The organism is Pseudomonas sp. H1_D05 (assembly GCF_054682705.1).
This window is the reverse complement of sequence record NZ_CP162825.1, coordinates 898,140-1,011,670: the sequence shown is the minus strand read 5'-3', so window position 1 is coordinate 1,011,670 and position 113,531 is coordinate 898,140. Positions and strand designations below refer to the sequence as shown.

Below are 113,531 nucleotides of genomic sequence, written 5' to 3'. Positions count from 1 at the left end.
TGGGCCGTTGATGGAAGCCGGGTTCCTCGCCAACCAGAATAAACCAACGTTCGCCAGCCATGACCGCTACGGTCATCGCATCGATCTGGTGGAATTTCATCCGGCCTATCACGAACTGATGGGGACGGCGATCGAGCATGGCCTGACGTCGCTGCCATGGACCCATCCACAGGACGGCGCGCATGTCGCGCGCGCCTCGATGACCTATCTGCACAGCCAGGCAGAAGCCGGCAGCGGTTGCCCGTTGACCATGACCTTCGCCAGTGTGCCGGCCCTGCGTTTGCAGGCGAACATCGCCGAGCAATGGCTACCGAAAGTCCTCGCCACCGAATACGACCCGCGCAACGTCGGCATGGCGCACAAGGCCGGCGTGACCATCGGCATGGCCATGACCGAGAAACAGGGCGGCACCGACGTGCGCGCCAATACCACCAAGGCTTACCCGGTCGGCGCCAGTGGCCCGGGTCAGGCCTATGAACTGGTCGGGCACAAGTGGTTCTGCTCGGCGCCGATGTGCGATGCCTTCCTCACGCTGGCGCAGACCGACAAGGGTTTGAGCTGCTTCCTGTTGCCGCGTCATCGCCCGGACGACACGCGCAATCAGTTCTACATCCAGCGCCTGAAAAACAAACTCGGCAACCAGTCCAACGCCTCCAGCGAAGTGGAGTTCCGTGGCGCGCTGGCGTGGATGGTCGGTGAGGAAGGGCGCGGCGTGCCGACTATTATCGAGATGGTCGCCATGACTCGGTTCGATTGCATGGTCGGTTCCAGCGCTTTGATGCGCCAGGCGCTGACCCAGGCCAGCCATCACTGCGCGCACCGCAAGGTCGGCGGCAAGCTGCTCAGCGAACAGCCGTTGATGCAAAACGTCCTGGCTGATCTGGCCCTGGAAAGCGAAGCCGCGCTGGCCCTGAGTTTGCGCATGGGCAAGGCGCTGGATCATCTGGATGATCGCCACGAAGCGCAATTCGCGCGGCTGGTGACGGCGGTGGGCAAGTATTGGATCTGCAAGCGTGCACCGGGGATGATCAACGAAGCGGCCGAGTGCATGGGCGGCGCCGGGTATGTCGAGGACAGTATCCTGCCGCGTCTGTACCGTGAGGCACCGGTGAACTCGACGTGGGAAGGCTCGGGGAATGTGCAATGCCTCGACGTGCTGCGCGCGTTGTCGAAAGAGCCGGGGGTGCTGGATGTGTTGTTCAGCGAACTCGGTGACGGGCATGGCGAGAAGCGTCTGGCGGCGCATATTCAGCAGTTGCAGGCGCAGTTCAAAGACACCAGTGATATTCAGTATCGCGCGCGGCAACTGACCGAAGACATCGCGCTCGGTTTACAGGCCAAGCTTCTGTTGGAGGCCGGAAATTCAACGGTCAGCGATGCCTTCATCGCCAGCCGCCTGAGCGGTGGCGGCCGGGTTTACGGTGCATTACCTCGCGGACTGGACGTCGAAGCCATCGTCGCCCGCTCAACCCCACAAGGTTTCTGAGCTCAATTTCCCAAGCGGCACAAAACCCTGTGGGAGCGAGCTTGCTCGCGAAAGCGGTACATCAGTCGACAGCTATGTTGAATGACAATCCGTATTCGCGAGCAAGCTCGCTCCCACGGGATCTCCCTAGATGGGAAGATTTGGGTACACCCACAACGCCACTGTTCCCGTGACGCCACGATGCAGGCAAGATGAAGCTCTGCAAGTCAGAACACAGGAAGCTGATCGTGACCGAAGCGTTTATTGTCGTTCAAACCGCCGAACAAGCCGTGGACCGTCTGGCCGAGCTGCATGAGCGGGCCACCACTGCGCTGAACTCGGCGCTCAAGCGTTACCTCAAGGATCGCGTCGAACCCGACGCTGCGCAGCGTGCTCTGTTTCGTTATCCCGAACTGCGTCTGACCTATCACTGCCAGGGCGAAGTGCCGCAGACCACCCGCGCTTATGCCAAGGTGCAACTGCCGGGCACCTACAGCGTCACCGTCACCCACCCGGCGGCGTTCCGCAAATACCTGCTCGAACAGTTGGTGCCGTTGATGCACGACTTCACCGTGACCGTGGAAGTCGGCGTCAGCCAGCAAAACATTCCGTATCCGTACGTGGTCGAGCAGGGCGATGAACTCGCCGGTTCCGGCGTCACTGCTGCCGTGCTGGCGCGGGTGTTCCCGAGTACCGACCTGTCCGCCGCCACCGATGGCATCGCCGACGGTCTCTACGACTGGGAAAACACCGATCCGCTGCCGCTGGCCTTGTTTGACGCCGCGCGCGTGGATTTCTCCCTGCGCCGTCTGGTGCACTACACCGGCAGCGATTGGCGCCATGTGCAGCCGTGGATTCTGCTGACCAACTATCACCGCTATGTCGACCAGTTCATCGTCCATGGTCTGGAACAGTTGCGCCGCGACCCGCGTTTCGTGCGCATGGTTTTGCCGGGCAACGTGATCATCGAGAAGGGCATGGATCACGGCGAAGCATCGGCGATTGCGGCCGGTGTGGTCTGGCACCGATACCAGATGCCGGCCTATCACCTGATTGCCAGCGATGGCCACGGCGTGACGCTGGTCAACATCGGTGTCGGCCCGTCCAACGCCAAGAACATCACCGACCACTTGGCGGTGCTGCGTCCGCATTGCTGGCTGATGATCGGCCACTGCGGCGGTCTGCGTCAGTCGCAAACCATCGGCGACTACGTGCTGGCCCACGCTTACATGCGTCGCGACGGCATTCTCGACCGTGTGGTGCCGCCGAACATCCCGATCCCGGCCCTGGCCGAAGTGCAAATGGCCCTGCAGCAAGCAGCGGCCAACGTCACCGGCGAGAAGGGCGATGACCTGAAGAAACGCCTGCGCACCGGCACCGTGCTGACCTACGACGACCGTAACTGGGAATTGCGTTGGGCTCAGGAACGACCGTTGATCAACCTGTCCCGCGCCGTGGCCGTGGACATGGAAAGCGGCACGATTGCAGCGCAGGGTTATCGCCTGCGGGTCCCATACGGCACGTTGCTTTGTGTTTCGGACAAGCCGCTGCACAGTGAAATCAAACTGCCGGGTTCGGCCAACGCCTTCTATGAACGCGCGGTCAGCCAGCACTTGAAGATCGGCATTGAAGCGGTGGACCTGCTGCGCACTGAACTCAACTCGCTGCACTCGCGCAAATTGCGCAGCTTCGACGAGCCGCCGTTCCGTTAACGGTTAGTCGTGGTCATTTGGCGGTCGGGGCACTAGCATTGTCAGCCCTGATCGCTAAATGTTTGCTCTCCCTATGTCTCGTCCCCCGCGTCCACCTTCCCGCCGCCCCGGCGTGAAGCCTCAGTCGTCTTCGCCGCGCCGTGTTGCCAAGGCACCGCCGGCCGAGCCGAAACTGATCCTGTTCAACAAACCGTTCGATGTGCTGACGCAATTCAGCGACGGTGAAGGGCGGGCGACGCTCAAGGATTTCATCGATGTGCCCGGCATTTATCCGGCCGGACGCCTGGATCGCGACAGCGAAGGATTGTTGCTGCTGACCAACGACGGGCAGTTGCAGGCGCGTATCGCCGATCCGAAACACAAACTGGCGAAGACCTATTGGGTGCAGGTCGAAGGTGTGCCGACGGCTGAGCAATTGCAGCGCTTGCGCGATGGCGTTGAACTGAATGACGGCATGACCTTGCCCGCCGAAGCGCGGCAACTGGATGAGCCTGAATTGTGGCCGCGCAATCCGCCGGTGCGTTTTCGCGCCACCATACCGACGTCATGGCTGGAACTGGTGATTCGCGAAGGGCGCAACCGTCAGGTACGGCGCATGACGGCGGCGGTAGGCCTGCCGACATTGCGGTTGGTGCGGGTGAAGATTGGTGACTGGACGATCGACGGACTCGATCAGGGCCAGTGGAAGGAAGTGCCGGCGCGCTTATAAAGCGCCGGACTCGATCAGGCCGATCACCACACTCTTGATGATGAACGCGGCCACGCCCAGGCCCAGTACGAAGAACAGAATGAACGAGCCAAAGCGCCCGGCTTTGGACTTCTTCGCCAGATCCCAGACGATGAAACCCATGAAAATGATCAGGATGCTGACCAGACCGGTCATCATCCACTCTTCGAATACTGCTGGATCCATTGGGGTTCTCCGGCATGGGCGCGGCTAAAAGGGCGCGGCGAGTATACGCCAAGGTGTGCGGGGTGGCATTGATCTGGGTCTGATCCGAAGCCTTTGCCCTCACCCTAACCCTCTCCCAGAGGGAGAGGGGACTGACCGGGGATGCTCGCAAAATACGCCGACCTGAACGTTCTGTTGTGAATCCATAATCGACTCAATTTTTCAGGTCGATGTATGACAGCAGACACCTCGGTCGGCTCCCTCTCCTGGGGGAGAGGGCTGGGCGGGCGGCGTTCCGATGAGGGGGCCTTTGATCAGTTGCGCAGGTGGGTCAGCGGCAGTTCCGTGCTGTTCAAAACCTGATTCAGCACAAAACTCGAGCGCACACTGGTCACGCCTTCAATCCGGGTCAGGTGTCCCAGCAATAGCTTCTGATAGTGATCCATATCCGGCACCACCACCTTCAACTGATAGTCAGCATCCACCCCCGTCACCAGGCTGCATTCCAGCACCTGCGGCAACGTACGGATCGCCGCTTCGAAATTCTCGAAACGCTCCGGCGTGTGCCGGTCCATGCCGATCAGCACATACGCCGTCAGGCTCAGCCCGAGCATCTTGCGATCGAGCAATGCGACCTGGCGTGAGATGTAGCCGTCGTCTTCCAGTTGCTTGACCCGGCGCGAGCAAGGGGAGGGCGACAGACCGATGCGCTCGGCCAGCTCCTGGTTGGAGATGCGGGCGTCGCGCTGCAATTCCGCCAAAATACTCAGGTCGTAACGGTCGAGTTTGCTCATCAATCTGTCCTTGGTTGTAACTATTGCGGCAGATTATCTATCCAGGGTTAAAAATTGCGCAAGTGGTGTTTATTTCAGCAATCTTCGCAATCCTCTGTCGCCGTCTCAGGCCTATTCTTATCACCAGAATCACTGCTCGGTAACACAGTCCACAGCGGCCCGCCCTATCAGGCCCGCCGCGGCCGCCACCCCCACCGGGGTTGTGCCGGCCCCCGAGCTGCACACTGTCCAGAAGACGGCGTGAGGTGAGCCGACGTCAAAAGCGTCGAGCCAGGACGAAGTTCTCTAAAGGGAGGCCGACGGGTCTCCCTTTTTTCTTGCCTGCGATTTCATGCCGGACGCTCAATAAATAAGTTGCGTGACTGATAACCTGTTGCAGAACCCGGTGTGTGTATTCCCGGTCTTAGTGACAAGTCCTCTTACATTTGCAGGCCCCGCAGTGAGAAAAAGCATGAATTCGCGCATCTGGCGTCTGGCCGGTGTTGGTTTGCTGTGTGTGAGTGTCAGTGCGCAAGCGCTTGCCGATGAACCGCAGAATCGCGGGCCGGAGGGCGGTGGCCATGGCCAGGACCATCAGGGCAATAATCAGGGCCATGGCGGCAACAATCAGCCGCGTCCGCAGAATAATCAGCCACAGCAGAATCAGCCGCGCCCGCAGAACAACGAGATCATTCGTGGCGACAACAGTCGCCAGTTCGAGCACAACGGCCAGCAGCACAACAACAATGGCCAGTGGCAAAACCACGACCAGAACCGTCCGGCGTATAACCCCAACCCGGTGCGCCAGCCGCCACCACCGCCACAACTGCCGGCCAATAGCCTGCCGATCCAGCCACGGCCCGACACCGTGCGCCAGAGCCAGGAACCGCGTCAGGGTTACTACCGCGACGAGCGCCCGCAAAACGGTTATCACAATCAGCAATGGCAGACCGGTAACCGGCCCAATGACAATCGCTGGCCGGGCCGTCCGGATGGTCATGGCAATGGCTGGGGGGCTGGTCCGCAATATCGACCGGGGCATGTGATCGACCGTTTCCCGGATCGTGACTACCGCGTGCCGTATCGCGGTCAGGATTACTTCTACTCCGCAGGCTACTGGTATCGCCCGCAAGGCCCGCGCTACATCGTCGTGCAGCCGCCACGCGGGATTCGCATTCAGTATTTGCCCGATTACGCCCGTGAAGTGTGGATCGGCGGTTCGCTATTGTTCCTCGCCGCCGGTGCCTACTACGCGTATCAGGAGGCGACCCAGGATTATGTAGTCGTCGAGCCGCCGGTTCAGCCGCAACCGCAGCCGCAATCCCAAGGCTATGACGTCGAAGCCTATCCGGCCAACGGCCAGTCGCCGGAGCAGGTGCAGCAGGATGGATACCAGTGCTATCAGTACGCCGTGCAGCAAAGCGGTTTCGACCCGCGCACCGCGACGTATCAACCGGCACCCGAAGTGGTGCAGGCCTACCGCCAGGCTCAAGGGAATTGCCTGAGCAGTCGCGGTTATCAGGTCAGTTACTGAAGCCGGGTTTGCGCCCGTTCTGACTTGACCACTTCCTGCGGGTCGGCGTGCACCAGCACTTCGGCTCGCGGGTAGGCCTTGTGAATGGCATCGGCGGCTTGGTCGCTGATGCCGTGTGCCACTGACAAGGTCAATTCCCCCGGCAATTCCAGGTGCAACTGCACGAACCAGTGGTTGCCGGAGATCCGCGTGCGCAAGTCATGCGCGCCCAACACCCCCGGCACGCTGCAGGCCAGTTCGAGCATGTGCTGACTGACGTCGGTTGGCAGTTCTTCATCCATTAGCACCGAAAAACTTTCCCGGGCGATCTGGATCGCACTCCACAGGATATAGGCGGCAATGCCGAGGCCGAACCAGGCATCCAGTTGATGCCAGCCGAACCCGGCCAACACCAGCGCCACCAGAATACTGCCGTTGAGTAACAGGTCGGATCGGTAATGCAGTGAGTCGGCACGCACGGCGTTGGAACCGGTCTGCTTGATCACTCGATGCTGCAGCACCAGCAAGGCCACCGTCAGCAGCAATGAGAAAATGATCACGCCAATGCTGATCCACGGTGCGCCGAGCGGTTCCGGATGCTGGATGCGTTCATAGGCTTGAAACGCGATCAATACCGCGCTGCCGCCAATGAACAGCGCCTGCGCCATCCCTGCCAGCGACTCCGCCTTGCCGTGACCATAACGATGATCGTCATCGGCCGGGCGCAGCGCGTAATGCACGGCCAGCAGATTGAGCAGCGAAGCGATGCCATCCAGCGCCGAGTCGGTAAGGCCGGCGAGCATGCTCACCGAGCCGCTGAGCCACCAGGCGATGGCTTTGGCGATGATCAGCGTGCACGCCACCGCTACCGAGGCGCGGGTCGCCAGCCTGAGCAGGCGGGCGTGTTCGGGGCTGGATGTCATTGAACGTCCTTTTTAAGCGGCGGGTTGCAGGCCGAACATCGCCAGTTGTTGAGTGCTGCCCTTGTGTTGAATCAGGCGCGGATCATCCAGTGGGAAATCTCGGCCCAACTCGCTTTCGAGAATAGCCTGCAACTTGTGATTATCGACCTGACCGTCCGGGCCGATGGCTTGCTTGAGTTTGGCCGGGTCGATCTGTGCAGTGTGGCCCGGTTCGAAATAGATCGCACCGGTGGCGAAGTCGACGGCAAACGCGATCAGGCCGGGGATGATGTAGAACAGCAGGCCCACGGCGTCGAGCACGGCAATCGCCGGGTCGATCTTGCCGTCGATCTGCCCGCGCCGGTCCGGGTAGAAAATCGAACCGCACGCGGTGATTTGCGTGAGCAGGGTGGCGACCAGTACACCGCCGATCAGGCGAAAAGGTAAGCGCATGGGAAAATCTCCTGATTCATCTAAGAACGAAGCGTAGTCGTGTGAAGTTAAGACCCTGACGAACGCCTAGCAGTTCGCCGTTATACTCGGGCCTGGCAGGGCATGCCCACAGTAAATTGCGGCCTCGTCTCACCCCTACCGAAATACGTTGAGGATTGAAGTTGTTTTCTCCAGATCGACACCGCGTGAAGGCTAATGAATCCTATCGGGGTTCGGCCCTACGGGCTAAAGCTGTGAGCGCGCCGTGCTGCGTTGCGGGACTTGGCAAGGAAACGACCCTTACCTGCGTCCCGCGCCTTGCCTGGCACGCTCACAACTTTAACGCGACTCGCAATTTACTGTGGGCACGCCCTGGGGAGCCAGCATGATTTCTTTGCCAATCGATGATGTTTTACCCGCCCTGCGTGAAGCCCTTGCGACACGCCACGAAGCCGTGCTCGAAGCACCGCCGGGCGCCGGTAAAACCACCCGCGTGCCTTTGGCCTTGCTCAATGAAGCGTGGCTGGCCGGGCAGACCATTCTGATGCTTGAACCGCGCCGTCTCGCCGCGCGTGCAGCAGCGGAGCGTTTGGCCAGCGAGTTGGGCGAGAAGGTCGGGGAAACCGTCGGTTATCGCATTCGTCTCGATAGCAAGGTCGGCCCCAATACGCGTATCGAAGTGGTCACCGAAGGCATTCTCACCCGCCGTTTGCAGGATGATCCGGCGCTGGAAGGCGTGGGCCTGCTGATCTTCGACGAATTTCACGAACGCAGCCTCGACGCCGATCTGGCGCTGGCCTTAAGTCTGAACGGTCGCGAGCTGTTCCGGGCTGAACAGCCGCTGAAGATTTTGCTGATGTCGGCCACGCTGGAAGGCGAGCGTCTGGCCGGGTTGCTGGATGACGCGCCGATCCTGCGCAGCGAAGGCCGCATGTACCCGGTGACGATGCGCTGGGGCCGGCCGTATCAGCCCGGCGAGTACATCGATCAGCGCGTTACGCAAACCGTGCTCGAAGCGCTGCACGACGAAACCGGCAGCCTGTTGGTGTTCCTGCCGGGGCAGGCGGAAATCCGTCGCGTCCATCAACAACTGGCCGACGCCATCGGTGAGCGCAGCGATGTTTTGCTGTGCCCATTGCACGGCGAACTGGACCTCAACGCCCAGCGTGCCGCCATCGACCCGGCGCCGACCGGCCAGCGCAAAGTGGTGCTGGCGACCAATATTGCCGAGACCAGTTTGACCATCAACGGCGTGCGCGTAGTCATTGATGCCGGGCTGGCGCGGGTGCCGCGTTTCGATCCCGGCAGCGGTATGACGCGCCTGGATACTCAGCGGATTTCCAAGGCCAGTGCTACGCAGCGCGCCGGCCGGGCGGGGCGATTGGAGCCGGGCGTTTGCTATCGCTTGTGGTCTCAGGATCAGCACGAACAACTGGCCGCGTATGGCAGTGCGGAAATTCTTTCGGCGGATCTCGCCAGCCTGGCGCTGCAATTGGGGCGCTGGGGTGTCACGCCGGGTGAACTGGTCTGGCTGGATGTTCCGCCAGCGGCGGCTTATGCACAGGCGCAGGATTTGCTGCAACGGCTCGGTGCGCTGGAAGGGGAAACGCTGACCACTCACGGTCGGGCCATGGCTGAGTTGCCGGCGCATCCGCGCATCGGGCATTTGCTCCTGCGCGGTCAGGCGCTGGGGCTGGCGAACATGGCCTGCGATGTCGCCGCGCTGCTGGGCGAGCGCGATATCTTGCGCGGTGCCGGGGCGGATTTGCACAGTCGATTGGTCCTGCTATCCGGCGAAGAACGCGCTGCTCGCGGTGCGCAGGGTGGTGTGCAGCGCGCCCGGCAACTGGCGCGGCAATATCGCGGTTATCTGCGCGGCAAGGCGAGCGAGCCGGTCAGCGATCCCGATCATCCGCGCTGGCTCGGCGCCTTGCTGGCGCTGGCCTACCCGGACCGCGTCGCGCAACAGCGGCGTGCCGGTGGCGCCGAATATCGTCTGGCCAACGGTCGCGCGGCGCTGTTCGCCGAAGCCGACAGCCTGATGAAAGAGCCGTGGATCGTCATCGCCGATCTCGGCAGCCGTCAGGGCCAGCGCGAAGAACGCATTTATCTGGCGGCGGATTTCGATCCGGCGCTGTTCGATTCGGTGCTCGCCGAACAGGTGCGCAACGTTGATCAACTCGACTGGGACGAGCGCGAAGGTGTGCTGCGCGCCGAGCGCCAGCGCAAGGTCGGCGAGCTGATTCTCAGCCGTGAGCCGTTGACCGGTCTCGATGAAAATGCACGCAGTCAGGCGCTGGTCAATCTGGTGCGGCGCAAGGGTCTGGAGCTGTTGCCGTGGACGCCGGAATTGCGTCAGTGGCAGGCGCGGGTGGCGTTGTTGCGGCAGTTGGAATTGAACCATCAGGACGACAGTCAGTGGCCGGATGTCAGCGATGCGACATTACTGAACACCCTCGAAGACTGGCTGATGCCGTATCTGGGCAAGGTCTCGCGGCTCAGTCATTTTGCCAACCTCGACCTGTCGAGCATTGTGCGCAATCTGCTGCCATGGCCGCTGCCGCAAAAGCTCGATGAGCTGGCGCCACATCATCTGAGCGTGCCGTCGGGGTCGTCGATTCGTCTGGACTACAGCGAGTTTCCACCGATTCTCGCGGTGCGTTTGCAGGAGTTGTTCGGGCTCGCCGATACCCCGCGCATTGCCGGCGGGCGGCAGGTGGTCAAGTTGCATCTGTTGTCGCCAGCAAGGCGACCGGTGCAGGTGACGCAGGATCTGGCCAACTTCTGGCGCAGCACCTATGCCGAGGTGAAAAAGGATTTGAAGGGTCGCTATCCGAAGCATTATTGGCCGGATGATCCGCTGGTGGCCGAGGCGACTGCACGGGCCAAACCGCGCGGCACCTGAAGAGTAAAAAATCGCAGCCTGCGCAGCTCCCACAGGGTTTCGTGGTGGGGCTGCCTGCGATGTCATTTCATGAACGCGAAAAGACCGTTTTGACCCACCCCTGCAAGGTGTACTTCTGGTAGATGTGCTCAGGCACATCGACATACGGATCAGTAATGAACCGTTCCGGAATCACCGGGTTGGCCTCATCGATCACCAGAATGTTCGCTGGGTTGTAAAAGTCATAGTCGACCACGCTCTTGTTGGTGGTGATGACTTTTTTCCGTGAGGCCATGGCTTCGAAGAACCGGAAACTCAATCCCGCCTGACCGGGCTTGGCAATGTCGAGAATGATCCGTGAGCGCTTGACCAGCTCCCCTACCGACTCCAGCGACATTCTTTGCTCGAAAAAGGTGATGCCCGGATGCGCGCCCTGAACCGGCTTGGACTGAACCAGAAACTTGTAATCGGTCAGCCCGAGGCGATCGAATTCCTCGGCCAGACCGGCAAGTGCCGGCACCCGATCCTTGCCCGCCATCACCACAAACGCCGAGTACTCACCGGGCTCACCGTCCGCGATGTAGTCGTCGTAAATGAAGTTGTAGAGTTTTTTCAGCCCGTAGCTTTCGGCATTTTCCGGGTCGAAGGAAAACACCTCGTCATAACCGGTAAGGGCTTCGCGAGTCATCGGCCAACGACTGAAGCTGTCGTAGAGGTAGGCGATCTTGTGGTCGGAGACCTTGAGTCCGGCGGCCAACTGGTTTGCATCGATCTGGGCCGGGTTGATGATGAGTGCCACATCGAAACGTCCATGCGCAGCGATGGCTTTGTTGAACAGGCGTATCTGCGCCCAGCGTCTCAGTGGGCGGCGCAGGATTTTCGGCGCTTGATCAAAGCTGTTCTGCATCGATGACGTATCGATGAAACACACGTCGTTGTCGATCATCAGATAGTCCGCCAGTTTGCGCGCGTAACCACCAATGTCCTTGCACACCAATAAGATTTTCATGGGATTCCATATCGTCAATTCGGGCGACGGGGCGATGATCCTCGGCCCAGCCTATGGCGCCGCCGGCAGCAGGAAGCGCGCAATCACCGGCAGGTGATCGGAGATGCGCAACGTGTCGTCCTGGCGCACCCTTGCTTCGACCCGCTTGATCTTCGGGCTGTAAAACAGGTAGTCGACCGTGCGATCCGGGCCATTCAGGCCGGGGTCGTTGGGGTAGTGGGTCAGCCAGTGCGCACGGTCGATGCCGCTGGCTTCGTTGTTGGTCGGGATCATCGGGTACTTGTCCCACAGCAGATGCAGTTCGCTGTCGGCGGAGTAGGGCGTGCGCTGTTCGGCAGGCAGGCGGCGGTACTGGCCGAGCGGCAACAGATTGAAATCGCCGCCGATCAGCCACGGCAGGCCTTGGCTCTCATACTTGTCGAGCACTTTGGCTACGGCGGTCAATTGTGCCAGCGCGGTGTCACCCGGTTGGCTGGAGCGTTCAAGGTGGGTGTTGAATACGGTCAGTTGCCCGCCGTCACTCAGGGGCAGTTTGGTCGCGAGCAGGGCGTCTTTCGGCTGGAACTGGCGGTTGATGAAGTTGGCGGCAGCGACCGGCAATTGCAGGCGTTCTGCGTGTTCGATGCGGTAGCGACTCAGGGTCGCCAGTTGCCGGCCGACGCTGCCGTAAATGTGCGGGTCGGGGACGAATTCGGCCTTCCAGTCGAACGCACTGGCGCTGCACGGATACAGATCGGCGACCCGTTCCTGCAACAGTTTGAGCTGATCCTGATAATCACTGGCCTTGGCGCCGTCATCGAGCTCCTGCAACAGCACCAGATCGGGCTGCTCGTCGCGGATCACTCGCGCCACTTCGTCGAGGCTGAAGGCCATGTCTTCCAGCGTCGGCGCTTCATCATCGCCCTGAGCCAGATCATTCCAGAACACGTAGCGTTTGCCGGCCAGGTATTGCACGTTCCAGGTCATGACTTTCAGCGCCTGCCCGGGCACCAGCGTCGGCGTTGTGGCGGTGCAACTGACCGGCAAGGTTTCGCGGGCGTCGGGGCGCCAGGTCAGGCTGAACAGCAGCCCGCCGATCAGGATGATGGCGAGCACGACAAGCAACAGGGTGTAGCGCAGTAGACGGGTCATGGCTCGGCTTATAGCGTTACAGAAAGTGGCCCCGAGCATACCTGACGGTCGTCTCGAAGCCCAAGCGCAGTGCGCTCAGATGGCTCTGTCGCGTTTGTCAGGCAATTCGCTGATCAGCATGAACAGGCGAAACAGCACCACGCTGGTGAACAGTTGCAGGAAGCTGTGAGCGCTGTCGATCAGAATGGCGATCACAGGATTCTGCGGCTCGGGGTACACCGCCAGTGTCGCGCCTTTGAGCAACCACAGCGGCGTCATCACGCAGAGAATGCACAGCAGGATCCGCCAGAAATGCCCACGGGTCAGGCGCAGGCTTTCCTTCATCGCCTGCAAAGGCCCCATACCACGCAGTACCAGCAGGTATTCGCCGAACGCGAGCATCACCATCAGCATCAGGCCCGGCAGGAAATACAGCGACAGGCCCAGCAGAATCAGCAAGGTATTGAGCGCCGTGAGCAACGCGAAGCGCGGCCAAAGGGTGGCGGCCATCGCCAGCAGATCGCGGTTGCGCGGCGCCTCGCCACGGCTGCGCGCATCGAGAAAGAGGATCAGTGCGGCGGTGTACAGCGGATACACCAACAGACCGACGACGATGCTGATCGCCGAGATGTTATCCGGCCCGCTGGCGTGATCGACCACTTGTTGCAGGAATGCTTCGAAAATCACCAGCGGCAGGCACAACCGCACGATGCTGCCCAAATGGCGTTTGAAAAAATACAGAGAGTCGCGCAGCACTTCGAGGGCATTCATCAGTCGGTATCGCAGGTCGAAAACAGTGGCTCACTTTAACCGATGATGGCTGGCGCGACACAAACGTAAACATTCGGTAAAGGTCATTGAAACGTTTTGTCACCGTCTCCATTACAGGAGAGCACCTCGGCCAACGTGGACGAGGGCAATGTTATCCCCGGCAATCTACGAGGTCGCCATGAACAGCGAAGAGCAAACCCTGATCGATGGACTGTTTTCCCGGCTGCAACAGGCCGAAACGGAGGCAGCCCCGCGCGACGCCCAGGCCGAGGCGCGGATCAAGGAACACCTGACCCGCCAGCCGGCGGCAGGTTATTTCATGACCCAGGCGATTCTGGTGCAAGAGGCAGCGCTCAAGAGCCTTGACGAGCAGAACAAGCAACTGACCCGGCAAGTCCAGCAGTTGCAGGCCGAGTTGCAAGCGGCCAAGGCGCAGAGTGCCGCACCGGCGCCGAGCGGCGGCGGTGGTTTCCTGTCGAGCATTTTTGGTGGCAGCCCGCGTCCGGCGCCGACCCAGAGCGCCCCAGCCTCGACTGGCGGCTGGCGCGAACCGGCAGCGCAACAGAATTACGCGGCCCCCGCGCCACAACAGAACTTCGGCGCAGCGCCGCCTAACTATGCGCAGCAAGCCGCTCCGGCGGCCGGCAGCAGCTTCCTCGGCGGTGCCTTGAAAACCGCCGCCGGTGTGGCCGGTGGCGTGATGCTGGCGCAGGGCATCAGCAGCCTGTTCCATCACAACCAGCAGCCGGAAGAAATCGTTGAAGTGATCAAGGAAGAGCCGGCGCAGGTCGCCGACCAGAGCAACAACGGTTGGGGCGATGACCCGCGTGTGGCCGATAACGGCTTCTCTGGCAATGACCAGGGCGGCTTCACCGACACCGACTACGGCAACGACAACTCATCGTTCTTCGATGACGACGATTCCTTCGTCTGATTCACCATTCGTCCGGAGCCCCTGAGGGCTCCGGGCCGATTATTCGCGGAACCCTCCTGATGGCTGGCATACTGAGCGCCTTTTTCGGGCCTGGCGCCTGATCCCGCTTCGTGCGCTTGCGCGCCCACAGGAACTCCGGTGAAAAAAATCGCAGTGTTCGCCGACGTGCAGAACCTCTACTACACCGTGCGTCAGGCTTATGGTTGTCACTTCAACTACGCCGCATTGTGGGCCGACATCAGCAAGGACGGGCAGATCGTCGAGGCCTACGCCTACGCGATCGACCGTGGCGACAGCAAACAGCAACAGTTCCAGCAGATCCTGCGCAACCTCGGTTTCACGGTGAAACTCAAGCCCTACATCCAGCGCAGCGACGGCTCGGCCAAGGGCGACTGGGACGTGGGCATCACCCTCGACATCATGGACGCCGCCGACCACGTCGACGAAATCGTCCTGGCTTCCGGTGACGGCGATTTCGACATGCTGCTCGAACGCATCATCAACAAGCACGGCGTGCAAGCGGTCGCCTATGGCGTGCCCGGCCTGACCGCCAACTCGCTGATCCGCGCCGCCAGCCGTTATGTGCCGATCGAAGGCGCACTGTTGTTGAAGAATTGAGCTGTTACTGAAGAATTGATTTGTACGGAGTTGAACCCGGTTTGGAACGCATTGCAGTCATCGACTTTGAAACCACTGGCCTGTCGCCGAACAGCAACTGCCGCGCCACGGAAATCGCTGTGGTCATGCTGGAAAACGGCCGCATCGTCGAGCGTTACCAGAGCCTGATGAACGCCGGCGTGCGAGTCCCCGCGTTCATCGAACAACTGACTGGCATCAGCAACGCCATGTTGCGCACCGCGCCCTCGGCCGAGCAGGTGATGAACGAGGTCAATGAGTTTGTCGGTTGCACGCCGCTGGTCGCGCACAACGCCTCGTTCGACCAGAAGTTCTGGGACTTTGAACTGGGGCGGATCAAGCGCACGCGGTTGCAGAACTTTGCCTGCTCGCTGCTGCTGGCACGGCGGCTGATGCCGGCCGCGCCTAATCATAAGTTGGGTACGCTGACCACGTTTGCGCGCCTGCCGCACACGGGGCAGGCTCACCGGGCCATGGCCGATGCCGAGATGGCGGCCAATCTGATGGCGCATCTGGCGGATGAGTTACGGCACAAGCACGGCGTCAGTGAGTTATCGCACGACCTGCTGTGCAAACTGCAAAAAGTCCCGGCCGCGAAAGTCAGCGAACACCTGCAGCGCTACCGCTGATCCCAAGCCCAACACAGAACCCCTGTAGGAGTGAGCTTGCTCGCGAATGCGGTGTGTCATTCAACTTCAAAGTGACTGATCTACCGCTTTCGCGAGCAGGCTCGCTCCCACAGGGGGCATCATCGTCCTCAGGATTTGCCGTTGCTTTCGATATGGCCGAGTGGCACGCGTTTTTCGATCGCACTCGACAACACAATCGACGTCTAGGAATTGCCGAAGGCTGCGATCTTTTCGCGTCAGGCCAGACTGGCGAATTGTTGACTATCAACCTTGTCCACCGGCATAAATCCGGTTGTTTTCTTGAAATTCATCGTGTGTACAAAGTTCTTCATCGAATCGGATGGATCGATGCTTTGCATGTTGAGTTTGAATAGCGTCTCGCGTGCAAGCGCGACGCTGAGGATCGGCTGATCTTCGAGATGGCCGGTTGCGGAGTTGAGAAGAGAGTCAACCGCCGTAACAATGACGAGTCGTTCGGGAAGAATACTCAGCAGTTCCTGGCCTACGCGCAAAACACAGCTGGATACGTAGTCCTGTAACAGCTCATTGAATTTGCTGATCGGCATTTTTTTAACTGACAGTTTTCCACTCTGTAGTAGTGACTTGATTTCTTGAGGGATCACTTTGATGCCGTGTACCGAGAGCGTGCATTCGAGAATGCCAGTTTCGGCAACCGAGAAATTAATTGACGTGCCCAAGTGCGAAATATCCGTGAACGGATCCACTCGCAGGACTGCATCAATTTTCGATTGGGCATTACCAGCGAGTATTCCCAACGCAAGCTCGTGATCTACTTTCCAATCCTGATACTGCGCTTCCCACTCGCTTAATTCTTGAGCTAACTGCTGCGTATCTTTGGCAACCGCTGCTTGAATGGCTAATTCAATTTTTTTGCGTTGCCTGGCCTCAAGTTTCAAGGTGCGCGCAAAGAAACCAGGCTTGTAACTGGATTGTTTTGCCCTTGCCTGGTTTTCATGGGTATTGAGCGCTTCGGGTTTGATCGGTGGCAGTTGATTTGCGAACTCACTCCAGTCGATTATCTCGCCACAATCTTTATGCACGGAAAGCAACAAATCTATGTGGTTTTCATAGACCTCAACTTCGTACGCTGCCTGCTCAAGAGCCTCCATTTTTGCGAATTCTTTCTGACGTACCTGCAATTCGCGGTGGCGCCGCTTCGAGTTGCGCTCAGCTCTCCTGGCTGACGCCTGCATCGAGCGTAGGGTTCCCTTCCAAGTCATTTCTGAGTTCCTCTCATTTGTAACGGGGCTTTATTTTTTTAGAAGGCCGGTTCGCGGCATAGTCAGGACATTAGCTGCTGCGTTGGGTGGCGTCCATCGACCAAAAGTCTCGTGTAATCGGGTTGTTTAGTTACGTGTATGGGTTGGCGAAGCATCCTACTGAAGTTTAGGGGGAATCCGTCTTGAACTCAGATAACCCCGCCGATAACCTCTGTGTGTCGCTGCAAATTCAGCGATCGGGACTGCAAGCCCGCCGATAGTTTGTTAGGAGACCACTGGCAAACCTATAATCGCGTCGCTTCAATTAGCGACTATCGATTTATGGTAGCTGTGTGCGGGAGACCTTCGGGTCTGCCGAGGTCTCCTACTCGGTCTTGCAGACCCGCGCACAGCTGCCACCCATCATCTGCAAGTGATGCGGGCAGCTCCGATATTCTAAGGAGATTTGTCATGGTCAAGGTTGTCCCCACGCACTCAGAAAATTTCGGTTCAGCAATCCCACATGAGCCGCTCATACAACCCCAATTGTTCATCCGTCATCACATTCAACTGAGGGCTACTCTGCAACATGCGGAGGCTTGGTTCTGTGCCCGAGACATCGGTCGTCTCATGGGGCTGGAAATCAATGCGCGGCAAGTGCTCAAGCTGGATGAGGATCAGCGGCGGATGATGCATCTGTCAGGTAATGATGGCGCTCAAGAGTTTTTAATGCTGAGCGAGTCAGGGGTTTACGCAATGCTGGTGTATCACTATTCCCCAGAGAACCGTCATCTGCGTCGTTGGCTGACTCACGAGATTGTGCCAATGCTTCGTCAGAACTCGAAGTCAGTTCCAGACCCGCATTTGCGCTTGATCATGTGTGCCGGGGAAACGTTGAGACTTCTGCATTGGCGTAATGAGCCATGGATACGCATGCGAGACATGCCGTACATGTTGACTCAGGAAGGTGCCAGCTACAGATGAAGGCCGCTAGTTGTTTCAGGATGGAAAGTTGATTTTTGATCGAGTGAATGAGCTATGAACCTGCTCGCGATGACGGTGTGTCAGCCAAAATTTGTATCGACTGATACACCGCTTTCGCGAGCAAGCTCGCTCCCACAGGGGGCATCATCGTCCTCAGGATTTGCCGTTGCTTTCGATCTGGCCTAACGGCACGCGTTTTTCGATCGCGCTCGACAACACAATCGAGGTCTTGCTGAAGCCAAACTTCGCCACCCGATTGATCAACGCCTCCAGCTCCGTCATCGACCCCACCGCGGCCTTCATCATCACGCACGGATCGCCCGTGACTCGGAAGCACTCGGTCAACTGTGGGATTTTCACCAGTTCGTCGTAGACCTTCTGGCTGCCGTTCTGGTGCAGGCGCAATTCGATCATGCACTGGATTGGCAGACCGATTTTCGACAGATCGATTTTCGCCTCATATCCCGTAATTACCCCGGACGCTTCAAGCTTGGCCACGCGCTCGGCGACGGCGGGGGCGGAGAGGTTCACCTTGCGCGCCAGATCGGCGTAGGACGCACGGCCGTTTTCCAGCAGGGCGCTGAGCAGCATGCGGTCGTATTTGTCCAAGGCCGGACTCCTGAAAATGCCAGACTTTCGAAATCCCGGTTTATTCCGATGATCTCCGTTCTTTCAAAAGTGTACCGGCGCTATAAACAGGTTTTGTAACTTATTTTTGCTCGTCAGCCTTTCTAGAATAATCCATCCCCGGACTCAGACTTTCGAGCTGCCCATGCCTGCCTTGCGCCGTTTTTCCTTGCCGCTGATCGCCGCGTTTTTCGCGTTGTATGTGATTTGGGGATCGACCTATCTGGTGATCCGAATTGGCGTCGAATACTGGCCGCCGCTGATGCTCGGCGGGGTGCGCTTCGTGATCGCCGGCAGCCTGATGTACGCCTTCCTGCGCTGGCGCGGGGCACCGGCGCCGACCTGGGCGCAGTGGAAGGCGGCGGGGATCATCGGCATTTTACTGCTCAGTTTCGGTAACGGCGCGGTGAGTGTGGCCGAGCACACCGGTGTGGCTTCGGGTGTGGCGGCGTTGGCGGTGGCGACGGTACCGCTGTTTACTTTGCTGTGTGGCTATTTCTGGGGCGCGCGCAATACCCGGCTCGAGTGGGCCGGGGTGGCGTTGGGGATTGTTGGTATTGCCATGCTCAACATGGGCTCCAACCTGCAATCGAGTCCGCTGGGCGCAGCATTGCTGATTTTCGCGGCGGCAACCTGGGCGTTCGGTTCGGTGTGGAGCAGACATTTGCCGTTGCCACAGGGCGCGATGGCCAGCGCGGTGGAAATGCTGGTTGGCGGTGTGGTGCTGCTGATTGGCAGCGCTGCCAGTGGTGAACACTTGCAAGCTGTCCCGCCGATTGAGGGCTGGCTGGCGCTGGCGTACCTGATCTTCTTTGGATCGATCATCGCCTTCAACTCTTATATGTATTTGCTCAAGCACGTGCGTCCAGCGGCGGCGACCAGTTATGCCTACGTCAACCCGGCGGTCGCGGTGTTGCTGGGGATTGTGTTTGTCGGCGAGACCATCGGCATCGAAGAAGCGCTGGCGATGCTGGTGATCATCAGCGCGGTGGTGTTGATCGGACTGCCGCAGTGGCGCCGTCCGGCACAGCCGCCAGTCGTGGCGCCGACAGCCGTTCCCACAGAAACGCGTACGAATTAGGGTAAACTGCGCGGCATTGCATGCCTGCGTTATTTTTTCCTACGGTACTCCCATGACTTTCGCCTCCCTTGGCCTGATCGAACCCTTGCTGCGCTCCCTCGAGACGCTCGGCTACCAGACCCCGACGCCGGTTCAGGCGCAAGCCATTCCGGCCGTGCTGGCCGGTCGTGACTTGATGGCAGCCGCTCAGACCGGCACTGGCAAAACCGCCGGTTTCGCCTTGCCACTGCTGCAGTTGCTGGCCATGGAAGGGCCGAAAGTCGCTGCCAACTCGGCGCGTGCACTGATTCTGGTGCCGACCCGTGAGCTGGCCGAGCAGGTGCATGAGTCTGTGCGTCAGTACGCCGAAAACCTGCCGCTGCGTACCTATGCGGTTTACGGCGGCGTCAGCATCAATCCGCAGATGATGAAGCTGCGCGGCGGCGTCGATGTGCTGGTCGCCACGCCCGGTCGCCTGATCGACCTGTTCCGCCAGAACGCGCTGAAACTCGATCAGTTGCAGACTCTGGTGCTGGATGAAGCCGATCGTATGCTCGACCTGGGCTTCTCCGAAGAACTGGCGAACATTTACCGCATGCTGCCGAAAAAGCGCCAGACCCTGTTGTTTTCCGCAACCTTCTCCGATGACATCCGCCTGCTCGCCGGGCAGATGCTCAACGATCCGCTGACCGTCGAAGTCAGCCCGCGCAACGTCGCGGCCAATACGGTCAAGCAGTGGATCGTCACGGTGGACAAGAAGCGCAAGGCCGAACTGTTCGTGCACCTGATGCGCAAGAACAAGTGGAAGCAGGTGCTGGTGTTCGCCAAGACCCGTAATGGTGTCGATGCGCTGGTGGAAAAACTTCAGGGCCTGGGCGTGAATGCCGACGGTATCCATGGTGATAAACCTCAGGCCACCCGTCAGCGGGCGCTGGATCGTTTCAAGCTCAGTGAAGTGCAGATTCTGGTGGCAACTGACGTGGCTGCCCGTGGTCTGGATATCGAAGATCTGCCGCTGGTGATCAACTTCGATCTGCCGATCGTGGCTGAAGACTACATTCACCGTATCGGCCGCACGGGTCGTGCTGGCGCGACGGGCGAGGCGATCTCGCTGGTGTGCGCGGACGAAGTGAACATGTTGTCGGCGATTGAAATGCTGACGCGCCAGACCTTGAAACGTCAGAACGAGCCGGATTTCGAACCGGAGCACCGCGTGCCGGACACCGATGCCAGCGGTCAGGTGATCAAGAAGCCGAAGAAACCGAAGAAACCTAAAGCTTCGGGTGGTGGCGGCAAACGCAATCTGGGCAAGTGGGTCGACAGCGGCGAGACGCAGGCGCCGGAGCCTTCGGTCAAGCCTGTGCGTAAAGTGCCGGTGTTCAATACCGGGCCGCGTAAGCGTAAGCCTTAAAGTCAAAAGCCCCTCACCCTAACCCTCTCCCAGGGGGAGAGGGGACTGATTGGGGGATATTCGGGAATTACGCCGACCTGATCCGACTGTTGTGAATCTACAATCGACAGAGTTTCGCCAGACACTTCGGTTGGCTGGCCGAATCCATAATCGACTCGGTGTTTCAGGTCGATGTTGGACGCCAGACACCTCGGTCGGCTCCCTCTCCCTCTGGGAGAGGGCTGGGGTGAGGGTTTAGCTTTTCAGCCACTGCACAATTCCCAACCCGGCCGCCCGGCCACTGGCAAAACACCCGGTCAGCAAATACCCGCCCGTTGGCGCTTCCCAATCAAGCATCTCCCCCGCGCAGAACACTCCCGGCAACACCTTGAGCATCAAGCGCTCATCCATCGCCTCGAACGTCACGCCCCCGGCACTGCTGATCGCCTCGTCCAATGGCCGCGTTCTGACCAGAGTCAGCGGCAACGCCTTGATCGCCCGCGCCAACAGCGCCGGATCAGCAAACGTCGCCGCATCAGTCAACTCGCGCAACAACGCCGCTTTCACCCCATCAATCCCGACCTGACTGTGCAGATGCTTGGCCATCGACCGCGAACCGCGTGGTTTGCTCAACGCCGCCTGCAATTTATCCACAGGCCGGCCGGGCAACAGATCAATGTGAACAACCGCGGCGCCATATTGGTTGATCGCCTCACGAATCGGCGCCGACAGCGCATAAATCAGACTGCCTTCAATGCCGGTCGCGGTGATCACGCATTCGCCCAAGCGCGGAATATCGTCATTCAAACCGATGGCGATATTTTTCAGCGGTGCGCCGGCGAATTTGCTGACCATCAATTCGCTCCAGGCCTGCACCTCGAAGCCGCAATTACTTGGCTGTAATGGCGCCAGTCCTACACCGCGTTGCTCCAGCGGCAGCATCCACGCACCGTCGGAACCGAGGCGCGACCAACTGCCGCCGCCAAGGGCGAGCAGGGTGGCATCGGGTTTTACGGTTATTTCACCTTCCGGGCTGTCGATGCGCAGCGCGCCGTGTTCATCCCAGCCGAGCCAGCGGTGGCGGGTGTGGATAACTATGCCGCTGTCACGCAGGCGCTTGAGCCAGGCGCGCAGTAGCGGGGCCGCTTTCATATCAGTGGGGAACACCCGGCCGGAGCTGCCGACAAAGGTTTCGATGCCCAGGTCGTGAATCCATTTACACAACGCATCGGCGTCGAAGCCGCGTAACAACGGAGCGATTTGCGGGGCGCGCTCGGCGTAGCGTGAAAGGAACGCCGGGTAGGCTTCGGAGTGGGTGATGTTCATGCCGCCGACGCCAGCGAGCAGGAACTTGCGGCCCACCGAGGGCATGCCGTCGTAGAGATCGACGCGGATTCCGGCCTGGCTCAGCACTTCGGCGGCCATCAGGCCGGCGGGGCCACCGCCAATGATGGCGACGTGAGCGGGGGAGGAGGCGGAGTTCTGGGTCATGGTGAGCGCTGCGGTATGGCGGGATAAGGCGCGCATTCTAACAGTCGAGATCTTTTGTAGGAGTGAGCCTGCTCGCGATAGCGGTGTATCAGCCAAGTTAATGTTGAAGGTGCTGACGCTATCGCGAGCAGGCTCACTCCTACAAGGGATTCGGATTGGCTTGAAATGTTGGTTGAAAAATGATCAGTGCGCTGCAGGCCATAACCGGTATGGCCTGCAGTCCCTTTCACTCAGGTTATCCATAGGCCGTTCCACAGCGATTGTGGGTAACGCAGCACAACTCAATGACAACCGTGTGACTGCCAGACCCGTTGGGCGCTGTGATGGAGGATGCCGTGGCGGCGTGCGAGGGCGTGGCGATCCTTGCTGTAACCGCCGCCAATCACGCCCATCACCGGAATGTCGCGGCCCAGGCAATGGCGCATCACGCTTTCATCGCGGGCGGCGACGCCTTCGTCAGTCAGTTGCAGATAACCGAGGGCGTCGTCTTTGTGTACATCAACGCCGGCGTCGTACAGCACCAGGTCCGGTTGATACAGCGGCAACAAGTAATTGAGTGTGTCGTCGACCACTTTCAAATAGTCAGCGTCGCCCATGCCTTTGGGCAGCGGAATGTCCCAGTCACTTTCGGCTTTGCGTGCAGGAAAATTCTTCTCGCAGTGCAGGGAAACAGTAATCGCCTCCGGCGTGTCATGCAGAATTCGCGCGGTGCCGTCACCCTGATGCACATCGCAATCGAAGATCAGCACGCGATTCACCCGGCCGCTTTGCAGCAGGTAATGGCTGATGATCGCCAGGTCATTGAAAATGCAGAACCCCGCCGGGTAGTCGTAATGCGCATGGTGAGTGCCGCCGGCCAAGTGACAGGCCAGCCCATGCTCCAAGGCTTTCTCCGCGGCCAGAATCGAACCGCCGACCGCCCGTACCGTGCGCCGTGCCAAGGCTTCGTTCCACGGTAGACCCAGACGCCGTTGGTCTTCGCGGGACAACTCGCCGCTCATATAGCGTTCGATATACGCACGGTCATGGGCGAGGGCGAGGATGTCGTTGGGGCAGATATCCGGGCGCAGCAGATCAGCGTCGCGGGTCAAACCGCTGTCGACCAGGTGATCGCGCAGCAGACGAAACTTGTCCATCGGGAAGCGGTGATCCGCCGGAAACTCGGGGCTGTAGTCTTCGTGGTAGATCAGCGGCAGTGGCATGGCGGTTTCATGTAGGAACGTAGGAAAGAGTGAAGGATCCTACCAGCGATGTAGACTTGCGGCATGGAAACGGAGGGGCATGATGGAGCCGATACTGGAACTTGAAAGCGCGCGCTTGCTGATGCGTCAGTGGCAGGACGAGGATTTGCCGGCATTTGCCGCGATGTGCGCCGATCCTCAAGTGATGCGCTACTTCCCGACACCATTGAGCCGCCTGGAAAGTGCGTCGATGATCGGCCGCGTGCGCGGGCATTTTGCCGAACACGGTTTTGGCCTGTGGGCGCTGGAGCGCAAGGACAGTGGCGAATTCATTGGTTTCACCGGGCTCGGCGTGGTTGGTTTCGATGCACCGTTCACCCCGGCAGTGGAAATCGGCTGGCGCCTGGCCAAGGAACATTGGGGCCTGGGTTACGCCAGCGAAGCAGCGTGGACCGCTCTGCGTTGCGGCTTTGATCGGTTGGCATTGAAGGAAATCGTTTCCTTCACCGCGCAATCCAATTTGCCCTCAGAGAAAGTCATGCAGGCGATCGGCATGCATCACGCCCCGGAAGATGATTTTGATCACCCCAAGCTTGCGGTCGATCATCCGCTGAGACGGCATCTGCTGTACCGCATTACTCGGGAACAATGGCTGCAAACCTTGCATGGATAAGCCGACACGGACGTTTACAATGGCCGCCATATCATTGGCCCGCGCCAGAATCTGAATCGGCCGCCGCAGCCAAGACTGCGCGGCATAGTGCTTTGTGTGAGGAGAGTCTGAATGAGCCAAGTGTTGGAAGATCTGGTCGACTTGCTGACCCTGGAACCGATCGAAGAAAACCTGTTCCGTGGCCGTAGCCAGGATCTGGGTTTCCGTCAGTTGTTCGGTGGTCAGGTGCTCGGTCAGTCGCTGTCGGCGGCCAGTCAGACCGTTGAAGAAGCGCGACATGTGCACTCGATGCACGGCTATTTCCTGCGTCCGGGCGATGCCAAGTTGCCAGTGGTCTACTCGGTTGATCGCGTGCGCGATGGCGGCAGTTTCAGCACTCGTCGCGTCACGGCAATCCAGAAGGGCCATCCGATTTTCACCTGCAGCGCTTCGTTTCAATACGACGAGGCAGGCTTCGAACATCAGAGCCAGATGCCGGTGGTGGTCGGCCCGGAAAATCTGCCGTCGGAGCTGGAATTGACCCAGCAACGCGCGCACCTGATTCCGGAACACATGCGTGAAAAACTGCTGTGCCCGAAACCGATCGAAGTGCGCCCGGTCACCGAAAAGGACCCGTACAACCCGCAGCCGGCCGATCCGGTCAAATATGTGTGGTTCCGTGCCGACGGCGCATTGGCCGACATCCCGGCACTGCACAAATACTTGTTGGCGTACGCCTCGGACTTCGGCCTGCTGACCACCTCAATGCTGCCCCACGGCAAATCGGTCTGGCAGAAAGACATGCAGGTCGCCAGCCTTGATCACGCGCTGTGGTTCCACAACGATCTGCGCGCCGATGACTGGTTGCTCTACGCGATGGACAGTCCGTGGGCCGGCAATTCCCGTGGATTCTCCCGTGGCAGCGTGTACAACCGCGCCGGGCAACTGGTCGCTTCGGTGACGCAGGAAGGCCTGATCCGCCATCGCAAGGACTGGGCATGAGTCTGAAAGAGGTCAAGCACTGGGTGTTCGATATGGACGGCACGTTGACCGTCGCCGTGCATGATTTTGCGGCGATTCGCGTGGCGCTGGCGATTCCGCCGGAGGACGACATCCTCACTCATCTCGCGGCATTGCCGGCGGATGAAGCGGCGGCGAAACACGCCTGGCTGCTGGAACACGAAAGGGATCTGGCGCTGGGTTCGACCCCGGCCACCGGCGCGGTGGAGCTGGTGCGTGATCTGCACGCACGCGGTTATCGCCTCGGCATCCTCACCCGCAACGCGCGGGAACTGGCGCATGTGACGCTGCAAGCGATTGGCCTCGCCGACTGTTTTGCGGTGGACGATGTGCTGGGCCGCGACGAAGCGCCGCCGAAGCCGCATCCGGGTGGCTTGCTGAAACTGGCAGACGCCTGGGACGTGCCGGCCAGCGCGATGGTCATGGTCGGTGATTACCGCTTTGATCTGGATTGCGGACGAGCGGCGGGGGCGCGGACGGTGTTGGTGAATTTGCCGGAAAACCCTTGGCCGGAGTTGACCGATTGGCATGCGAAGGATTGTGTCGAGTTGCGGCGGATGCTTCTGGCCTGAAATCTTTGCTGCCTGAGCTGGCCTCTTCGCGAGCAAGCTCGCTCCCACAAGGAAATGTATTCCAAATGTGGGAGCGAGCTTGCTCGCGAAGAGGGCATAAAATCCGCCAAACAGTTTACTGATCGAACAACGCCTTCTGCCCCTCCGGCGAGGTCAGCATCCCATCGCCGTTATGCCCGACCCCGGGCACTTCAACCAATCGTTGATTCACCCCTTCCGGATGCCGCCGCAGCAAATAGCCGAAGTACAACTTCCCACGCTCCAGGCGATACGCACCTTGCGCCTCGGCTTCACAGCGTTTGTCCAACGCTGGATGCTTGGGATCGACGTCCTGCTGTCCAAGCAGATAAATCACCTCGCGTTTGATGTAACTGCTCTCAAGCTGCAACGGCGTTTGCCCACCGGCGTACACCGGCATGTCTGACAGACCGTACTTCCAGCGATCGAAACCCGCGCATTTGGCGTGATCGAACGCTACCGGCCGTTGTTCATTGAAGTAGGCATAAGATGACGGGTTGGCCACCACGTAGCGCAAGCGAATGCCGTTGGCCTTCAACGCAGGCTGATCCTTGGCCAGCAGGGCATAGCGCTGCACCACCTGGCCACCGCCGGAATGACCGAAGATCACGATCTGCTTCACGTCGGGAAACTGTTTGCGGTCGCTGATCCGTCCAACGATCTCATCGAGCGCGGCATAGGAACTCAACGGATTCGGCCCTGTGGATAAGCTGCCGCCCATCCAGTCGTTGCCTTGCCAGCGCAGCAACGTGGCGGGGAGCGAGTACAGCGCGACATCGCTTTCATTGAGGAACTGCGGCGCGATTACCAGCGTGTGGGCACTTTGTCCCGCCAGCTCGGCGGCGCTCTCCGCGCTTTTGCGATAGGTTTCCGAGTTGCGCAACCGGCCATGAATGACGATCAGCACCCGTTCGATCTTCTCCGGCGCAGGACCAATGCCGACCGCCATTTCCCCGGCCTTGAGTTGCAAACGACCGGGGCTGATCGCATCGACACCGGCGGCTTGCGCAGTGCTGCCAACGATCAGTAACGCCAAAAGCCATTTATGCATTTACAGGTTTTTCGCCGCGAAGGTGTCGCACTGGCCGACCTGGCCCTGCGCGAATCCGGTTTTGAACCAGCGCACCCTTTGCGCCGACGTACCGTGGGTAAACGAGTCCGGCACCACACGGCCCTGACCCTGTTGTTGCAGGCGATCATCACCGATGGCGTTGGCCGCATTCAAGGCCTCTTCGATATCGCCCGGTTCCAGCCAGTTCAAACGCTTCTGCGCACTGTAGGCCCAGACACCGGCGAGGCAGTCGGCCTGCAATTCCTGACGCACCAGCAAACCGCCGTCGCCTTCCATCTGCCGACCTTGCTGGCGAGCTGTCTGAATTTTCGCCGAGACGCCGAGAAGCGTCTGCACATGGTGTCCGACTTCATGCGCGATCACGTAGGCCTGGGCGAAGTCGCCGGCAGCCTTGAAGCGTTGCGACATTTCCTGGAAGAACGCCATGTCCAGGTAGACCTTCTGGTCCGCCGGGCAATAGAACGGGCCAGTGGCCGAGGTCGCCAGACCGCAGGCGGAATTGACCCGATTGCTGAACAGCACCAAGGTCGGGTCCTTATATTGGCGCCCGGCCTGTTGGAAAATCGCGCCCCAGGTGTCTTCGGTGTCACCAAGGATCGAGCGGACGAATTCGGCCTGTTCATCATTGGCCGGCGGTGCCTGGCGGGTTTGCGAAGTAGGTGCAGATTGTTGTGTGGATTGCCCGGCGAGCTGGCCGAGGATCTGCATTGGGTCCTGCCCGGTGATCCAGCCAATGCCGACGATCAGCAGAATCGCCCCCAGGCTCAGGCCTTTGCCGCCACCGAAGCGCATGCCGCCACCGCCGGCATCATCACCACGGGCATCGACGACGTTGTCACTGCGTCGGCCTTTTTTCCATAGCATGTGGGAATCCTCTGTGTGTATCGGGTGGTGATGAGTGTTGCTGTTGTGTGAGTGTGGCGCCAGTCCGGTCGTCCGTCTATTGGCCACACGCAAACAGGCCCGGCCTCGTGCTGACGAGGTCGGGCCTGTTATTGACGGTCTGGCGCGCGGCAAATTCAATCCCGCGCAGGATTTCTATCGCTGGATTATCAATCAGCGATCAAAGGCATCCCACTCCGGGGCGAAATCCGGGCTGACCTGACGTTGGTTTTTCGGCAGTGCTGCAATCAATGCGCGGTCTTCATCATCCAGTTCAACTTTCAGCGATGCGAGGTTGGCCAGTTGATTGGCCCGGCTGCTGGCCTTGGGAATCGCCGCGACGTTGGGCTGATCCAGCAGCCATTTCAGTGCGACCTGAGTCGGCAGCACGCCGTGCTTTTCGGCGATCTGTTGAATCTGCGGGATGTCTGAGACCTTGTTGCGCGCCAGCGGGGTGTAGGCCGTTAGTGCCATGTCGTGTTGACGGGCGTAGTCGAGCAGGGCGTTTTGGCCGAGCAGGACGTGGTATTCGACCTGAATCGCTGACAGAGCAATCCCATAGTCTTCGACGACTTTGCGCAGCAATGGCAGCGGAAAATTCGCCACGCCGATGTTGCGTGCCAGCCCCTGTTTTTTGAACGAAGCCAATGTCTCGAGGGTGCGTGGCAGGTCCCAGTCGGTGCTCGGCCAGTGGATCATGAACAAGTCGACGTAGTCGCTGCGCAACGCGGTAAGGCTGCGGTCCATGGAATGACGCATCGCGTCGGGTTGCAGCTGATCCCACCAGACTTTGGTGGTGACGTGAATTTGCTCGCGCGGTGTCGGGGTATTCGCCAGTGCTTGTCCGACGGCTTCCTCGTTGTTGTAGGCCGCCGCTGTGTCGATGTGTCGATATCCCAATTCCAGCGCTTGCTCCACGGCGCGAGTGCATTCGTCGCCGAGCATCGGCCAGGTGCCGAGGCCGAGTTTCGGCATGTTCAAACCTTGGGCATTAACGATGTGCTGCATGGTCGATCTCCTGTTCGAAAGCAGTCATGCCGGCGATATGCCGGGCGGCGATGTAACCGAAAGTCAGCGCCGGGCCGATGTTGATACCGCCCGCCGGGTAGTGGCCGCCCATGATGCTGGCCATGTCGCCACCGGCTGCGTAGAGGCCGGCGATGGGCTGTTCGTGGGCATCCAGTACTTGCGCGTGCGGGTTGACCTTGAGCTCGGCGAAGGTGCCGAAGCAGCCCGGCTGGACTTTCACGGCGTAGAACGGGCCAGTGTCTATTGGGGCAACGCAGGGGTTGGGAAGGTTCGCCGGATCACCCTGTTTGCGGTTGTAGGGTGTTGCTCCGCGACCGAACAACGGGTCTTCGCCGTGACGGGCATGGCGGTTGTAATCGTCGACGGTGTGGCGCAATCCGCTCGGATCGATGCCGCAGGCGCGGGCCAATTCTTCAATACTGTTGCCGCTTTTCAGATAGCCGCTGCGGATAAAATCTGACACTGGCAGCGGAAATGGCCGCGATATGCCCAGTCCATAACGCCGTTGAAAGGCGCGCGTGCAGATCAGCCATGAGGCGACTTCTTCACCTTCCGGCGCAGCAGCGACCATGGCGCTGACGTAGTCGTAATAACCGTTGGCTTCGTTGACGAACCGTTGGCCGTTACTCAGTACACCGATGACTCCGGGTTTTCCGCGCTCAATGATGTGTGGGAAATGGCCGATGCTGCCGTCGGAATGTGGCACTTGCGACACCGGCGCCCACGCCACGGGCGAAGCCACATCGGCATTGACCCGCGCGCCGACGCTTTCGCCCAGGCGCAAACCATCGCCGTCGACGGCCAGCGGCGGCAGCGCCCAATGCTCGTGACCGGTCGGCGTGCGCGGGAACAGGGCTTTGCGCCGCTCGATGTCATTGGCAAAACCACCGGCGGCGAGCACTACGGCTTTGCGTGCATGAATGCGGATCGGGCCTTTGTCTGTGTTGACCACAGCGCCCGAGACGCGAGCGCCTTCACGCAGCAACGCTGTCACGGGTGCCGATTCCCAGAGCAACACGCCGATGTCTTCGGCGGATTTTGCCAATCGTGCAATCAACGCCACGCCATTGACCAATTGCATGGCCCGGCCATGGATCGCGAGATCTAGCAAATGTCGGGTAAAGCGCCGGGTGACATGCCATGCGGCTTTCAGTGAACGGGTCAGATTGAGGAACGCCGACAGATCGGCGCCGGCCATGATCGGCATGCCCATGAAGGACGTTTCGCGCATCGTTGTACGAAGGCGCTTGAGCAAGCGTCCGACCTTGCGTCCATCATAAGGCGCGGCGATGACCGAGCGGCCACCAGTGCCAGCGCCCGGCGTGTCGCCATGAATGTCGGCAATGGCATTGCCATCGGCAAATTGCAGCACAGTGTGTTGCTCGAAAAAAGCGACCATGCGCGGTCCCGCTTCAAGGAAAGCGTCGATCATCGCCGGGTCGAAGTGCTCGCCCAGTTCATGGCGCAAATAGGTGCGCGGTTGTTCGATGTCTTCGATGATCCCGGCCCGACGCGCTAGTGGATTGCACGGCACCCACGCCCAGCCACCGGACCAGGCAGTGGCGCCACCGAAAACCGGATCTTTCTCGACAACGATGACTTTCAAACCATGCCACGCGGCAGTCACGGCGGCCGATAAACCGGCGGCACCGGAACCGACGACCAATACGTCGCAGTCGATATCAGGGTGTTCGGCAGACATCAAACAACGCTCCGGCAGTAAGTTTTTTTGGAATTTGATTCCAGAAAATAACCAGTGTCGCGACGACTCTACAAGCCTTGAGCCTATAAAATGGGCGGTTATCGAACAGCCGGTTCCAGATTTCGCTTTGCCGCCAATGTCTTCTAGAATCGGCAAAATTTCTTTGGACGTCTCCATGGCCGGCAGTCAAATCGAACGGGTTTTCAGCGTGCTGGAAAGCCTCACCAGTGATCCACGCGGGCTGCCGATGCAGACGCTCGCCGAGCAGCTGGATATCCCCAAGAGTGCAACACACCGCTTGCTCGCCGAGCTGATTCGGTTGGGCTACGTACGGCAGAATGCGGAAACGTTGCGCTATCACTTGTCGACCAAACTGGTCGCTATGGGCTTTCAATACCTGTCGAGCTGCGGTGCCGATATCGTCCAGCCGGTACTCGACCGACTGGCGCAGGAAACCGGCGAACTGGTGCGTCTGGGCGTGATCGATGGCGAGCGCCAGACCTGGATCGCCAAGGCACAAGGCGCGCGCACCGGTCTGCGTTACGACCCGGACATGGGCCGCGACGCGCCGCTGTTCTACACCGCGTCGGGGCATGCGTGGCTGGCGTGCATGAGCGACGCCGAGGCGTTGTCACTGGTCGAGCGGCAGGCGGCGGAGGTGCCGGTGGGGATCGGGCCGAATGCGCCGCGTTCAAATATCGAGTTGCTGGAACGGCTGCGTCTGGCTCGTGAGCAGGGTTATGCCTGTGTCGAAGAAAGTTCGGCAGTGGGGACTTCAGCGATTGCGGCGGTGGTGAGGCATCCAACGGATGGTCGGGTGATTGGTGTACTGAGTATTGCCGGTCCCAGTGCGCGGATGCCGGGGGCGCGGTTGCATGAGCTGGCACCGCTGTTGCTGACCTTTACCGAAGAATTATCAGCAGCAAGCCTGGCCTCAGAACTGTTTATCTAATCCGAGTTCACACAGACCCCCTGTAGGAGTGAGCCTGCTCGCGATAGCGGTATGTCAGCCAACGTTAACGGCGACTGACACTCCGCTATCGCGAGCAGGCTCACTCCTACAGGGGATTTTTGTTGTTCACGAAGTTGTGCGGTGTTCGCACGGTTTTAGGATGGATGGGTGTTTGATTCTGGAACTGGGTTCTAAATTGTTGCTGGAGTGATATTCCAACAACAATCACAAAAGGACCGTACCTTGAATTCGCCCCTTCGAATCGCCCTGATCGGCGCCGGCAACATGGGCCAGCAACATTATCGGCATCTGCAAACCCTCAACGAAGCAACGCTGTGCGCGGTGGCGGATCCCGGGTCGCAAGCAGCAGGGCTTGCGGCGGAATGGGGTGTAAGGCATTTCGCTGATCATCGTCAGATGCTGGAGCAAATCCGGCCAGACGCGGTGATCGTCGCCAATCCGAATAATCAACACGTCAGCACGGCGCTCGATTGTCTGGCGGCGGGTGTGCCGGTGCTTCTGGAGAAGCCGGTCGGCGTGCACCTGGATGAAGTGCGCGAACTGGTTGCGGCGATCAAAAGCAGCGGCGTGCCGGTGCTGGTCGGCCATCATCGGCGCCACAATCCGCTGATCGTTCGCGCTCATGAGCTGGTGCAGAGCGGGGCGCTTGGACGGCTGATCACGGTGACTGCACTGTTCCAGTTGCGCAAACCGGACAGTTATTTCGAGATCCCGTGGCGCCGTGAACCGGGCGCCGGGATGTTGCTGACCAACCTGATTCACGACCTCGATCTATTACGGCATCTGTGCGGTGAAGTACGCTCGGTGCAAGCGATCACCGACAACGCCGTGCGCGGTTTCGCCAACGAAGACAGTGCGGCGGTGTTGCTGCGATTCGAAGGCGGCACACTGGGCACATTGAGCGGTTCCGACGCGGTCGCCGCGCCGTGGAGTTGGGAGCTGGATTCCGGCGAGAACCCGGTGTATCCACGTCATGCGGATCAGCCGTGCTATCTGCTGGCCGGAACCGCAGGAGCGTTGAGCATTCCGCAGCTCAAGCGTTGGCACTATGCCGCTGAGCAGTTCGACGCCGGTTGGCATGAGCCCTTGTTGATGGTCGAAGAATCCTACGGCGGTGACGACGCTTTACGCTTGCAGTTACTGCATTTCGTACGCGTGGCGCGGCGTGAAGTCGAGCCGCTGGTGAGTGCGGCCGACGCTGCGCGCACTTTGGCGCTGATCGAAGCGATCCGCGAGGCCGCCGCCACCGGCCGTGCCTGCACCCCTGCACTGATTGAGGCTTGAACATGAGCGAACGAATCCTGTCTCTGGCCAGCCTCACTGTGCTGGAGTTGTCGCCACCGCAAATGGTCGAAGTGGCGGCACGTGCTGGTTACAGCCATGTCGGCCTGCGCCTGGAACCGGCGACGCCCGAGGAGCATCATTTCCCTTTGGTCGCCGATGCTGAATTGCGCCGTCAGACTTTGCAGCGGCTGCGCGACACCGGCATCCGCGTGCTCGACGTGGAAATCCTGCGTCTGAAGCCGCAAACCGACGTCGCCGATTTCGAGAAACTTCTTACGGTCGGTGCGGAATTTGGCGCTACCGAATTGCTGGTCGCCGGTAACGATCCTGACGAACAGCGGCTCACCGATAACTTTGCGGCGCTTTGCGATCTGGCCGCGCCTTACGGGCTGCACCCGCATCTGGAGTTCATGCCTTGGACTGATGCGCGCAACCTCGAACAAGCGCTGCGAATGGTCGAAAACGCTGATCGGGAAAACGCTGCGGTGCTGGTCGATGCGTTCCACTTTGATCGTTCGGCGTCACGCTTGGAGGATCTGGCTGGAGTGCCAGTGTCGCGTCTGCGTTATGCGCAATTATGTGATGTAGCGGGGCCGAGGCCGTCAGACATGGCCGAGATCTTGCGTCAGGCGCGCAACGAGCGGCGGTTTCCCGGCGAGGGTGATTGTGATCTGCTCGGGTTGCTGCGAGCGCTGCCGACTAATATTCCACTGAGTCTGGAAATTCCCACGGTAAAACTGCTGGAGCAGGGCGTGAGCGGATTGGAGCGAGCGCAGATGGCGATCGACAGGACGCGGGAATTGTTGGCGCGACTGTGAGTCTTTTTTGTGGCGAGGGAGCTTGCTCCCAGTGGACTGCGTAGCCGTCCCGAATCGGTAACCGCTGCGCGATCTCCTTCGCCACCGTATTGTTGTTCAAACAGAGATAACCAATGACTGTCAGCACCCCGCTCTCCGGTGTCAACCAACCCTTCAAGGGGATCTTGCTGATTGTCGTGGCAACCTTCCTGTTCTCCAGTCACGACGCATTGTCGAAATACCTGTCCGGTTTTTATCCAATCGTGATGGTGGTCTGGGCGCGCTATCTGGTGCACACACTGCTGATGGCGGGGATTTTTCTGCCGCAATCCGGGTTGCGTGTGCTGCGCACCAAGAAGCCGCTATGGCAATTGGTTCGGGCACTGTGCCTGCTCGGCACCAGCCTGTTCTTCACCACCGCGTTGTTGTACATCCCGTTGGCGGAAGCCACGGCGGTCAACTTTCTTGCGCCAGTGTTGGTGACCGCATTGTCGGTGCCGCTGCTCAAGGAGCGAGTGACCCGAGGTCAATGGATCGCGGTGATCTGCGGCTTTATCGGCGTGCTGATCATCGTCCATCCCGGCGGTGAGTTGTTCACTCCGGCGGTGTTGCTGCCGTTCTGCTCGGCGCTGTTTTTCTGCTTTTATCAACTGCTGACCCGCAAGCTCGCCGAGGTGGACAGCCCGACCACCAGCAACTTTTTCGCCGGGTTATGCAACACGCTGGTGATGAGTGCACTGGTGCCGTTCTTCTGGCAGGTGCCGACGTTGACCCATGCCGGGTTGATGCTGGCGCTGGGCAGTTGCGGGATGACCGCGCATTTGTTTCTGACCCAGGCGTTCCGCCATGCCGCTCCGGCACTGCTGGCGCCGTTCGGTTATTGCCAGATTGTGTTTGCCGGGTTGTTGGGCTGGCTGCTGTTCAATCACACGCCGAGTCTGCTGACGATCATTGGTATCGCGGTGATCTGTTGCAGCGGACTGGCGGCAGCGTGGCAGCAGAGCCGCCGTTGAGCTGACAACACAAGAAACTGTGGGAGCGAGCTTGCTCGCGAAAGCGGTATGTCAGTCACATTTGTTTCGACTGTCAGTCCGCATTCGCGAGCAAGCTCGCTCCCACAAGGGGCCAATCAAGTGGTCAGGTTATTCGGTGACGGTAGGAATCTTGCGCGGTGCCATGAAATACATCCACGTCAGCGCAATGAAGTACATCGCCGGAATCAGGGTGAACAACACGGTGTAGTTGTTGTTGGTGACGGTGAGGATGTGGCCGACGATCTGGGTCATGAACATCCCGCCGATCGCTGCGCACATGCCGCCGAAACCGAACACGGTGCTCATCATGTGCTTGGGCGTGTAGTCCATCACCAGGCTCCAGATGTTTGCTGTCCACGCCTGGTGTGCGCCGATGGCCAGGGAAATCGCTGCCACTGCCACCCACAGGTTGGCTGAGCCGGCGGCCATGATCACGCCGATGATGCAGCAAGCAAACAGGAACATCGACAGCAGCCGCGCCTTGATCGAGTTCATCCCGCGACCGATCAGGAACGAAGACAGAATGCCGCCACCGACGCTGCCGAAGTCAGCCGTGACGTAAATGATGATCAGCGGAATACCCATTTGGGTGACGTTGATGCCCAGGTTGTATTGCTGATTGAGGAACGGCGGCAGCCAGTACAGGTAGAACCAGAACACCGGCGCGGTCAGCGAGTAGGCGAGGGCGAAGGCCCAGGTGCCGCGCATCCGCAAGATTTTCGAGAACGGCACGCGGGCCTGTTCCGGTTCGACTTCTTGCTGGATGTAGTCCAGTTCGGACTGCTTAACGCTAGGATGATCTTCCGGGTTGAAGTACTTCAAGCCCCAGAACAGCAACCAGATCCCGCCCAGTGCCGACATGCACAGGAATGCCGCTTGCCAGCCCCAGACGTGCAGCACCAGTGGCAGCAGCATCGGCGTGAACATCGCACCGACGTTGGTGCCGGCGTTGAAGATGCCGGTGGCAACCGCACGTTCGCCGGCCGGAAACCACAGGCGTGTGGTTTTCACGCAGGCCGGGTAGTTCGCCGCTTCAGTCAGGCCGAGGATAAACCGGCAGACCATGAAACCAACGGCTGACGTTGCCAGACCGTGGGCACCGGTGGCCAGACTCCAGAGCAGCACGGCGCAGAAGAACACGCGCTTGACGCCGACCCGGTCGATCAAGCGACCTTGCAGGACGAAACCGATCGCGTAGCCGACCTGAAACCAGAAGTTGATGTTGGCGTAATCCATCGCCGTCCAGCTCATTTCCTTGGCGAGGATGGGCTGCATGACGCCGAGGGCGGCGCGGTCGATGTAGTTCAGGGTAGTGGCGAAAAACACCAGCGCCAGCATGCCCCAACGGGTCTTGCCGACAGCCATGGCGCCGCGGATCTTGTCGCCGATGCCACCCGTGGCAGTGCTCATGGCCGGAGCCATGCGGGAAGTCTGTGAAGGAATCATGTGTTCCACCCGTTTTTGGATTTGTTATTTGGTGTGCTTGTTACTTGCACGCTGCGACCGGTGGTTCAGATCCGGACTCAATGTGCAGTCGATGTTGGGCAGTGGACGAAAAATCGTCAATTCGCCAAACCGCCATTGTGTTCGATAATCGCACGCAAAACTAACCGGGTAGTACACTTTAAATTGCTGCCACGATCGATGCAGCCAATAATTTCCCCCACTATAAAAATCATCCTGTGTAGGAGCTGCCGAAGGCTGCGATCTTTTGATTTTGCTTTTCAGCAATAAAGATCAAACGATTGCCGGCTTTGGCGGCTCCTACAGTAAAGATAAAGCGGCGCAGTCCGGGAGTTGAAGCATGCAGCGTTCCATTGCCACCGTTTCCTTGAGCGGCACCCTGCCGGAAAAACTCGAAGCCATCGCCGCCGCCGGGTTCGACGGGGTGGAGATTTTCGAAAACGACCTCCTGTACTACGACGGCAGCCCGCGGGAAATTAAACAGATGTGCGCCGATCTCGGCATCGCCATCACTCTGTTTCAACCGTTCCGCGATTTCGAAGGCTGCCGCCGTGATCGCCTCGCGCGCAACCTTGAGCGCGCCGAACGCAAGTTCGACCTGATGCAGGAACTGGGCACCGACCTGGTGCTGGTCTGCAGTAACGCCTCGGCCGACAGCGTCGGTGATCAACAAATTCTCGTCGATGACCTGCGCCTGCTGGCCGAGCATGCCGGTGCGCGCGGCTTGCGCATTGGTTACGAAGCGCTGGCGTGGGGCCGTCACGTGAATACTTATCAACAGGTCTGGGACATCGTGCGTCAGGCCGATCACCCGAGCCTCGGTGTGTTGCTCGACAGCTTTCATACGTTGTCGCTGAAGGGCGATCCGCGCGCCATCGCCGACATTCCTGGCGACAAAATCTTCTTTGTGCAAATGGCCGACGCGCCGATTCTGCAGATGGACGTGCTGGAGTGGAGCCGGCATTTCCGTTGCTTCCCGGGACAGGGCGAATTCGATCTGCCGGGCTTCCTCGCGCCGATCATCCAGAGCGGTTACACCGGGCCACTGTCGCTGGAAATCTTTAATGACGGCTTCCGCGCCGCGCCACCACGGGCCAATGCCGCCGACGGTTTACGTTCACTGCTGTATCTGGAAGAGAAAACCCGTCAGCGTCTTGAGCAGGAAGCGACACCTGTCGCCAATCGCGAAATCCTTTTCGAAACACCGAAGGCCAGCGAGTACAACGGCATCGAGTTTCTCGAGTTTGCCGTCGATGAAAGCCTCGGCGCCAAACTGTCGAACTGGCTGGAACGCTTGGGGTTCGTCAAGGCTGGGCAGCATCGTTCCAAGAGCGTGAGTCTGTTACGTCAGGGTGACATCAACCTGATCCTCAACTCCGAGCCTTATTCCTTTGCGCACAGCTTCTTCGAGGCTCACGGCCCGTCGCTGTGTGCCACGGCTGTGCGGGTCAAGGACAGCGCCAGTGCCTTGGCCCGTGCTGTCGCCTATAAAGGTCAGCCCTATCGTGGACTGGTCGGCCCCAACGAACTGGAACTGGCGGCGGTGCGCGCGCCGGACGGCAGCCTGATTTATCTGGTGGATGAACAGGCCGACGTCTACGGCACCGATTTCAACCTGCTGGCAGACGCGCCGGCCCGTGGCGGTCTCAAGCGTATCGATCATATGGCCATGGCGTTGCCGGCCGACAGCCTCGACAGTTGGGTGCTGTTCTACAAGAGCCTGCTGGATTTCGAAGCGGACGATGAAGTGGTGCTGCCTGATCCGTATGGTCTGGTGAAGAGCCGCGCCTTGCGTAGCCGCGACAGTTCGATCCGCTTGCCGCTGAACATCTCCGAGAACCGCAACACCGCCATCTCCCACGCGCTGTCGAGTTATCGCGGCTCCGGGGTGCACCACATCGCCTTCGATTGTGACGACATCTTCGCCGAAGTCAGTCGCGCCAAAGAAGCCGGCGTGCCGCTACTGGATATTCCGCTCAACTATTACGACGACCTTGCCGCGCGCTTCGATTTTGACGACGAGTTTCTCAGTGAACTGGCGTATTACAACGTTCTGTACGACCGTGATGCCCAGGGCGGTGAGCTGTTCCACGTCTACACCGAACCGTTTGAAGGGCGTTTCTTCTTCGAGATCATCCAGCGCAAGAATGGCTATGCCGGGTATGGCGCGGCGAACGTCGCGGTGCGCCTGGCGGCGATGGCCAAATCTCGCAGTGGTGCCGTGCGCCAGGCGAAGTTGTAGGAAATTCGTAAACGCGGGATTAAACACGGGCCGCGCGGCTTCCTTCACTGTGCTGCGCAGCCCATAATCGCCGCCTGTGCAGTGATGGCCGTGAGCCCGCAATGACGATGAATACAGAACTTTCCGCAGCTTCTGAAGTTTCCACTGTAGAGCCGCGCAAGAGTCGCAAGAACAACCCGGAAAAGACCCGCGAGAACATCTTGCAGGAGGCGATCGTCGAGTTCGTCCAGCAAGGCTTGTCTGGGGCTCGCGTCGATGCGATCGCCGAGCGAATCCACACCTCCAAACGCATGATCTATTACTACTTCGGCAGTAAGGAGCAGTTGTACGTCGAGGTGCTGGAAAAGCTTTACGGTGACATCCGCAGCACCGAAAACCGTCTGCACCTGGCCGAGCTGGCGCCGGTAGAGGCGATTCGGCGTCTGGTGGAATTTACCTTCGATCACCACGACCGCAATGTCGATTTCGTGCGCATCGTCAGCATCGAAAACATCCACAACGCCGAATACGTGAAGCGTTCCGACGCGATCAAAGCGATGAACAACACCATCCTCGATTCACTCGGTGAGATACTGCGTCGTGGTGCTGCTGAAGGTGTTTTCCGTGCGGGGCTGGATGCGCTGGATGTGCATTTGCTGATCAGCTCGTTCTGCTTCTATCGTGTGTCGAACCGGCACACATTTGGCGAGATCTTTCAGATCGATCTGCCGGATGAAAGCATCAAACAGCGGCATCGCGAGATGATTTGCGAATCGGTGCTGCGCTACCTGCAGGCCTGACACATTCCCCCTGTGGGAGCGAGCCTGCTCGCGCAAGCGGTGTGTCAGTCAATAGATGTATTGGCTGGCCGTAAGCCTTCGCGAGCAGGGGGAAAGAACTCAGCCATTCATGCTTTGAAAATGCGCGAGCATCCGCTGCGCGTCCGGCACCACGTCACTGAACAATTCAAACGCTTTCACTGCCTGAAACACCGCCATGTTGCCGCCGTCCAGCGTCCGGCAACCCAGCGCGCGGGCGTTGCGCAGCAGTTCGGTTTCCAGCGGGAAATACACAATCTCCGCCACCCACAATTCCTTGCGCAGCAGTTCGACCGGCACCGGCATGCCCGGCAGTTTGGCCATGCCCATTGGCGTGGTATTCACCAGCCCGTCGGCCTGATTCAGCGTACTCGGTAGATCTTGCCCGGCCACGGCGCGACCCGAGCCGAAATGCTGATTGAGATTGTTCGCCAGACTCTCAGCGCGTTCACGATCGACATCGAAAATAGTCAGTTGCTGTACGCCTTCGCTCAACAATGCGTGGGCCACTGCTGCGCCTGCGCCACCGGCGCCCATCTGGACTACGCGCTTGCGGGCAGCGTCCTTCAGCCCCCGGCGAAAACCCTCGGCGAATCCAAGGCAGTCAGTGTTGTGGCCGACACGTTTACCGTCCTTCAACACCACGGTGTTCACCGCGCCAATACCTTTGGCTTCCGGCGACAACTCATCAAGCAGCGGAATGATTGCCTGCTTGCACGGGAAGGTGATGTTCAGCCCGGTGTAGTTCATCCGCTCGGCCGCCAGCAGCAGGTCGGGCAGGGCGGTGCTGTCCATTTTCAGTTGATCGAGATCGATCAGTCGGTACAGATAACGCAGGCCTTGGGCATCACCTTCGTGCTCATGCAGCGCCGGCGTGCGCGAGGCCTGAATGCCGGCGCCGATCAACCCGGCGAGTATTACGTTAGAGCGAGACATGCGCATTACCCCTTCAGCCGCTGACTGAAATGTTCCAGCGCCAGGCGATAGCCATGACTGCCAAACCCGGCCATTACCGCCGTGGCAATCGCCGAGACAAACGAGTGATGACGAAACGGCTCGCGGGCGTGGACGTTGGACAGGTGTACCTCAATCACCGGCAATTCACTGGCCACCAGTGCGTCGCGAATCGCCACCGAAGTATGCGTCCACGCGGCCGGATTGATCACGATCCCGGCGCAACGGCCGCGGGCAGCGTGAATCCAGTCGAGCAGTTCGCCTTCGTGATTGGTCTGACGAAACTCTACGGCCAGGCCGAATTCTTCGCCTGCGCGACCGCACAACGCCGAGATGTCCGCCAGGGTTTCGTGACCGTAAGTCGCCGGCTCGCGGGTGCCGAGCAGGTTCAGGTTCGGGCCGTTGAGCACCAGAACGATAGGGGGCATGAGGGGTAACTCCACTTATTGTTTTTGGCTTTGGCCGAGGATTTCAGCCTGTGGAGATAAAATGTACTAGATGGTTACCATGGTCAATTGAACAAAAATGGAGGTGGCGTTTTATGTTCGGTGATCGCACAGAAGCAATATTGATCGAGATATGACGACAGCTTTGCTTACGTTTTTCACTGGAGATTGCCCGGCTCATGACCTGTTGCGACGCTAGCCTGAAAAGCGGTGAAACGTCATGTGCCGATCACCAGTCGTCGGATTTGAAAGGAATCTTGAATCCTGAAACTTATTAACCTAACGGATGGGTTAGCATGAAGGTGTGCAGCTACAAAGGATTGTCGATTGTCATCATGTTGCGAGATGAGCATTGCCCCCCGCACGTTCACGTGAATTCAGGTAGCTGGAGCGCCCGATTACAGTTCAGTTTCTGGCACAACGATATTGAGCTTTGGGATGTCATGCCGCTTTCTCGTCGACCACCGTTAACCGTGCTGGATGGCTTGTGTCGATCTCTTGAGCAGCCTGCTCATCTGCGACGAGCACGCGGGATCTGGTGGTCAAGATTGCAAACTGTCTGTCTCGACAATCAATTGTGGGACAGCCATTCAAACGAAGTGCTGGGGATGAAACTCGTCACTGACAAGACATACAGAGTGGGATCGGCGCGTTATCTGCCAGAAGAGGGCAAAACTCTTCTGACATTGATAGGCGCATTGGAAGGAGTGGAAATCGATTTATGAAAGTCATCAAGGCTAAGCCATCCACACATCGTCCCCTGACGGAGGAGATGATCGACGCCGCCATCCTGCAAGGGGAGGCACGCCGAGCGAGTAGCTTGCAGGCTGTCTCCGTAACCTTTGAAGAATCATCTCTGGTCATCCGTTTTGAGGATGGCAGTGGTGTGTTGCTTCCGGTGAACCAGTATCCAGAGTTTGACGGGTTTGATGCAGGCGATTACGAGGGGCTGACAGTCGGCTTCGCAGGCACTGCGCTGTGCCATGAGGGCAAAGACCTTGACGTTTCCATTGCCGGGCTGATTTCAGCGAGCCCGTCACTCATGAGGATGGCCGCGTCGGTGGTTGCTTCACGTAACGGTCGTCAAAGCAGTGCTGCGAAGTCCGAAGCTGCTCGGGCGAATGGCAAAAAGGGCGGGCGTCCGCGTAAGGTCGATCCCGCTTAGTGAGCGCCCACAAAAAAGCCGTCAATCACGACGGCTTTTTCGTATCTGCTGTCCCGTAATCAACGCCGGGTCAGCAACACACCCGATTCCATATGATGCGTCCACGGGAACTGGTCGAACAACGCACACTGCGTAATGCGGTGGGTGTCGTGCAACTGGGCAATGTTCGCCGCCAGGGTTTCCGGGTTGCAGGAGATGTACAGGATGTTATCGAAACGTCGGGTCAGCTCGCAGGTGTCCGGATCCATGCCGGCGCGCGGCGGGTCGACAAAGACGCTGCCGAACTCGTAGCTCTTCAGGTCGATGCCTTGCAGGCGACGGAACGGGCGCACGTCGTTGAGCGCTTCGGTCAGTTCTTCGGCGGACAAACGCACCAGGGTGACGTTATCCACAGCGTTTTCGCTGAGGTTACTCAGTGCAGCGTTGACCGAGGTTTTGCTGATTTCGGTAGCCAGCACTTTGCGCACGCGAGTCGCGAGCGGCAGGGTGAAGTTGCCGTTACCGCAATACAGCTCCAGCAAGTCGTCAGTGCGGTCACCGAGTGCTTCGTACGCCCAGTTGAGCATCTTCTGGTTCACCGTGCCGTTCGGCTGGGTGAATGCGCCTTCCGGTTGGCGATAGCTGAAGGTGCGACCGCCGACTTCGAGTTTTTCGACCACGTAATCGAGGCCAAGTACTTCGCGTTTGCCCTTCGAGCGTCCAATGATGCTCACACCGAGATCCGCCGACAACCTGGTTGCTGCCGCGTGCCAGTGTTCGTCCAGCGGGCGGTGATAGCACAGGGTGATCATCGCATCGCCGGCCAGCGTGGTCAGGAACTCCACCTGAAACAGCTTGTGGCTCAGCGCCGAACTGGCTTGCCACGCCGCTTTCAATTGCGGCATCAACTGGTTGATGCGCAGGCTGGCAATCGGGAACGCTTCGATGAGGATCGGCGTGCGTTTGTCGTCCTGAGAAAACATCGCGTAATGCCGCTCGCCACCTTCGCGCCATAGGCGGAATTCGGCGCGCAGACGGAAGTTCTGCAGCGGCGAGTCGAACACGGTCGGCTCGGGGGCATCGAACGGCGCCAGCAGATCACGCAAACGCGTGACCTTGGCTTCAAGTTGCTCGGCGTAAGCCTGGGAATCGAATGTCATGCGTTGAACCAACCCAACTTGATCACAAACAGAATCGACAGAATCACCAGCGCCGGGTTCAGCTCACGAGCGCGGCCGGACAGCAACTTGATCACGGTCCAGGCGATGAAACCGAACGCGATGCCGTTGGCGATCGAATAAGTGAACGGCATGGCTAGCGCGGTCACCACGACCGGCGCGGCGACGGTGATGTCGTCCCAGTCTATTTCCGCCAGGCCGGAAGTCATCAACACGGCGACGAACAGCAGTGCCGGCGCGGTGGCGAACGCCGGAACGCTGGCCGCCAGTGGCGAGAAGAACAGTGCCAGCAGGAACAGAATCGCCACGACGATGGCCGTCAGACCGGTACGCCCGCCCGCACTCACGCCAGCCGCGGATTCGATGTAGCTGGTGGTGGTCGACGTGCCGAGCAACGAACCGGCCATGGCCGCGGTGCTGTCGGCGATCAGGGCGCGACCCATTTTCGGCATGTGGCCGTCTTTGCCCATCAGACCGGCGCGCTTGGCGACGCCGATCAGGGTGCCGGAGTTGTCGAACAGATCAACGAACAGGAACGCGAAGATCACGCTGACCAGACCGATGTCCAGCGCACCTTTGATGTCCAGTTGCATGAAGGTCGGCGCCAGCGAAGGTGGCATCGAGGTCACGCCGTTGAACGGGGTGACGCCCATGGCGATGGAAATGATGGTCACTGCCAGAATGCCGATCAGTACTGCACCGCGCACTTTCAATGCTTCGAGGGCGACGATCAGGGCGAAACCGAGGGTGGCGAGAATCGGTGCAGGTTGTTTCAGGTCACCAAGGCCGACCATGGTCGCCGGGTTGCTGACGACGATACCTGCGTTGTGCAGGGCGATCAGTGCCAGGAACAGGCCGATACCGGCAGCAATCGCCGAGCGCAGCGGCAGCGGGATGCTGTTGATGATCCATTCACGGATGCGGAAGATCGACAGCAGGAAGAAGCACACCGCCGAGATGAACACCGCGCCCAGCGCCACTTGCCAGGTGTGGCCCATGTGCAGGACAACGGTGTAGGTGAAGAAGGCGTTCAGACCCATGCCCGGCGCAAGGGCGATCGGGTAGTTGGCGATCAGGCCCATGATCGTCGAACCGATCGCGGCGGCCAGACAGGTAGCGACGAACACTGCGCCCTTGTCCATGCCGGTCTCACCGAGAATGCTCGGGTTGACGAACAGAATGTAGGCCATGGCCAAGAAAGTCGTGATGCCCGCCAGAATCTCGGTGCGCACGTTGGTGTTGTGTGCCTTGAGTTGAAACAGCCTTTCCAGCATGTCTGCTCCCCGTGGCGCGCGTGGCGCCGTGAATGTATCGACCTCAACAGCAAAGCACAGACCATCGCAAGCGCCTGGAAAATTGTGGTGGGCCGGAAAAAGCCGCGCATCATACCAGCAGCGTGAGGAATATGGCGGTTGTTGGTGTCGATCGTCGGCGAAGTTTTGCCTAGAAGCCAACTGCGCCATACTGCGCGCTGATTTTTTCGGGACGGGAAGCGCATGAGCAGGTGCTGGATAAAGGTTTTGGGTTTGATTGCCGCACTGATGGCCGTGGGTCCGATAGTGCTGGCGGCCTCGGCGGAGCCGTTGACCCAAGTGAAAGTGATCAAGGTGCAATCGCCGGCCTGTGGCCTGGAGGACATTGCCGATGGCCAGACGCAGACCCAATGCAATCATAGTGGGCCGAGCATCAAGGTCTATGTACTGGAAGTCGGATACGGCCAGAGCCAGCCGCATGCGACCCTGGATGGTTTCGAGGTGAACGGCACCCGAGCGCCGGTCTGTGCCTTTGAAAACGGCAACCTGACCGAGTGCACTCCCGGCAACAAAACCGTCGGTTCTCTTTATACCTTCGATCTGGCGGGCAAGCAGGAAGGCACCTTCACCTTCAGCAACACCTCGATCAACGCGCCACGCAATACGATGTCGACCCAGCTTTACATCAAGTAACGGCTGTCTGCGAACAGGGCCGGACAAATCTGTCTACGCTTGGAAGATCACCCAGCGGATAACGCCCATGACCTTTAGAGCCCTGATTACCCTCGCCGAGGGCATCGATGATCTGCAAAGCGTGACCCTGATCGACGTGCTGCGCAGGGCCGGCATCGAGGTGGTGGCCGCCAGTATTGAAGGGCGACGCATGCTCACCTGCGCCCGTGGCACACGCCTGACCGCCGATGGCATGCTGGTCGACGTGCTGGCGCAAACCTTCGACCTGATCGTACTGCCCGGCGGCGCCGTCGGTTCGCAACACCTGGCTGCGCATCAACCGCTGCAACAACTGGTCAAGGATCAGGCCAGTGCCGGCCGCCTGTTCGCCGCCATCGCCGAATCCCCGGCCATCGCCCTGCAATCCTTCGGCGTGCTGCGCCAGCGGCGCATGACCTGTTTGCCCAGCGCCAGCCATCAACTCTCGGGCTGTACGTTTGTTGATCAACCGGTGGTGGTCGACGGCAACTGCGTCACCGCACAAGGCTCAGGCGCTGCGCTGGAGTTTGCCTTGACGCTGGTCGAGCAACTCGGCGGCAAGGCCTTGCGGGCGAAAGTGGCGGGGGAGTTGTAGTGGCTGGAGGTGTCAGGCGTGGACAGCGATCAGTTCGATAACCGGTTGCTCCCGATGCTCCGCTTGCCACAGATCGTAGTCGGTTTGTACGCCTAGCCACACACGCGCCTTGCCAATGCCAGCACGCTCAAGACGCACAGCCAGATCCGGGCTGATTGGCGCATGTCCGTGTAGTACACGGGAAAGATGTGGGCGCGCGAAGCCCAAGTGTCGGGCCAATTCGGTCACGCTGATGCCAAGCTCGGGCAAAACATCCATCAGCAGTGTTTCGCCGGGGTGTGGCGGGTTGTGCATGGGCATGAGCCTGCCTCCTGTCAGTGAAGGATTTGATCATGGGCTGGAGTGTAAGGCGATACATTACACTCGGTGCGGTAACTATGTACCGCACCTTTTCAGTTATTTTGTGTTTTGGAGGTTGTCAGACCTTCACCTCTTCCACCGGCAAATGCATCCGATCCCGGTTAGCCAGCGTCGGAAACAACTTGATCCACGTCCCGGTCACCACCAGCGTGCCGATCCCGCCCATGACCACCGCTGGGACAGTACCAAACCAGTGAGCGGTGACACCGGACTCGAATTCGCCCAACTGATTGGAAGCACCGATGAACAACCCGTTCACCGCGCTGACCCGGCCGCGCATTTCGTCCGGGGTTTCCAGTTGTACGAAGGAGGCGCGGATGACCATGCTGATCATGTCCGCTGCGCCGAGCACCACCAGCACCGCCAGCGAGAACCAGAAAGAGGTCGACAGGCCGAAGGCGATGGTGGCAACGCCGAATACCCCGACCGCGGTGAACATCACTCGGCCAACGTTGCGTTCTACGGCAAATCGGGCGAGGAACAGCGACATCCCCAGTGCGCCGACCGCCGGTGCCGAACGTAGCAGGCCGAGGCCCCATGGCCCGGTCAGCAGGATGTCCTTGGCGAATACCGGCAGCAACGCCGTGGCGCCGCCGAGGAGTACCGCAAACAAATCCAGCGAAATAGCACCGAGAATGTCCGGGCGGCTGCGAATGAAGCGAATCCCGGCCAATAACGAATCCAGCGTGGCTTTGCCTTTGTTCAATGGCGTTTGCCGCGCGGGCAGGTTGAGCATCAAGGTGCAGGCAATGACATACAGCAACACGGTCGGGCCATACACCCAGACGCTGCCGAACGCGTAGAGCAAGCCGCCCAGCGCCGGGGCGACGATGGTTGCCGACTGTTGCGCCGATTGTGCCGCTGCTACCGCCCGTGGGAACAGTGCGCTGGGCACAATACTCGGCAGCAGTGCCTGGGTGGTCGGCATCTCGAACGAACGCGCCGCGCCGAGCAGGAAGGCGAGGATGAAGATCATCTCGCGGGTGACGTGATCGGTGGCGCTGCCGATGGCCAGCGCCAGGGCGATCAATGCCTGCAACGACTGACAGATCGCCGCGACTTTGCGCCGGTCGTAACGATCAGCGACATGCCCGGTGTGCAGCATGAACAGCACACGCGGGGCGAATTCGACGAGCCCGACCAGACCCAGATCGAGGACGTTGCCGGTCAATTGGTAGAGGTTCCAGCCAATTGCCACAGTGAGCATCTGAAAGCCGCTGGCGGTGAAGATCCGCGCGAACCAGAAAGCGAGAAACGGACGATGGTGACGTAACAGCAGGGGCTCTTGGCTGGGCATCTGAAGGCAGGTCTGGCTCGAGGGGAACCGCGAGGTTATCACCAGTCTGTAACAGGAAGTTGCTATGACAAAAAATTTAGTTAGCCAGACATCGATTTCCTCCAGCTCGCCGCAAGAAATCCATTGCAGAGCATTGCCGCGCCGATGAGGCAACTTGTCACGCGGCAAACGACCACGCAGTTGTTCGTCGGAAATGGGACTACTCTTTCAACGTTGCTTGATCCAGATCAAGACCCTCCCGGGCCATGCTCTGGTGGCCCGTTGGCCAGACTCCCTGCGTTGCGATGGTTGTTAAAAAAGAACGAATCAGAATTCGCCGCACTCCATATCCGTGGGGGCAGTAGGCGCAGGGGCCACAAGCCCCGAAGCCGGTATTACCTGACAGAGGAAGACTTATGTTCGGTTTAGAGGCACTCGATCTCGCCCGAATTCAGTTCGCGTTCACCATTTCGTTCCACATCCTGTTCCCGGCCATCACCATCGGCCTGGCGAGTTACCTCGCGGTGCTCGAAGGCTTGTGGCTGAAAACCCATAACGACACCTACCGTGACCTTTACCATTTCTGGTCGAAGATCTTTGCCGTCAACTTCGGCATGGGCGTGGTCTCGGGGCTCGTCATGGCCTACCAGTTCGGCACCAACTGGAGCCGCTTCTCGGACTTCGCCGGTGCCGTCACCGGGCCGTTGCTGACCTATGAAGTGCTCACGGCATTCTTCCTTGAGGCCGGTTTCCTCGGGGTGATGCTGTTTGGCTGGAATAAGGTCGGACGTGGGCTGCACTTCTTTTCCACCGTCATGGTGGCCATCGGCACGCTGATTTCGACGTTCTGGATTCTCGCGTCCAATAGCTGGATGCAGACTCCGCAGGGCTTCGAGATCGTCAACGGTCAGGTAATCCCCACCGACTGGCTGGCAATCATTTTCAACCCTTCGTTCCCTTATCGTCTGATGCACATGGCAACGGCTGCGTTTGTCGCCACGGCGTTCTTCGTCGGCTCTTCGGCGGCCTGGCACTTGCTGCGCGGCAAGGACAATCCGGCGATCCGCACGATGCTGTCGATGGCGATGTGGATGGCGCTGATCGTCGCGCCGATCCAGGCCATCATCGGCGACTTCCATGGCCTGAATACGCTCGAGCATCAGCCGGCGAAAATCGCCGCGATCGAAGGTCACTGGGAAAACAAAGGCGACGAAGCGACGCCGCTGATCCTGTTCGGCTGGCCGGACATGAAAGAAGAGAAAACCAAATTCGCCGTGGAGATCCCGTACCTCGGCAGTCTGATCCTCACTCACTCGCTGGACAAACAGGTCCCGGCGCTCAAGGAATTCCCGCCGGAAGACCGGCCGAATTCGACCATCGTGTTCTGGTCGTTCCGGATCATGGTCGGCCTCGGTTTCCTGATGATCTTCACCGGTCTGTGGAGCCTGTGGCTGCGTAAGCGCGACACGCTCTACACCTCACGGCCGTTCCTCTATCTGGCCTTGTGGATGGGGCCTTCCGGCCTGATCGCGATTCTCGCTGGCTGGTTCACCACCGAGATCGGCCGTCAGCCGTGGGTGGTCTACGGGCTGATGCGCACGGCGGATGCGTCTTCAAACCACAGCTTCATGCAGATGAGCATCACCCTGATCATGTTTGTGGTGGTGTATTTCGCCCTGTTCGGTGCAGGTCTCGGTTACATGATGCGCCTGGTGCGCAAAGGGCCGAAGATCAGCGAAGGCGCCGAGACGCCGGACGGTGGTCCGGGCAAGCAGCGTACGCCGGCGCGTCCGTTGTCCGCCGCCGACGATTCGGCCGATGCCGATCACGACACCCCCAGCCTGACCAAGGAGATTTGAGCCATGGGTATTGATCTTCCGCTGATCTGGGCCGTGATCATCATCTTCGGCATCATGATGTACGTGGTCATGGACGGCTTCGATCTGGGCATCGGGATTCTCTTCCCGTTCATCCCGGGCAAAGTCGACCGTGACGTAATGATGAATACGGTCGCGCCGGTCTGGGACGGCAACGAAACCTGGCTGGTACTGGGCGGCGCGGCGTTGTTCGGCGCCTTCCCGCTGGCTTATTCGGTGGTGTTGTCGGCGCTGTACTTGCCGCTGATCTTCATGCTGATCGGATTGATCTTCCGCGGCGTGGCGTTCGAGTTCCGCTTCAAGGCCAAGGACGACAAGCGCCACTTGTGGGACAAAGCCTTTATCGGCGGCTCGGTGGCGGCGACGTTCTTCCAGGGCGTGGCGCTGGGCGCGTTCATCGACGGCTTGCCGGTGGTCAATCGGCAGTTCGCCGGCGGCTCACTGGATTGGCTGACACCGTTCACCCTGTTCTGCGGCGCCGCACTCGTGGTGGCGTATGCCTTGCTCGGCTGCACCTGGCTGATCATGAAAACCGAAGGCAAGTTGCAAGAGCAAATGCACAATCTGGCGCGGCCACTGGCATTCGTGCTGTTGGCGGTGATCGGTGTCGTCAGCCTGTGGACACCGCTGGCACACCCGGAAATCGCTTCGCGCTGGTTCAGCATGCCGAACCTGTTCTGGTTCATGCCGGTGCCGATTCTGGTGTTGGTGACAATGTACGGCCTGATCCGCGCTGTGGCGCGCAATGCCAACTACATGCCGTTCCTGCTGACCCTGGTGCTGATCTTCCTCGGCTACAGCGGTCTGGGCATCAGCCTGTGGCCGAATATCGTGCCGCCGTCGATCTCGATCTGGGACGCCGCCGCACCGCCGCAAAGTCAGGGCTTCATGCTGGTGGGTACGCTGTTCATCATTCCGTTCATCCTGGGTTACACCTTCTGGAGCTACTACGTGTTCCGCGGCAAGGTCACCCATGAGGACGGTTATCACTAAGCGAAACCCTTTGGCAGCGAGCTTGCTCGCGATGGCGTCGGCAACGGCGCCATCGATCTTACTGAGGATCGAAACAATGACCGGCAAACATTCCCTGCACGACATTGAAGAAGCCGAAAAAAAACCGCTGTGGCAGCGGCTCGGCTGGTTGGCCTTGATCTGGGTCGGTAGCGTCGGTGCGCTGTTTATCGCTGCCAGCCTGATGCGCCTGTTCATGAATGCGGCAGGCCTGACCACACACTGAATCATCCCGTCCCGGCGCCTTCGGGTACGGTTTTGCAACCCTCCTCACGGAGGGTTTTTTTTGCCTTGAGGTTTACTTGCGCGCTTTGATAATGACGAACTTTGGCGTGGCCGCCACTTGCTCGACGCCGCGGAACAGCCGCGCCAGTTTGCTGTGGTAACCCAGATGACGGTTGCCGACGATGTACAGCGCGCCACCCACTACCAGCGCTTCGCGCGCCTGCTGGAACATGCGCCAGGCGAGGAAATCGCCCACCACCTGCTGCTGATGAAACGGCGGATTGCACAGCACCACGTCCAGCGACTGCGCTTCCTGTCCGGCCAGACCGTCGCCGGCCCGCACGATCACTTCGCGATCGCCCAGTGCTGCGCGCCAGTTTTCGCCAGCCGATTGCACCGCCATGTACGACTCGTCAACCAGCGTGTAGTGCGCATCAGGGTTCTGCAGAGCACTCGCGATTGCCAGTACACCGTTGCCACAGCCCAGATCGGCGACTCGGGCGCTCCCCAGATTTTTCGGCAGATGCGGCAGGAAGGCTCGCGTGCCGATATCCAGGCCTTCGCGACAGAACACGTTGGCGTGGTTGAGCAACTCGATCGGTGGCTCGTCGAGGCGATAGCGTGACGGGTAGGGCGAGACGGCCGGGGCTTTTGCTTCAGGCGTGGCGATCAACAAGCGAGCCTTTTTCACCGCCAGCGAGGCTTGCACCGGACCAATATAGCGTTCAAGCAGATCACCGGCGGCGCGTGGCAGGTGTTTGACCATGGCCGCTGCGACGACTTCAGCGCCGGGCGCGAGTTGCCCCTGTAAACGGATCAGTTGTTCTTCCAGCAGTGCAAGGGTTTTCGGCACGCGGATCAGCACCCGATCAAACGGTCCGACCAATGGCTCGCTGGCGGGGATCCCGCGAACAGCGTCGAATGCCTGACCATTGCGCAGCAGGTTTTTTTCCAACCCCTGGAAACCGAGGAATGAGTCACCGCTGCTACTGACCCTGACCTTGCTTGACAAACTGGCAGCCAAGGCACCGAAGCTGTCGTTGAGCACCAATACGTGCGTGTCCGCCGCCGGTTGCTGCGCCGCCAGATGGTTGAGCAGGTATTCGTCAGCGGCATCGAAGGCTTGCAGCGGTTCGTTCTGCTGTTCGGGCTGGCGGATCAGGTCGAGTTGGGCAAAGGGCGTATCAAGCAAAGGCATGGGGCGGGAACTCAGGGTAATCAACGGGGTGTTCCACAGCCCTGACATTGTGCTGCGGCACCGACCGAGTGTACTGCAACGCCGAACGTTCACGTCATCACTCAGGAGGGTCGCGAATGGTACGTTTTTTTCTTGGTTATTACCTGCACGTTTTATAGGGGACGCAAGACTGCTTGATTAGATGATGCCGGCTCTGGCGGCCGCGATGACAGCGGAAATCTTGTTGCAGACGTTGAGTTTCTCGATGACGTTCTGCACGTGGTAGTTCACGGTGCGTTCGCTCAGGCTGAGGATTTTCGAAATCTCATAAGCGGTCTTGCCGCCGGCTGACAATTGCAGAACCTCCAGTTCGCGGGGCGACAGGTGCGGTTGGCGGGGCTTGAGAGATTGGGGCGGCAGCGTCCTGGCGAACAGTTCACTCAGGTGACTGGTGGCGTAGAACATATAACCAAAATGTTCATACAACTCCAGAGGACTGATGGGGCAATGCTTGCGCGCCAGGCTGATAATGCTGCACAAACCGCTTTGTTCATGGTGGAACGACTGTGACCAGCCATATTGCAGTCCATATTGCTGCAAACCCTGCCAAAGCTGAGGCTTTTCTGCGAATACCGATTCGCTCCAGACGATGGGCATCATTGAGTGATTGCAGTGTGCTATCAGTGGGTCGATTTTACTGTAATGTTTCTGATCATATTGTGCGTTCCATTCTTTGGGGTAGTTGTTGATTTGCAAGGGATCAAGACGTAGTTCCCGATTGGGTGAAGTAACCGAAATGGCACAAAAATTAAAGCCCAGGTTTTCGGCGAATCTCAACAGAATCGTATAAGCAGCGTCTATATCCCTGGCGAAAGTCAGTTGCTTTAACTGCGACTCCTTCCACGTTTCCATTACAGAATCTCCATTGGTATTGCGGGGGGGCGCAAAATGGATCCAAAAGATCCGGCACGCAACAGAGTGTAGGACGTTTCATACAAGGGGCATTAAATTTTTTCGATATTGATGGTGAGAATGTTTTTATAAAAGGTTCTTAGCGAATGACGGCGTTTAGTATTCAGGTCGTCATCCTAACTTTCAGTTTTACATTTAAGGTTTCTTGATGAATTGAGTTGCTATTCATGTAGGTGAATAGCTGAATGCCATTACTCATCGTCGGTGTTTAAGGCGACCAATATGCGCGACACTGGCAGCAATCGTTCAATGGAGTGCCTCATGACCGCCAGTGCCGAGAAATACACCACGCAGACATTGCTTGATGTTCAACCCTTGACCCCAAGCCTGTTTACCTTGCGTACCAGTCGGGATGCAGGGTTCCGTTTCCGCGCCGGGCAGTTTGCCAGGCTCGGTGTGGCCAAAGCCGATGGCAGCATTGTGTGGCGTGCCTATTCGATGGTGTCGTCGCCTTTTGACGAGTTTCTCGAGTTCTTTTCCATTGTCGTGCCGGGCGGGGAGTTCACCAGTGAGCTGAGTCGGCTGCAGGTCGGCGACACCTTGCTGGTGGATCGCCAGGCTTTCGGCTACCTGACGCTGGACCGTTTCGTCGACGGTCGCGATCTGTGGCTGTTATCCACAGGCACCGGGGTAGCGCCGTTTCTGTCGATTTTGCAGGACTTCGAAGTCTGGGAAAAATTCGAGCGAATCATTCTGGTGTACAGCGTGCGCGAGGCGCGGGAGTTGGCCTATCAGGCGTTGATTGCCGGACTCACGCAGCGTGAATACCTTAGCGAACATGCGCACAAGTTGCAGTTCATCACGACGGTGACGCGTGAAGCGCATCCTGACGCATTGCACGGGCGCATCACTACCCTGATTGAAAATGGTGAACTGGAGCGCGCCGCGGGTGTGGAGCTGTCGATGGAGCATTCGCGCGTCATGCTGTGCGGCAATCCACAGATGATCGATGACACCCGCGCGCTGCTGAAAAAACGCCACATGAGCCTCAGCCTGACCCGCCGGCCCGGTCAGGTGGCTGTGGAAAATTACTGGTAAACAAACGGCGCCTCGAAGGCGCCGTTGTTTCTATCGTGCACAGCATTCAGGGCCGGGTGTTCTGGGCCTTGAGCAAGTCGCGGATCTCGCCCAGCAACTCTTCTTCCTTGGTCGGAACCGGTGGCAGGGTAGGGGCCACGGCTTCTTCGCGTTTGAGGCGGTTGATCGCTTTGACACCCATGAAAATGGCGAACGCGACGATCACGAAGTCCAGAATGGTCTGCAGGAATTTGCCGTAGGCCATTACCACTGCAGGCGCATTGCCCTCGGCGGCCTTGAGCGTGACGGCCAGATCACTGAAGTCCACCCCACCGATCAACAGGCCGATTGGCGGCATGATGACGTCACCGACAAATGACGAAACAATCTTGCCGAAGGCAGCACCGATGATGATACCAACGGCCATGTCGACCACATTGCCTTTGACCGCGAAGGCCTTGAACTCGCTAAGCACGCCCATAGTTATTTCCTTGTTACAGATGAGTTTGGTGTACGCAGTGTAAATCAGCAAAACGCGTCCTGCGCGAAACACCTTCTTACAATGCCCGTTTTTATCGACACATCAATTGGCGATTAGTTTGCAAAGTGCCATCAATCGCGCGCGAAATATACTGTAACTCGCTGATCGGAAAGCCAATTTTCTCAATCATGGTGTTACGTTCTTTCTATTTATGTTTAACGCCGCAGGCCTCTAGCCTTGGGTTGGCGCATCTGGATGCGCCCCAAAACAACCAGAGGATCCTGATATGAATTCCGCACTTGGACTGGGGGCTTTTCCCCGTCGCCGCACCCTCGGTGTACTCACCGCCAGCCTGTTGACCTTTTCGGTTAACGCCGCGCCCCTGACCCGCGATAACGGTGCCGCCGTCGGCGACAATCAGAACTCGCAGACCGCCGGTGCCAGCGGCCCGGTGCTGCTGCAGGATGTGCAGTTGATTCAGAAGCTGCAGCGCTTCGATCGCGAGCGCATTCCCGAGCGCGTGGTTCACGCCCGAGGCACTGGCGCCCATGGCACGTTCACGGTCACCAACGATCTCAGCGACCTGAGCAAGGCCAAAGTGTTTGCTGCTGGCCAGAGCACACCGGTGTTCGTACGCTTCTCTGCGGTGGTGCACGGTAATCACTCGCCGGAAACCCTGCGTGATCCACGAGGTTTCGCCACCAAGTTCTACACGGCCGACGGCAACTGGGACCTGGTCGGCAACAATTTCCCGACCTTTTTCATCCGTGACGCGATCAAGTTTCCGGACATGGTGCATGCCTTCAAACCGGACCCTCGGACTAACCTAGATGACGATTCTCGCCGATTCGACTTCTTCTCCCATGTACCGGAAGCCACCCGTACCCTGACCGAGTTGTATTCGAACTCGGGAACGCCGGCCAGTTATCGAGAAATGGACGGTAATGGTGTTCATGCTTACAAGTTGATTAACGCCAAGGGTGAAGTCCACTACGTCAAGTTTCACTGGAAGAGCTTGCAGGGACTTAATAACCTCACGCCAAAACAAGTCGCGAACGTCCAGGGTCAAGACTACAGTCATATGACCAATGACCTGGTGAGCAACATTAATAAAGGTAACTTCCCGAAATGGGACTTGTACATTCAAGTGCTGAAACCACAAGATTTGTCCAAGTTTGAATTTGATCCATTAGACGCTACCAAGATCTGGCCAGGTATTCCTGAGCGAAAAGTTGGACAAATGGTGTTGAACCGTAATCCGGCGAATGTCTTCCAGGAAACCGAACAAGTGGCCATGGCGCCAGCCAATGTAGTTCCAGGTATCGAACCTTCCGAAGACCGTTTGTTACAAGGTCGAGTGTTCTCCTATGCCGATACGCAAATGTATCGCGTGGGTGCCAATGCCCTGCAATTGCCGATCAATGCGCCGAAAGTTGCCGTGAACAATGGCAATCAGGATGGCGCAATGAACTTCGGTGCCAGCAACAGCGGTGTGAACTACCAGCCAAGCCGACTGCAACCCCGTGACGAGACGCCAAGCGCGCGTTACAGCCAATCGGCGCTATCGGGCAGCACCCAGCAGGCGAAAATCCAGCGTGAGCAGAACTTCAAGCAGGCCGGCGATCTGTATCGCTCGTTCAGCAAGCAAGAACGCCGGGACTTGATCGACAGCTTCGGCGGCTCGCTGGCAACCACCGATGACGAGAGCAAGCACATCATCCTGTCCTTCCTTTATAAGGCCGATCCGGAATATGGCACTGGCGTCACTGAAGTGGCCAAAGGCGACCTGAGCCGGGTCAAGGCGCTGGCAGCGAAACTGGTCGACTGATACCGATGCAGCGCACGCGGGGCCTGAGTCAGGCCCCGTTCCGTTAAAGGAGAATGCTGATGCGAAGCTGTCTTTTACTCTTGGCCGGTTGCCTGTCGTTCGCGGCATGGGCGGCACCGGTCGAGCAGAGTCCCGAGGCAATCCAGGCGCAACTGCGCGACTATTACTTCGATGCGGCCCGACGCGGTGATGTGCCGATGCTCGACACGTTCATCGAGTCCGGGTATTCCCTCGACACCCGCGACAGCAAGGGTTACACCGCGCTGATTCTGGCGGCCTATCACGGTCAGGCTCCGGCCGTGGAGCGCTTACTTGCAGCCGGTGCCGATGCCTGTGCCCAGGATCAACGTGGCAACACCGCGCTGATGGGGGCGATTTTCAAAGGTGAAGTACAGATCGCCCGACGCTTGATGGCCACCGATTGCAGCCCCGATCAGCGCAATGGCGCCGGGCAGACGGCAGCCATGTACGCCGGATTGTTCAAGCGTCTGGAATTGCTCGATGCGCTGAAGGCCAAGGGCGCGGACCTGAATGCCGAAGATCCGTTGGGTAATAGCGCCGCGCGTCTGGCCAGTGGCGAAATCCGTAGTGCGGCGCCGCGCTGATCGGCGGTACGTGCGTTATCATCGCGGTTTTTGTCGGGGGTTCTGATGGCCAAGGCCAAGCGCATGTACGGTTGCACCGAGTGCGGCGCAACCTTTCCCAAGTGGGCGGGCCAGTGCGGCGAGTGCGGCGCCTGGAACACCCTGACCGAGACCATGATCGAAAGCGGCGGCGCCACGGCACCGACCGGCCGCACCGGCTGGGCCGGGCAGCAGGCGCAGATCAAGACCCTGGCCGAAGTCAGCATCGAAGAAATTCCGCGCTTTTCCACAGCGTCGGGTGAGCTGGACCGGGTCCTCGGTGGCGGTCTGGTCGACGGCTCTGTGGTGCTGATCGGCGGTGATCCGGGTATCGGCAAATCGACCATTCTGTTGCAGACCTTGTGCAACCTGGCCAAAAGCATGCCGGCTCTCTACGTCACCGGCGAAGAATCCCAACAGCAAGTGGCCATGCGTGCCCGGCGCCTCGGCTTACCGCAGGATCAACTGCGGGTAATGACCGAAACCTGCATCGAAACCATCATCGCCACCGCCCGTCAGGAAAAGCCCAAGGTGATGGTGATCGACTCGATCCAGACGATCTTCACCGAACAGCTGCAATCGGCCCCCGGCGGTGTTTCCCAGGTACGTGAGAGCGCGGCGCTGCTGGTGCGTTATGCAAAACAGAGCGGCACGGCGATTTTTCTCGTCGGCCACGTGACCAAGGAGGGCGCGCTGGCCGGTCCTCGCGTCTTGGAGCACATGGTAGACACTGTGCTGTATTTCGAAGGCGAGTCCGATGGGCGTTTGCGTTTGCTGCGTGCGGTGAAAAACCGTTTCGGTGCGGTCAACGAACTCGGTGTGTTCGGCATGACCGACAAGGGGTTGAAAGAAGTCTCCAACCCTTCGGCGATTTTTCTCACTCGTGCGCAGGAAGAAGTCCCCGGCAGCGTGGTCATGGCCACGTGGGAAGGCACGCGGCCGATGCTGGTGGAAGTGCAGGCGCTGGTTGATGACAGCCATCTGGCCAATCCGCGTCGGGTGACGCTGGGGCTGGATCAAAACCGTTTGGCGATGTTGCTCGCAGTTTTGCATCGCCATGGCGGCATTCCGACCCATGATCAGGACGTGTTCCTTAACGTGGTCGGTGGGGTAAAGGTGTTGGAGACAGCATCGGATCTGGCGTTGATGGCGGCGGTCATGTCGAGCTTGCGCAACCGGCCGTTGCCGCATGATCTGCTGGTGTTCGGTGAGGTCGGGTTGTCGGGTGAAGTGCGCCCGGTGCCGAGTGGGCAGGAGCGTCTGAAGGAGGCGGCCAAGCATGGCTTCAAGCGGGCGATCGTGCCGAAGGGCAATGCGCCGAAGGAATCGCCTCCGGGTTTGCAGATCATCGCCGTGACCCGCCTCGAACAGGCCCTCGACGCATTGTTTGAGTGAACTCCGAACCTGTGGGAGCGAGCCTGCTCGCGAAGGGGTCGTGTCAGTCGGCAGCATTGCTCAATGACACACCGTCTTCGCGAGCACGCTCGCTCCCACAGGGGATTTGCAGTGATGGCTAGATTTCGATCAAGGCACCCAGTTCGCGTTCCAGCTCCTGCGGGTCACCCAGGTTGAACTCAATCAAGCGCCGCAGGCGTTCGATGGACTCCAGGCTGATGTGCTTGCAGACGAAGCCGAGCTGGCCATGGTCGTCGTGGGTCAGTTGCACCTCCATCTTGATGCCGACCTCATCGTTGAGATGAATATCGACCAGAAAATGCCGCTCCCGATCACCTAGCCACGGCTCGGGTTTATCGATCAACAGACCCTTGAGCGACAGATCAATCAGTTTGACCGGCCAGATGTACTCGCCCTGACTCAATTCAGTCTTGGCATCGAACGCGATACGTTTGAAGCGGCGACGCTCAGCTGGGTGCTCGCTCATGGCGCAATCCTCATGAAGGTTCGCTGACTATAGACCGCGAATGCGGGCGCCAGCCAATCGCTAAAGCGTCTAGACCAACGTCGGGGTATGGCCTTTGGCGCCGTAAGCGCTAAACTCGGGGTGGCTGTCTTTCTTGTCCACCCTGGCTGGAATAATAAAATGAAAAATAATAATAGCCTGCTACGCCACTTACCCTGGCTAGTGCTGGCAATCGTAGGAGCGTGCGCCCTTGGCGTAGTGGCATTGCGCCGCGGCGAGGCAATCAACGCCTTGTGGATCGTGGTCGCCGCTGTGGCCATTTATCTGGTTGCGTACCGTTACTACAGTCTGTTCATCGCCAACAATGTGATGCAACTGGACCCGCGTCGGGCAACCCCCGCCGTGCTCAACAACGACGGTCTGGACTATGTGCCGACCAACAAACACATTCTTTTCGGTCACCACTTCGCCGCGATCGCGGGCGCCGGACCTTTGGTCGGCCCGGTGCTGGCCGCGCAGATGGGCTACTTGCCCGGCACGCTCTGGCTGATTGCCGGCGTGGTGCTGGCGGGCGCGGTGCAGGACTTCATGGTGTTGTTCATGTCGACCCGGCGCAACGGCCGTTCCCTGGGCGACATGGTGCGTGAAGAAATGGGCCGCGTGCCCGGCACCATCGCCCTGTTCGGCTGCTTCCTGATCATGATCATCATCCTCGCGGTGCTGGCGCTGATCGTGGTTAAAGCGTTGGCCGAGAGCCCGTGGGGCATCTTCACCGTAATGGCGACCATTCCGATCGCGATGTTCATGGGCATTTACATGCGCTACATCCGCCCGGGCCGCATCGGCGAAATCTCCGTGGTCGGCGTGTTGCTGCTGCTCGGGTCGATCTGGCTCGGTGGTCAGATCGCCGCTGATCCGGTGTGGGCCAAGGCCTTCACCTTCACCGGCGTGCAGATTACCTGGATGCTGGTCGGTTACGGTTTCGTCGCTGCATCGCTGCCGGTTTGGCTGATTCTGGCACCGCGCGACTATCTGTCGACGTTCCTGAAAATCGGCACCATCGTCGCTCTGGCGATCGGTATTCTGATCACCATGCCCGAGCTGAAAATGCCGGCGCTGACCCAGTTCGTCGACGGCACTGGCCCGGTGTGGAAGGGCGGTCTGTTCCCGTTCCTGTTCATCACCATCGCCTGCGGCGCGGTATCCGGTTTCCACGCACTGATCTCTTCGGGCACCACGCCGAAGCTGCTGGATAACGAAACCAACGCTCGCTACATCGGCTACGGCGGCATGTTGATGGAATCGTTCGTGGCGATCATGGCCATGGTTGCCGCGTCGGTGATCGAGCCTGGCGTGTACTTCGCCATGAACAGCCCGGCTGCTGTGGTCGGCAGTGATGTCGCATCGGTTGCGCAAGTGGTTTCCAGCTGGGGCTTCGCGATCACGCCGGAAGCGCTGCAAGCCGTGGCGCATGACATTGGTGAAACCACCATTCTGGCCCGTGCCGGCGGTGCGCCGACCCTGGCGGTCGGTATCGCGCAGATCCTGCACAGTGTCCTGCCGGGTGAAAACACCATGGCGTTCTGGTACCACTTCGCGATTCTGTTCGAAGCGCTGTTCATCCTGACGGCTGTGGACGCCGGCACCCGTGCCGGGCGTTTCATGCTGCAGGATCTGCTCGGTTCTTTCGTGCCGGCGCTGAGACGCACCGAGTCGTGGACTGCCAACCTGATCGCCACCGCCGGTTGTGTGGCGATGTGGGGCTGGTTGCTGTACCAAGGCGTGATCGATCCGTTGGGCGGCATCAATACCTTGTGGCCATTGTTCGGTATCTCCAACCAGATGCTGGCCGGTATCGCGCTGATGCTCGGCACCGTGGTGCTGATCAAGATGAAGCGTCAGCGCTACATCTGGGTCACCCTGCTGCCAGCCACCTGGCTGTTGATCTGCACCACGACCGCTGGCTTCATCAAACTGTTCGATGCCAACCCGGCGATCGGTTTCCTGTCGCTGGCCAAGAAATACAGCGATGCGCTGGCCAATGGTCAGGTGCTGGCACCGGCAAAAAGCGTCGAGCAGATGCAGCACGTGATCTTCAACGCTTATACCAACGCAACGCTTACCGCGCTGTTCCTGTTCGTGGTCTTCAGCATCCTGTTCTATGCGCTGAAGGTCGGCATCGCCGCCTGGGGCAAGAAAGAGCGTACGGATAAAGAATCGCCATTCCAGGCCCTGCCGGATGCGTAACCAGAGGATTGCACCATGTTCAATGACCTGAGTCGCCTCGGTAAATACCTCGGTCAGGCCGCGCGTCTGATGGTCGGCATGCCCGACTACGACACCTACGTCGAGCATATGCAAACCAAGCACCCGGACAAACCGGTGATGAGCTACGAGATGTTCTTTCGCGAACGTCAGGAGGCGCGTTACGGTGGCAAGGGTGGGCCGAAGTGCTGTTGAGCTGACAGCGCAAGGTTGAGGTAATCCCTGTGGGAGCGAGCCTGCTCGCGAATACGGAATGTCAGTTGATGAATAATTTGACTGGCACACCGCTTTCGCGAGCAAGCTCGCTCCCACATTTGTTTTTGTGTTGTTCATTCATTTGAAGGAGATCGAGTTTTGTCCTCTCCCATCCCGGTCACGGTACTCAGCGGTTTCCTCGGCGCCGGTAAGACCACCTTGCTGCGCCATATCCTCAAAGCCGAGCACGGCCTGAAAATCGCCGTGATCGAAAACGAATTCAGCGACGCTGGCATCGACACTCAGTTGCTCGGTGATGAGCCGGTGCAAGTCATGACCCTGGCCAACGGCTGCGTGTGCTGCACCATTCACACAGACCTGACCAAAGCGCTGTACCTGCTGCTTGAACGGCTGGACAGCGGTGAGATCGCGTTCGATCGTCTGGTCATCGAGTGCACCGGCCTGGCCGATCCGGCACCCGTGGCGCAGACCTTTTTCATCGATGAGGAATTGCGCGAGCGCTACCTGCTCGACGGCATCATCACCCTGGTCGATGCCGCCCACGCCGACGTACACCTGACCCAGACCATCGCCCAGGCGCAGATCGGTTTTGCCGACCGCTTGTTGGTGAGCAAGACCGATCTGGTCGACGAAGCCACGTTCAACGCGCTGAGCGAACGGCTGACACGGATCAACCGCCGGGCGCCGATTCGTGTAGTCGAGCACGGCACCATTGATCTGGCAGAACTTCTTGATGTGCGCGGCTTCAACCTCAACGCCGATCTCGGCGGCGGATTGAGCCTGCGTCCGGTGAGCAAGGCGCCGTCAATTGATCGTATTTCGAGTCTGGTATTGCGCACCGATCAGCCGCTGGATATCGATCAGCTCAGCGAGTTCATGAATGAATTGCTCGAAGAGCACGGTAAGCAATTGTTGCGTTACAAAGGTGTGCTGAACATCGCGGGTGAGGATCGGCGCCTGGTGTTTCAGGGGGTGTTGAAGCTTTATGGTTTTGACTGGGATACCGAATGGGCCGAGGGTGAGGCGCGGGAAAGTGTGATTGTGTTTATTGCCGATGATTTGCCGGAAGAGAAGATTCGGGCGGGGTTTGCCAGAGTGGCTTCTGCCTGATGGGCTTTCGGTGCCCGTAATGACGCCATCGCGAGCAGGCTCACTCCTACAGGGGAACGCATTTCAAATGTAGGAGTGAGCCTGCTCGCGATAGCTATCTAACCGACAGCACAATGCTCAAGGTCTGAACCGAGCAGTGTCTGTTCAAGAAGATTCAAATGCCGATTCATCAGCATCCCGGCCTTGGAAGCATCGCCTCGCTCTACTGCTTCCACCAACGCCAAATGCTCCTTCCAAGCGCAACAGCTATGCGTCTGGCCCTCACTTCGCGCAATCGCCAGTGACGTCAGCGGCACCAGACTGCCAAGAAAATGCGCCAGTGGTGCATTCCCCGCCATTTGTGCTAATTGCAGATGAAACTCCCCGGACAAGCGAATCGCCGCACCCCGCCGATCCTGCTCGACCGCTTGACGTTCGCGCTCGATCAGCGTGCGAAGGTGCTTCAAATCGTCTGCCTGCGGACGCTGACAGGCCAGACGCACCAGCGTGCTCTCGGTCAGCCGCCGCGCATGCAGGGCCTGCCGCGTTTGTTCCCGATCAGGTGCCGCCACCCGCGGCCGGTGATTGGCGCGCAAGACAATGACGTGCTCATGGGACAGTTGGGTCAGCACCCGGCGCACGTCGGCGCGACTGGCGCCGAACATCTCTTTCAAACTGTCCTCGGTAAAACGGCTGGCCGAATCGATGCGCTGTTCCAGAATCGCATCGAACAGCCGCGGATACAGATCCTCCACCGATGCGCGCAGGCGGGAGAAGGGCAGGGGGGCAGCAGTCGATCGGGTTGGCGACGGTGAGGCGAAACTGTTCATGACCGGTCTCCCATTGGATCAGCGACTCAAGTTGTCTTCCGGAATATTCAGCTCAATGCCCATGCGCTGCCCTTCGCGCAAAATGTGCCGACGCATTTCGGCGCTGGCCTGGGCGCTGTTCTTGCTGCGGATCGCGCGGACCACCGCTTCGTTTTCTTCCAGGCGCTCGGCCAGATGCTCCGGCGAATTGCGCAGCACCTCGGCGCTCTGCTTGAGGGCGTTGCTGGTTTGCTGCACCACACTCTGGAAGATCGGATTCGAGGTCAGGGTGAACAGCTCTTCGTGGAAGGCGATGTAGGCGCTGACCCCGGCCTCACTGTCGCCGGCTTCGAGGGCTTCGCGCATGTCCATCAGGGTCAGGCGCAACTGGCCGACTTCCTTGCTGCTGATCGATTGTGCGACCAGACCGACAATGAACGGCTCAAGGGTGTAGCGCAGTTGCAGCACGTCTTCGAGGCTGGCGCCGGCGACTGCACTGTCATGGCTTTGGCTGTCGCTGAGTTGCGCGTCGAGTACGACTACGCCTTTGCCTGGCATCGAGCGTACGAGGCCAAGGGTTTCCAGAACGATCACCGCTTCGCGCAGGCTCGGGCGGCTGATGCCCAGTTGTTCGGCCAGTTCGCGCTGACCCGGCAGCATGTCGCCGGAGCGCCACTGGCCGCTGGCCAATGCGGCGCGGAGTTTTTCTACGACTGAGTTGACGACGGTTGATGTGGTAATCACTTGTCTTGCTCCATGTGCCTGCGAGGGCCGCCGCAAATTCGATCAAAAAATCGCCGCTTGCGGCAGCCCCGCAGGGTTGAAATCAGAACTCCTGCTGGTGCGCCGGAGTTGCTGCTTTACGCGGCTGAAAGGTGTAGCCCTGCTGACCGCTCAGTACTTTGTTGGCTCGCTGTACATCAATGTCTTTTTCCCAACGGGCGATCGCCACCGTGGCGACGCAGTTGCCGATGAGATTGGTGAGTGCCCGGCCGATGCCCATGAACCAGTCCACGGCCAGCACCAACACCAGGCCGACCACCGGAATAGCCGGGATCGCGGTCAGCGTCGCTGCGAGAATCACCAGTGCCGAACCGGGAATCCCGTGGGCTCCTTTCGAGGTGATCAGCGACACCAGCAGAATCGTCAGCAAGTCAGTCATCGCCAATGGTGTGCCGGTGGCGTTGGCAATGAATACGATGGCCAAAGTCAGGTAGATCGAGAAACCGTCGAGGTTGAACGAGTAGCCGGTCGGAATCACCAGACCCACGGTCGAGCTGCCAATGCCGAGGTGTTCGAGTTTGCGCATGATCTGTGGCAGCACGGCGTCGGACGATGCCGTGCCCATGACGATCAGCAGTTCTTCACGCAGATACTTCAACAGCGGCCACATGCGCAGGCCGGAAGCACGCATCACCAGACCGAGAATCACGCTGACGAATGCGATGCAGGTCAGGTAGAACAAGCCGACCAGACTGCCCAGGTGCTGCAGCGAATCGAGGCCGTATTTGCTGGTGGTGAAGGCTATGGCGCCGAACACGCCGATCGGTGCCAGACGCACGATCATGCCCATGATCCGGAAGATCACATGGCTCAGTTCGTTGATCAGTCGGGAGATCCCGGAGGCCGCTTCACCGACCAGATTCAACGCGCTGCCGAACAGCACCGAAAACAGCAGAACTTGCAGGATGTTGTTGTCGGCGAAGGCGCCGATCACCGAGGTTGGGATCAGGTCCATCAGGAACTGCGTGGTGGTGTGCATGTGCTGGCCGCGTTCGGCGATATCGCCCATATCGGCGGCGGACAATTGCTCGAGATGGATATTCGCGCCGCTGCCGATGCCGGTGCTGAAGGCGAAGACCAGGCCGATCACCAGCGCGATGGTGGTCAGGACTTCGAAGTAGATCACCGATTTGAGGCCGATGCGCCCGACCTTCTTCAGATCGCCGGCACCGCTGATGCCGCTGACCACCACGCAGAACACGATGAGGCCGATGAGCATCTTGATCAGTTTGATGAAACCGTCGCCGAGCGGTTTGAGCTGGGCCGAGTATTCAGGAAGGGTCAGCCCGCAGACGATGCCGAGCATCAGTCCGAGAACCACTTGGAGGAAGATTGAACGCGAGCACCATCTGAGCATGGGAGGAATCCTGGTCGGTGTCCTGGCTGCCGTGCGCTTGAACGCATCAGATTCAGGACTTAATTATTGTGGTCTTACCGGTATGTCCAGTGCAGGTGCAGTCTACGCTCGGTTTTTTCGCGATGACAAGTGAAAATATCAAAATTGGCATGGCCGGTCTGACCAGTGGCCATATCCGCGTAGGAGATGCCGAAGGCTGCGATCTTCTGATCTTGTTTTTAAGATCCAGATCAAAGGATCGCAGCCTTCGGCAGCTCCTACACGGGAAATCAGGGACGAAAAAAAACCGGCCAATCACTTGGCCGGTTTTTCATGCTGCGGGTTTAACGTCGCAATTAAGCGCCGTATACCGGCAGTTTCTTGCAGATGGCTTTGACTTTCTCACGAACGGCGTCGATCACCGCTTCGTTGTTCAGGTCAGCCAGGATGTCGCAGATCCAGCCAGCCAGCTCTTTGCACTCGGCTTGCTTAAAGCCGCGAGTGGTCACAGCCGGAGTACCGAAGCGCAGGCCGGACGTGACGAACGGCGAGCGTGGATCGTTTGGCACGGAGTTCTTGTTCACGGTGATGAACGCTTTGCCCAGCGCGGCGTCGGCGTCTTTACCGGAGATGTCCTGCTTGATCAGCGACAGCAGGAACAGGTGGTTCTTGGTACCGCCCGACACTACGTCGAAACCGCGCTCGATGAACACTTCGGCCATGGCCTGGGCGTTCAGCACCACTTGTTCCTGGTAGGCCTTGAACTCAGGCTGCAGCGCTTCCTTGAAGCAGATCGCTTTAGCGGCGATCACGTGCTCCAGCGGGCCACCCTGGGCGCCCGGGAATACCGCGGAGTTCAGCTTCTTCTCGATCTCGGCGTTGGCGCGAGCCAGGATCAGGCCACCACGTGGACCGCGCAGGGTCTTGTGCGTGGTGGTGGTCACGACGTCAGCGAAAGGCACCGGGTTCGGGTAAACGCCAGCGGCAACCAGACCGGCTACGTGAGCCATGTCGACGAACAGATAAGCACCGACTTTGTCGGCGATGGCGCGGAAGCGTGGGAAGTCGAGAATCTGCGAGTAGGCAGAGAAACCGGCCACGATCATTTTCGGCTTGTGTTCAACCGCCAGACGCTCGACTTCGTCGTAGTCGATCAGGCCGTTGGCGTCGATGCCGTACTGTACGGCGTTGTACAGCTTGCCGGAGGAGGAAACGCTGGCGCCGTGGGTCAGGTGACCACCGTGGGCCAGGCTCATGCCCAGAATGGTGTCGCCACCTTGCAGCAGGGCCAGGTAAACAGCGGCGTTGGCTTGCGAACCGGCGTGCGGCTGAACGTTGGCGTAATCGGCGCCGAACAGTTCCTTGGCGCGGTCGATGGCCAGTTGCTCAACAACGTCAACGTACTCGCAACCACCGTAGTAACGCTTGCCTGGGTAGCCTTCAGCGTACTTGTTGGTCAGGACCGAGCCTTGAGCTTCCATCACCGCTGGGCTGGTGTAGTTTTCCGAAGCGATCAGCTCAATGTGTTCTTCCTGGCGCTGAGCTTCTTGCTCCATGGCGGCAAAAAGGTCGGCGTCGTACTTGGCAATAGTCAAATCACGGCTGAACATGGCGGTCCTCAAGGATCGGGGGCAGAAAAGGGGGGCATTCTAACCCAATGGGTTTTGGATGGCATATGAAACGACATCATGTCGCAGACAAGTGGCGTTCATGACAGATGTGCGGTGCTTTTGAAGGCCTCTTCGCGAGCAGGCTCGCTCCCACAGTAACCGGGGTGCTCTTGCGATTTCCTGACCGACATCAATCCCTTGTGGGAGCGAGCCTGCTCGCGAATGCCGCGCCGCAGGACTTCAGTCGAACATGAACAGTGCATCATTACTGAACTGCGCCTCAAACCGCCCCGCCGGCATCGGCCGCCCGAACAGATACCCCTGAACCTCATCGCAACCATGCTCACGCAAGAAGTCCAGCTGTTCATGGGTTTCCACGCCCTCGGCGATCACCGCCAGATTCAGGCTATGCGCCATGGCGATGATCGCCCGGGCGATCTGCGCGTCCTGCTCACCGGACGGCAAACCATCGACAAAGGTGCGGTCAATCTTCAACACGTCGATCGGGAATTGTTTTAGGTAGTTCAGCGATGAGTAACCGGTGCCGAAGTCGTCGACCGCAATGCTCAGGCCAAGGTTTTTCAGCCCGGCGAGAATCTGCATCGCTTCGCTGACTTCGCGCATCAGGATACTTTCGGTCAGCTCCAGCTCCAGACACGCCGGTGGCAGGCCGGTTTCACGCAGGATTGTGGCGATCCGCGTGCCGAGTTGGCCATCGGAAAATTGCCGCGCCGAGATGTTCACCGACACCTTCGGCACACGCACACGATTCTGGTGCCAGGTCTTCAGCTGACGGCACGCCTCGCTGATCACCCAGTCGCCGACGTCCACCACCAGACCCAGCTCTTCCAGCACCGGAATGAAATCCCCCGGCGGCACCAGGCCACGGCGCGGATGGCGCCAGCGCAACAGCGCTTCGGCGCCGGTCAGGCGTTTGCCGTCACCGCTGAATTGCGGTTGGTAATACAGGACGAATTCGTTCTGTTCCAAGGCGTGGCGCAAATCGCTTTCCAGTTCCAGACGCTCCAGCGCACTGGCGTTCATGTCGGCCTGATAGAACTGGAAGTTGTTCTTGCCGCGCTCCTTGGCGTGGTACATCGCGGTGTCGGCGTTCTTCATCAACTGGCTGAGTTCGTTGCCGTCCTGTGGACTCAGGGCGATGCCGATACTGGCGGTGACGAAGAACTCGCGGCCTTCGAGCACGAATGGCCGCACCAGGCTGCCGAGGATCTGCTCGGCCACATGAATCGCCCGGTTCAGCGCCAGTTCGCGGCTGGAGCGATGTTGCAGCAGCAGTGTGAATTCGTCGCCGCCCATGCGCGCCACGGTGTCGTCATCGTCGACGCAGGCCAACAGGCGCGTGGCCATGTCTTTCAACATGCGGTCGCCAGCGGCGTGACCGAGGGAGTCGTTGATCGGTTTGAAGCGGTCGAGGTCGAGGAACATCAGCACCACCCACGATTTCTGCCGCTCGGCCGATTGCAGCGCGGTGTGCAGACGATCCTGGAACAGCGTGCGGTTCGGCAAGTGGGTCAGGGCGTCGTAGTAGGCGAGGCGGTGAATCCGCTGCTCGCTGGCCTTGCGTTCGCTGATATCGCTGAAGAAGCACACGTAACTGGCCAGATCGCCTTCGTCGTCGAGCACCGCGGTGATGCCGACCCACGCCGGGTAATGCTCGCCGTTACGGCGCTTGAGCCAGACTTCGCCTTCCCAGGTGCTGTGCTGATGCAATTGTTTGAGCACGTAGCGCAGGTGCGCGTCCTGTTGCTCATCAACGGTGAGCATGTTCGGCAATTGGTCGAGCACTTCGCTCACGGCGTAACCGCTGACGCGACTAAAGGCTTCGTTGGCTTGCACGATGTAACCGGCCGGGTCGGTGATCAGGATCGCCGAGGTCGAGTGTTCGAAAACCGTGGCGGCCATGCGCAGGTCTTTCTCGGCGCGGCGCTGCTGGCTGATGTCGCGACCGACACCGAGTACGCCTTCGAACGCGCCATGTTCATCCCACACCAGCACCAGACGCAGCTCGATCGGGATCTTGCGGCCATCGGCGCGCAGGCAGTCGAACAGGAACAATTGCGTCTGTACCTGATTGCGCAACACCGCCAGTTGCTCGGGTTTGTCCAGCGCCTTGCTGACGCGATCCATCAGCGTGTAGATGCCGCTCAGTTGTTGCGGGTTGGCGATAGTCGATTGCCAGCCGTTCTGGAAAATCCACTCCGCGTCATAACCCAGCACGGCCTGCACCGACGGGCTGACGTAGTTCAGCGAGAGCTTACTGTCGGTGGAGAAAATCACGTCGCTGATGCTTTCGGCGAGCATGCGGTAGCGCTGCTCGCTGTCGCGCAGGGATTCGCTGGCTTCGATCTGTTCGGTGATGTCCTTGGCCACGCCGATGATCCGCGTGACCTGATCGTGTTTGTCCCGTGCCAGTGCCTGTTCGCGAATATCGAAACGCCGCCATTTGCCGTCGCGATGGCGGAAACGCAACTGGCACTGGAGCAACTGACTGTAACCGGCGTGGCGCTGCATCTGCCGCGAGCGATGGTAGTAGTCGGCATCTTCCGGGTGCAGGAGGATTTCCCAGAAATACTCACCCATCTGGTGCAGTTCGGTGCGGTTGTAGCCGAGGGTCTGACCGAGGTGGTGGTTGCTGAAAATCATCCGCTGGCTGATCACGTCCTGCACATACAGATGATCCGGCACGGTGCGCACCACGTCTGACCAGAAGCCTTCACGTTCGAGCAGCGACAGTTCGATCAGCTTGCGGCTGGTGATGTCGTTGATGCTGAGGATCACCGCTTTGTAGTCGTGCTGCTCGGTCGGCAGACGCAACACCATCCACAGGTGCTGGTCGCGGCCGTTGATGTCCGGCAGTTTGATTTCCAGTTCCAGCTGCTTTTGTTGCTGCAACACAGCGTCGAGCACTTGATTGCCGATGGCGCACTGGCGGTGCGGATGGCCGTCGATCAACAGCTGCCAGGCGTGCTCGCAGGAGTTGACGTTAAGCAGTTGCAGCGCGACCTGGTTGACCTCGGTGACGCGCAGTTCCTGCAACAGTTGCTGGCGCTGCGCCGGTTGGTCGAGCCAGGCCTTGAGCTGGTCGCTGGTCTGGATCTGCGCCTTGTCGAAGACCTGCTTCAGACCGGACAGGTCCAGCACACAGAGGGCCACGCCAGTGCCTTCGAAGATGTCCTGATAACGCCGGCGACCCTCATGCAACTGGCGCTGGCGCCGGCGCATGTTGAGCAGGGCAATCACCGGCAACATCGAGAACGCCAGGCCCAGCAGGCATTTGCCGATGAACGCCGGCAGCAGTTCTTCGAGCACACGCTGGCGGTCAAACAGACCACGCAACTGCCAGTCGCTGCTGCTCAGCGGCACGGTCAACACCGTGTTGGCCATGTCGTCCGGACTCAAGACGCCAGCCTTGGCCGAGGGCTGCGCTTCGTCACGGCTGATGATCTGATGATTGAGGCGGTTTTCCACCAGCCACAACGGGCGGATGCCGGTTTCGCCCTGTTTGGTCAGCGAGTCGAAGAACGTCGGAGTCAGGCGCAATGCCCAATAACCGCGCGTGCTGCCGCTGGCCTGATGCAATAACAGATGCACCACAGAACCGTCGTCGGCGTTGCTGAAGTAATGCGCCTGTGCACGGCTGCGGCGTACCAGTTCGGTGAGGTAGCTGGCGTCGTGGCTGTTGTCGTCACTGTCGCTGATGATTTTGCCGGAAGGGGTGAGCAGGGCCAGGCTGCGCAGGTCAGGCAAGGATTGCTGGAGCTTGCGCAATAGCACCTGCTGTTCGTCGGCTGATTGCGGTTGTTCGACGATCGGTAGCAGATTGAGGGCGATTTGCGCGTTCAGCGCCATGTTCAGGCTGACCTGCGCGGCGAGGTCGGCGGTGTAATCGATGGTGTACTGACGCTGGTTTTTCTGGGTTTCGCGCAGTTGATCGAGCAGTTGCCAGAACAGCAACGCCAGCAATAAAAGCACGAGCGTCGCCAGCGCACCCTTTAATGTACCGCGCAGGGACGAGCCGGGCGCCGGTGGGGTGCTGCTCACAGAAGCTGGCGGAGTGACATTGGACAAGCTGTGATCCTGCGATTTGGCTGGACTGGCGCGACGTGCACTATAAGCCGGACGCCCAAAGGGCGGCTAGCATGCCTTGAGTCGTGGCGAAGTGCCAGCCCCGCGCGGCTGGACTGCCACCGGTCATTAAGGTAGCTTTGCCGGTTACGCGGGAGCGTTCCAGCTCCTAGACTCAGACTTTTTCAGCGCGCACGCATTGATAACCATCAAGTGAACGACGCGCATGGTCTGGCCGGGCTTCGCCTGCGCTGCAATCATTCATCTGTCACTGACCCAAGGTTCTCCATGGCTCAATACGTCTTCACCATGCATCGGCTGGGCAAAGTTGTTCCGCCGAAGCGGGAAATTCTCAAAAACATTTCGCTGTCGTTCTTCCCCGGCGCCAAGATCGGTGTACTCGGCCTCAACGGTTCGGGTAAGTCCACGCTGCTGAAAATCATGGCTGGCGTCGACACCGAGTTCGAGGGCGAAGCCCGTCCGATGCCGGACCTGAACATCGGTTATCTGCCGCAAGAGCCACAACTTGATCCGACCAAGACCGTGCGTGAAGTGGTCGAGGAAGCGGTCAGCGTGATCAAGGATGCGCAAGCGCGTCTGGACGAGGTCTACGCCGCTTACGCCGATCCGGATGCCGACTTCGACAAGCTGGCCGCCGAGCAAGCCAAACTCGAAGCGATCCTGCAGGCCAGCGATGGTCACAACCTTGAGCGTCAACTGGAAGTCGCCGCCGATGCGCTGCGTCTGCCGGCCTGGGACGCCAAAGTAGAACACCTGTCCGGTGGTGAAAAACGCCGTGTGGCCCTGTGCCGTCTGCTGCTGTCCGCGCCGGACATGCTGCTGCTCGACGAACCGACCAACCACTTGGACGCCGACTCGGTGGCGTGGCTGGAGCACTTCCTCCACGACTTCCCGGGCACTGTGGTAGCGATCACGCACGACCGTTACTTCCTCGATAACGTCGCTGGCTGGATTCTCGAACTCGACCGCGGCGCGGGCATTCCATACGAAGGCAACTACTCCGGTTGGCTTGAAGCCAAGTCCGATCGTCTGGCCGCTGAATCCAAGCAGCAGTCGGCGCACGAAAAAGCCATGAAAGAAGAACTGGAGTGGGTGCGCAAAGGCGCGAAAGCCCGCCAGTCGAAATCCAAGGCGCGTCTGCAACGCTTCGAAGAAATGCAATCGCAGGAATTCCAGAAACGCAGCGAAACCAACGAGATCTACATCCCGGCCGGTCCGCGCCTGGGCGACAAGGTCATCGAATTCAAGAACGTCACCAAGGGCTACGGCGATCGCGTGCTGATCGACAACCTGTCGTTCTCGATGCCGAAAGGCGCCATTGTCGGCGTGATCGGCGGTAACGGTGCCGGTAAGTCGACCCTGTTCCGCATGCTGATGGGCAAGGAACAACCGGATTCGGGCAGCATCGAAGTCGGTGAAACCGTGCAACTGGCCTGCGTTGACCAGAGCCGTGATGACCTGGATGGCAGCAAGACTGTATTCCAGCAAATCTCCGACGGTTCCGACCAGATCCGCATCGGCAACTACGAGATCCCGTCGCGTACCTACGTCGGTCGTTTCAACTTCAAGGGCGGCGATCAGCAGAAGTTCGTCAAGGATCTGTCCGGTGGTGAGCGCGGTCGTCTGCACCTGGCGCTGACTCTGAAGGAGGGCGGCAACGTCCTGCTGCTCGACGAACCGTCCAACGACCTCGACGTGGAAACCCTGCGTTCCCTGGAAGAAGCCCTGCTGGACTTCCCGGGCGCTGCCATTGTGATCTCTCACGATCGGTGGTTCCTGGACCGTGTGGCGACGCACATCCTGGCGTACGAAGATGACTCGCAAGCGGTGTTCTTCGAAGGCAACTACACCGAGTACGAAGCGGATCGTAAAAAGCGTCTCGGCGAAGCGGCTGCTCAGCCACACCGGGTACGTCACAAGAAACTGGCCTGATATCGGGTTGGTTGCATGAAAAAACGGAGCCTTCGGGCTCCGTTTTTTTTTGTGTTTTTCAGGTTTAACCGAGTCGAACCCTTCGCGAGCAAGCTCGCTCCCACAGGGGAACGCATTTCAAATGTGGGAGCGAGCTTGCTCGCGAAGGGGCTGTAACTGTTGGTGCATGACGTGAATCTAATCTCACCATTAGAGTGCAAAGCAGGTCCAAAAACCGGCCTGATTTATATCCTGTGCACCATTTAATTTCATAACTGCGACATTTTGCTCTGTTCCTGTGCGCAATTCGTTTGTTACAGTCCGGCCCAATCTCCTCCAACGACAATAAATTTGCCGAGACTTTTCCCATGATCGAATCCGTCGAATCCTTCCTCGCTCGCCTGAAAAAACGCGATCCGGATCAACCCGAATTCCACCAGGCCGTCGAAGAAGTCCTGCGCAGTTTGTGGCCGTTTCTCGAAGCCAATCCGCATTACCTGAGCTCGGGGATTCTGGAGCGCATTTGCGAGCCGGAGCGCGCGGTGATGTTTCGCGTGTCGTGGGTCGACGATCAGGGCAAGGTCCAGGTCAATCGCGGGTTCCGCATCCAGATGAACAGCGCCATCGGCCCGTACAAGGGTGGCCTGCGTTTCCATCCGTCGGTGAACATGGGCGTGCTGAAATTCCTCGCCTTCGAACAGACCTTCAAAAACTCCCTGACCTCGCTGCCAATGGGCGGCGGCAAGGGCGGCTCCGACTTCGATCCGAAGGGCAAGAGCGACGCTGAAGTCATGCGTTTCTGCCAGGCGTTCATGAGCGAGTTGTACCGCCACATCGGCGCCGACGTTGACGTGCCGGCCGGTGACATCGGCGTCGGTGCGCGCGAGATCGGTTTCCTGTTTGGCCAGTACAAGCGCCTGAGCAACCAGTTCACCAGTGTGCTGACCGGCAAAGGCATGACCTACGGCGGCAGCCTGATTCGTCCGGAAGCCACCGGTTTCGGCTGCGTATATTTCGCTGAAGAAATGCTCAAGCGTCGCGGGCAGACCGTCGAAGGCAAGCGTGTGGCGATCTCCGGTTCCGGCAACGTCGCGCAATACGCGGCGCGCAAGGTGATGGACCTGGGCGGCAAGGTGATTTCCCTGTCCGACTCCGAAGGCACGTTGTATTGCGAAGCCGGGCTGAGCGAAGAGCAGTGGCTGGCACTGCTGGAACTGAAAAACGTCAAACGCGGACGCATCAGCGAACTGGCGGCAGCGTTCGGCCTGGAATTCCGCGCCGGTCAGTTGCCGTGGTCGTTGCCGTGCGATATCGCGCTGCCGTGCGCTACGCAGAACGAACTCGACGCCGAAGCCGCGCGCACACTGCTGCGCAATGGCTGCGTGTGCGTAGCTGAGGGCGCGAACATGCCGACCACGCTCGAGGCTGTGGATATCTTTATCGAGGCCGGGATTCTGTTTGCGCCGGGCAAAGCGTCCAACGCTGGCGGTGTGGCGGTGAGTGGTCTGGAGATGTCGCAGAACGCCATGCGCTTGCTGTGGACGGCAGGTGAGGTGGACAGCAAGCTGCACGCGATCATGCAGTCGATCCACCACGCTTGCGTGCATTACGGCGAAGAGAACGGGCGCATCAACTACGTCAAAGGCGCGAACATCGCCGGCTTCGTCAAAGTCGCCGACGCAATGCTCGCGCAGGGCGTGGTTTAAGCCGGTTCGATGCGGATCACTTCAATCACTTGATCGCCGGCGGGGCGCTGCCACAGCACCTCGTCATTGAGCCGGGCACCGAACAGCGCCCGGCCCAAGGGTGAGCCCCAATTGATCAGGCCTTTGCTGGCATCGGCCTGATCTTCGCCGACCAGTTGCACCCGGCGTTCGGTGTCGTGTTCGTCGGCGTAGGTCACCCAACTGCCGATCTGCACTTTGTCGGTGGAGGTCGCGGCAACCGCGACTTGTGCGCTGCTCAGGCGTTGATTGAAATACCGCAAATCCCTTTCCAGATCCGCCAGACGCTGCTTGTCAGCCTGCTCTCCTTTGGCCGATTGTTCGGCATGCAAGGTTTGCAGTTCGGCGACTTTCTCCTGCAGCTGCGCGAGCCCTTGAGCAGTGACGTAGTTGGGCTGCGTGCTGACCTGCCGTTCTACCGGCTGATCGGCTTGCGCGGCGGCGTTGTCTTCGTTGACGAATGCGCGACTCATGGTGTCCTCCTCGTATGAGGTTTGGGCCATGCTCGCAGGCATTTGGTTTCACTGGATGTCTGGAAACGACTATTGCGAGCGATAGGCCCGCCCGGCGTCCTGATCTTTCTGTTGCTGCCAGGCGCGCTCGCGTTCGTCCCAATGTTCATTGCGATACTGTTCGCGGTCCTTGTTTTCCAGCATTGCCTGACACTGGCGGAAGCCGTCGGTCCAGCCTTCGGCGTATTGCTTGTCCTTCAGATAGCGCGGCACGTTCTTGCGAAACTCGCCGCTGATCGAACCCGCCGCCTGACGACCGCTGACACAACCGTCATCGAAGCCGTCGGCGAAGGCCGGTGGATAACCCTTGGCGATCAGATCTTCATGGGTGGTCTGGCAACCGCCCAGTAACAGCACAACACCCAGCAAACCCGCACACCGCCACATCGCACTCTCCCGCGCCGGTTCTCCGGCCTATGGGGAAAGTCTAGAAGCTGATTCATGAGGCGGCTGTCGAAGCGCCGTGAAAAATCCATTAACACCACAAATCCCCTGTGGGAGCGAGCTTGCTCGCGAAGGCTTCGTGTCAGGCAACTCTGATATCGACTGACCCACCGCTTTCGCGAGCAAGCTCGCTCCCACATTGGTTTTGGGATCAGTAGTGATACCACTTCACTTCAAGCATGACCTCGGTTTCCGGGGTGGCGAGATGGCTGAACTCACGCTGCGCACTCAGGCGCAAACCAAGGTTGCGCGACAACTCCCACTGCTGATTCAGACTCAGACTGCGGCGCACTTCGCCATTGAAAAAGTAATCACCTTTGGCTTCGAGGCTGAGATTGCCCAGCGGGTTTTTCCACAGCACGCCGGTATTGAAACCGCCGGCCGGGGAGACGAATTCGGCGAAGTCATTGTTGTGCTCGACGCGCACGGTGCCGAGGGCAAAACCCAATACGTCATCACCCAACGCCCAAGTGCCGCCACCGCCACCATTGACGTGGCTGACCAGCGTCTCGTCATCGTGCTTGCCCGGTACGCGCTCAAGACCACCAGTGACTTGCCACGACAGTGGCTGCAGCAGCTCATTGCGCGGTGTCAGCGAACGAATGGTCGCCAGATCCAGTTGCTGGAACTGCCAGTGATTGCCCTCGTACTGACGTAGCTTCATCTGCAGGATTTCAATCTGCGCGCCGAGCGGGAAGCTTTCGGCGTTGTCATTCAGGTCGTGATACGCCATGCGCAAGCCGTACTCACCGAACGCACGGTCGCCACGGGTGCCGAGACCGGCCTGCCAGGTGCGCGATTCGTGGCCGTCTTCGGGCAAGCCCGGTTGTGGGATGTCCAGTTCGGGGGCGGGGTTCTTGTTGATCGCCCGCAGCAGTTCAAAGCTGCGCTGTGCCCGTTGTGGATCGCGTTCCTGGCCGTTGGCGCGGTAGCGCTCCAGACGATATGCCGCGTCGATGATCAACGCTTGACGGTCGCGGGGCAGGGCTTTGAACGCCGGATCCTGCAACTGCTGTTGATCGGCGCTGACGTTCAGCACCCATTGCTGTTCGTCACTGTTCAAAGGCTCGGCACGGCTGAGCAATTCGCGCTCGCGGGACGGGCGGTATTCGATACTTTCCACCAGCCCGGCTTCCTTCACCGCTTTGACGGTGTCGGTGGGAATTGCGGTCAACGGGAATTGTTCGGTCAGGCGCAGGCTCGGCCGCGCCACCTGCAGCAACTCAAGCAGACGATACGAGCAGTTTTCGTCGAAGAAGAAATAGTCGAACTGGATCTGCTTCAACTCCCACACATGCTCGACCATGCGCGCGGTTTCTTCCTGGGTCAGATTCAATCGGTATTCCCACAGATCGCGGTTTTCCAGGCTGCGGTATTCCGAGAGTTTTTCCTGATAGGGCACCAGCGCGAACAACCCGGGATAGCCGCCCATCAAACCTTTCCAGGCATACAGAATGCTGTTGTCCGAACCTTCGATGTAGGCACCGAAGTTGATCGCGTAACTGAGCAGCGAGGTCTTGTCGGCCTGCACATCGGCTTGATCGATGCGCAGCAGGGTGTGGCCGAACATCGATGACGGACTGTTCAAATAAGCCGCCGGGAAGATCATCACCGCGCTGTGCGGCGAGACGTCCTTGAACCACTTTTTGTATTCGGCGCATGCCGGTGTCGGCAGATCGCTGAGATTGAGTTGCGCCTTCAGCCAGCGAGTGCGCGCCGGATAAACACATTGCGCATGTTGCTCGCCAAGACTGGCCGGGGCGTACAGCGCTTGCACGGTGGTCGCCAGCTCATGATCGGGATGTTCATTGCCATCGGGCGCAAGAAAGAACTTCTTGTCGCTGACATAGCTGCGCCAGCCGCCAAGCTTGGCGGTTTCGTAGTGACCGAGGGAAATCCAGAAGTGGTCGTTGGCCAGTTGCTGCAAACGTTGAGGGTCGATGTGGGGCGCGGCGGACAGCGGGGCGCAGACACAGAGCGCCAGCCAGGCAAGGCGTTTGAGCATAGTCGGCAACTTGAACAGGAAAGAAATAAAGACCCAATGAGGGCGGGCCGAAAAAACAAAACCCGCTTCCCGAAGGAAGCGGGTGGGGTCGAGCTTAAGCCTGAGTTGCGTACTTGGCCAGACGAGGATCCGATTTCAGTACGGCCAGGGTGTTGGTATGCACGTCTTCAGCGGTCACGTCAGCCTTGCTGAAGATCTGCTGGAAGTGCTCGTGAGTCACAGCAGCGAAGTGCGCACGGTCTTCCGGCGCCACGCCCAGTACCACGGCATAAGTCGTCAGCGCTTCGCCGTTGCCTTTGGCCATGTCTTCGGACAGCTCGTTCATCATGCCATTCATGGCAAACCAGGATTTGCCGCCGTAGGTCAGCGATGCGTTGGTCGAGCAACCGTTGGTGCCGGACGTCATCCCGAAGGTGGCGTTACCGGACGTGCCGTTGGTGGTGGAAGCGAGGAAGTGAGCAGGGGTGCCACGCTGACCTTCGAACAGCATGTTGCCCCAACCGCAATCCGGGCCGCCTGGAGCTTGCGCCATTGCGTTGATGGATACAGCGGTGAAGAGAGTACCGAGAAGAATCCGTTTCATAGCTTTTTTCTCTTTGTGTGCATACCAATGGACAGGGTTCTGGCCCCCCAAGCTCTGTACGAAACAGATCAAAACGAAGCCAGTGGGCCGGTATTAGTTCCAGCCGCGCAGTTTGGAGTTTAGGCACGTTCCAGGGGTTCCGTGGTTTTTTGCAAAATATTTGGAATAAACCCCGGTTTCAGGGGGCGGGCCGCAGGCTTGGCCGGTTGTCTATGCTTTGTAGTGTGGCGCGCCTTGCCAGTGGGGCACGGGCAGCGCCAGAATGCCGCTATCTGCCCCGCCTGATTGTTAAGGAAGCCCGATGCCTGATCCTGTTGCTGCCAGCTTGCGTCTCGCGCCCGAAGCGCTGACCCGTCCGTTTTCCGCTGAACAGTTCAGCTTCACTACCACCAATGATCTGGAGCCCTTTCGCGGTGTGCTCGGCCAGGAACGCGCGGTCGAAGCCTTGCAGTTCGGTGTGGCCATGCCACGCCCCGGTTACAACGTATTCGTCATGGGCGAGCCCGGCACTGGTCGTTTCTCGTTCGTCAAACGCTACCTGAAGGCCGAAGGCAAGCGCCTGCAGACCCCGGCGGACTGGGTCTACGTCAATAACTTCGATGAGCCGCGCGAGCCGCGTGCGCTGGAACTGCCTTCGGGCACTGCCGGCGCGTTTATCGGTGACATCAACGGTTTGATCGACAACTTGCTGGCGACGTTTCCAGCGGTGTTCGAGCACCCGTCCTATCAGCAAAAGAAAAGTGCCATCGACCGTGCATTCAACCAGCGCTACGACAAAGCCCTCGACATCATCGAGCGCCTGGCCCTGGAAAAAGACGTCGCCCTGTACCGCGACAGCAGCAATATCGCCTTCACGCCGATGCTCGACGGCAAAGCGCTGGACGAAGCCGAATTCGCCCAGTTGCCGGAAGCCGATCGCGAGCGTTTCCACGAGGACATCTCCGGTCTCGAAGAGCGTCTGAACGAAGAACTCGCCAGCCTGCCGCAGTGGAAGCGCGAATCGAACAATCAACTGCGTGCGCTCAACGAAGAAACCATCACCCTAGCCTTGCAGCCATTGCTGTCGCCGCTGTCGGAGAAGTACGCCGAGAACGCTGCGGTCTGTGGTTACTTGCAAGCCATGCAGGTCTATCTGCTGAAAACCGTGGTCGAGCAACTGGTCGATGACAGCAAGACCGACGCCGTCGCGCGCAAACTGCTGGAAGAACAATACGCACCGAGCCTGGTGGTCGGTCATCCGCTCAGCGGCGGTGCGCCAGTCGTTTTCGAGCCGCACCCGACGTACGAAAACCTCTTCGGTCGCATCGAATACACCACCGATCAGGGCGCGCTCTACACCACTTATCGTCAGTTGCGTCCGGGCGCCTTGCACCGCGCCAACGGCGGTTTCCTGATTCTTGAAGCGGAAAAAATGCTCAGCGAGCCGTTCGTGTGGGATGCGCTGAAACGCGCCCTGCAATCGCGCAAGCTGAAAATGGAATCGCCGCTGGGCGAGATGGGCCGTTTCGCCACTGTGACGCTCAACCCGCAGCACATTCCGTTGCAGGTCAAAGTCATCATCATCGGTGCGCGGTCGCTGTACTACACGCTGCAAGACCTCGATCCGGACTTCCAGGAGATGTTCCGCGTCCTCGTGGATTTCGACGAAGACATCCCGATGGTCGACGAGAGCCTGGAGCAATTCGCCCAGTTGTTGAAAACCCGTACTTCGGAAGAAGGCATGGCGCCGCTGACTGCCGATGCGGTAGCGCGCCTGGCGACTTACAGCGCACGTTTGGCCGAGCACCAAGGGCGTTTGTCGGCGCGTATTGGCGATCTGTTCCAACTGGTCAGCGAAGCGGATTTCATCCGTCACCTGGCCGGCGATGAAATGACCGATGCCGGGCATATCGAACGTGCCTTGAAAGCCAAGGCCACGCGCACCGGTCGTGTGTCGGCGCGGATTCTCGACGACATGCTTGCCGGGATCATCCTGATCGACACCGATGGCGCGGCGGTCGGCAAGTGCAACGGTCTGACCGTGCTCGAAGTCGGCGATTCGGCGTTCGGTGTGCCGGCGCGGATTTCCGCCACGGTTTACCCGGGTGGCAGCGGCATTGTCGACATTGAGCGTGAGGTCAACCTCGGTCAGCCGATCCACTCCAAAGGCGTGATGATCCTCACCGGGTATCTGGGCAGCCGTTATGCCCAGGAATTCCCGCTGGCGATTTCCGCGAGCATCGCGCTGGAGCAGTCGTACGGTTACGTCGACGGCGACAGCGCGTCGCTGGGCGAGGCGTGCACGCTGATTTCGGCGCTGTCGAAAACCCCGCTCAAGCAGTGCTTTGCGATCACTGGTTCGATCAACCAGTTCGGCGAAGTGCAGGCGGTGGGCGGGGTCAACGAGAAGATCGAAGGCTTCTTCCGACTCTGTGAAGCGCGCGGGCTGACTGGCGAGCAGGGCGCAATCATTCCACAGGCCAACGTGGCCACGCTGATGCTTGATGAGAAAGTGTTGGCGGCGGTGCGTGCCGGGCAGTTCCACGTGTACGCGGTGCGTCAGGCCGACGAGGCGTTGAGTCTGTTGGTGGGCGAACCGGCCGGTGAACCGAATGCCGACGGCGAATTCCCGGAAGGCAGCATCAACGCACGGGTGGTCGAGCGCTTGCGCGACATCGCCGAGATGATCAGCGAAGAAGACCTCAAGGAAGCCGAGAAAGAGTTGGCCCAAGAAGCGCTGGCCGAAGCCAAACCGGCTTAACAGTCTTAAAGCGAACCCTGTGGGAGCGAGCTTGCTCGCGAAAGCGGCGTATCAGTCGACGAATCAGTTGCCTGACACTCCGTATTCGCGAGCAAGCTCGCTCCCACAGTTGTTTTTCCAGATTGATTTTTGTGGAGATCTTCGGGAGATATGCCACAACTCTGACGCCAATATTCACACAATGACCATTCGGCGCCTTCTGGTCTCATTCGGCTTGCGCAGCGGACTTTTCTTCTATTCTCAGCTCAAGGATATCGACAGTATCACTGGATCGAGCCAGTCCTCCCGTGAGGGCTGAATACCGGCTTCACCGAGGGTCGCCGCCATGTCGCGCAACCTCTGTCTCACCCGTCAATGCCTGGGTCTGGTGACCCGTATCGAATGCGCCATCAAGCCGTTGGCCGGCGATAACGGCATGTGGACGCTGCTCTTCGCGGCCGGCATGGCCGGTGAACAACCTTCCGCCATCAAAGCTCAGGGCCCGTTTCATGGGCCGGTCGCCGCCGAATCGATACTCGACACCATCGTTGAAAGCCTGACCTTGCACGGCTATGAACTGGCCGATGATCCGCAGATCTGGAGCCTGCACCTGCAAGCCCAGTTGCGGCAGATCAACGGTGGCCGTGGCCGCGCCCTGTAGGCGCTGCCGCAGGTTGCGATCTTTTGATCTGGCTCTTCAGTGGGCAGCCTCAGGTACCTGCGCCCGGTCGAGTTTGACCTCAAAGCCGTATTGCACAGTGGCGAGGTCGGTGCGCTGATAGGTTTCTACGTGCGTCGGGCGGCCATAAAAATAGTGCACGCCGAACAGCGCCGGGCCTTCTGCGCTCGCATCGTGGCTGACAGAAAGAATCTGCTTGAGGTAGTTGCCGCTGTCGTCTTTGACGAAGAAACGCCATTCGTTGGGCGGAAACAATTTCAGGTCCACCACCAGCAGGTTGTTCTTGATCTCCAGACCTTTGGGCAAGGACTTGGCGTCGTATGCCTGCTTGGCCACAGTCGCGAGAAACAGCGGCATTGAACCGACGGCGATCGCCGGGGTTTCCGGGAACAGGTTCAGGTCGTAAGTGATCGTCGCGCGCAGCGGATCGACCTGGTATGCCTCGGGCGGCAGTTCGATCGGTTCATCGAGTTTGCCACTGCGTTTTTCGGTAAAGAACGTGACAGGGCTGACCCCCGGGCTGAAGTCATCGCCCAGCAGTTCATCGTTGAACGTACGGCGATGGGAAAACTCGATGCGCGCAGCGCTCGGTTCTTCAACGTATTGATGGACGCGGATGCCAGCCTTCAATTGGTCCTCGGTCAGGCTCGCGCCTTTGAGCCAGTTGGCTGCCAGATCGTCGTAGACCGTCACTGGCAGATCCAGCGGTTGAATGGCCTTCTGCGTCGTATGTTGATTGAACGTGCGAATCGGCAGATCCAGCGATTTGCGCGTCACCGTCGCCGAGGAGAAGTCGAGTACGCTGACTTCCAGAGTGTCGATCGGGCCATTGAAATAGACCTTGTTATAGCGACGCGGGTGCTTGTCCTCGAATGCCTGCTGCTCTTCGGTGAGTTGCTTCTCCAGCGCATCGCTCCAGCCCTTCTGCTGTTGCAGGTAGGCCAGTTGTTTTTCGTAGAACGCGACTTGCTCCGGACTCTCGTTGATCGAGCCGGCGCGTATCAGGTATTGCCCGGTCTTGTCGCGGGCCTGGACGATCAGCGGATTGAGCTGCGTCTCTGCGACTTCCGCCGCCAGTGGCAGATTGTTGCTGAATTCCACTTCGGCGTAGTTGTTCTCGAGCTTCAGCAGTTTGACGCTGAGGTTGTCGTTACTGCGGGTCTGGCCGACGTCTTTTTGCGTCAGGTCGAAGCTGTACAAGCGGCGCGGTGCGATGACTTCGATCTGGCCTTGCAGGCTGACCGGTTGCGGCAGGGACTTCTTGTCCACGTCCAGTCCGTCAATGAACGGGTAGGTCACGGTCAGGTCATCGGGGTTGGTGACGTTGGAGCTGGAGGGGCTGAGCTGAATGCCCGGATCGGTTTCCGACCATTCCGGCTGATAGGCGATCACGCGTTTGTTGCTCAACGTCACCGACTGCCATTCCACACCGTGTGGAAACAAGAAGCCGCCGGGAATGTTCAGGTTGAACGGGAACACCGGTTGCAGATCGGTGAGGTAATCGGAGCTGGCATCCTTGTGCAGCACGAACAGGCCGTTGATAAACGTATCGACCAGCGCCTGCGGGGCAGGATAGTGCTTGAGCACGGCGAGTGCGTCTTCACCGTATTCGGTGCGGGGCGGATTGTCGTTGAGCTTGAGTTGCGCGCGTTCGAGCAGCAGCAGTGAGCCGCCGAGTTCGGTGATGGCGTCCTTGAGTTTGGTGTCGGTGATGGCGTCCAGTGACTGTTCGAACTTTGCCGTTTTTTCTTCAAGGCTGGTGGCGTGTTTTTCGTCGCCGGGCGAGCAACCGCTGATCAACAGAGCAAGGCAAATTCCGGCCGTCATTATCGGTAATCGCACATCCATTTCCACACGTCCTGTCTGCAGTCACTGGGCTGTCAATGGTTTCGACACTAGCAGAAAAAAATCATCCACACGCGCAGGTGGCGGATTTTCGGGCAGTTTCTGGCTGTCACAGGGGGCTGGTATACTCGCCGCCATTTCCACCCCCTTGTGTGAGATTCAATGGAACGCTTTATCGAAAATGCAATGTACGCCTCGCGCTGGCTGCTGGCGCCAATCTATATCGGGCTCTCGCTCGGGTTGCTGGCGCTGGCACTGAAGTTTTTCCAGGAAGTGTTCCACATCCTGCCCAACGTTTTTTCGATGGCCGAGTCGGAACTGATTCTGGTGCTGCTGTCGCTGATCGACATGGCACTGGTCGGCGGCCTGCTGGTGATGGTGATGATTTCCGGCTACGAGAACTTCGTCTCTGAACTGAACATCGACGAAGGCAAGGAAAAGCTCAGCTGGCTCGGCACCATGGACTCTTCGTCGTTGAAGATGAAAGTGGCGGCTTCGATCGTGGCAATTTCCTCGATCCACTTGCTGCGCATCTTCATGGATGCCAAGAACGTCGATCCCGAGCATTTGATGTGGTACGTGATCATCCACATGACCTTCGTCGTTTCGGCGTTCGCCATGGGTTACCTGGACAAAGTCACCAAGCACTGATCAACCGTTGATCGCTGCAAAAAAACACCGCCCGTCTGTTGCGAAACAGACGGGCGGTGTCGTTTGTGGCTTGTGCTTTGGTGCGCGCAAGCATATCCCTGTAGAGGTCCTGACTCGCCACTTTGTGAGGTGCGTTCATGAACCTGCAAGAGCTGAATGCGTTTGCCATCGCCAGGAAGGTCGATGAGTTGAACCTGATCTCCATGGAGGGCGGGATTTATCTGCTCGAAGCGCGGATGCACGGGGCGGCATATCCGTTGAGTGATCCCAAAGGCAAGATGCTGACCCTGCGATCAGTGGAGCATGCGCGGGATCTGCTGCATGCGTTTCCGGTGCTGCCCTTCAATCTTGTCCACACCTCGGTGCATGACGAAATGTGCGGCCTGGCCGGCAGTATCGATGAAAGCCTGAAGGTGCCGCTCGTCTGGCGTTCAGCCCTGTAGGCCTTGCGCCCCATCGCCGGGCATCTGTGCTAGTCTGCTCGCCCTTTTGGTTCCGGGCGCGCCGGGACGCGCTGTGCTCGCACGGCAAGTCTTGTGGCCGTCCGCACAGCGGAGCAGTGTCATGTCCGAAGTAAATCTGTCCACCGACGAAACCCGCGTCAGCTACGGCATCGGCCGTCAACTGGGCGACCAGCTGCGCGACAACCCGCCACCGGGCGTTAGCCTGGACGCGATCCTGGCCGGTCTGACCGACGCTTTCGCCGGCAAGGAAAGCCGTGTTGGCCAGGAAGAAATGTCCGCCAGCTTCAAGGTTATCCGCGAAATCATGCAAGCCGAAGCCGCTGCCAAAGCTGAAGCCGCTGCTGGCGAAGGCCTGGCTTTCCTGGCTGAAAACGCCAAGCGTGACGGCATCACCACCCTGGCTTCCGGCCTGCAATTCGAAGTGCTGACTCAGGGCGAAGGCGCCAAGCCTACCCGTGAAGACCAGGTCCGTACTCACTACCACGGCACACTGATCGACGGCACTGTGTTCGACAGCTCCTACGAGCGTGGCCAGCCTGCAGAATTCCCGGTTGGCGGCGTGATCGCTGGCTGGACCGAAGCCCTGCAACTGATGAATGCCGGCAGCAAATGGCGTCTGTACGTGCCGAGCGAACTGGCTTACGGCGCTCAAGGCGTTGGCAGCATCCCGCCGCATAGCGTTCTGGTATTCGACGTCGAGCTGCTGGACGTTCTGTAAGACCTTTGTGGGAGCGAGCTTGCTCGCGAATGCAGGCGACTGGATCTAAACTGAGATTCGAGTTGAAGCCTTCGCGAGCAGGCTCGCTCCCACATGTTTTGTATTACTGCTCATACTTCTATCTTGTGATGCAGTTCACTGGTCGGGCGCAAGGCCCGGGCATAGCAGAACAGGAACAGATTGCGCACCAGCTCCTTGAGCACCAATGGTTCGCTGGAATTTAGGCTGCTGACGTCCAGATCCCCTTGATCCTGCAGTTCATGCAAGGCTTCTTCTTCAAGCACCGCACAGACTTCACCGGTCTCCCGATGGAGGATTCTGAGGTAAGGGTGTGGGCGATCCAGCCACGCGTCGATCAAATAAGTCATGGTTCTCATCTCCTTGAAGGGTTTCAATGAGAATAATTCTTATTCGCCAAATAGCAAGCGTCTATTGGCGGATTCTGAAATTTTCCGGGTAAAGATTGCGTAAGGTCAAAACGGCTGGCGTTTGGCTATTGCGCGGTTTTGCTGGGCTAGAGCGGGGAGGGCGAAGCTCCATCCCACGCCTGGCGCGGGATGGATGACAACGGAATCAGACCTTTCTGACGAACTCGGATTTGAGTTTCATCGGGCCGATACCGTCGATCTTGCAGTCGATATCGTGGTCGCCATCGCACAGACGGATGTTCTTGACCTTGGTGCCGACCTTGACCACCAGCGAAGTGCCCTTGACCTTCAGATCCTTGATCACGGTGATGGTGTCGCCGTCCTGCAGGACGTTGCCGACCGAGTCTTTCTTCACGGCATCATCAGACGCCACTTCGGCTTCGCCGCTGGCGGACCACTCGTGGGCGCACTCCGGGCACACCAGCTGGGTACCGTCTTCGTAGGTGTATTCGGAATTGCATTTCGGGCAGGGTGGCAACGTGCTCACTAAGGCTCCTTGGGTATGGATCGCTAAAAGTCGCACATTGTATAGGGTTTTACGCGAGGGAGGGCATAGCGCAGAAACAACTGTGGGAGCGAGCCTGCTCGCGAAAGCGGTGTGTCAGTCAACATTGATGTCGATTGGCAGATTGCTTTCGCGAGCAGGCTCGCTCCCACAGTGGGCTGTATCAGTGCGTACGGGCGACCGCAAACTCGCTCAGTTCAACCAGCGCATCGCGGTATTCGCTGGCCGGCAGGGCATCGAGGCACTTGATCGCACGGGCCACGTAATCGCGGGCCAGTTGCGCGGTGTACTCAAGCGAACCGGAGGCTTCCACGGCAATGCGGATGCTTTCCAGGTCTTCGATCCCGCCTTTCTGGATCGCCTGACGCACCAGTGCAGCCTGTTCAGCCGTACCTTCACGCATGGTGTAGATCAGCGGCAGGGTCGGTTTGCCTTCGGCCAGATCGTCACCGACGTTCTTGCCCAGGGTTTCGGCGTCGCCCTTGTAGTCGAGCAGGTCGTCGACCAGTTGGAACGCCACACCGAGGTGATCACCGAAGGTGCGCAGGGCTTCGCTCTGCTCAGCGGTAGCACCGGCCAATGCAGCGGCGCTGTGGGTCGAAGCTTCGAAGAGCATCGCGGTCTTGCCGCGGATGACTTCCATATAGGTTTCTTCGGTGGTGCTGGCGTCGCGCACCTTGGACAGTTGTAGTACTTCGCCTTCAGCGATGATGCGCGTGGCCTGGGACAGGATCTTCATCACCGGCATCGAGCCCAGTTCGACCATCATTTCGAACGAGCGCGAGTACAGGAAATCGCCGACCAGCACGCTCGGGGCGTTGCCCCACATGGCGTTGGCGGTAGAACGGCCACGGCGCATGCCGGACATGTCGACCACGTCGTCATGCAGCAGGGTGGCGGTGTGCAGGAATTCGATGGTGGCGGCCAAAAGGCGCATGTCGTCGCCTTCGCGACCCAGGGCCTTGCCACACAGCAACACTAATAAAGGACGCAGACGTTTGCCGCCGGCCGAGGTAATGTAATCGCCGATTTTCGATACCAGCGGTACTCGGGAAGTCAGCTGCTTCTTGATGATGCCGTCGACGGCGCTAAAATCGTCCGCCACCGCGCGGTAGAAAGCTTGGGGTTGCATCAGCGAGAGTCGCTCCAGAAGGGTTGCGCGGCATGCTAGGACCCCCATCCAGACCTGTCAAGGCGCGATAGACGGCTACTTGCAAGCCTGCGGCACCTTGCGTACAATCGCGCACCCTGAACTTCCTGGGCAGCACCTGCCTTACGCAATTGCAACGGGCCTTCCAGCCTTATGCAGCCATGCCAGCCAATACCTCTTCTTATAAAGAGCTGGGTGAGCAGGATTATCGGAGAAATACCATGTCTTATGCAGTAATCGTTACTGGCGGCAAGCAGTACAAAGTCGCCCCGGGTGAATACCTGAAGATCGAAAAACTGGAAATCGCTACCGGCGAATCCGTTACCTTTGATCGCGTTCTGTTGGTTGCCAATGGCGACGACGTGAATATCGGCGCTCCAGTTGTTGCTGGCGCTACCGTTGTGGCTGAAGTGATCTCCCAAGGTCGTCACGATAAAGTCCGCATCATCAAGTTCCGTCGCCGTAAGCACCACATGAAGCGTATGGGCCACCGCCAGTGGTACACCGAGATCAAAATCACCGGTATTCAGGCTTAATTTCAGCCTAATTCCTCACTAGGAGAATTGACTCATGGCACACAAAAAAGCTGGTGGTAGTACCCGTAACGGTCGCGACTCAGAAGCCAAACGCCTTGGCGTTAAGATGTATGGCGGCCAGAAAATCATTCCGGGCAACATCATCGTGCGTCAGCGCGGCACCCAATTCCACGCTGGCTACGGCGTTGGCATGGGTAAGGATCACACCCTCTTCGCGAAAATCGAAGGCGTGATCAAGTTTGAAGTAAAAGGCGCGTTCAACCGCCGTTACGTGAGCGTTGTCGCAGCTTAATTGCGCGATCGCTGGAAAAGCCCTGTCTCGCGACGGGGCTTTTTCGTTTGTGGGGTGAGTCTCTTGCAAAACTGTTTGTATGGGCTGTCGGCGTGCGATGCAGGTCGTGTTTTGGGGTCGCTGCGCTCATTTTTGCAAGAGTCTTATGTCTTGATTGTTTTTCGGCTCGTCCGTACGGCGAGAGGCGTTGGTTATGAAGTTTGTTGATGAAGTATCGATTCGCGTAAAGGCTGGTGATGGCGGCAATGGCGCCATGAGTTTCCGTCGGGAAAAATTCATCGAAAACGGTGGTCCGAACGGCGGTGATGGCGGTGACGGCGGTTCCATCTACATGATGGCCGACGAAAACCTCAACACCCTGGTCGACTACCGTTACACCCGGCACTTCGATGCCGAGCGTGGTTCCAACGGTGGCAGCACCGACTGCACCGGTAAAAAGGGTGAAGACCTGATCCTGCGCGTGCCGGTCGGCACCACGGTGATCGACTCTGCTACCCAGGAAGTGATTGGCGACCTGACCAAGGCTGGCCAGAAGTTGATGGTAGTGCAGGGCGGCTGGCACGGTCTGGGTAACACCCGTTTCAAATCCAGTACCAACCGGGCGCCGCGTCAGACCACTCCGGGCAAGCCGGGTGAGCAGCGCGACCTGAAACTGGAAATGAAAGTACTGGCTGACGTCGGTCTGCTGGGCTTGCCGAACGCCGGTAAAAGTACCTTTATCCGTTCCGTTTCTGCGGCCAAGCCGAAAGTCGCCGACTACCCGTTCACTACGCTGGTGCCAAACCTCGGTGTGGTCAGTGTCGATCGCTGGAAGAGTTTCGTCATTGCCGATATTCCGGGTCTGATCGAAGGCGCTTCCGACGGTGCTGGCCTGGGCATTCGCTTCCTCAAGCACTTGGCGCGTACGCGTCTGTTGCTGCACCTCGTCGATATGGCGCCGCTGGATGATTCCAGCGCACCGGATGCCGCTGAAGTGATCGTCAACGAACTGATCAAGTTCAGCCCGTCCCTGGCCGAGCGTGATCGCTGGCTGGTGCTGAACAAGTGCGACCAGATCCTTGAAGAAGAGCACGAAGAGCGCGTCAAGGAAATCGTTGATCGCCTCGAGTGGACCGGTCCGGTCTATGTGATCTCGGCGATCGCCAAGATCGGTACCGAGCGTCTGTGTCACGACATCATGCGTTACATGGAAGATCGTGCCGATCGCTTGGCCAATGATCCGGCTTACAAGGAAGAGCTGGCCGATCTCGATCAGCGCATCGAAGACGAAGCGCGCGCGCAACTGCAGGCGCTGGATGACAAGCGTGCCCTGCGTCGCAGCGGCGTGAAGTCGGTCCATGACATCGGCGACGATGATTGGGACGAAGAAGATGTGGATGACGAAGACGGTCCGGAAATCATTTACGTGCGTGACTGATTCGTTGCAGTAAACTTAAGCGCCGCTCAATCGAGCGGCGTTTTAGTATCTGGAAATCGCAAGTCACAAATAACGTCATGGGCGGCGCTGGGTCGCGTTGCCCTCAAGCTAAGGTTGAAGATGATGCGGAGCAAGGTGACAGGTGCGCAGCGTTGGGTCGTGAAGATCGGCAGCGCTTTGCTGACAGCTGATGGCAAAGGGCTGGATCGCGCGGCAATGAGTGTCTGGGTGGAGCAGATGGTGGCCTTGCATGAGGCTGGTGTCGAGTTGGTGCTGGTGTCCTCCGGGGCGGTAGCGGCCGGCATGAGTCGTTTGGGCTGGACCGCACGACCCAGTGCGATGCACGAGCTCCAGGCAGCCGCTGCGATTGGTCAGATGGGTCTGGTGCAGGCGTGGGAATCGAGTTTCGCCGAGCATGGCCGGCACACTGCGCAGATTCTCCTGACTCACGACGATTTGTCCGACCGCAAGCGCTACCTCAACGCCCGCAGCACTTTGCGCGCATTGGTCGACCTGAAAGTCATCCCGGTGATCAACGAAAACGACACCGTGGTCACCGACGAAATCCGCTTTGGCGACAACGACACCCTGGCGGCGCTGGTGGCTAACCTGGTCGAGGCGGATTTGCTGGTGATCCTGACCGACCGCGATGGCATGTTTGACGCCGATCCGCGCAACAATCCCGAGGCGCAGCTGATTTACGAAGCGCGCGCCGATGATCCGAGTCTCGATGCGGTAGCGGGTGGTACGGGCGGTGCGCTGGGGCGTGGCGGTATGCAGACCAAGTTGCGAGCGGCGCGACTGGCTGCGCGTTCCGGTGCGCACACCATCATTGTCGGTGGGCGTCTTGAGCGCGTGCTTGATCGCCTGAAGGCGGGTGAGCGTATCGGTACGTTGCTGTCGCCTGAGCGCGGCATGCTCGCGGCGCGCAAGCAATGGCTGGCCGGGCATCTGCAGACTCGCGGCACGTTGGTGCTGGATGATGGTGCGGTGTCGGCGTTGTCACAGGGCAATAAAAGTTTGCTGCCGGTAGGTGTGAAGTTGGTGCAGGGCAGTTTCCGTCGCGGTGAAATGGTCGTCTGCGTGGCGCCCGATGGTCGTGAGATTGCTCGTGGCCTGGCTAACTACAGTGCGCTGGAAGCACAAAAAATCATCGGTCAGTCGTCGGATGCGATTGTCGGTTTGCTCGGTTACATGGCGGAGCCTGAACTGGTTCACCGTGACAACCTGATTCTGGTCTAAGGAAAATTCGATGCGTTTAGCGAAAGGATTGTTGGGCTTGCTGATGGCGATGCCATTGCTGGCCTCGGCCGAGGAGATCGGTCAAGTGTCGACGGTGTTCAAGTTTGTCGGTCCGAACGACCGCATTGTGGTCGAGGCTTTCGATGATCCGAAAGTTGAGGGGGTGACCTGCTACCTGTCGCGCGCCAAGACGGGTGGTGTGAAGGGTGGTCTGGGTCTGGCTGAAGATCGCGCAGAAGCGTCGATCGCTTGCCGTCAGGTCGGCCCGATCAAGTTCAAGGGTGATTTGAAGGATGGCGATGAAGTGTTCAAGGAGCGCACTTCGCTGGTATTCAAGACCATGCAGGTGGTGCGATTCCTGGACAAGAAGCGCAATACGCTGGTGTATCTGGTCTACAGCGATCGCTTGATCGAAGGCAGTCCGCAGAATGCCGTGACCGCGATCCCGATCCTGCCGTGGGTACCCGTCCAGCAATAACACCGCAAATCCAATTGTAGGGGTGAGCCTGCTCCGGGCGGCGTGCCGACGATAGCTGTGTTAGTCAGCAAATGTACATCTGACTAACCGCCATCGTCGGAACGCCGCCCGGAGCAGGCTCACTCCTACATTTTTTTTGCGCTGGATTTGCTAAATCACAGGCAATAAAAAACCGACCCTAAGGTCGGTTTTTTAATGACTACGTCGGATTAAGCAGCTTCTTTCAGCGCTTTGACGTGGCCATTCAGGCGGCTCTTATGGCGAGCAGCCTTGTTCTTGTGGATGATGCCTTTATCGGCCATACGGTCGATAACTGGCACAGCCAGAACGTATGCAGCTTGAGCTTTTTCAGCGTCTTTTGCGTCGATGGCTTTAACTACATTCTTGATGTAGGTGCGAACCATGGAACGCAGGCTGGCGTTGTGGCTGCGACGCTTCTCAGCCTGTTTTGCACGTTTTTTGGCGGAAGGTGAGTTGGCCACCGTCGAGCTCCTCGAAAGACTTTTTAGGAAATAGCAAACAAAATAGGCCGCGAATCATGCCGATGAGTTGAAGTCTTGTCAAGGGCACTTGAAACGTTCCGCTAAGTGGTAGGTATAAAGAGGCGGGATATTTATTTCCGGCGCTTGACCTGTAAACTCGCGAGCTTTGGCTCTGTGCTGCTGCGGCGCGGAGTATCGCACAAGTAGGCGCTTTGTTCGCCTGCTGTTTATCGACAGGCACAAATTCCCTCAATGAATCTGCTCAAATCGTTGGCCGCCGTCAGCTCTATCACGATGCTTTCCCGGATTCTGGGCTTTGTTCGTGACACGCTGATTGCCCGTACATTCGGCGCCGGGATGGCGACGGATGCCTTCTTTATTGCCTTCAAACTGCCCAATCTGCTGCGGCGGATCTTCGCCGAGGGCGCTTTCTCGCAGGCATTCGTGCCGATTCTGGCCGAATACAAGAGCCAGCAGGGCGAAGAGGCGACGCGCACGTTCATTGCCTACGTATCGGGCTTGCTGACGTTGGTGCTGGCGGTTGTCACTGCGCTGGGCATGATCGCCGCGCCTTGGGTGATCTGGGCCACCGCGCCCGGTTTTACCGATACGCCGGAAAAATTCCAGCTCACCTCCGATCTGTTGCGGGTGACCTTCCCGTATATATTGCTGATATCCCTGTCATCGCTGGCCGGGGCGATCCTCAATACCTGGAACCGTTTCTCAGTGCCGGCCTTTGTGCCAACGTTGCTCAACGTCAGCATGATTGTGTTTTCGCTGTTCCTCACGCCGTACTTCGATCCGCCGGTCATGGCATTGGGTTGGGCGGTCTTGGTCGGCGGTCTGGCGCAGTTGCTCTATCAACTGCCGCACCTGAAAAAGATCGGCATGCTGGTGCTGCCGCGTCTGAATCTGCGTGATACCGGTGTCTGGCGCGTGATGAAGCAGATGCTGCCGGCGATTCTCGGTGTCTCGGTCAGCCAGATTTCGCTGATCATCAACACGATTTTCGCCTCATTTCTGGTCGCGGGTTCGGTGTCGTGGATGTATTACGCCGACCGCTTGATGGAATTGCCATCCGGTGTGCTTGGCGTGGCATTGGGGACAATTTTGCTGCCGACGCTGGCAAAAACCTACGCGAGCAAGGATCGCCACGAATATTCGCGGATTCTCGATTGGGGCCTGCGTCTGTGCTTTGTGCTGGTGCTGCCCTGTGCGCTGGCGCTGGGAATTCTCGCTGAGCCGCTGACTGTTTCGCTGTTCCAGTACGGTCAATTCAGTGGTTTCGACGCGGAAATGACTCAGCGCGCACTGATTGCCTATTCTGTCGGTCTGCTCGGGATTATCGTGATCAAGGTGTTGGCGCCGGGCTTCTATGCGCAGCAGAACATCCGTACTCCGGTAAAAATCGCAATCTTCACGCTGGTCGTCACTCAGTTGTTCAACCTGGTGCTGATTGGTCCTCTGGCTCACGCCGGTCTGGCCTTGGCGATCAGCGCCGGTGCCTGCCTGAATGCCGGGTTGCTGTTCTATCAACTGCGCAAGCAACAGATGTATCAGCCGCAGCCGGGTTGGGCCAGGTTCGGTTTCAAATTGGTTATCGCCGTGGCGGTGATGTCGGCGGTGTTACTGGTTGGCATGCATTTCATGCCGGCGTGGGACCAAGGGCACATGCTTGAGCGCTTCCTGCGTCTGGGCGCATTGGTCGCGGCGGGCGTGGTCGCCTATTTCGGTATGTTGCTGCTGCTTGGTTTCCGTTTGCGCGACTTCAATCGCAAGGCCTTGAGTTAAGGTTTTACCCTTTATAAACAGGCGCGGGCCGGCAGTTTTGTCGGCTCGTTCACTTTGCGTTACGGTGTTGCCTGTCGTCGACCGTCGGGTGTGGTTATAATCGACCACTTTATGAGCAAGAAGCGCGTTATGCAGCTGGTTCGAGGCCTCCACAACTTGCGCCCCCAGCATCGGGGCTGCGTCGCCACTATTGGCAACTTTGACGGTGTTCACCGTGGTCACCAGGCTATCCTGGCCCGACTGCGTGAGCGTGCGCTCGAGTTGGGCGTACCCAGCTGCGTGGTGATTTTCGAGCCGCAGCCACGGGAATTCTTTGCCCCCGAGACCGCGCCGGCGCGTCTGGCCCGCTTGCGCGACAAGCTGCAATTGCTGGCTGCCGAAGGCGTCGACCGGGTGTTGTGCCTGGCGTTCAACCAGCGCTTGAGCAAGCTCAGCGCCAGCGAGTTCGTCGACACCATCCTCGTTGATGGTCTCGGCGTGCAGCATCTGGAAGTCGGTGACGACTTCCGCTTCGGTTGCGACCGCCTCGGCGATTTCGACTTCCTGCTGCAGGCCGGGCAGATGCACGGTTTTACCGTTGAAGCGGCACAAACCGTCGAGCTGGACGGCATTCGCGTCAGCAGTACGCAGGTGCGTAATGCATTGGCTGCCGCCGATTTTTCCCTGGCCGAACGTTTGCTCGGTCGCCCGTACCGCATTGCCGGTCGCGTGCTGCACGGCCAGAAACTGGCCCGGCAACTGGGTACGCCCACTGCCAACATTCAACTCAAACGTCGTCGCGTGCCGTTCACAGGTGTGTACCTGGTGAATGTCGATATCGACGGCAAGACCTGGCCCGGTGTCGCCAATATCGGCGTACGACCCACGGTACAAGGTGATGGCAAGGCCCACCTTGAAGTCCATCTTCTAGATTTTGCCGGCGATCTGTATGACCGGCGTTTGACGGTGGTTTTCCACCAAAAGCTGCGTGAAGAGCAGCGCTTCGCCTCCCTGGAGGCATTGAAAACGGCGATCAATGCGGATGTCGCCACCGCCCGTGCACTAGCCGCACCTAGCGCCCATCGCTAATGAAGAGCCTTAAATGACCGACTATAAAGCCACGCTTAACCTTCCGGACACCGCCTTCCCAATGAAGGCCGGCCTGCCACAGCGCGAACCGCAGATCCTGCAGCGCTGGGACAGTATTGGCCTGTACGGAAAGTTGCGCGAGATTGGCAAGGATCGTCCGAAGTTCGTTCTGCACGACGGTCCTCCGTATGCCAACGGCACGATCCACATCGGTCACGCACTGAACAAGATTCTCAAGGACATGATCATCCGCTCGAAGACCCTGTCGGGCTTCGACGCGCCGTACGTTCCGGGTTGGGACTGCCACGGCCTGCCGATCGAGCACAAGGTTGAAGTGACCCACGGCAAGAATCTGGGCGCGGACAAGACCCGCGAACTGTGCCGTGCCTACGCCACCGAGCAGATCGAAGGGCAGAAGTCCGAATTCATCCGTCTCGGCGTGCTGGGCGATTGGGCCAACCCGTACAAGACCATGGATTTCAAGAACGAGGCCGGTGAAATCCGCGCCCTCGCTGAAATCGTCAAGGGCGGTTTCGTGTTCAAGGGCCTCAAGCCTGTGAACTGGTGCTTCGACTGCGGTTCGGCCCTGGCTGAAGCGGAAGTCGAGTACGAGACCAAAAAGTCCTCGACCATCGACGTCGCCTTCCCGATCGCTGACGAAGCCCAACTGGCTGCCGCGTTCGGTCTGCCGTCGCTGGGCAAACCTGCCTCGATCGTGATCTGGACCACCACCCCGTGGACCATCCCGGCCAACCAGGCGCTCAACGTTCACCCGGAATTCAACTACGCGTTGGTCGACATCGGCGACAAGCTGCTGGTACTGGCTGAAGAGCTGGTCGAAGCCTGCCTGACGCGCTATGGCGTCGAAGGCTCGGTCATCGCCACCACCACCGGTAAACAGCTGGAACTGATCAACTTCCGTCATCCGTTCTATGACCGTCTGTCGCCGGTGTATCTGGCTGACTACGTCGAACTGGGCGCTGGTACCGGCGTGGTTCACTCCGCTCCGGCCTACGGCGTGGACGACTTCGTGACTTGCAAGAAATATGGCATGGTCAACGACGACATCCTCAACCCGGTGCAGAGCAACGGCGTGTACGTGCCGTCGCTGGAATTCTTCGGCGGCCAGTTCATCTGGAAGGCCAACCCGGCGATCGTCGACAAACTGACCGAAGTCGGTGCGCTGCTGCACACCACCGTCATCGAACACAGCTACATGCACTGCTGGCGCCACAAGACCCCGCTGATCTACCGCGCCACCGCGCAGTGGTTCATCGGCATGGACAAAGAGCCAACCAGCGGTGACACCCTGCGTGTGCGCTCGCTCAAAGCCATCGAAGACACCAAATTCGTACCGGCCTGGGGCCAGGCGCGTCTGCACTCGATGATCGCCAACCGTCCGGACTGGTGCATCTCGCGTCAGCGCAACTGGGGCGTGCCGATCCCGTTCTTCCTCAACAAGGAAAGCGGCGAACTGCACCCACGCACCGTCGAGCTGATGGAAGAAGTGGCCAAACGCGTTGAAGTCGAAGGTATCGAAGCCTGGTTCAAGATGGACGCTGCCGAGTTGCTCGGCGACGAAGCGCCGCTGTACGACAAGATCAGCGACACCCTCGACGTCTGGTTCGATTCGGGCACCACGCACTGGCACGTCCTGCGCGGTTCGCACCCGATGGGTCACGAGAGCGGCCCGCGTGCCGACCTGTACCTGGAAGGTTCCGACCAACACCGTGGCTGGTTCCACTCGTCGCTGCTGACCGGTTGCGCCATCGACAACCACGCGCCGTACCGCGAACTGCTGACCCACGGTTTCACCGTCGACGAAGCCGGCCGCAAGATGTCCAAGTCGCTAGGTAACGTGATCGCGCCGCAGAAAGTCAACGACACTCTGGGCGCCGACATCATGCGTCTGTGGGTTGCTTCGACTGACTACTCCGGTGAAATGGCGGTTTCCGATCAGATCCTGCAACGCAGTGCGGACGCTTATCGTCGTATCCGAAACACCGCGCGCTTCCTGCTTTCGAACCTGAGCGGTTTCAACCCGGCTACCGACATCCTGCCGGCTGAAGAAATGCTCGCGCTGGATCGTTGGGCGGTCGACCGCACCTTGCTGCTGCAACGTGAGCTGCAAGAGCACTACGGCGAATACCGTTTCTGGAACGTTTACTCGAAGATCCACAACTTCTGCGTGCAGGAGCTGGGCGGTTTCTACCTCGACATCATCAAGGACCGTCAGTACACCACTGGCGCCAACAGCAAGGCCCGCCGCTCGGCGCAAACCGCGCTGTTCCACATCTCCGAAGCGCTGGTGCGCTGGATCGCGCCGATCCTCGCCTTCACCGCCGACGAACTGTGGGAATACCTGCCGGGCGAGCGTAACGAATCGGTCATGCTCAACACCTGGTACGAAGGTCTGACCGAACTGCCGGCCGACGTTGAACTGGGCCGCGACTACTGGGAACGCGTGATGGCGGTCAAAGTAGCGGTCAACAAAGAAATGGAAATCCAGCGCGCAGCGAAAGCTGTCGGTGGCAACCTGCAAGCCGAAGTGACGCTCTACGCCGAAGACGCCCTGAGCGCCGATCTGGCCAAGCTGAGCAACGAACTGCGCTTTGTATTGATCACTTCGACAGCCAGCGTTGCGCCGTTCGTACAGGCTCCGGCCGATGCAGTAGTGACTGAAGTCAGCGGCCTGAAGCTGAAGATCGTCAAATCGGCCTTCCCGAAATGCGCCCGTTGCTGGCACTGCCGTGAAGACGTCGGTGTGAACCCGGAGCATCCGGAAATCTGCGGTCGTTGCGTCGACAACATCAGCGGCGCTGGCGAGGTTCGTCACTATGCCTAATGCCGTTGGCCGTTTTGGACGGTTGAGCTGGCTGTGGTTGAGTTTGCTGGTTCTGGTCATCGACCAGGCCAGCAAGTTCTACTTCGAAGGCAAGCTCGAAATGTTCCAGCAGATCGTGATCATTCCTGATTACTTCAGCTGGACCCTGGCTTACAACACCGGCGCGGCGTTCAGCTTCCTGGCGGACAGCTCCGGCTGGCAGCGCTGGTTGTTCGCCCTGATCGCGATTGTGGTCAGTGCGGTGCTGGTGGTCTGGCTCAAGCGCCTGGGCCGCAACGAAACCTGGCTGGCCGTCGCTTTGGCGCTGGTGCTGGGTGGCGCGCTGGGCAATCTGTATGACCGCATTGCCTTGGGCCATGTGATCGATTTCATTCTGGTGCACTGGCAGAACCGCTGGTACTTCCCGGCGTTCAACTTCGCCGACAGCGCCATTACCGTTGGCGCGGTGATGTTGGCACTGGATATGTTCAAAAGTAAAAAGACCGGAGAAGCCGTTCATGACTGAACAGGTATTGGCTGAGCAACGCATCGGCCAGAACACGGAAGTCACCTTGCACTTTGCATTGCGCCTGGAGAACGGCGACACCGTCGACAGTACGTTCGACAAAGCCCCGGCGACCTTCAAGGTCGGCGACGGCAACCTGCTGCCGGGTTTCGAAGCGGCGCTGTTCGGCTTCAAGGCCGGCGACAAGCGCACGCTGACCGTCGAGCCGGAAAACGCCTTCGGTCAGCCGAACCCGCAGAACGTACAGATCATTCCGCGTTCGCAGTTCGTCGATATGGAGTTGTCACCGGGTTTGCTGGTGATCTTCAATGACGCGGCCAATACTGAGCTGCCGGGTGTGGTGAAAGAGTTCGACGACACGCAAGTGACCATCGACTTCAACCACCCGCTGTCGGGCAAGACGCTGACCTTTGACGTGGAAATCATCAACGTTAAAGCGCTGTAACTGACTGTATAAGGTCAAATGTGGGAGCGAGCTTGCTCGCGAAACCGGTGTGTCAGCTAACAGAGATGTTGAAAGGTGACGCCCCTTCGCGAGTAAGCTCGCTCCTACAGTGGTTTTTCATTGTTTTCGCGCGCAAGACACGAGGCACAGCATGCAAATCAAACTCGCCAACCCCCGTGGCTTCTGCGCTGGCGTGGACCGGGCGATCGAAATCGTCAACCGCGCCCTGGAAGTCTTCGGGCCGCCGATCTACGTGCGTCACGAAGTAGTGCACAACAAGTTCGTCGTGGAAGACCTGCGCAGCCGCGGGGCGATCTTCGTCGAAGAGCTGGATCAGGTGCCGGACGACGTTATCGTGATCTTCAGTGCTCACGGCGTATCCCGGGCCGTACGCACCGAAGCCGCCGGCCGTGGCCTGAAAGTGTTCGACGCCACCTGCCCTCTGGTGACCAAGGTGCACATTGAGGTGGCTAAATACAGCCGCGATGGCCGTGAGTGCATTCTGATCGGCCACGCCGGACACCCGGAAGTCGAAGGCACCATGGGTCAGTACGACGGCAGCAATGGCGGCGCGATTTACCTCGTCGAAGACGAGAATGACGTCGCCGAGTTGCAGGTGCAGAACCCGGATAAACTGGCTTTCGTGACCCAGACCACGCTGTCGATGGACGACACCAGTCGCGTCATCGATGCATTGCGCACGCGCTTCCCGGCCATCGGCGGTCCGCGCAAGGACGACATCTGCTACGCCACGCAAAACCGTCAGGACGCGGTCAAGCAACTGGCCGACGAGTGCGACGTGGTGCTGGTGGTTGGCAGCCCGAACAGCTCCAACTCCAACCGTCTGCGTGAGCTTGCCGAGCGCATGGCCACACCGGCCTACCTGATTGACGGCGCGGAAGACCTGCAAAAGAGCTGGTTCGATGGCGTTGAGCGTATCGGCATCACCGCCGGTGCCTCCGCGCCGGAAGTACTGGTGCGTGGTGTGATTCAGCAACTGCAGGCTTGGGGTGCCACCGGTGCCGATGAGCTGGCCGGTCGCGAAGAGAACATCACGTTCTCGATGCCTAAAGAGCTGCGCGTGCGTTCGATCTGACACGCTGGTTTTTGTGGCACAGCGCCTGCTCAGTCTCTTGGCTGTTCAGGCGTACACGGCCGGTCGCCGCCAGTACTATCTGACGCTGGCTGACCGGCTCGCGAGCCGAGCAGACATGTAATGTCCCTGCCTGAAATGCCCGCCCGGGCATCAGCGGTTGCCCCAGACTGCTGAAACGTACGTAACGACTCACCGACCAATTGCCGACAATTGGCACCTGCGTGTCGCTCACACTTTCTTGTAGCAGTGGATTGTTGCTGTCTTTCTGCCCCTTGCCGCTGATATCCAGAATGATCCGCCAGCCCTGACTCCAGTCGCCGTTGATGCCATGAATCACCACGCTCTGATTGCGCGTGATGGCCAGTGTGCGGGCGTTGCGAAGGCCATCGAGCAGCGATTGCGCCGCTTGATCCCGATGGTTCGATTCTTTGAGCGCGGCAAACGCCGGACTGACCAGCAGCAGAACAATTGCGCCAATCGCCAGTCCCATAAGCAGTTCTATCAGGCTGAAACCCTGTTGCGGCATGAAAAATCCCTCCGTGGAGTGTGATGAACGGCGCGCTCCGTGCGCCGGGCATGGCAAATCAACCGACGCGGGCCGGTTGAATGTTCTAGCGTGTAGAAGCAGGTATAGCCGACGGCAACGGAGGGCATCGATGGATCTTCGTACAAAAGGTTTCACGCTGATCGAGTTGTTGGTTGCGATCGCGATCTTCGTGATTCTGATCACCCTGGCGGTGCCGGCATTCACCCGTTCGGTTCAGGGCAGCAAGGCCGACACCGAAATGGGCGACCTGCAGCGGGCGATCAATTTCGCCAGGCTCGAGGCCATCGACCGTGGTACGACGCTGCGCTTGCGTCCAACCGCTGGTGGCAGCGTCTGGACCGGTGAGCTGGCGGTCTACGACAGTACTGGCAATCCGGCCAATGTGTTGCGGGTTGTTCCCGCGATGAGCAGCGGCGCGACTCTGACGCTACCCTCAGGAGTGACCGCACTGGATTTCAACAACCTTGGCGGTCTGGCGGCACCGTCGACGGCGGTGGCCATAAGTTACACGCTGGGAACGCAAAGCAGGACGCTGAACGTGTGTTTGAACGGACGAATTCAATTGGGTGGAACTTGCGGATGAGGGCAGGGAGTCAACACGCACAGCAGGGCATGACGCTGATCGAGGTGCTGGTCGCGTTGCTGATACTGACGGTCGGGTTGCTGGGCGCGGCGGCCGTGCAACTGAATGCGCTGAAGTACACCGACAGCTCACGGATGACCAGTCAGGCCAGTTTCATCGCCTACGACATGATGGACCGCATCCGCGCCAACTCCGGCGCTGACTACACTGTCACACCGCCGACCTCGGGCAATCTGAGCGTTGCCCGCGATCAAGACCTCTACGACTTCTCCACCAATATCAGCAATTTCGGCGGGCCGACGGCCACCGGTAGCATCAGCCTCAATCAGCGCGTTTACACCATCACCATCAACTGGAGCGATGCGCGGGCAGCCAACACCGCCAGCGCCCAACGCAGTTTTGTCCTGAGCAGTCGCGCCGCAGTCGATCCGGTGGCCACACCATGAGGCGCCATCAACGTGGTTTCGGCCTGATCGAATTGCTCATCGCGCTGGCACTGGGCCTCATCGTGGTGCTGGGTGTGGTGCAGATTTTCATTGCGGCAAAAAATACCTATGTCAGCCAGAACAGTGCCGCAGCGATGCAGGAAGACGCGCGTTTTGTGTTGAGCAAAATGATTCAGGAAATTCGCATGGTCGGGATGTTCGGTTGTCTCGGCACCATCACGGATTCCAGTTCGGCGGGGGATTTCAACGCCGCACAGGTCCTCCCGATCAGTTGGGATAATGCGAACCTTAAACTGACGCTGGTCACCGCCGATATCGGCAGCGGCGGGGGCACGCCAACCTGGACGGTGCTCTCCGACTGCCGCAATAGCGCAACGGCCTATACCGGCTTGCGGTCACCGGCGAGCGGGCAGATCGCGTTCCCGATCCGGCGTCTGATCTACAGCTTCAGCAACAATCAGATTCTCATGGGCACCGGCAGCGGAACGCCGACCCAGCAGGTGTTGGTGAACAATGTCAGTGCATTCAACGTCACCTTCGGTCTGGCCAGTTCCGCGACGGATGTGGCGGCCTCGACTTACAACGCCAACCCCAGCGACCCGGCGCGTATCCGCAGTGTGCGCCTGAGCCTGACCCTAACCGACCCGAACAACCGGGTGCGCAGTCAAACCTTCAACGTGGTTGCCGCTTTGCGCAACCGCTTGCAGTGAGGGCGCGCTGATGAGGATTTCTCTTCACACCCGTCAGACTCAGCACGGCATGGTGTTGCTGGTCAGTCTGGTATTCCTGCTGTTGTTGACCCTGATTGGTTTGTCGTCGATGCAAAGCGCCAACCTGCAGGAAAAAATGGCCGGCAGTGTGAGCCTGCGCAATCAGTCGTTCCAGACGGCCGAGGCGGTTCTGCGTGTTGGGGAGAGCGCTGTGCAACTGGACAGTTATTCGCTCGCCGTGTGCAGCGGCACCACCCAATGCGCACCGCCGGCGGAGTCGTCGGTGGTCAGTGCGGCGGGGTTCAACTCGACCTCGGGTGTGACCTGGATTGCGACCGGTAATGGTTTCTATGGTGTGCAGAACATTGGCACCACACTGACCGCCGTCAACGTGCCGAGCAACACCTCGGCGACGTTGTATCGCGTCACTGCTGTCGGCATTGCCGGCAGCTCGCGCAGTGTGGTGGAGAGTGTCTATGCGAAGTATTGAACGCTGCACATCGCTGCTGCTCGGCCTGCTGCTGAGCTTGTATCTGGCGACGCCCGTCTATGCATTCACGCCGTCCGATTCGCCGCTGTTGAGTGCTGCAGCGGTGCCACCGAATGTGATGCTGCTGATCGATGATTCGGGGAGTATGAACAGCATCATTTACGCCGCCGGATTTGATCCGAACATCAACCGTGCACCCGCCCGGCAGTGCAATGCCTTCCTGGGATTGTGCTCTGCGCTCAATGCTCCGCAGATCACCGGCGACACGGTGTTTCTATCGAGCCTGCCGACCTCCGGGTGCTCGGGCGGCGCCTATGCGTTCTACAACAACAGCGTGGCGCCGTTATGCCTGAAGCTGCCCGACCCCGTAGGCAATGAGAACACCCGATATTCCGCCGATTACATTTCCTATATCGTCGGCCTGGCTACGAGCAATGGCACCCGTGACTTCACCACAGGAGCAATTCCCAACGACTACCGAATGAATGTTGCGCGAAGCGTTTCCACAGCACTGGTCAGCAGCAACCGCACCCTGCGTATGGGCCTATCGACCTTCAACCCGGCCACCAGTACCAACTCGGGCAATGGTGGTTTCATCGCCCGATCGATCACCGATTTGTCGCCGGTGTCCGGCAGCGTGACTCAAGCCCAGGCCGACACCAATTACAACGCACTGATCTCTTCCATCAACGGCTTGAGCGCCGTGGCCAACACGCCGTTGGCGGAAGCCTATTACGAAATCACCCGCTACATGCGCGGTATGGCGCCGTACTACAACAGCACGCCGACTACCTACACGAGCCCGATTCAGTATCGCTGCCAGAAAAACTACGGCGTGGTGATTACCGACGGTCTACCCACTTTCGACCGAACCTTCCCGACTAACGACCCATTGGGCGGCAGCCGTTTGCCGAACTGGGACGGCGTCAACAATGACGGCAACAATCTCAATGGTGACAACGAAGGGGACACGCTGTATCTGGATGACATCGCCAAATTTGCTTTCGACATCGACATGCGTTCGACCGGCACGGACGCGGCGGGCAAGAGTTGGAACGCGGTGGATTTTCCCAAGCAGAACATGAACACCTATACCGTGGGGTTCACCGCCGACAACGACATGCTGTCGGACGCGGCCAGTTATGGGCAGGGCAGGTATTACCAAGCGACTGACAGCACGGGACTCAATGCTGCCTTGTCGTCGGCGTTGAGTGATATCACTTCCAAGGCTGGCTCTGGTGGTGCCGGCGTCGCCAGCAGCAGCACGTTGACCATTGGCAGCAGTTTTTATCAAACCACTTACGATCCCAAGGATTGGCGCGGCACGATCAGGTCGTTCGGCTTTACCGCGACCGGCACGGTGAATACCTCGGCTGTGCAATGGACGACCGACACCACCATCGTGCCCTCTGCCACGGCACCGACTTTTCAATCATGGAACACCGTGAGCAATGCGCCGATAGCCCTGGCATTCGGCAACTTTTCCCTAGCCCAGCAGACGACGCTGAATCAGGGCCTGCCCACCGGTATCAACGGCAATGATCTTGTGGAGTGGAGCAAAGGGACTAACAAGACCGGGCTCAAAGTACGCGGTGTGCTGCTTGGCGATATTATCAATTCGCCGCTGGTACTCGCGTCGCCTGCAGACAAGAGCGCCTCTGATCTGTCGGGCGATAGCAGTTACACCAACTACCTGACGACCAAGGCTGCAAACATGAATGCCAGTCTGGTGGTGAACGCCAATGACGGTTTCGTCAACGTGATCAATTCGGCGAACGGCACACGTCGTTATGCGTACATGCCCTCCAGCGTGCTGCCGTCGTTGCGTCTGATCGCGGACACCAACTACGTCAACGGCGTCAGCCACAAGTTTCTGGTGGATGGTCAGGTCGGCGTGTTCGATGCGCAGGCCGGCACCAACTGGAAAACTCTAGCCATTGGTGGCACTGGGACCGGCGGTAAAACCTTTTATGGACTGCAACTGTTTGATGCCTCGGCGGGCAATGTCATCAGGGCATTGTGGGAAGCTAGTGCGCCGGTCACTGCCAACACGGCGAACGCGTTCAATGATCTGGGTTACGCCTACGCCCGTCCGGAAGTGGCACGCTTGGCCAATGGTCGCTGGGCGACATTCATTGCCAACGGCTACGGCAGCAATTCGGGCGTTGCAGCTTTATATGTACTGGATGCGCTGGATGGTTCGCTGATCAGGAAAATCGTTATCGACAGCACGGAAACCAGCAACGGTTTGTCGTCGGTGAAACTCAAGGTCAACTCTTCGAATGTGGTGCAGGCCGCTTACGGTGGCGACTTGAAGGGGCGGTTATGGAAGTTCGACCTGAGTGCCACGTCCTCCGACAGTTGGGGCGTGGCGTTTTCCGGCAATCCACTGTTCACCACGGCGGGCGGGGCGACTCAACCGATCACCGCGCAGCCGTTACTGGCGGATAATGCGCTGGGCGGCAAACAGATCTTCGTCGGTACCGGCAAGTTCAATGAAACGGCCGACAAGACCAATAAGGATTTGCAGGCGTTCTATTCCGTATGGGACGCCGATGGTGGTTCTGGTCAACTGACTGTCAGCAGTCTGCAGCCGCAGGCGATCACCGGGTCATTTGCCGGCAGCTCTGGACAGTTTCTGACCACAACGCAGAATGACACGACGTATCCGGCGGAGAAGGGTTGGTATCTGCCGCTGGTGTACAACAACGTGCTGACCGGCGAGCGGGTGATCAATCAGGCGAGTATCGTGCTGGGCCGAATTGTCTTTACCACGGCCAGTGTTGATACCACCGATCCCTGTGCGAGTTTTGGTACCGGCAAACTGATCGAACTGGATGCGTTCAGCGGTAAGATGCTCAACTATGCCGTCATCAACACCAATACTGACCGTTTGGTCGACAGCAATGACACGATATCCAGTGGCGTGATATTCACCGGTGGCATTCCGACCCTTAACGTCATCTCCGCAAATGCCACCGAAAAGCTTGTGGGCGACACCAGTGGCACCATCACAACCGTTGTGGAAAAGGGCGGCGGTGGCAGCCGTCGTATCATGTGGCGACAAATACAGTAAGTGAGAGTTTGAGGCATGCGCAGATTCAACCGAGGCTTTACCCTGATCGAAATCATGATCGTGATTGCGATCATCGGGATCGTCATCACCATCGCCGCACCGAGCTATACCGAGTACCTGAAAAAGGGCCGTCGCGCCGAAGTGGTGTCACTGCTTTCGGAGCAGGCGCAGACCCTCGAACGCTTCTACACCAAGAACAATGTCTATACCGGCATCACCGGACTCAGCACGGGCAATGATTTCTACACCATCACCCCGACCATCGCTGACCAGACCTTCCTGCTGACCGCTACCCGCAAAACGGGTACGTCCATGGCCACCGACAAGTGCGGGGATTTCACCCTGACCAACACCGGGGTCAGAAGCATGAACAACGCGACTACCGGGCTGACCACCAAGGATTGCTGGGGCCGCTGAGGCGCTTTCTTTCGGGTGCCTTTTGCGCCCACTGTCTTTTTTACGGTTGGAACAAACATGACCAGGCAACAGCAAGTGGTGATTGTCGGTGGCGGGGTGATTGGCCTGCTGACCGCCTACAACCTCGCCTCCGAAGTAAGCAGCGTGGTGCTGCTCGATCGTTCCAACCTCGGCCAGGAGTCGTCCTGGGCGGGCGGCGGTATCGTTTCGCCGTTGTATCCGTGGCGTTACAGCCCGGCGGTCACGGCGCTAGCGCACTGGTCGCAGGACTTTTATCCACAGCTCGGCGAGCGTTTGTTTGCCGACACTGGCGTTGATCCTGAAGTGCACACCACCGGCCTGTACTGGCTGGATCTGGACGATGAAGCCGAAGCACTGGCTTGGGCCGAGCGGGAAAACCGTCCGCTGCGGGCTGTGGATATCTCGGCGGCACATGATGCGGTGCCGGTGCTCGGTGGCGGGTTCGCGCGGGCGATCTACATGGCTGATGTCGCCAACGTGCGCAATCCGCGTCTGGTGAAGTCGCTGAAAGCGGCGTTGCAGGCACTGCCGAACGTGACGATTCACGAACAGTGCGAGGTCAGCGGATTCGTCCGTGAGGGCGCGCAGGTCGTCGGCGTCGAAACCTCCAACGGCGTGATCAAAGGTGATCAGATCGTGTTGACGGCCGGTGCGTGGAGCGGTGATTTGCTCAAGACGCTGGACCTGACGCTGCCGGTTGAACCGGTCAAAGGCCAGATGATTCTCTACAAGTGCGCGGCGGATTTTCTGCCGAGCATGGTTTTGGCCAAGGGCCGTTATGCGATTCCGCGTCGTGACGGCCACATTCTGATTGGCAGCACGCTGGAGCACGAAGGCTACGACAAGACGCCGACCGATGTGGCGCTGGAAAGTCTCAAGGCTTCGGCAGTGGAGTTATTGCCAGCGTTGGCCGATGCCGAAGTGATCGGGCACTGGGCAGGGCTGCGTCCGGGCTCGCCGGAGGGCATTCCTTACATTGGTCGGGTGCCGGGGTTTGACGGGTTGTGGTTGAACTGCGGGCATTACCGCAATGGACTGGTGCTGGCGCCGGCGTCGTGTCAGTTGTTTGCCGATGTGATGCTGGGAAGGACGCCGATTATTGATCCGGCGCCGTATGCGCCCGAGGGCCGGATCTAGTCTGATATTTCTTCAGCGATCGGATGGCCGTCATCGCGAGCAGGCTCACTCCTACAATGGATCTCCGGTTAACTCACATTTTGTGAACACCCTAGATCCCTGTGGGAGCGAGCCTGCTCGCGAAGGGGTCCTCAATCCAGGCCCAGTTTCTTCAGCCGATAGCGCATCGAACGAAACGAAAGACTCAACCGCTGCGCCGCCGCCGTGCGATTCCAGCGCGTTTCTTCCAGCGCCTGCAAGATCAGCTTCCTCTCAACGTTCTCCAGATAATCTTCCAGATTGTCGATCTGCGTCAGATCGGCAATCCCGCCGTCCGCCGCGCAGTTGCCTTCGCTCAGACGTAAATCTTCAGCCTCGATCGTGCGGTTTTCACACAAGGTGTGTGCCCGCTCAAGCACGTTTTCCAACTCCCGCACATTCCCCGGAAACCGGTAATTCTTCAGCGCTGCCAACGCCTGTGGATGCAAGCGTGCTGCCGGCTGGCCGGTGTCCTTGGCCAAACGCTTGAGCATACTGGCCGCCAGCACTTCAATATCATCACGTCTTTCGCGCAGGGACGGCACGCGCAGTTCGATCACGTTCAAGCGGTAATAAAGGTCCTGACGAAAGCGTTCGGCCGCGACCTCTGCATCGAGATCCTTGTGCGTGGCGCAGAGAATCCGCACATCGACCACGCTTTCCTGCTGGCCGCCGACACTGCGCACGGCTTTTTCCTGGATCGCCCGCAGCAGTTTTACCTGCATCGACAGCGGCAAGTCCGCCACCTCATCAAGAAACAACGTGCCGCCATGGGCGGCTTGAAACAGTCCGGGTTTGTCCTCGACGGCGCCGGTAAAACTGCCTTTGCGATGGCCAAAAAACTCGCTTTCCATCAGCTCTGACGGAATCGCCCCGCAGTTCACCGGCACGAACGGCTGGCCGGCGCGCGGCCCTTGTTCATGGATCAGCCGCGCAACCAGTTCCTTGCCACTGCCCGATTCGCCACTGATGTACACCGGCGCCTGACTGCGAGCGAGTTTGTCGATTTGCTTGCGCAGAATGCGCATCGGTGGCGAATCGCCGAGCAAGCGCCGATCGATGGAGGTAAAGCTGCCTCCCGCCGCCGGCATGCGCAGGGCTGTACCGACCAGTTCGCGCAAACGAGTGAGGTCCACCGGTTTGGTGAGGAAGTCGAAAGCACCTGCTTTCAAAGCGTTGATGGCCGTTTCCAGGCTGCCATAGGCGGTGATCATCGCCACCGGCAGTTGTGGATAGCGTTGCTGAATGTGCTGCACCAGCTCCAGCCCCGTACCATCGGGCAGGCGCATGTCGGTCAGGCACAGATCGAAACTCTCGCGGTTCAGCAGCGCCTGGGCTTCAGCCAGATTGCGTGCGCTGTAGGTGTCGAGCTTCATCCGTCCCAGGGTGATTTCCAGGAGTTCGCGGATATCCGGTTCGTCGTCGACGATGAGGATTTTTTGCCGTGGGCTCGTATTCAACTTTGTTTCCGTCCGTGAGCAAAGGTGATGCGAAAGCAGCCGCCGCCTTGGCGTGATTGAAAGTCTAGGCGCGCTTGGTTGCTTTCGCACAGCTCACGGGACAGATAAAGCCCAAGGCCGGTGCCCTGGCTGCTGGTGGTGAAGAACGGTTCGAACAGATGCGTCTGTTGATCGAGCGGGACGCCGGGGCCGTTGTCCTGCACTTCGAGGACCGCCAACTGGCTGTCGGGATCACTGAACAACGACAGCCAGACTTCGGCCTGATCATGCAGCAGGGCGCTGTGGCGCCAGCCGTTGCGTAACAGATTGTCGAGAATTTGCGTGAGCTGGTTCGGGTCCATCAGCGTGGTGAAGTCTCCCGAATTGATCCGCAGGTGAATCTGCTGGCGTTCGCTGGCCTGTTCACGACTCTCGACAACGAAGTTTTCCAGCCATGGCTTGAGATCCAGGCGTTGCGGCGCGCTTTGCTGGCGGCGGGACAGTTGCAGGACGTTTTCGATGACTCGGTTCATGCGCTGGGAGTGGTCTTGAATGATCTGCGTCAGACGCCGATCCGCGCTATCGAGTTCCTCGGACTCAGCCAATAGCTGCGCGGCGTGACTGATGGCGCCCAACGGATTGCGGATCTCGTGGGCGATGCCGGCGGTCAAGCGCCCGAGTGCGGCGAGCTTAAGTTGCTGGGCTTGCTGGGCGATTTGCGCGAGGTCTTCGAGAAATACCAGGGTTTGTTGGTGGGGGCTTTGTTCGAGGGCAATGAAGCTCGGTTGCAGTTCCAGGCCGTTGCCGGGGATTTTCAGGCTCTGCGGGCGCAGGGTCGGGTTGTTCAGCCACAGTTGCAGGCGATCGACCAGCGCCGTGGAATAGTCATCGATCAAATGCCCCTGAAGGTGCGACTGCGCGAGCAGGGTTTGCGCGCTGTGATTGGCCAGTTGCACTCGCCGCGCCTCGTCGAGCACCAGAATGCCGGTGCGCATGCGTTGCAGGATCAGCGCGTTGAGGGCTTCGAGGCTGACCACTTCACTGGCACGTTGCTCGGCAAGGGTTTCGCTGACTTCGAGGCGGCGGATCAGTCCCTGCACCAGCAACGACGCGGCAAAGCACAGCGCACCGAGGGTGCCGGCCTGCAAGTATTCATTGGCGCTAAGGGCATGGTTGAAGCCGAGCAGGAAGCTCGAGCCGACGATGCCCAGCGCACCGATGGCGGCGATCAATAGCCCGATGCGCCGCCGTAGCAGGGTGTTGCTGATCGCCACAGAGACAATCAGCAAATTGCCCAGCGCACTGCCGACGCCGCCCGCAGCAAAGAACAAACCGCATAAAAGCAGGACATCGACGAGGGCCAGACTGAACAGCTGCGCTGGCCGTCGGGTGTTCTCAAGGAACACCACCAACAGAATGTTGAGGATCAGATACAGCCAACTGCCACCGCGCAGCAATTCGTCGTTGGCCGACGTCAGCAGGCGGTTGTCCATGTTGCTGGAGATCAGCAGCACCAGCGTGATGCCGATACTCAAGCGGTAGAGATGATAAAGGCGCAGCAGGCGCTGCGCCTGTTTGCTGTCGGCGTGGGTGGCCTCAGCGATCACGGGTACCCGGGCCTTGCTCAAGGTGAGCCTGGCTGCAATACCACTGTTGTTGCACGCTCAGCGCGCGGTCGCGCGGCAGATGCACGCCGCAATGGGCGCAACGCACCATTGGTGGGGCGTCCTGTTCGCGAGGGGCACGGTTGGATTGATTGGACGCGGCAGGCGCCTTGAATTTACGCCACAACCATATCGCGGCAAAAATCACGACGATCCAGAACAATAAACGAAGCATGATGAGCGGCTTTCCGACTGATGATCCGGCAGTTTAGCCAAGCTCCCGACAAGCGCACAGCGGATTAAAGCGCAGAAATGAAAAAGGGAGATCCGCAGATCTCCCTTTTTGTACATCCGGTGTGATCAGTCGAACACGCCGAAAGTCATGTAGCTGAACCACGAGCGGTCGGTGTTGCTCGACTCAGGCTCTGGCTCTTCGATCACGTCGCCGTTTTCGTCTTTAGGCTTGAGCTCGTTCGGAATTGCGTCTTTCGCGTCCTGGAACTGCTTCTGCACGTCCTGGTTGGCACGGGTTTCTCCCGGCGGCAGCGGTGGACGCGACTCGATCAGACCCAAAGTCGCCTTGCTCAGGAACGAACGGTTGTCGGCTTCGGCAACCCGTGGCACGAACTGGCCGTCTTGCAGGCTCGGGTGGTTCGGGTAGTTGAGCTTCAGGGTTTCCAGGCTGGTGGCTGCCAGGTCGTCCAGGTGCAGACGCTGGTAGGCTTCAGTCATCACCGCCAGGCCGTCGCCGACCGATGGGGTTTCCTGGAAGTTTTCCACGACATAGCGACCACGGTTGGCAGCGGCTACGTAAGCCTGACGGGTCAGGTAGTAGTCGGCCACGTGGATTTCGTAGGCGGCCAGCAGGTTGCGCAGATAAATCATGCGCTGCTTGGCGTCCGGCGCGTAGCGGCTGTTCGGGTAGCGGCTGGTCAGCTGGGCGAACTCGTTGTACGAGTCGCGCGCGGCGCCCGGGTCACGCTTGGTCATGTCCAGCGGCAGGAAGCGCGCCAGCAGGCCGACGTCCTGGTCGAACGAGGTCAGACCTTTCAAGTAGTACGCGTAATCCACGTTCGGATGCTGCGGGTGCAAACGAATGAAACGCTCGGCGGCAGACTTTGCAGCTTCCGGCTCGGCGTTCTTATAGTTGGCGTAGATCAGCTCCAGCTGTGCCTGATCGGCGTAGCGACCGAACGGATAACGCGACTCCAGAGCCTTCAGCTTGGCTGTGGCGCTGGTGTAGCTGTTGTTGTCCAAGTCAGTCTGAGCCTGCTGATACAGCTCGGCTTCGCTGAGGTTTTCGTCTACGACTTCCTTCGATGAGCAAGCAGCGGTCAATGCGAGGATGGCGATCAGCAGCAGGTGTTTCACTTGCATGGCGGCTTGCGTCCCTATGACGGCCGCTGTCTTGGGCGGGGCCGTCCTGTTATGATGAGCGCCCCGTTGAAAAGCCTCGGGGCAAAAGACGCCGTATTTAACCACAAGCGCGCAGCCGAAACCAAAAGCTGTGCCGACGCACAGTCAGAGCATGTCCGATAAAATTGAACTTCGCGCAGAGGTGCCGTCCGAATTGGGCGGCCAACGCCTCGATCAAGTCGCTGCCCAACTCTTCGCTGAGCACTCTCGCTCGCGCCTTTCCGCCTGGATCAAAGAAGGTCGCCTGACTGTGGACGGGGCGGTCATCCGCCCTCGCGACATCGTGCACGGCGGTGCCATCCTTGAGCTGACTGCCGAGCAGGAAGCCCAGGGCGAATGGATCGCCCAGGACATCGAACTCGACATCGTCTATGAAGACGACGACATTCTGGTGATCAACAAGCCTGCGGGCCTGGTGGTGCACCCGGCTGCCGGTCACGCCGATGGCACCTTGCTCAACGCCTTGCTGCACCACGTGCCGGACATCATCAATGTCCCGCGCGCCGGTATCGTGCATCGTCTTGACAAGGACACCACCGGTCTGATGGTGGTGGCCAAGACCATTCAGGCGCAGACCAAGCTGGTGACGCAACTGCAGAGTCGCAGCGTCAGCCGCATCTACGAGTGCATCGTGATCGGTGTGGTCACTGCCGGGGGCAAGATCAACGCCCCGATCGGTCGCCACGGCCAGCAGCGCCAGCGCATGGCGGTGATGGAAGGCGGCAAGCCTGCCGTCAGCCACTATCGCGTGCTGGAGCGCTTCCGCTCGCACACCCACGTACGGGTGAAGCTGGAAACCGGTCGTACTCACCAGATTCGCGTACACATGTCGCACATCAACTTCCCGTTGGTCGGCGATCCGGCGTATGGCGGTCGTTTCCGCATTCCGCCAGCCGCGAACCCGACGATGGTTGAATCCCTCAAGCATTTCCCGCGTCAGGCCCTGCACGCGCGCTTCCTTGAGCTGGATCATCCGACGACCGGTGAGCGCATGAGCTGGGAGTCACCGCTGCCGGAAGATTTCGTCTGGCTGCTGACCTTGCTCAAGCAGGATCGCGAGGCCTTCATCGGATGAACTGGCTGACGCCGGACTGGCCTGCGCCGGCCAGCGTCAAAGCCTGCGTCACCACCCGCGAGGGGGGTGTCAGCGAGGCGCCGTTCGACAGCCTCAATCTGGGCGATCATGTTGATGATCGTCCTGAGGCCGTTGCCGAGAACCGTCGACGCCTGACCGATCACTTCTCTATACAGCCTGCCTGGTTGCAGCAAGTGCACGGAATTGCCGTGGCGCATGCGGATCCGGGCATTGTTGCGACCGCAGACGCCAGCTGGACAGCAACGCCGGGCATCGCCTGCGCGGCGATGACGGCGGACTGTCTGCCGGCATTGTTCTGCGATCGCGCCGGCACCCGTGTCGCGGCGGCTCATGCTGGTTGGCGGGGGCTGGCGGCGGGTGTGCTGGAAGCTACCCTCGACAGTCTCGATGTTCCGGCCGCAGAAGTACTGGTCTGGCTCGGCCCTGCCATCGGCCCGCAAGCCTTTGAGGTCGGCCCGGAGGTTCGGGAAGTCTTCGTCAAGCAATTGCCGGAAGCGGCATCAGCCTTCGTGCCAAGCCACAATGCTGGCAAGTTCATGGCTGACATCTATTTGCTGGCGCGCCTGCGTCTGGCTGAACGTGGTGTCACCGCTGTTTATGGTGGCGGTTTCTGCACCGTGACTGATCCGCGCTTCTTCTCCTACCGTCGCGCTTCGCGCACTGGTCGCTTTGCCTCCCTTATCTGGCTCACCCGCTAGACTTGCCTGACCTGAATCAACGCTCTGACGCTTGAATCTTGCAGAATCGACCGCATCTATAGCGGTATCTGGCAGGTTTCTTTATTCAGGATGGTTTTTAGGTCCGGCCTGCTCAAAAGGAAGGTGACTTATGCGAATAGACCGTTTAACCAGCAAGTTACAGTTGGCCTTGTCCGACGCCCAGTCGTTGGCTGTCGGCCACGATCATCCGGCGATTGAGCCGGCGCACTTGATGCAAGCCATGCTTGAACAGCAGGGTGGTTCGATCAAACCTCTGCTGATGCAGGTGGGCTTCGACGTCAACAGCTTGCGCAAAGAGCTGACCAAAGAGCTCGACCAATTACCGAAAATCCAGAACCCGACCGGCGACGTCAACATGTCGCAGGATCTGGCGCGCCTGCTCAATCAGGCTGACCGTCTGGCCCAGCAGAAGGGCGACCAGTTCATTTCCAGCGAACTGGTGCTGCTCGCTGCGATGGACGAGAACAGCAAGCTCGGCAAGTTGCTGCTCGGCCAGGGCGTGAGCAAGAAAGCCCTGGAAAACGCGATCAACAACCTGCGCGGTGGCGAAGCGGTTAACGACGCCAACCACGAGGAGTCGCGGCAGGCGCTGGATAAATACACCGTCGACCTGACCAAGCGCGCCGAAGATGGCAAGCTCGATCCGGTGATCGGTCGTGACGACGAAATTCGCCGCACCATTCAGGTTCTGCAACGCCGCACCAAGAACAACCCGGTGTTGATCGGTGAGCCAGGCGTGGGCAAAACCGCCATCGCCGAAGGCCTGGCCCAGCGCATCATCAACGGCGAAGTGCCGGACGGCCTCAAAGGCAAGCGTCTGCTCTCGCTGGACATGGGCGCGCTGATTGCCGGTGCCAAGTATCGCGGTGAGTTCGAAGAGCGCCTGAAATCGTTGCTCAACGAACTGTCGAAGCAGGAAG

The 113,531-nt window shown here is 59.3% G+C and carries 107 protein-coding genes and 1 pseudogene (2 of these 108 cut by a window edge); 62 read left to right on the top strand and 46 right to left on the bottom strand.

The window, feature by feature from the left end; translation table 11 throughout:
* The 3 genes from AB4O11_RS04615 to AB4O11_RS04605 all read left to right on the top strand — a co-directional run.
* On the top strand, positions 1-1,486 hold the 3' portion of the coding sequence (locus AB4O11_RS04615; protein ID WP_460130245.1) for an acyl-CoA dehydrogenase family protein. The gene continues 164 nt to the left of window position 1, outside the view; the window shows 1,486 of its 1,650 coding nt (coding positions 165-1,650); its start codon lies off the left edge, out of view; the stop codon is at positions 1,484-1,486.
* 191 nt (positions 1,487-1,677) lie between these two features.
* The gene (amn, locus tag AB4O11_RS04610; protein ID WP_016986142.1) at positions 1,678-3,177 is read left to right on the top strand and encodes an AMP nucleosidase; all 1,500 of its coding nucleotides are present in this window, start codon (positions 1,678-1,680) and stop codon (positions 3,175-3,177) included.
* Positions 3,178-3,250: 73 nt separating this feature from the next.
* On the top strand, positions 3,251-3,886 hold the full coding sequence (locus tag AB4O11_RS04605) for a pseudouridine synthase (RefSeq protein WP_460089040.1): 636 nt from the start codon (positions 3,251-3,253) through the stop codon (positions 3,884-3,886).
* Here the strand turns inward: AB4O11_RS04605 and AB4O11_RS04600 are convergent.
* A complete protein-coding gene (locus AB4O11_RS04600; protein WP_003228500.1) occupies positions 3,881-4,090 on the bottom strand; it encodes a DUF2788 domain-containing protein in 210 nt (69 codons plus the stop codon). The two genes, AB4O11_RS04605 and AB4O11_RS04600, sit on opposite strands and share 6 nt — an antisense overlap.
* A gap of 293 nt (positions 4,091-4,383) precedes the next feature.
* Entirely contained in the window at positions 4,384-4,863 is a 480-nt protein-coding gene (locus AB4O11_RS04595; RefSeq protein ID WP_008081091.1) for an Lrp/AsnC family transcriptional regulator, read from the bottom strand.
* A gap of 451 nt (positions 4,864-5,314) precedes the next feature.
* On the opposite strand from AB4O11_RS04595, the gene AB4O11_RS04590 reads away from it, so the two are divergent.
* The gene (locus AB4O11_RS04590) at positions 5,315-6,376 is read left to right on the top strand and encodes a DUF6515 family protein (RefSeq protein WP_460130244.1); all 1,062 of its coding nucleotides are present in this window, start codon (positions 5,315-5,317) and stop codon (positions 6,374-6,376) included.
* On the opposite strand, the gene AB4O11_RS04585 is transcribed toward AB4O11_RS04590, so the two are convergent.
* Positions 6,370-7,278 carry a cation diffusion facilitator family transporter gene (locus AB4O11_RS04585; protein WP_093434645.1) on the bottom strand — a complete coding sequence of 303 codons (909 nt, stop codon included), beginning with the start codon at positions 7,276-7,278 and terminating at the stop codon, positions 6,370-6,372. The genes AB4O11_RS04590 and AB4O11_RS04585 overlap by 7 nt on opposite strands.
* A 12-nt stretch (positions 7,279-7,290) precedes the next feature.
* Positions 7,291-7,710 (bottom strand): hypothetical protein, encoded by a 420-nt coding sequence (locus AB4O11_RS04580; protein WP_016986146.1) that lies wholly within the window; start codon positions 7,708-7,710, stop codon positions 7,291-7,293.
* Between the two features lie 364 nt (positions 7,711-8,074).
* Between AB4O11_RS04580 and hrpB the strand changes: the two genes are divergently transcribed.
* A complete protein-coding gene (gene hrpB / locus AB4O11_RS04575) occupies positions 8,075-10,594 on the top strand; it encodes an ATP-dependent helicase HrpB (RefSeq protein ID WP_460089038.1) in 2,520 nt (839 codons plus the stop codon).
* A gap of 67 nt (positions 10,595-10,661) precedes the next feature.
* Here hrpB and AB4O11_RS04570 read toward each other — a convergent pair whose 3' ends face one another.
* The 3 genes from AB4O11_RS04570 to AB4O11_RS04560 form a co-directional block, all read right to left on the bottom strand.
* Positions 10,662-11,582, bottom strand: a complete 921-nt coding sequence (locus AB4O11_RS04570; RefSeq protein WP_116255893.1) for a hypothetical protein — start codon at positions 11,580-11,582, stop codon at positions 10,662-10,664.
* Positions 11,583-11,633: 51 nt separating this feature from the next.
* Entirely contained in the window at positions 11,634-12,713 is a 1,080-nt protein-coding gene (locus AB4O11_RS04565; RefSeq protein ID WP_320336286.1) for an endonuclease/exonuclease/phosphatase family protein, read from the bottom strand.
* A 75-nt stretch (positions 12,714-12,788) separates the two neighbouring features.
* Complete coding sequence (locus tag AB4O11_RS04560) at positions 12,789-13,463, bottom strand: YciC family protein (protein WP_093434664.1); 675 nt, start codon at positions 13,461-13,463, stop codon at positions 12,789-12,791.
* Between the two features lie 178 nt (positions 13,464-13,641).
* On the opposite strand from AB4O11_RS04560, the gene AB4O11_RS04555 reads away from it, so the two are divergent.
* The 3 genes from AB4O11_RS04555 to AB4O11_RS04545 all read left to right on the top strand — a co-directional run bounded on the left by AB4O11_RS04555 (position 13,642) and on the right by AB4O11_RS04545 (position 15,662).
* Positions 13,642-14,397, top strand: coding sequence for a DUF2076 domain-containing protein (locus tag AB4O11_RS04555; RefSeq protein ID WP_460131047.1), 756 nt, complete (start codon positions 13,642-13,644; stop codon positions 14,395-14,397).
* Between the two features lie 138 nt (positions 14,398-14,535).
* On the top strand, positions 14,536-15,015 hold the full coding sequence (locus tag AB4O11_RS04550; protein WP_003228475.1) for a LabA-like NYN domain-containing protein: 480 nt from the start codon (positions 14,536-14,538) through the stop codon (positions 15,013-15,015).
* A 41-nt stretch (positions 15,016-15,056) separates the two neighbouring features.
* Positions 15,057-15,662 carry a 3'-5' exonuclease gene (locus AB4O11_RS04545; RefSeq protein WP_077574644.1) on the top strand — a complete coding sequence of 202 codons (606 nt, stop codon included), beginning with the start codon at positions 15,057-15,059 and terminating at the stop codon, positions 15,660-15,662.
* A gap of 128 nt (positions 15,663-15,790) precedes the next feature.
* On the opposite strand, the pseudogene AB4O11_RS04540 reads toward AB4O11_RS04545, so the two are convergent.
* Both AB4O11_RS04540 and AB4O11_RS04535 read right to left on the bottom strand, forming a co-directional pair.
* Positions 15,791-15,865 (bottom strand): annotated as a pseudogene (locus AB4O11_RS04540) (Lrp/AsnC family transcriptional regulator); the annotation flags it as partial.
* Between the two features lie 33 nt (positions 15,866-15,898).
* Positions 15,899-16,903, bottom strand: coding sequence for a hypothetical protein (locus AB4O11_RS04535; RefSeq protein WP_460130243.1), 1,005 nt, complete (start codon positions 16,901-16,903; stop codon positions 15,899-15,901).
* A 450-nt stretch (positions 16,904-17,353) separates the two neighbouring features.
* Here AB4O11_RS04535 and AB4O11_RS04530 point away from each other — a divergent pair, with 450 nt between their 5' ends.
* A complete protein-coding gene (locus AB4O11_RS04530) occupies positions 17,354-17,866 on the top strand; it encodes a BRO-N domain-containing protein (protein WP_460130242.1) in 513 nt (170 codons plus the stop codon).
* Between the two features lie 153 nt (positions 17,867-18,019).
* Here the strand turns inward: AB4O11_RS04530 and AB4O11_RS04525 are convergent, their stop codons facing one another.
* Positions 18,020-18,475: an Lrp/AsnC family transcriptional regulator gene (locus tag AB4O11_RS04525; protein WP_460130241.1), complete on the bottom strand. Its 456-nt coding sequence runs from the start codon at positions 18,473-18,475 to the stop codon at positions 18,020-18,022.
* A 163-nt stretch (positions 18,476-18,638) separates the two neighbouring features.
* Between AB4O11_RS04525 and yedA the strand changes: the two genes are divergently transcribed.
* Entirely contained in the window at positions 18,639-19,574 is a 936-nt protein-coding gene (yedA, locus tag AB4O11_RS04520) for a drug/metabolite exporter YedA (RefSeq protein WP_460066101.1), read from the top strand.
* A gap of 52 nt (positions 19,575-19,626) precedes the next feature.
* Positions 19,627-20,964 carry a DEAD/DEAH box helicase gene (locus AB4O11_RS04515; protein WP_460130240.1) on the top strand — a complete coding sequence of 446 codons (1,338 nt, stop codon included), beginning with the start codon at positions 19,627-19,629 and terminating at the stop codon, positions 20,962-20,964.
* Between the two features lie 234 nt (positions 20,965-21,198).
* Here AB4O11_RS04515 and AB4O11_RS04510 read toward each other — a convergent pair whose 3' ends face one another.
* Together AB4O11_RS04510 and AB4O11_RS04505 are read right to left on the bottom strand one after the other, a co-directional pair.
* Positions 21,199-22,434, bottom strand: a complete 1,236-nt coding sequence (locus tag AB4O11_RS04510; protein WP_460130239.1) for a TIGR03862 family flavoprotein — start codon at positions 22,432-22,434, stop codon at positions 21,199-21,201.
* 281 nt (positions 22,435-22,715) lie between these two features.
* A complete protein-coding gene (locus AB4O11_RS04505; protein ID WP_099757249.1) occupies positions 22,716-23,636 on the bottom strand; it encodes a histone deacetylase family protein in 921 nt (306 codons plus the stop codon).
* Positions 23,637-23,718: 82 nt separating this feature from the next.
* Between AB4O11_RS04505 and AB4O11_RS04500 the strand changes: the two genes are divergently transcribed.
* The 3 genes from AB4O11_RS04500 to AB4O11_RS04490 all read left to right on the top strand — a co-directional run bounded on the left by AB4O11_RS04500 (position 23,719) and on the right by AB4O11_RS04490 (position 25,859).
* The gene (locus AB4O11_RS04500; protein WP_093434681.1) at positions 23,719-24,288 is read left to right on the top strand and encodes a GNAT family N-acetyltransferase; all 570 of its coding nucleotides are present in this window, start codon (positions 23,719-23,721) and stop codon (positions 24,286-24,288) included.
* A 111-nt stretch (positions 24,289-24,399) separates the two neighbouring features.
* A complete protein-coding gene (gene tesB, locus AB4O11_RS04495; protein WP_003228466.1) occupies positions 24,400-25,269 on the top strand; it encodes an acyl-CoA thioesterase II in 870 nt (289 codons plus the stop codon).
* Positions 25,266-25,859, top strand: a complete 594-nt coding sequence (locus AB4O11_RS04490) for an HAD family hydrolase (RefSeq protein ID WP_460130238.1) — start codon at positions 25,266-25,268, stop codon at positions 25,857-25,859. Before tesB ends, AB4O11_RS04490 begins: the two co-directional genes overlap by 4 nt.
* Before the next feature lie 115 nt (positions 25,860-25,974).
* On the opposite strand, the gene AB4O11_RS04485 is transcribed toward AB4O11_RS04490, so the two are convergent.
* From AB4O11_RS04485 to AB4O11_RS04470, 4 genes are all read right to left on the bottom strand, one after another.
* A complete protein-coding gene (locus AB4O11_RS04485) occupies positions 25,975-26,928 on the bottom strand; it encodes an alpha/beta fold hydrolase (RefSeq protein WP_460130237.1) in 954 nt (317 codons plus the stop codon).
* Positions 26,929-27,813: a KPN_02809 family neutral zinc metallopeptidase gene (gene ypfJ / locus AB4O11_RS04480; RefSeq protein WP_460089033.1), complete on the bottom strand. Its 885-nt coding sequence runs from the start codon at positions 27,811-27,813 to the stop codon at positions 26,929-26,931. It abuts the gene before it with no gap.
* Positions 27,814-28,005: 192 nt separating this feature from the next.
* Entirely contained in the window at positions 28,006-28,839 is an 834-nt protein-coding gene (locus AB4O11_RS04475) for an aldo/keto reductase (RefSeq protein ID WP_460089032.1), read from the bottom strand.
* On the bottom strand, positions 28,823-30,562 hold the full coding sequence (locus AB4O11_RS04470; protein WP_460130236.1) for an FAD-dependent oxidoreductase: 1,740 nt from the start codon (positions 30,560-30,562) through the stop codon (positions 28,823-28,825). Before AB4O11_RS04470 ends, AB4O11_RS04475 begins: the two co-directional genes overlap by 17 nt.
* Before the next feature lie 175 nt (positions 30,563-30,737).
* Between AB4O11_RS04470 and AB4O11_RS04465 the strand changes: the two genes are divergently transcribed.
* From AB4O11_RS04465 to AB4O11_RS04450, 4 genes are all read left to right on the top strand, one after another.
* Complete coding sequence (locus tag AB4O11_RS04465; protein WP_093434699.1) at positions 30,738-31,514, top strand: IclR family transcriptional regulator; 777 nt, start codon at positions 30,738-30,740, stop codon at positions 31,512-31,514.
* A 243-nt stretch (positions 31,515-31,757) separates the two neighbouring features.
* Entirely contained in the window at positions 31,758-32,819 is a 1,062-nt protein-coding gene (locus tag AB4O11_RS04460) for a Gfo/Idh/MocA family protein (RefSeq protein ID WP_460130235.1), read from the top strand.
* Between the two features lie 2 nt (positions 32,820-32,821).
* A complete protein-coding gene (locus AB4O11_RS04455; RefSeq protein ID WP_320336294.1) occupies positions 32,822-33,637 on the top strand; it encodes a sugar phosphate isomerase/epimerase family protein in 816 nt (271 codons plus the stop codon).
* A gap of 113 nt (positions 33,638-33,750) precedes the next feature.
* A complete protein-coding gene (locus tag AB4O11_RS04450; RefSeq protein ID WP_034153813.1) occupies positions 33,751-34,629 on the top strand; it encodes a DMT family transporter in 879 nt (292 codons plus the stop codon).
* Between the two features lie 129 nt (positions 34,630-34,758).
* On the opposite strand, the gene AB4O11_RS04445 is transcribed toward AB4O11_RS04450, so the two are convergent.
* Positions 34,759-36,096 carry an MFS transporter gene (locus tag AB4O11_RS04445; protein ID WP_099757240.1) on the bottom strand — a complete coding sequence of 446 codons (1,338 nt, stop codon included), beginning with the start codon at positions 36,094-36,096 and terminating at the stop codon, positions 34,759-34,761.
* A gap of 358 nt (positions 36,097-36,454) precedes the next feature.
* Here AB4O11_RS04445 and quiC point away from each other — a divergent pair, with 358 nt between their 5' ends.
* Positions 36,455-38,356, top strand: coding sequence for a 3-dehydroshikimate dehydratase QuiC (quiC, locus tag AB4O11_RS04440; RefSeq protein ID WP_099757239.1), 1,902 nt, complete (start codon positions 36,455-36,457; stop codon positions 38,354-38,356).
* 101 nt (positions 38,357-38,457) lie between these two features.
* On the top strand, positions 38,458-39,135 hold the full coding sequence (locus AB4O11_RS04435; protein ID WP_194934864.1) for a TetR family transcriptional regulator: 678 nt from the start codon (positions 38,458-38,460) through the stop codon (positions 39,133-39,135).
* A 99-nt stretch (positions 39,136-39,234) separates the two neighbouring features.
* On the opposite strand, the gene AB4O11_RS04430 is transcribed toward AB4O11_RS04435, so the two are convergent.
* Together AB4O11_RS04430 and aroQ are read right to left on the bottom strand one after the other, a co-directional pair.
* A complete protein-coding gene (locus AB4O11_RS04430; protein ID WP_460130234.1) occupies positions 39,235-40,089 on the bottom strand; it encodes a shikimate dehydrogenase in 855 nt (284 codons plus the stop codon).
* Positions 40,090-40,094: 5 nt separating this feature from the next.
* Entirely contained in the window at positions 40,095-40,535 is a 441-nt protein-coding gene (aroQ, locus tag AB4O11_RS04425) for a type II 3-dehydroquinate dehydratase (protein ID WP_007909727.1), read from the bottom strand.
* Between the two features lie 314 nt (positions 40,536-40,849).
* Between aroQ and AB4O11_RS04420 the strand changes: the two genes are divergently transcribed.
* Both AB4O11_RS04420 and AB4O11_RS04415 read left to right on the top strand, forming a co-directional pair.
* Positions 40,850-41,278 carry a DUF4160 domain-containing protein gene (locus AB4O11_RS04420; RefSeq protein WP_093434713.1) on the top strand — a complete coding sequence of 143 codons (429 nt, stop codon included), beginning with the start codon at positions 40,850-40,852 and terminating at the stop codon, positions 41,276-41,278.
* Positions 41,275-41,718: a DUF2442 domain-containing protein gene (locus tag AB4O11_RS04415; protein ID WP_320336296.1), complete on the top strand. Its 444-nt coding sequence runs from the start codon at positions 41,275-41,277 to the stop codon at positions 41,716-41,718. The genes AB4O11_RS04420 and AB4O11_RS04415 overlap by 4 nt, the downstream gene beginning before the upstream one ends.
* Before the next feature lie 59 nt (positions 41,719-41,777).
* Here the strand turns inward: AB4O11_RS04415 and trmA are convergent, their stop codons facing one another.
* Complete coding sequence (trmA, locus tag AB4O11_RS04410; RefSeq protein WP_099757238.1) at positions 41,778-42,857, bottom strand: tRNA (uridine(54)-C5)-methyltransferase TrmA; 1,080 nt, start codon at positions 42,855-42,857, stop codon at positions 41,778-41,780.
* The gene (locus tag AB4O11_RS04405) at positions 42,854-44,149 is read right to left on the bottom strand and encodes an NCS2 family permease (protein WP_099757237.1); all 1,296 of its coding nucleotides are present in this window, start codon (positions 44,147-44,149) and stop codon (positions 42,854-42,856) included. Before AB4O11_RS04405 ends, trmA begins: the two co-directional genes overlap by 4 nt.
* A 222-nt stretch (positions 44,150-44,371) precedes the next feature.
* Between AB4O11_RS04405 and AB4O11_RS04400 the strand changes: the two genes are divergently transcribed.
* Both AB4O11_RS04400 and AB4O11_RS04395 read left to right on the top strand, forming a co-directional pair.
* Entirely contained in the window at positions 44,372-44,821 is a 450-nt protein-coding gene (locus AB4O11_RS04400) for a DUF4879 domain-containing protein (RefSeq protein WP_460130231.1), read from the top strand.
* A gap of 67 nt (positions 44,822-44,888) precedes the next feature.
* Positions 44,889-45,434: a DJ-1 family glyoxalase III gene (locus tag AB4O11_RS04395; RefSeq protein WP_099757235.1), complete on the top strand. Its 546-nt coding sequence runs from the start codon at positions 44,889-44,891 to the stop codon at positions 45,432-45,434.
* A gap of 12 nt (positions 45,435-45,446) precedes the next feature.
* Here AB4O11_RS04395 and AB4O11_RS04390 read toward each other — a convergent pair whose 3' ends face one another.
* Both AB4O11_RS04390 and AB4O11_RS04385 read right to left on the bottom strand, forming a co-directional pair.
* Positions 45,447-45,734: a HigA family addiction module antitoxin gene (locus AB4O11_RS04390; protein ID WP_095048728.1), complete on the bottom strand. Its 288-nt coding sequence runs from the start codon at positions 45,732-45,734 to the stop codon at positions 45,447-45,449.
* 118 nt (positions 45,735-45,852) lie between these two features.
* Positions 45,853-47,091, bottom strand: a complete 1,239-nt coding sequence (locus AB4O11_RS04385) for an MFS transporter (protein ID WP_186623985.1) — start codon at positions 47,089-47,091, stop codon at positions 45,853-45,855.
* 395 nt (positions 47,092-47,486) lie between these two features.
* On the opposite strand from AB4O11_RS04385, the gene AB4O11_RS04380 reads away from it, so the two are divergent.
* The 3 genes from AB4O11_RS04380 to AB4O11_RS04370 all read left to right on the top strand — a co-directional run bounded on the left by AB4O11_RS04380 (position 47,487) and on the right by AB4O11_RS04370 (position 50,184).
* Positions 47,487-48,929, top strand: a complete 1,443-nt coding sequence (locus AB4O11_RS04380; protein ID WP_460130228.1) for a cytochrome ubiquinol oxidase subunit I — start codon at positions 47,487-47,489, stop codon at positions 48,927-48,929.
* A 3-nt stretch (positions 48,930-48,932) separates the two neighbouring features.
* A complete protein-coding gene (gene cydB / locus AB4O11_RS04375; protein ID WP_093434736.1) occupies positions 48,933-49,940 on the top strand; it encodes a cytochrome d ubiquinol oxidase subunit II in 1,008 nt (335 codons plus the stop codon).
* A 76-nt stretch (positions 49,941-50,016) separates the two neighbouring features.
* Positions 50,017-50,184, top strand: coding sequence for a DUF2474 domain-containing protein (locus AB4O11_RS04370; RefSeq protein WP_194934856.1), 168 nt, complete (start codon positions 50,017-50,019; stop codon positions 50,182-50,184).
* A 72-nt stretch (positions 50,185-50,256) separates the two neighbouring features.
* Here AB4O11_RS04370 and AB4O11_RS04365 read toward each other — a convergent pair whose 3' ends face one another.
* Together AB4O11_RS04365 and AB4O11_RS04360 are read right to left on the bottom strand one after the other, a co-directional pair.
* On the bottom strand, positions 50,257-51,381 hold the full coding sequence (locus AB4O11_RS04365) for a methyltransferase (RefSeq protein ID WP_460130226.1): 1,125 nt from the start codon (positions 51,379-51,381) through the stop codon (positions 50,257-50,259).
* Positions 51,382-51,558: 177 nt separating this feature from the next.
* Entirely contained in the window at positions 51,559-52,272 is a 714-nt protein-coding gene (locus tag AB4O11_RS04360) for an autoinducer binding domain-containing protein (RefSeq protein WP_460096983.1), read from the bottom strand.
* A 321-nt stretch (positions 52,273-52,593) separates the two neighbouring features.
* Between AB4O11_RS04360 and AB4O11_RS04355 the strand changes: the two genes are divergently transcribed.
* Positions 52,594-53,370 (top strand): ferredoxin--NADP reductase, encoded by a 777-nt coding sequence (locus AB4O11_RS04355; protein WP_460130224.1) that lies wholly within the window; start codon positions 52,594-52,596, stop codon positions 53,368-53,370.
* A gap of 46 nt (positions 53,371-53,416) precedes the next feature.
* Here AB4O11_RS04355 and mscL read toward each other — a convergent pair whose 3' ends face one another.
* Entirely contained in the window at positions 53,417-53,830 is a 414-nt protein-coding gene (mscL, locus tag AB4O11_RS04350; protein WP_093434751.1) for a large-conductance mechanosensitive channel protein MscL, read from the bottom strand.
* A gap of 286 nt (positions 53,831-54,116) precedes the next feature.
* Between mscL and katB the strand changes: the two genes are divergently transcribed.
* Genes katB through radA form a run of 3 tightly spaced genes read left to right on the top strand, consistent with a single transcriptional unit; the run spans position 54,117 to position 57,676 of the window.
* The gene (gene katB / locus AB4O11_RS04345) at positions 54,117-55,658 is read left to right on the top strand and encodes a catalase KatB (RefSeq protein ID WP_460130222.1); all 1,542 of its coding nucleotides are present in this window, start codon (positions 54,117-54,119) and stop codon (positions 55,656-55,658) included.
* A 59-nt stretch (positions 55,659-55,717) separates the two neighbouring features.
* Complete coding sequence (locus AB4O11_RS04340; RefSeq protein ID WP_460130220.1) at positions 55,718-56,263, top strand: ankyrin repeat domain-containing protein; 546 nt, start codon at positions 55,718-55,720, stop codon at positions 56,261-56,263.
* A 45-nt stretch (positions 56,264-56,308) separates the two neighbouring features.
* Positions 56,309-57,676: a DNA repair protein RadA gene (gene radA / locus AB4O11_RS04335; RefSeq protein WP_007909773.1), complete on the top strand. Its 1,368-nt coding sequence runs from the start codon at positions 56,309-56,311 to the stop codon at positions 57,674-57,676.
* 118 nt (positions 57,677-57,794) lie between these two features.
* Here radA and AB4O11_RS04330 read toward each other — a convergent pair whose 3' ends face one another.
* Positions 57,795-58,163: a PilZ domain-containing protein gene (locus AB4O11_RS04330; RefSeq protein WP_093434760.1), complete on the bottom strand. Its 369-nt coding sequence runs from the start codon at positions 58,161-58,163 to the stop codon at positions 57,795-57,797.
* Positions 58,164-58,322: 159 nt separating this feature from the next.
* Between AB4O11_RS04330 and AB4O11_RS04325 the strand changes: the two genes are divergently transcribed.
* From AB4O11_RS04325 to yjiA, 3 genes are all read left to right on the top strand, one after another.
* Positions 58,323-60,389, top strand: a complete 2,067-nt coding sequence (locus AB4O11_RS04325; RefSeq protein ID WP_093434763.1) for a carbon starvation CstA family protein — start codon at positions 58,323-58,325, stop codon at positions 60,387-60,389.
* Between the two features lie 15 nt (positions 60,390-60,404).
* The gene (locus tag AB4O11_RS04320; RefSeq protein ID WP_003228401.1) at positions 60,405-60,602 is read left to right on the top strand and encodes a YbdD/YjiX family protein; all 198 of its coding nucleotides are present in this window, start codon (positions 60,405-60,407) and stop codon (positions 60,600-60,602) included.
* Positions 60,603-60,761: 159 nt separating this feature from the next.
* Positions 60,762-61,733 (top strand): GTPase, encoded by a 972-nt coding sequence (gene yjiA, locus AB4O11_RS04315; protein WP_186623973.1) that lies wholly within the window; start codon positions 60,762-60,764, stop codon positions 61,731-61,733.
* 98 nt (positions 61,734-61,831) lie between these two features.
* On the opposite strand, the gene AB4O11_RS04310 is transcribed toward yjiA, so the two are convergent.
* The 5 genes from AB4O11_RS04310 to morA all read right to left on the bottom strand — a co-directional run bounded on the left by AB4O11_RS04310 (position 61,832) and on the right by morA (position 70,339).
* Complete coding sequence (locus AB4O11_RS04310; protein ID WP_460089019.1) at positions 61,832-62,542, bottom strand: GntR family transcriptional regulator; 711 nt, start codon at positions 62,540-62,542, stop codon at positions 61,832-61,834.
* A gap of 18 nt (positions 62,543-62,560) precedes the next feature.
* Complete coding sequence (locus tag AB4O11_RS04305) at positions 62,561-63,265, bottom strand: FadR/GntR family transcriptional regulator (RefSeq protein ID WP_460130218.1); 705 nt, start codon at positions 63,263-63,265, stop codon at positions 62,561-62,563.
* A gap of 82 nt (positions 63,266-63,347) precedes the next feature.
* Positions 63,348-64,661: a C4-dicarboxylate transporter DctA gene (locus AB4O11_RS04300; protein WP_064118745.1), complete on the bottom strand. Its 1,314-nt coding sequence runs from the start codon at positions 64,659-64,661 to the stop codon at positions 63,348-63,350.
* A 335-nt stretch (positions 64,662-64,996) separates the two neighbouring features.
* Positions 64,997-66,250, bottom strand: a complete 1,254-nt coding sequence (glyA, locus tag AB4O11_RS04295) for a serine hydroxymethyltransferase (RefSeq protein WP_093434775.1) — start codon at positions 66,248-66,250, stop codon at positions 64,997-64,999.
* Between the two features lie 240 nt (positions 66,251-66,490).
* The gene (gene morA / locus AB4O11_RS04290) at positions 66,491-70,339 is read right to left on the bottom strand and encodes a cyclic di-GMP receptor MorA (RefSeq protein ID WP_093434777.1); all 3,849 of its coding nucleotides are present in this window, start codon (positions 70,337-70,339) and stop codon (positions 66,491-66,493) included.
* A 285-nt stretch (positions 70,340-70,624) separates the two neighbouring features.
* On the opposite strand from morA, the gene ettA reads away from it, so the two are divergent.
* Together ettA and gdhA are read left to right on the top strand one after the other, a co-directional pair.
* Positions 70,625-72,289, top strand: coding sequence for an energy-dependent translational throttle protein EttA (gene ettA / locus AB4O11_RS04285; RefSeq protein WP_099757230.1), 1,665 nt, complete (start codon positions 70,625-70,627; stop codon positions 72,287-72,289).
* Positions 72,290-72,636: 347 nt separating this feature from the next.
* On the top strand, positions 72,637-73,974 hold the full coding sequence (gene gdhA / locus AB4O11_RS04280) for an NADP-specific glutamate dehydrogenase (RefSeq protein ID WP_194934845.1): 1,338 nt from the start codon (positions 72,637-72,639) through the stop codon (positions 73,972-73,974).
* Here gdhA and AB4O11_RS04275 read toward each other — a convergent pair.
* The 4 genes from AB4O11_RS04275 to AB4O11_RS04260 all read right to left on the bottom strand — a co-directional run bounded on the left by AB4O11_RS04275 (position 73,971) and on the right by AB4O11_RS04260 (position 77,536).
* Complete coding sequence (locus AB4O11_RS04275; RefSeq protein WP_414925453.1) at positions 73,971-74,465, bottom strand: GreA/GreB family elongation factor; 495 nt, start codon at positions 74,463-74,465, stop codon at positions 73,971-73,973. The genes gdhA and AB4O11_RS04275 overlap by 4 nt on opposite strands.
* A gap of 69 nt (positions 74,466-74,534) precedes the next feature.
* Entirely contained in the window at positions 74,535-74,891 is a 357-nt protein-coding gene (locus AB4O11_RS04270) for a hypothetical protein (protein WP_093434789.1), read from the bottom strand.
* A 208-nt stretch (positions 74,892-75,099) separates the two neighbouring features.
* Positions 75,100-76,953, bottom strand: coding sequence for an Lnb N-terminal periplasmic domain-containing protein (locus AB4O11_RS04265; protein WP_460130216.1), 1,854 nt, complete (start codon positions 76,951-76,953; stop codon positions 75,100-75,102).
* A gap of 94 nt (positions 76,954-77,047) precedes the next feature.
* Positions 77,048-77,536, bottom strand: a complete 489-nt coding sequence (locus AB4O11_RS04260; protein WP_007909797.1) for a DUF3015 domain-containing protein — start codon at positions 77,534-77,536, stop codon at positions 77,048-77,050.
* A 301-nt stretch (positions 77,537-77,837) separates the two neighbouring features.
* Here AB4O11_RS04260 and AB4O11_RS04255 point away from each other — a divergent pair, with 301 nt between their 5' ends.
* Complete coding sequence (locus AB4O11_RS04255; protein WP_460089017.1) at positions 77,838-80,276, top strand: Lon protease family protein; 2,439 nt, start codon at positions 77,838-77,840, stop codon at positions 80,274-80,276.
* Between the two features lie 325 nt (positions 80,277-80,601).
* On the top strand, positions 80,602-80,916 hold the full coding sequence (locus AB4O11_RS04250; RefSeq protein ID WP_007909799.1) for a PA4575 family protein: 315 nt from the start codon (positions 80,602-80,604) through the stop codon (positions 80,914-80,916).
* A gap of 36 nt (positions 80,917-80,952) precedes the next feature.
* Here AB4O11_RS04250 and AB4O11_RS04245 read toward each other — a convergent pair whose 3' ends face one another.
* Positions 80,953-82,782: a hypothetical protein gene (locus AB4O11_RS04245; protein WP_460130214.1), complete on the bottom strand. Its 1,830-nt coding sequence runs from the start codon at positions 82,780-82,782 to the stop codon at positions 80,953-80,955.
* A 159-nt stretch (positions 82,783-82,941) separates the two neighbouring features.
* Here AB4O11_RS04245 and AB4O11_RS04240 point away from each other — a divergent pair, with 159 nt between their 5' ends.
* From AB4O11_RS04240 to AB4O11_RS04230, 3 genes are all read left to right on the top strand, one after another.
* Positions 82,942-83,430, top strand: coding sequence for a TIGR00645 family protein (locus AB4O11_RS04240; protein ID WP_007909801.1), 489 nt, complete (start codon positions 82,942-82,944; stop codon positions 83,428-83,430).
* A gap of 137 nt (positions 83,431-83,567) precedes the next feature.
* Positions 83,568-83,873: a DUF6482 family protein gene (locus tag AB4O11_RS04235; RefSeq protein ID WP_460089015.1), complete on the top strand. Its 306-nt coding sequence runs from the start codon at positions 83,568-83,570 to the stop codon at positions 83,871-83,873.
* Positions 83,874-83,994: 121 nt separating this feature from the next.
* A complete protein-coding gene (locus tag AB4O11_RS04230) occupies positions 83,995-84,612 on the top strand; it encodes an FKBP-type peptidyl-prolyl cis-trans isomerase (protein ID WP_008078561.1) in 618 nt (205 codons plus the stop codon).
* Between the two features lie 110 nt (positions 84,613-84,722).
* Here the strand turns inward: AB4O11_RS04230 and AB4O11_RS04225 are convergent, their stop codons facing one another.
* From AB4O11_RS04225 to AB4O11_RS04215, 3 genes are all read right to left on the bottom strand, one after another.
* On the bottom strand, positions 84,723-84,980 hold the full coding sequence (locus tag AB4O11_RS04225) for a PA4570 family protein (protein WP_025108780.1): 258 nt from the start codon (positions 84,978-84,980) through the stop codon (positions 84,723-84,725).
* Positions 84,981-85,185: 205 nt separating this feature from the next.
* Positions 85,186-85,527, bottom strand: a complete 342-nt coding sequence (locus tag AB4O11_RS04220) for a zinc ribbon domain-containing protein YjdM (RefSeq protein ID WP_016986200.1) — start codon at positions 85,525-85,527, stop codon at positions 85,186-85,188.
* A 181-nt stretch (positions 85,528-85,708) separates the two neighbouring features.
* The gene (locus AB4O11_RS04215; protein ID WP_093434797.1) at positions 85,709-86,677 is read right to left on the bottom strand and encodes a polyprenyl synthetase family protein; all 969 of its coding nucleotides are present in this window, start codon (positions 86,675-86,677) and stop codon (positions 85,709-85,711) included.
* 239 nt (positions 86,678-86,916) lie between these two features.
* Here AB4O11_RS04215 and rplU point away from each other — a divergent pair, with 239 nt between their 5' ends.
* The 5 genes from rplU to AB4O11_RS04190 all read left to right on the top strand — a co-directional run bounded on the left by rplU (position 86,917) and on the right by AB4O11_RS04190 (position 90,660).
* On the top strand, positions 86,917-87,231 hold the full coding sequence (gene rplU / locus AB4O11_RS04210; protein WP_003176051.1) for a 50S ribosomal protein L21: 315 nt from the start codon (positions 86,917-86,919) through the stop codon (positions 87,229-87,231).
* 34 nt (positions 87,232-87,265) lie between these two features.
* Complete coding sequence (rpmA, locus tag AB4O11_RS04205) at positions 87,266-87,523, top strand: 50S ribosomal protein L27 (RefSeq protein WP_003176049.1); 258 nt, start codon at positions 87,266-87,268, stop codon at positions 87,521-87,523.
* A 193-nt stretch (positions 87,524-87,716) separates the two neighbouring features.
* A complete protein-coding gene (gene cgtA, locus AB4O11_RS04200) occupies positions 87,717-88,940 on the top strand; it encodes an Obg family GTPase CgtA (protein WP_093434800.1) in 1,224 nt (407 codons plus the stop codon).
* A gap of 123 nt (positions 88,941-89,063) precedes the next feature.
* Positions 89,064-90,182 carry a glutamate 5-kinase gene (gene proB / locus AB4O11_RS04195; RefSeq protein WP_427119803.1) on the top strand — a complete coding sequence of 373 codons (1,119 nt, stop codon included), beginning with the start codon at positions 89,064-89,066 and terminating at the stop codon, positions 90,180-90,182.
* A 10-nt stretch (positions 90,183-90,192) separates the two neighbouring features.
* Positions 90,193-90,660 carry a CreA family protein gene (locus AB4O11_RS04190; protein WP_007909822.1) on the top strand — a complete coding sequence of 156 codons (468 nt, stop codon included), beginning with the start codon at positions 90,193-90,195 and terminating at the stop codon, positions 90,658-90,660.
* Between the two features lie 209 nt (positions 90,661-90,869).
* Here the strand turns inward: AB4O11_RS04190 and rpsT are convergent, their stop codons facing one another.
* Positions 90,870-91,142, bottom strand: a complete 273-nt coding sequence (rpsT, locus tag AB4O11_RS04185) for a 30S ribosomal protein S20 (protein WP_003228351.1) — start codon at positions 91,140-91,142, stop codon at positions 90,870-90,872.
* 252 nt (positions 91,143-91,394) lie between these two features.
* Here rpsT and murJ point away from each other — a divergent pair, with 252 nt between their 5' ends.
* From murJ to ispH, 6 genes are all read left to right on the top strand, one after another.
* Positions 91,395-92,933 carry a murein biosynthesis integral membrane protein MurJ gene (gene murJ / locus AB4O11_RS04180; protein ID WP_460130211.1) on the top strand — a complete coding sequence of 513 codons (1,539 nt, stop codon included), beginning with the start codon at positions 91,395-91,397 and terminating at the stop codon, positions 92,931-92,933.
* A 129-nt stretch (positions 92,934-93,062) separates the two neighbouring features.
* Positions 93,063-94,001, top strand: coding sequence for a bifunctional riboflavin kinase/FAD synthetase (ribF, locus tag AB4O11_RS04175; protein ID WP_257356146.1), 939 nt, complete (start codon positions 93,063-93,065; stop codon positions 93,999-94,001).
* Positions 94,002-94,014: 13 nt separating this feature from the next.
* The gene (gene ileS, locus AB4O11_RS04170) at positions 94,015-96,846 is read left to right on the top strand and encodes an isoleucine--tRNA ligase (protein ID WP_093434808.1); all 2,832 of its coding nucleotides are present in this window, start codon (positions 94,015-94,017) and stop codon (positions 96,844-96,846) included.
* The gene (gene lspA / locus AB4O11_RS04165; protein WP_007909836.1) at positions 96,839-97,351 is read left to right on the top strand and encodes a signal peptidase II; all 513 of its coding nucleotides are present in this window, start codon (positions 96,839-96,841) and stop codon (positions 97,349-97,351) included. Before ileS ends, lspA begins: the two co-directional genes overlap by 8 nt.
* A gap of 7 nt (positions 97,352-97,358) precedes the next feature.
* The gene (gene fkpB, locus AB4O11_RS04160) at positions 97,359-97,796 is read left to right on the top strand and encodes an FKBP-type peptidyl-prolyl cis-trans isomerase (protein ID WP_175559621.1); all 438 of its coding nucleotides are present in this window, start codon (positions 97,359-97,361) and stop codon (positions 97,794-97,796) included.
* A 151-nt stretch (positions 97,797-97,947) separates the two neighbouring features.
* On the top strand, positions 97,948-98,892 hold the full coding sequence (gene ispH, locus AB4O11_RS04155) for a 4-hydroxy-3-methylbut-2-enyl diphosphate reductase (RefSeq protein ID WP_460130209.1): 945 nt from the start codon (positions 97,948-97,950) through the stop codon (positions 98,890-98,892).
* On the opposite strand, the gene AB4O11_RS04150 is transcribed toward ispH, so the two are convergent.
* Positions 98,864-99,418, bottom strand: coding sequence for a GspH/FimT family pseudopilin (locus AB4O11_RS04150; protein WP_186623944.1), 555 nt, complete (start codon positions 99,416-99,418; stop codon positions 98,864-98,866). The two genes, ispH and AB4O11_RS04150, sit on opposite strands and share 29 nt — an antisense overlap.
* A gap of 130 nt (positions 99,419-99,548) precedes the next feature.
* Here AB4O11_RS04150 and AB4O11_RS04145 point away from each other — a divergent pair, with 130 nt between their 5' ends.
* From AB4O11_RS04145 to thiO, 7 genes are read left to right on the top strand one after another with little or no spacing between them, the layout of a single operon-like run.
* Complete coding sequence (locus AB4O11_RS04145; protein WP_186623942.1) at positions 99,549-100,022, top strand: GspH/FimT family pseudopilin; 474 nt, start codon at positions 99,549-99,551, stop codon at positions 100,020-100,022.
* Positions 100,019-100,468, top strand: coding sequence for a type IV pilus modification protein PilV (gene pilV, locus AB4O11_RS04140; protein WP_460130207.1), 450 nt, complete (start codon positions 100,019-100,021; stop codon positions 100,466-100,468). Before AB4O11_RS04145 ends, pilV begins: the two co-directional genes overlap by 4 nt.
* Positions 100,465-101,178, top strand: coding sequence for a PilW family protein (locus AB4O11_RS04135; protein WP_093434824.1), 714 nt, complete (start codon positions 100,465-100,467; stop codon positions 101,176-101,178). Before pilV ends, AB4O11_RS04135 begins: the two co-directional genes overlap by 4 nt.
* 10 nt (positions 101,179-101,188) lie before the next feature.
* Positions 101,189-101,668, top strand: a complete 480-nt coding sequence (locus AB4O11_RS04130; protein ID WP_460130205.1) for a pilus assembly PilX family protein — start codon at positions 101,189-101,191, stop codon at positions 101,666-101,668.
* The gene (locus AB4O11_RS04125; protein WP_460089010.1) at positions 101,655-104,744 is read left to right on the top strand and encodes a pilus assembly protein; all 3,090 of its coding nucleotides are present in this window, start codon (positions 101,655-101,657) and stop codon (positions 104,742-104,744) included. Before AB4O11_RS04130 ends, AB4O11_RS04125 begins: the two co-directional genes overlap by 14 nt.
* Positions 104,745-104,759: 15 nt before the next feature.
* The gene (locus tag AB4O11_RS04120; protein ID WP_093434831.1) at positions 104,760-105,161 is read left to right on the top strand and encodes a type IV pilin protein; all 402 of its coding nucleotides are present in this window, start codon (positions 104,760-104,762) and stop codon (positions 105,159-105,161) included.
* Between the two features lie 57 nt (positions 105,162-105,218).
* On the top strand, positions 105,219-106,319 hold the full coding sequence (thiO, locus tag AB4O11_RS04115) for a glycine oxidase ThiO (RefSeq protein WP_460130203.1): 1,101 nt from the start codon (positions 105,219-105,221) through the stop codon (positions 106,317-106,319).
* 131 nt (positions 106,320-106,450) lie between these two features.
* On the opposite strand, the gene AB4O11_RS04110 is transcribed toward thiO, so the two are convergent.
* The 4 genes from AB4O11_RS04110 to AB4O11_RS04095 all read right to left on the bottom strand — a co-directional run bounded on the left by AB4O11_RS04110 (position 106,451) and on the right by AB4O11_RS04095 (position 110,757).
* The gene (locus AB4O11_RS04110) at positions 106,451-107,797 is read right to left on the bottom strand and encodes a sigma-54-dependent transcriptional regulator (RefSeq protein ID WP_099757217.1); all 1,347 of its coding nucleotides are present in this window, start codon (positions 107,795-107,797) and stop codon (positions 106,451-106,453) included.
* Positions 107,794-109,383, bottom strand: coding sequence for a sensor histidine kinase (locus tag AB4O11_RS04105; RefSeq protein WP_116255863.1), 1,590 nt, complete (start codon positions 109,381-109,383; stop codon positions 107,794-107,796). Before AB4O11_RS04105 ends, AB4O11_RS04110 begins: the two co-directional genes overlap by 4 nt.
* Positions 109,373-109,615, bottom strand: coding sequence for a PP0621 family protein (locus tag AB4O11_RS04100; protein WP_093434843.1), 243 nt, complete (start codon positions 109,613-109,615; stop codon positions 109,373-109,375). Before AB4O11_RS04100 ends, AB4O11_RS04105 begins: the two co-directional genes overlap by 11 nt.
* Positions 109,616-109,740: 125 nt before the next feature.
* The gene (locus AB4O11_RS04095) at positions 109,741-110,757 is read right to left on the bottom strand and encodes an outer membrane protein assembly factor BamD (protein WP_093434846.1); all 1,017 of its coding nucleotides are present in this window, start codon (positions 110,755-110,757) and stop codon (positions 109,741-109,743) included.
* Positions 110,758-110,908: 151 nt separating this feature from the next.
* Here AB4O11_RS04095 and rluD point away from each other — a divergent pair, with 151 nt between their 5' ends.
* From rluD to clpB, 3 genes are all read left to right on the top strand, one after another.
* The gene (gene rluD, locus AB4O11_RS04090) at positions 110,909-111,871 is read left to right on the top strand and encodes a 23S rRNA pseudouridine(1911/1915/1917) synthase RluD (RefSeq protein ID WP_034153865.1); all 963 of its coding nucleotides are present in this window, start codon (positions 110,909-110,911) and stop codon (positions 111,869-111,871) included.
* The gene (pgeF, locus tag AB4O11_RS04085; RefSeq protein ID WP_427119792.1) at positions 111,868-112,590 is read left to right on the top strand and encodes a peptidoglycan editing factor PgeF; all 723 of its coding nucleotides are present in this window, start codon (positions 111,868-111,870) and stop codon (positions 112,588-112,590) included. The genes rluD and pgeF overlap by 4 nt, the downstream gene beginning before the upstream one ends.
* A 130-nt stretch (positions 112,591-112,720) precedes the next feature.
* Positions 112,721-113,531, top strand: the 5' end (the start) of a protein-coding gene (gene clpB, locus AB4O11_RS04080) for an ATP-dependent chaperone ClpB (RefSeq protein ID WP_093434855.1). Its footprint extends 1,754 nt past the window's final position; the window shows 811 of its 2,565 coding nt (coding positions 1-811); the start codon lies at positions 112,721-112,723; its stop codon lies beyond the right edge, outside the window.

Bases quoted from the DNA above. Each gene is read 5' to 3' on its own strand.
- amn (WP_016986142.1), top strand. From the start codon at position 1,678: ATGAAGCTCTGCAAGTCAGAACACAGGAAGCTGATCGTGACCGAAGCG.
- AB4O11_RS04605 (WP_460089040.1), top strand. From the start codon at position 3,251: ATGTCTCGTCCCCCGCGTCCACCTTCCCGCCGCCCCGGCGTGAAGCCT.
- AB4O11_RS04600 (WP_003228500.1), bottom strand. From the start codon at position 4,090: ATGGATCCAGCAGTATTCGAAGAGTGGATGATGACCGGTCTGGTCAGC.
- AB4O11_RS04595 (WP_008081091.1), bottom strand. From the start codon at position 4,863: ATGAGCAAACTCGACCGTTACGACCTGAGTATTTTGGCGGAATTGCAG.
- AB4O11_RS04590 (WP_460130244.1), top strand. From the start codon at position 5,315: ATGAATTCGCGCATCTGGCGTCTGGCCGGTGTTGGTTTGCTGTGTGTG.
- AB4O11_RS04585 (WP_093434645.1), bottom strand. From the start codon at position 7,278: ATGACATCCAGCCCCGAACACGCCCGCCTGCTCAGGCTGGCGACCCGC.
- AB4O11_RS04580 (WP_016986146.1), bottom strand. From the start codon at position 7,710: ATGCGCTTACCTTTTCGCCTGATCGGCGGTGTACTGGTCGCCACCCTG.
- hrpB (WP_460089038.1), top strand. From the start codon at position 8,075: ATGATTTCTTTGCCAATCGATGATGTTTTACCCGCCCTGCGTGAAGCC.
- AB4O11_RS04570 (WP_116255893.1), bottom strand. From the start codon at position 11,582: ATGAAAATCTTATTGGTGTGCAAGGACATTGGTGGTTACGCGCGCAAA.
- AB4O11_RS04565 (WP_320336286.1), bottom strand. From the start codon at position 12,713: ATGACCCGTCTACTGCGCTACACCCTGTTGCTTGTCGTGCTCGCCATC.
- AB4O11_RS04560 (WP_093434664.1), bottom strand. From the start codon at position 13,463: ATGAATGCCCTCGAAGTGCTGCGCGACTCTCTGTATTTTTTCAAACGC.
- AB4O11_RS04555 (WP_460131047.1), top strand. From the start codon at position 13,642: ATGAACAGCGAAGAGCAAACCCTGATCGATGGACTGTTTTCCCGGCTG.
- AB4O11_RS04535 (WP_460130243.1), bottom strand. From the start codon at position 16,903: ATGACTTGGAAGGGAACCCTACGCTCGATGCAGGCGTCAGCCAGGAGA.
- AB4O11_RS04530 (WP_460130242.1), top strand. From the start codon at position 17,354: ATGGTCAAGGTTGTCCCCACGCACTCAGAAAATTTCGGTTCAGCAATC.
- yedA (WP_460066101.1), top strand. From the start codon at position 18,639: ATGCCTGCCTTGCGCCGTTTTTCCTTGCCGCTGATCGCCGCGTTTTTC.
- AB4O11_RS04515 (WP_460130240.1), top strand. From the start codon at position 19,627: ATGACTTTCGCCTCCCTTGGCCTGATCGAACCCTTGCTGCGCTCCCTC.
- AB4O11_RS04510 (WP_460130239.1), bottom strand. From the start codon at position 22,434: ATGACCCAGAACTCCGCCTCCTCCCCCGCTCACGTCGCCATCATTGGC.
- AB4O11_RS04505 (WP_099757249.1), bottom strand. From the start codon at position 23,636: ATGCCACTGCCGCTGATCTACCACGAAGACTACAGCCCCGAGTTTCCG.
- AB4O11_RS04500 (WP_093434681.1), top strand. From the start codon at position 23,719: ATGGAGCCGATACTGGAACTTGAAAGCGCGCGCTTGCTGATGCGTCAG.
- tesB (WP_003228466.1), top strand. From the start codon at position 24,400: ATGAGCCAAGTGTTGGAAGATCTGGTCGACTTGCTGACCCTGGAACCG.
- AB4O11_RS04490 (WP_460130238.1), top strand. From the start codon at position 25,266: ATGAGTCTGAAAGAGGTCAAGCACTGGGTGTTCGATATGGACGGCACG.
- AB4O11_RS04485 (WP_460130237.1), bottom strand. From the start codon at position 26,928: ATGCATAAATGGCTTTTGGCGTTACTGATCGTTGGCAGCACTGCGCAA.
- ypfJ (WP_460089033.1), bottom strand. From the start codon at position 27,813: ATGCTATGGAAAAAAGGCCGACGCAGTGACAACGTCGTCGATGCCCGT.
- AB4O11_RS04475 (WP_460089032.1), bottom strand. From the start codon at position 28,839: ATGCAGCACATCGTTAATGCCCAAGGTTTGAACATGCCGAAACTCGGC.
- AB4O11_RS04470 (WP_460130236.1), bottom strand. From the start codon at position 30,562: ATGTCTGCCGAACACCCTGATATCGACTGCGACGTATTGGTCGTCGGT.
- AB4O11_RS04465 (WP_093434699.1), top strand. From the start codon at position 30,738: ATGGCCGGCAGTCAAATCGAACGGGTTTTCAGCGTGCTGGAAAGCCTC.
- AB4O11_RS04455 (WP_320336294.1), top strand. From the start codon at position 32,822: ATGAGCGAACGAATCCTGTCTCTGGCCAGCCTCACTGTGCTGGAGTTG.
- AB4O11_RS04450 (WP_034153813.1), top strand. From the start codon at position 33,751: ATGACTGTCAGCACCCCGCTCTCCGGTGTCAACCAACCCTTCAAGGGG.
- AB4O11_RS04445 (WP_099757240.1), bottom strand. From the start codon at position 36,096: ATGATTCCTTCACAGACTTCCCGCATGGCTCCGGCCATGAGCACTGCC.
- quiC (WP_099757239.1), top strand. From the start codon at position 36,455: ATGCAGCGTTCCATTGCCACCGTTTCCTTGAGCGGCACCCTGCCGGAA.
- AB4O11_RS04435 (WP_194934864.1), top strand. From the start codon at position 38,458: ATGACGATGAATACAGAACTTTCCGCAGCTTCTGAAGTTTCCACTGTA.
- AB4O11_RS04430 (WP_460130234.1), bottom strand. From the start codon at position 40,089: ATGTCTCGCTCTAACGTAATACTCGCCGGGTTGATCGGCGCCGGCATT.
- aroQ (WP_007909727.1), bottom strand. From the start codon at position 40,535: ATGCCCCCTATCGTTCTGGTGCTCAACGGCCCGAACCTGAACCTGCTC.
- AB4O11_RS04420 (WP_093434713.1), top strand. From the start codon at position 40,850: ATGAAGGTGTGCAGCTACAAAGGATTGTCGATTGTCATCATGTTGCGA.
- AB4O11_RS04415 (WP_320336296.1), top strand. From the start codon at position 41,275: ATGAAAGTCATCAAGGCTAAGCCATCCACACATCGTCCCCTGACGGAG.
- trmA (WP_099757238.1), bottom strand. From the start codon at position 42,857: ATGACATTCGATTCCCAGGCTTACGCCGAGCAACTTGAAGCCAAGGTC.
- AB4O11_RS04405 (WP_099757237.1), bottom strand. From the start codon at position 44,149: ATGCTGGAAAGGCTGTTTCAACTCAAGGCACACAACACCAACGTGCGC.
- AB4O11_RS04400 (WP_460130231.1), top strand. From the start codon at position 44,372: ATGAGCAGGTGCTGGATAAAGGTTTTGGGTTTGATTGCCGCACTGATG.
- AB4O11_RS04395 (WP_099757235.1), top strand. From the start codon at position 44,889: ATGACCTTTAGAGCCCTGATTACCCTCGCCGAGGGCATCGATGATCTG.
- AB4O11_RS04390 (WP_095048728.1), bottom strand. From the start codon at position 45,734: ATGCCCATGCACAACCCGCCACACCCCGGCGAAACACTGCTGATGGAT.
- AB4O11_RS04385 (WP_186623985.1), bottom strand. From the start codon at position 47,091: ATGCCCAGCCAAGAGCCCCTGCTGTTACGTCACCATCGTCCGTTTCTC.
- AB4O11_RS04380 (WP_460130228.1), top strand. From the start codon at position 47,487: ATGTTCGGTTTAGAGGCACTCGATCTCGCCCGAATTCAGTTCGCGTTC.
- cydB (WP_093434736.1), top strand. From the start codon at position 48,933: ATGGGTATTGATCTTCCGCTGATCTGGGCCGTGATCATCATCTTCGGC.
- AB4O11_RS04370 (WP_194934856.1), top strand. From the start codon at position 50,017: ATGACCGGCAAACATTCCCTGCACGACATTGAAGAAGCCGAAAAAAAA.
- AB4O11_RS04365 (WP_460130226.1), bottom strand. From the start codon at position 51,381: ATGCCTTTGCTTGATACGCCCTTTGCCCAACTCGACCTGATCCGCCAG.
- AB4O11_RS04360 (WP_460096983.1), bottom strand. From the start codon at position 52,272: ATGGAAACGTGGAAGGAGTCGCAGTTAAAGCAACTGACTTTCGCCAGG.
- AB4O11_RS04355 (WP_460130224.1), top strand. From the start codon at position 52,594: ATGACCGCCAGTGCCGAGAAATACACCACGCAGACATTGCTTGATGTT.
- mscL (WP_093434751.1), bottom strand. From the start codon at position 53,830: ATGGGCGTGCTTAGCGAGTTCAAGGCCTTCGCGGTCAAAGGCAATGTG.
- katB (WP_460130222.1), top strand. From the start codon at position 54,117: ATGAATTCCGCACTTGGACTGGGGGCTTTTCCCCGTCGCCGCACCCTC.
- AB4O11_RS04340 (WP_460130220.1), top strand. From the start codon at position 55,718: ATGCGAAGCTGTCTTTTACTCTTGGCCGGTTGCCTGTCGTTCGCGGCA.
- radA (WP_007909773.1), top strand. From the start codon at position 56,309: ATGGCCAAGGCCAAGCGCATGTACGGTTGCACCGAGTGCGGCGCAACC.
- AB4O11_RS04330 (WP_093434760.1), bottom strand. From the start codon at position 58,163: ATGAGCGAGCACCCAGCTGAGCGTCGCCGCTTCAAACGTATCGCGTTC.
- AB4O11_RS04325 (WP_093434763.1), top strand. From the start codon at position 58,323: ATGAAAAATAATAATAGCCTGCTACGCCACTTACCCTGGCTAGTGCTG.
- AB4O11_RS04320 (WP_003228401.1), top strand. From the start codon at position 60,405: ATGTTCAATGACCTGAGTCGCCTCGGTAAATACCTCGGTCAGGCCGCG.
- AB4O11_RS04310 (WP_460089019.1), bottom strand. From the start codon at position 62,542: ATGAACAGTTTCGCCTCACCGTCGCCAACCCGATCGACTGCTGCCCCC.
- AB4O11_RS04300 (WP_064118745.1), bottom strand. From the start codon at position 64,661: ATGCTCAGATGGTGCTCGCGTTCAATCTTCCTCCAAGTGGTTCTCGGA.
- glyA (WP_093434775.1), bottom strand. From the start codon at position 66,250: ATGTTCAGCCGTGATTTGACTATTGCCAAGTACGACGCCGACCTTTTT.
- ettA (WP_099757230.1), top strand. From the start codon at position 70,625: ATGGCTCAATACGTCTTCACCATGCATCGGCTGGGCAAAGTTGTTCCG.
- gdhA (WP_194934845.1), top strand. From the start codon at position 72,637: ATGATCGAATCCGTCGAATCCTTCCTCGCTCGCCTGAAAAAACGCGAT.
- AB4O11_RS04275 (WP_414925453.1), bottom strand. From the start codon at position 74,465: ATGAGTCGCGCATTCGTCAACGAAGACAACGCCGCCGCGCAAGCCGAT.
- AB4O11_RS04270 (WP_093434789.1), bottom strand. From the start codon at position 74,891: ATGTGGCGGTGTGCGGGTTTGCTGGGTGTTGTGCTGTTACTGGGCGGT.
- AB4O11_RS04265 (WP_460130216.1), bottom strand. From the start codon at position 76,953: ATGCTCAAACGCCTTGCCTGGCTGGCGCTCTGTGTCTGCGCCCCGCTG.
- AB4O11_RS04260 (WP_007909797.1), bottom strand. From the start codon at position 77,536: ATGAAACGGATTCTTCTCGGTACTCTCTTCACCGCTGTATCCATCAAC.
- AB4O11_RS04255 (WP_460089017.1), top strand. From the start codon at position 77,838: ATGCCTGATCCTGTTGCTGCCAGCTTGCGTCTCGCGCCCGAAGCGCTG.
- AB4O11_RS04250 (WP_007909799.1), top strand. From the start codon at position 80,602: ATGTCGCGCAACCTCTGTCTCACCCGTCAATGCCTGGGTCTGGTGACC.
- AB4O11_RS04245 (WP_460130214.1), bottom strand. From the start codon at position 82,782: ATGGATGTGCGATTACCGATAATGACGGCCGGAATTTGCCTTGCTCTG.
- AB4O11_RS04240 (WP_007909801.1), top strand. From the start codon at position 82,942: ATGGAACGCTTTATCGAAAATGCAATGTACGCCTCGCGCTGGCTGCTG.
- AB4O11_RS04235 (WP_460089015.1), top strand. From the start codon at position 83,568: ATGAACCTGCAAGAGCTGAATGCGTTTGCCATCGCCAGGAAGGTCGAT.
- AB4O11_RS04230 (WP_008078561.1), top strand. From the start codon at position 83,995: ATGTCCGAAGTAAATCTGTCCACCGACGAAACCCGCGTCAGCTACGGC.
- AB4O11_RS04225 (WP_025108780.1), bottom strand. From the start codon at position 84,980: ATGACTTATTTGATCGACGCGTGGCTGGATCGCCCACACCCTTACCTC.
- AB4O11_RS04215 (WP_093434797.1), bottom strand. From the start codon at position 86,677: ATGCAACCCCAAGCTTTCTACCGCGCGGTGGCGGACGATTTTAGCGCC.
- rplU (WP_003176051.1), top strand. From the start codon at position 86,917: ATGTCTTATGCAGTAATCGTTACTGGCGGCAAGCAGTACAAAGTCGCC.
- rpmA (WP_003176049.1), top strand. From the start codon at position 87,266: ATGGCACACAAAAAAGCTGGTGGTAGTACCCGTAACGGTCGCGACTCA.
- cgtA (WP_093434800.1), top strand. From the start codon at position 87,717: ATGAAGTTTGTTGATGAAGTATCGATTCGCGTAAAGGCTGGTGATGGC.
- proB (WP_427119803.1), top strand. From the start codon at position 89,064: ATGCGGAGCAAGGTGACAGGTGCGCAGCGTTGGGTCGTGAAGATCGGC.
- AB4O11_RS04190 (WP_007909822.1), top strand. From the start codon at position 90,193: ATGCGTTTAGCGAAAGGATTGTTGGGCTTGCTGATGGCGATGCCATTG.
- murJ (WP_460130211.1), top strand. From the start codon at position 91,395: ATGAATCTGCTCAAATCGTTGGCCGCCGTCAGCTCTATCACGATGCTT.
- ribF (WP_257356146.1), top strand. From the start codon at position 93,063: ATGCAGCTGGTTCGAGGCCTCCACAACTTGCGCCCCCAGCATCGGGGC.
- ileS (WP_093434808.1), top strand. From the start codon at position 94,015: ATGACCGACTATAAAGCCACGCTTAACCTTCCGGACACCGCCTTCCCA.
- lspA (WP_007909836.1), top strand. From the start codon at position 96,839: ATGCCTAATGCCGTTGGCCGTTTTGGACGGTTGAGCTGGCTGTGGTTG.
- ispH (WP_460130209.1), top strand. From the start codon at position 97,948: ATGCAAATCAAACTCGCCAACCCCCGTGGCTTCTGCGCTGGCGTGGAC.
- AB4O11_RS04150 (WP_186623944.1), bottom strand. From the start codon at position 99,418: ATGCCGCAACAGGGTTTCAGCCTGATAGAACTGCTTATGGGACTGGCG.
- AB4O11_RS04145 (WP_186623942.1), top strand. From the start codon at position 99,549: ATGGATCTTCGTACAAAAGGTTTCACGCTGATCGAGTTGTTGGTTGCG.
- pilV (WP_460130207.1), top strand. From the start codon at position 100,019: ATGAGGGCAGGGAGTCAACACGCACAGCAGGGCATGACGCTGATCGAG.
- AB4O11_RS04135 (WP_093434824.1), top strand. From the start codon at position 100,465: ATGAGGCGCCATCAACGTGGTTTCGGCCTGATCGAATTGCTCATCGCG.
- AB4O11_RS04130 (WP_460130205.1), top strand. From the start codon at position 101,189: ATGAGGATTTCTCTTCACACCCGTCAGACTCAGCACGGCATGGTGTTG.
- AB4O11_RS04125 (WP_460089010.1), top strand. From the start codon at position 101,655: ATGCGAAGTATTGAACGCTGCACATCGCTGCTGCTCGGCCTGCTGCTG.
- AB4O11_RS04120 (WP_093434831.1), top strand. From the start codon at position 104,760: ATGCGCAGATTCAACCGAGGCTTTACCCTGATCGAAATCATGATCGTG.
- thiO (WP_460130203.1), top strand. From the start codon at position 105,219: ATGACCAGGCAACAGCAAGTGGTGATTGTCGGTGGCGGGGTGATTGGC.
- AB4O11_RS04100 (WP_093434843.1), bottom strand. From the start codon at position 109,615: ATGCTTCGTTTATTGTTCTGGATCGTCGTGATTTTTGCCGCGATATGG.
- AB4O11_RS04095 (WP_093434846.1), bottom strand. From the start codon at position 110,757: ATGCAAGTGAAACACCTGCTGCTGATCGCCATCCTCGCATTGACCGCT.
- rluD (WP_034153865.1), top strand. From the start codon at position 110,909: ATGTCCGATAAAATTGAACTTCGCGCAGAGGTGCCGTCCGAATTGGGC.
- pgeF (WP_427119792.1), top strand. From the start codon at position 111,868: ATGAACTGGCTGACGCCGGACTGGCCTGCGCCGGCCAGCGTCAAAGCC.